This is a genomic window from Williamsia limnetica (assembly GCF_003217475.1).
GTDB classification, from domain to species: domain Bacteria; phylum Actinomycetota; class Actinomycetes; order Mycobacteriales; family Mycobacteriaceae; genus Williamsia; species Williamsia limnetica.
Genome location: NZ_QJSP01000006.1, coordinates 49,878 through 161,498 on the forward strand (window position 1 = coordinate 49,878; position 111,621 = coordinate 161,498).

Genomic DNA, 111,621 nt, shown 5'->3' on the forward strand with positions numbered 1-111,621 from the left:
CCAAGCCGGAGAAGCCTGATCCGGTGTATGCCCATAAACTTCAGGAGCTCATCGGGGGAGCGTTCGGTGAGATGACGGTGACCATGCAGTACTTGTTCCAGGGGTGGAACTGTCGTATGGAGGGCAAGTACAAAGATTTGATCATGGATATCGCGACGGAGGAGATCGGTCACGTCGAGATGTTGGCGACGATGGTGGCGCGGTTGCTCGAGGGTGCTCCGGCGACTGAGTCGAGCAAGGCTGCTGGTGGTGATCCGGTGGTGGCTGCGGTGATGGGTGGTATGGATCCGCAGCAGGCGATTGTTGCTGGTGGTGGGGCTTTGCCGGCGGATAGTAATGGTTATCCGTGGAATGGTCGGTACATCGTGGCCAGTGGCAATTTGTTGGCGGATTTTCGGGCGAATGTGACTGCGGAGTCGCAGGGGCGTTTGCAGACGGCGCGGTTGTACAACATGACTGATGATCCTGGTGTGAAGGCGATGCTCAAGTTCAATTTGGCTCGGGATACTCATCATCAGAATTTGTGGTTGGCGGCGATTGAGGAGTTGCAGGCCGACGGGTTGGAAAGTGTTGTGGCTCCGGATGCGTTGCTTGATGAGGAGCATGCTGAGCATGCGACTGATCTGTGGCATTTGTCTGATGGTGAGTTTTCTTCGACTGGTGGGTGGGCGAACCGGTTGGCGCCGGATGGTGTGCATCAGATGGGGTTCAATGCCGATCCGCAGCCGCTGGGCGACAAGGCGAGTCCGCCGCCGCCGGATCCGAAGTTGTATGCGACGTACGACGGTGCCAAAGGCACTCCGCAGAATGCGCAGTTGGGTACCGAGAAGGGTGTCATGGGCAAGTTGAAAGACGCCATCCCCGACTGAGACGACGCTGTTGAGTCGGCGGCGACAGTTGGGCGCCGCCGGCCCGACGTCCTTGATTCATATCTTTTTCCTTCGCCATGGAAAGGCACGGTCATGGTCACTTCTGATCACCTCACACGCTCACCGCTCCGAGTGGCTGCACTGCTTGTCGCGGCCACCTTCTTGGTGGTTGGCATCTTCGGGTTCATTCCGGGAATCACCACCAATTACGACACCCTCAGTTTCGCGGGACATGACTCTCACGCAGAACTCTTGGGCATTTTCCACGTGTCGATCCTGCATAACCTCGTGCATCTGTTGTTCGGTGCGGTAGGTGTGGTCCTCGCGAGATCGTTTGCCGGGGCTCGGACTTACCTGATCGGCGGCGGCGCGATCTATCTGGTGCTCTGGCTCTACGGACTGATCATCGACAAAGACTCCGGAGCCAATTTCATCCCCGTCAACACCGCCGACGATTGGCTGCACTTCGGGCTGGGCGTAGGAATGATCGCGCTGGGCTTGATCCTGGGACGCCGCCGCCCGGCAACCACCGGCCCAGGCACCACCCGCCCAGCACGGTGAACGTCACATGACCGAGCACCGCACCCCGGCGTCATGGGGTGTGTCGCGTCGCGACGGGTACAGCAGCGGCGTGACAATTTGGAAAGTGAACTGCGATCGGTGCGAACACCGGATCACCGTGGTGGCCGTCGAGAGCCGCCACGACGCCGAACGCATCGCCGCAGCCGACGGCTGGGACGTCTGCTCCAGACACACGCTGTGTCCGGCTTGCGCCAGCTCAGGCGGTTGCTACGTGCCCAGGACGGCCCGAGAGTCGCGCCCCGAGCCGCGCCCGCTGACCCGTCACGCGCCTGAACGAGGGCACCCACAATCTCAAGGAGATCCATAAACAAGAGCTACCTACGTCGATCAGTGCACCGACGTGGTCGGGTGCGCGGGTCTTCGCAATCCACGGCTTCACCGGCGCCGGGAGCCCGGAGCCGGAGAGGGTCGGATCACTTCACCCTGCGGTGGATTGAAGGTCGAACTGCTGTCCTGCGGTGATGGCCGTATCGGTGTGCTTTCGCAGAGAACGGCGAGGCCAGAACTCTGCGGCAGAAGCTACATAGCCACGGTGGCGGAACTCCAAACCAGGGCGGACGAAACTGAGCCAGTAGGGCGAGGATCCGCCTGTAAGAGAACGTGTTTGTGAGGCGGCGCCCAGCTCTGTTTTGAACCAGACGCCTGAACCCGTCCGGCAATGCAGTCGGGTCCTGAGGAGGACGTACCGCCAGCGCTGCGGACTCAAACACCGCCTGATGGGAGTTGGCGAGTGCACACTGTCATGCCCGACAAGGCCGAGTCATGTTGTCTCCGATTGCGTGCGCGTGCAGCGATGAGGCAATGGCATGCCGTAGATGCAGATGGTCATCAAAATCAACGGTGCGAGCGCCGTAACGCTGAATTGGGTCACTGCCTCTGCCGGCGACCACCAGTACATCGTCGGGGCGAGCCAATTCGACGGCGTAGTCGATGGCCGTTCGACGGTCGGGCACCTCCACCACCTGTGCATGGCGGGCCTGGTGTGCACCGAGTAGCACCTGTGATCGGATTGCGGCCGGATCTTCGTCCTCGGGACTTTCATCGGTCACGATGACGATGTCGGCATAGGTCGCTGCGTACTTGCCCAGGGGCCGGCGCTTGTTCGGGTCGCGGCCTCCCGTGGCTCCTGCTACCACGATGAGGCGGCCGGAGGTCAGCGATCTCAGATAGGGCAGCAAGGCCTGCTGGCCGGCTGTGTTGTGCATGTAGTCGACGATGGCGGTGAAGGGTTGTCCCGCGTGTATTGGTTGGCAACGTCCGGCGATGGCTGTCAGCGAGGACATGCCGTCGGCCGTGGTGGCGAGGTCGGCGCCGTCGGCGATCAAAGCCGTCAGGGCCAGTAGTGCGTTGTCCACCTGGAATGCGCCCATCGTGTGCAGACGCACCTCTGCACGGCCCACGGGGCTGTGGACGTCGAACCGTGATCCCGTCTCGTCGCAGATGATGCGGTCTGCATATATGTCTGCGGCGTTATCGTGGGAGCTACAGGTCCAGACCTCGGCGCCGGCGGTCGCAGCGAGGCGCCGCCCGTACTCGTCGGCGATGTTGACCACGGCCAGATCGGTTCGTTCAGCGTCGAACATCGAAGCTTTTGTCGCATAGTAGTTTTCCATCGAGCCGTGGTAGTCGAGATGGTCCGGCGCGAGGTTCGTAAAAGCCATGGCACGGTATCGGATGCCGTCGATGCGTTGTTGGTCAATGGCATGGGAAGAGACTTCCATCGCGCACGCAGTGACTCCCGAGCGGCGAAAGTGCGCGAGCGTCTGGTGCAGCGCCGCTGCCTCGGGAGTGGTGCGGACCGGTACCCACTGGAGTCCGGGTCCGCGGATGCGGGCACCGGAGATCAGACCCGGAGTTTCGCCGGTGGCGGCCAGGCCGGCGTCCACAAAATGCGCGGTGCTGGTCTTGCCATTGGTGCCGGTGACGCCGAATACGCGCGGGGTGCTCGGCGAAGTGCCGTAGAACCAGGCGCACAGGTGGCCCATGATCTGCCGCGGATCGTGCACGACCATGGTCGGCAACACGGACGAGGGGCGGTCGCTGATCACGGCCACGGCGCCTGCGCCCGCCGCCTGCACTTCGAATTCCAAACCATGCCAGTTGTTTCCGCGCATCGCTACATAGATGTCGCCAGGACGCACCGTGCGCGAATCGTCCCGGATGTCCCGGGCGAGGGCCCCGTGGTCTGCGCGGGTTCCGCCCAGCACGGCACTGTTCAAGTACGTTGACACTTCAGCGACGGTCACAGACGGCGCAGGTGTCCGTGAGATGACCGCACGTTCCACGCTCGAGCATTACCCAGTCATCGCTGGAGCAAACTCTTGTTCTCGTATCACGCGCGAGGCGATGACAGATTCGCCTACTTTGCCTACACTCGTTGATGGTTGAGCCCGTGGCCTCTGATGCCCGCTTGTAGCGAGGAGACCTCTGTGCGTTTGTCTTCTGCCGATCACCACACTTTGCCCCTCGCTATGTGCCAGATCCTGCGCACCGGTAACGAATTCGAATCGAGACGGACTGGAGTGATACATGGCTACAACAGTCGGTGACGTGGTACTCGAACGGCTGCGGCAGTGGGACGTCGGTCAAGTCTTCGGCTACCCGGGCGACGGAATCAACGGTTTGCTGGCGTCGTGGGCTGACGCCGATGACAAACCGCAATTCGTACAGTCGCGGCATGAGGAGATGTCAGCATTCGAGGCGGTGGGTTTCGCCAAGTTCTCGGGCTCGATCGGCGTATGCGCAGCCACGAGCGGACCTGGCGGCGTTCACCTGCTCAATGGTCTCTACGACGCCAAACTCGATCACGTGCCGGTGCTGGCACTGGTCGGGCAGACCGAGCGAAGCGCGATGGGTGGGTCGTATCAGCAAGAGATCGACATGCTCTCGCTCTACAAAGACGTCTGCAGCGACTACGTCCAGATGTGCATGGTCCCCGAGCAGATACCCAACCTGATCGACCGTGCCATCCGGATCGCGTTGACGGAGAGGGCCCCGACGGCATTGATCTTTCCGTCCGACGTCTTCGAACTGGAGTATTCGCCGCCCGGGCACACGTTCAAGCACGTGCCGTCGAGTCTCGGCCTCTCGCCATCGGTCGCGCACGCCGACGACGAGGCCGTGCGTCAGGCTGCTGAGCTGCTCAACGCAGGATCCAAAGTTGCGCTCCTGGTCGGGCAGGGAGCACGCGGCTGTGTCGACGAACTCACCGAGGTGGCCGATCTTCTCGGCGCCGGCTGCGCAAAGGCGCTGCTGGGCAGGGACGTGCTGTCCGACGAGTTGCCCTGGGTCACCGGATCCATCGGTCTGCTCGGTACCACCGCGAGCCATCACCTGATGCGGGACTGCGACACGCTGCTCACTGTCGGTTCGAACTTTCCCTACACCCAGTTCCTTCCGGAACTCGACCAGGCCAGGGCGGTGCAGATCGACCTGTCAGGGAAATGGGTGGGGATGCGCTATCCGTATGAGCTGAATATCGTGGGAGACGCGAAAACCACTCTACGCCAGCTTATCCCGTTGTTGGAGCGTAAGAGCGACCGTGGGTGGCGCGACAACATCGAGAAGCGGGTCGAGCGCTGGCGGACCACCGCGCAGCGTCAGGCGATGACGAGCGCCGATCCGATCAATCCGATGAGGATCTTTCACGAGTTCTCGTTGAGGGCGCCGGGTGACTCGATCATCGCCGCGGACTCCGGAAGCGCCGCCAACTGGTACGCACGGCACATCACATTCAAGGACCGAATGCGTGGATCACTGTCTGGGACGTTGGCCACGATGGGGCCGGCCGTCCCATACGTCATCGGCGCCAAGTGGGCGTACCCCGATCGTCCCGGTATCGCGTTCGAGGGCGACGGAGCCATGCAGATGAACGGCATGGCCGAGCTTCTCACGGTCGCTCGCTACTGGAAGCAGTGGACAGACCCACGATTGGTGGTGGCTGTCTTACACAACAACGACCTCAACCAGGTCACCTGGGAACAGCGAGCGATGGAGGGGTCCCCGAAGTTCGCTGCCTCCCAGACCCTTCCGGACGTCGACTTCGCTGCCTTTGCTCGCGGCATCGGCCTACACGGCATCAATGTCGATGACCCGAACCAGGTCGGATCGGCGTGGGACAGTGCCTTGGCCGCTGATCGACCGACCGTACTGGACATCCGCTGTGATCCGAGCGTGCCGCCCATTCCGCCGCACGCAACTCTGGAGCAGGCGAAGTCGTTGAGCGCTGCCCTGATCGACGGAGACGAAGACGCGTGGGACGTGGTGAAGCAAGGTGCGAAACAAAAGATCCAGCAGTACCTTCCGGGCACCAAATGACGAAGAATCTGTGCCTGCAGGACGCATAGGCAGGCGGTTGATCGGGTATTCGCCCGTCATGACGAACGACACTCAGGTCAGACCGCTGGCTCTGGTAACCGGTGCCTCGCAGGGCATCGGGTTCGAATTGGCCACATTGTTCGCTCGCGACGGCTATGACCTCCTCGTCGTCGCCGAAGGGGGCTCGACACTCGACGAAGCGGTGACAACCCTGCGCGCCTGCGGCTCCGCTGTGGCTCCAGTGGTTGCCGATCTACGTACCGAAGACGGGGTGCGTGAGGTGTACGACGCTGTCGCAGCCGATGGCCGCGGCTTGACTGCAGCAGCGATCAACGCCGGCGTCGGACAGGGCGGGTCGTTCGTCGACACCCCGTTGGCGGACACGATGTCGGTCATCGATCTGAATGTCCGCTCGACGGTCCACCTGACCAAGTTGGTTCTCGACGACATGGCGGCGCGTGACGAGGGGAGGATTCTGCTGACCTCGTCGATTGCCGCCACCATGCCTGGTCCGTATCAGGCCGTGTACAACGCGTCGAAATCGTTCGTGCAGTCGTTTGCCGAAGCCCTGCAGGGTGAACTCGCCGACAGCGCAGTGACTCTGACGGCATTGATGCCAGGGCCCACCGCCACCAACTTCTTTCACCGCGCAGGGCTTGACGACACGAAGATGGGGCAGAGCAGCAAGGACGACCCGGCTGCCGTCGCCCGGCAAGGCTACGACGCACTGTTGGCAGGTAAACGAAAGGTCGTCGCCAGTTCGATGACGTCGAAAGTGATGGCCGCGGCCGATGCCGTTCTTCCTGATGCAGCCAAAGCCGCCGCGCACCGGTTCATGGCCAAACCGGGCGGCGGTCGCTAGACCATCGCATAAAGCCGAATCGAAAGGAAGGAAGTCCACATGACAACACCAGAATCAGACGCGCCGATTCCGGATGCCGACACCGCGGATGCGCTCGAGCAGAACATTCCCGTCGCAGCAGACGACGACGACGAAGCGTACCCCCGCGCCACCGATGACGGCCCGGGCGACATCTTTGTCAGCCCGCCACCGAGGTGACCGATCGGTGGCGGGCCGTGCGTGGGTTCACTTTCATCTCTGCCGATGGACTCCGGCGCCCTGGGAGTACGACAGGTGCCCACCCAGCGCACCGCCCACTCCCGCAAACGTAAGACCGGCGAGGGTCCACGCCGACCCACTCGCTCGTGCGCCCCGACGGCGTAGGGACCACGACTTTGCGAGACAGGTGATTCCAAGTGAATTGGCGAGGACGTGGGTAACGGCTACACGCCTCTGGGCGCTGTCGAGTGTGGTGTACTCCACCAACCCTGTAGCTGACGCCGGTGCTGCTGCCAGGATCCCGAACGCCAGAACACGCCGTGCAGCGTCGCGCTGACCCGCGATGTCGAGCATCGGCACGGACATCCAGGCTCCGATAGGAACCGTCACGAGGATGGGGTGCAGCGGATGACCCAGCCAGCGACCGAGCAGCAGCGAGGACACATCGGGTGACAACCTGCGCTCGATCGCGGCGGACAGTTGGCCGGCTGGGCCATCCAGCACCGATAGTCGCTCGGCCATTTTCAGCAGTTTGCCGGGGAGCCGAAGCCGGTCGGCGCCCGAGGCATCGGTGCCCAGAGCATCGGGCGGCGTTGTGGCCTCCGGTGAATCGGGCAGTTGGTCAGGGGTTGTGAGACGGTCCGCGCCGTCAGCTGGGATAGTCATGCTTGAGGGTTCCCACGCGCCTGCGCGTCAATCATGATTGTTCGCTGCGGGCGCCACCGGCCGTTACCGGTGCCGCTCGAGTGCTTGATCGACGGCGGTTTCGATACCTTGATCCCATGGGTCGCCGTGTCCGGGCAGCACCACCTGTGCGTGGGTGTCGACAACCGCAGACAACGACTGCCTGGCCAATGCGACATTCGCAGTCGCCGCACCCGGAACCACTCTGGGCCCGACGCGGCCGGTATACGGGTCGAGAGTGACCAGGGCGTCACCCACGATGACCGCGTCGCGGTCCGGGAAGTGCACCGCGACATGACCGAAGGTGTGCCCCGGCGTGTGGATCAGTGTCGGACCGCCCGGGAGTTCGGACCCGATGCCGACCGGTTCGAGATCGTCGACGCCGCGGACCCATAGGGCACCGGCGGCCGCCATTCGTCCGAGGATCGGCAGCGATGCCGGATGACGTAGGGGGAACAAGATTCGCGACTGTTCGCGCTGGTATCGATAGGGATGGCGCGCGAGTGCACTGTCGGCTTGGTGCACCCAGATCGGTACGTTCCACTCCCGTTGTATTCGCGCGGCCATCCCGACGTGATCGAAGTGCCCGTGGGTCAGGAGAACACCGGCCACGTCTGCGGGTGTCTTGCCCAATTGCGTGAGGGCCTGGTGCAGTTGCGTCCACATTCGCGGCAGACCGGCATCGACAACGAGTAGCCGGTCGTCGACTTCCACGAGATATACGTTGGTGGCAGCTCGTTCGAGGCGGTGGACCCCCGGAGCGACGTCGGTGTTCAGTATCAAGGTTTGTTCCCCGGCGAAGATGCAGGCGACTCGCCGGCGGTGGCGTCATCGTCGCCTTCGGCTTGATCAGGTTGTTGTGTCGTCGAAGTCAGCATGTCCGGGTCTGCGTCGGGATCGTAGTCATCGTCAGATGTGTGGGGGTCGGTCATCTGGATCCTCCTGCGGTGTTGGCCGCCGGGGCTGCCCCGGTGGCGTTGTAGGAATACTGAGTCGACATCAAGTGCTCCATCGCGGTGGTGGACGACGGGAACAGCGCAGCGCCGGGCCTGGTGCGGCCACACCACCACACAATGTCCGGTGACTTGGTCACTTTGGGTCCTCGTTCCAGGACGATTCATGCGTGCCGACGGTGAACGGTTCCCGCCGGACCGATTCTGCTTCTTTGCTCTCATGTTGGGCACCGACGTGTGCTTCGGTGCGCATCCGTTCGACCATGTGCGGGTAGTGCAGTTCAAACGCCGGCCTCTCGGACCGGATTCTCGGTAGTTCGGAGAAGTTGTGTCGTGGGGGTGGGCAACTGGTGGCCCATTCGAGGGAGTTGCCGAAACCCCAGGGATCGTCGACGGTGACCACCTCGCCGAACCGATAGGAACGGAACACGTTCCACAGGAACGGCACCACGGAAAGCCCCAGGATGGCGGCGCCGATGGTGGAGACGATGTTGAGTGCGGTGAAGCCGTCGGAGCCGAGATAGTCGGCGTAGCGACGGGGCATCCCTTCCGCGCCGAGCCAGTGCTGCACCAGGAACGTGGTGTGAAACCCGATGAACGTCAACCAGAAGTGGATCTTCCCGAGGCGTTCGTCGAGCATGCGGCCGGTCATCTTGGGGAACCAGAAGTAGATGCCCGCATAGGTGGCGAAGACAATGGTCCCGAACAAGACGTAGTGGAAGTGGGCGACGACGAAGTAACTGTCGGTGACGTGAAAGTCCAGAGGCGGACTTGCGAGGATGATTCCGGACAGGCCGCCGAACAAGAACGTGACAAGGAATCCGACGGAGAACATCATCGGTGCCTCGAACGTGATGTGGCCCTTCCACATCGTGCCGATCCAGTTGAAGAACTTGACCCCTGTCGGTACGGCGATGAGGAATGTCATGAACGAGAAGAACGGCAACAGGACCGCTCCGGTGGCGTACATGTGGTGCGCCCAGACCGCGACGGACAGAGCGGCGATCGCCAACGTCGCGTACACGAGCCCGGTGTAGCCGAAGATGGGTTTGCGGCTGAAGACGGGGAAGATCTCGGTGACGATCCCGAAAAATGGCAGCGCGATGATGTAGACCTCGGGGTGGCCGAAGAACCAGAACAGGTGCTGCCACAAAATGGCTCCGCCGTTCGCGGGGTTGAAGATCTGGGCGCCGAATCGCCGGTCGACTTCCAATGCCATCAACGCCGCGGTGAGCAGCGGAAACGCGAGCAGGATCAGGACGCTGGTCACGAGCGTGTTCCAGGTGAAGATGGGCATCCGGAACATCGTCATCCCCGGTGCGCGCAGGCACACGACGGTGGTGATGATGTTGACTGCGCCCAGAATGGTGCCCAGTCCGGAAACTGCCAGTCCCAAGGCCCACATGTCGGCGCCGGGGCCGGGAGAGTGCGTGGCGTCGGTGAGGGGAGTGTAAGCGGTCCAGCCGAAGTCGGCTGCGCCCTCTGGGAGAGCGAAACCGCCGAGTGCCACAGTCGATCCGAAGACGAACAGCCAGAAACTCAGTGCGTTGAGCCGGGGGAAGGCAACATCGGGGGCGCCGATCTGCAGGGGTAGGACAACATTCGCAAAGCCGATGACCACGGGGGTGGCGTACATCAGCAGCATGACGGTGCCGTGCATGGTGAACAGTTGGTTGTACTGCTCTGTGGACAGGAACTGCAGCCCGGGTTTGGTCAGCTCTGTGCGCATCAGTAGCGCCATCAGGCCGCCCATGAGGAAGAAGGCGAAGCACGCGACGAGGTACATGTTCCCGATCAACCTGTGATCGGTGGTGGTCAGAATCCTATAGATCGCTGACCCTTTGGGACCGGTACGTGCAGGGTAGGGGCGCACCGCGCGTATCTGATCGACCGGCTTGTCTACGGTAGTCACAATTGAAATCCCCCTTGGACCCGGAGTCTCACGAACACGTCGTATTCGCCGCCGCTGGCGCGCGACGGATCACCCACCGTGGTGAAGGCATCGGCCTTTGGTGCTGCCGATATCTTCGGCGAGCACGCCGCGGCCGCGCTGCGTGTGGACCGACATTGGCTTCAGCGCCCACACCGAGGACGGAAAGTGCCTGCAGGTGATAATGATTCGCCGCTTCGTGACGATAGACGGGATCGCTGGAAACCCCGTGGGATGAATCGGAAGGCAGCTCGCTTTTTGAGCCATACACGCGCTCACGGCTGAGTGCGAGCTGGGCCTACAACCCAGGTGCTTCGAGCTTAAACCAGGTTCGGAGCGTGCACAACAGTGTCGAATCAGTGCAGGAGTAGGTAGCCGATCAGCGCCATGGCAACGACGAGGACCGCGATCGTCTGGACAACGGCAACGATGAACATCAGCAGCGGATGCGGCGGGCGGGTGGTGTCAATGGCGGGCGGCGACGCAGTCTGGCGTCGGACCGTGGCGATGCGCATCAGGTTCTCCGGGATTGGTGGTGAAAGAGCCACAGTGCTCGGGCGGCGGCGGGGTTCTCGTCCCCACCGCTGGCGGCGGGCCAGCGCGATAGGCTTCGCGCGCTGAACGTCTGGGTCTTTTCACCACAGAATGGCCGCGTCATGTCGCATGGCGGGCGGTGGTTGGCGGCCTCGCTTCGACCTGGAATGTGTACGTGGCCTGTGTGCTCAGGGCCAGAGTTCAAACCGGGCTCAGTATGTCATGCGTCCGGGGTCCGCGGGGTGCGCGTAGAGGGGTCCTCGCCTCTGGTCAGTGGCGGGACGTGTTCGATCCGGCCGGCCACACGTGCCAGAAGGCGGCTTGTCGACTGTGCTGCGTCGGCGTATCTGGAATGGGTTCGGCAGTAGCGGTCGAGACGGTCTCTGGATCGGTCGAGGACGGTCAAGGGCGCGGCTGCCAGGACGTTGCCGGGTGGTCGCCGGGCAACGACGGGGTGTGGATGAGTAGGAGCGGTGCGACGCACCGCTTCCCAGGCGAGCCCCAGTCGCACCAGGTCACCGTTGCTCGCCTGTTGTTGTAGCCGTGGCAGTAGCTGATCTTCTTCGTCGCGCACATCCTCGCGTAGCAGTTCGACGATCTTGCCGAAGAGGTCGTGATGCTGCTGCGAGTCGACGTCGAGTTGTTCGAGCTCGGTGAACAGTTCGTTGATTTCCTGGTGTTCGTGCTCGATCTGCAGGGTGAGCTGTTCGCCGTCGGGTACGGCGCGGCGGATGTAAGGCCACAACACGGATTCCTCGGCGAATGCGTGCGGAAAGACCAAGCGACACAACGTGGTCAGCAACTCCTGCCGTTCAGTGCCGTGCGCTGCTTCAACGGATCGGATCAGGCGGTCGAGCTCGATGTGGTCGTGTTTTTGGCGGGTCAGAACGCTGAGCCGGCCGCCGAGCTGAGTGTCGGACTGCTGCGAGAGCGAGACATGCATGAGTACCTCCTCGTACTGAACCGGCCACCAGTACGACTGAGTGCCGACGCATCGAACGCGAGATCGCCACGGCATTTTGTATGGCTTTGAATTCAGTGCCCCCTGACATCGCGCAGTAAACCTTCTTTGCTCGATTCGGTTTGAACTCTCGAGCACGGGGGGATACTGCCGATGTCTGAGCGGGTGCGGGTAACTCCCGGGCCGCGTTCTCGGATGCTGTCGGTGCGCTGCGGCGGCCATTGAGCTGGTCTGGAAGCGGCCGGCGTCCCTTTTGTCATTCTGTGCACTTGTTGTGTGCCTGGAGTCTGTGGGCATGCATTTGTGGCTATGTGTTGAATGGAGCCAACATGTTTCGTCATACCGATTATCTGCAGTTCGATGCGAAGCCGGAGAAGCCTGATCCGGTGTATGCCCATAAACTTCAGGAGCTCATCGGGGGAGCGTTCGGTGAGATGACGGTGACCATGCAGTACTTGTTCCAGGGGTGGAACTGTCGTATGGAGGGCAAGTACAAAGATTTGATCATGGATATCGCGACGGAGGAGATCGGTCACGTCGAGATGTTGGCGACGATGGTGGCGCGGTTGCTCGAGGGTGCTCCGGCGACTGAGTCGAGCAAGGCTGCTGGTGGTGATCCGGTGGTGGCTGCGGTGATGGGTGGTATGGATCCGCAGCAGGCGATTGTTGCTGGTGGTGGGGCTTTGCCGGCGGATAGTAATGGTTATCCGTGGAATGGTCGGTACATCGTGGCCAGTGGCAATTTGTTGGCGGATTTTCGGGCGAATGTGACTGCGGAGTCGCAGGGGCGTTTGCAGACGGCGCGGTTGTACAACATGACTGATGATCCTGGTGTGAAGGCGATGCTCAAGTTCAATTTGGCTCGGGATACTCATCATCAGAATTTGTGGTTGGCGGCGATTGAGGAGTTGCAGGCCGACGGGTTGGAAAGTGTTGTGGCTCCGGATGCGTTGCTTGATGAGGAGCATGCTGAGCATGCGACTGATCTGTGGCATTTGTCTGATGGTGAGTTTTCTTCGACTGGTGGGTGGGCGAACCGGTTGGCGCCGGATGGTGTGCATCAGATGGGGTTCAATGCCGATCCGCAGCCGCTGGGCGACAAGGCGAGTCCGCCGCCGCCGGATCCGAAGTTGTATGCGACGTACGACGGTGCCAAAGGCACTCCGCAGAATGCGCAGTTGGGTACCGAGAAGGGTGTCATGGGCAAGTTGAAAGACGCCATCCCCGACTGATAAGGGCTTTCTGACTGGGGCGGTGCAACGTTCAAGACGGCAAACCTCGCACCGCCCCTGTCCGGTCGGCGTGGGTCTCGGCCACGGCGACCGGACGGGGTCGTCCGACCACCTCCACATGCAACAACCCTCGACCGGCGGGAGCCGAACATGAAATCAATGGTCTACCGAGGTCCCTACAAGATCAGGGTCGAAGACAAACCGATTCCTCCGATCGAGCATCCCAACGACGCGATCATACGGGTGACCCGCGCCGCGATCTGCGGCTCCGATCTGCATCTGTATCACGGGATGATGCCTGATACCCGGGTCGGAATGACGTTCGGTCACGAGTTCATCGGGGTCGTGGAGTCAGTCGGATCGTCGGTACAGAACCTCGCCGTCGGCGACCGGGTGATGGTGCCGTTCAACATCTACTGCGGGTCGTGCTATTTCTGCGTCCGTGGTCTGTACTCGAACTGCCACAACGTCAACCCGAACGCCACCGCAGTGGGCGGCATCTACGGCTATTCGCATACCTGCGGTGGCTATGACGGAGGGCAGGCGGAGTTCGTGCGGGTGCCGTTCGCTGATGTGGGACCCACTGTCATCCCCGATTGGCTCGACGAGGACGACGCCCTCTTGCTCACCGACGCGTTGGCCACCGGCTACTTCGGAGCGCAACTCGGCAGCATCAGCGAAGGAGACACCGTCGCCGTGTTCGGCGCGGGCCCGGTTGGACTGTTCGCCGCCAAGTCCGCGTGGTTCATGGGCGCCGGCAGGGTCATCGTCATCGACCACCTCGAGTACCGCCTGGAGAAGGCCCGTACCTTCGCGCATGCCGAGACCCTCAATTTTGCCGAGTACGACGACATCGTGGTCCAGATGAAGAAGTCCACCGACCATCTCGGAGCCGATGTGGTGATCGAGGCGGTGGGCGCCGAAGCGGACGGAAACTTCCTGCAGCACGTCACGGCGGCCAAGTTCAAACTTCAGGGCGGATCTCCGATCGCTCTTAATTGGGCCATCGACTCGGTACGCAAGGGCGGTACGGTGTCGGTCATGGGTGCCTACGGGCCTATGTTCAGTGCGGTCAAGTTCGGCGACGCCATGAACAAGGGCTTGACGTTGCAGATGAACCAGTGCCCGGTCAAACGGCAGTGGCCGCGGTTGTTCGAGCACATCAAAAATGGTCACCTCAAGCCGAGCGACATTATCACCCATCGCATTCCGCTCGAGCACATCGCCGAGGGATACCACATCTTCTCGGCCAAGCTGGACGAGTGCATCAAACCGGTCATCGTCCCCACCACCGCATAGGAGCGCTCATCATGGCGTACACCGCTCATACACCTCGACGCTATTCCAGAGACGAGCTCAAAGCTCGGATACCTGGATGGGGCGCAGACCTCGACCCTGCGGATCGGCCGTCCGTTCCGCAGGAACGGTTCGACCCGGACGCGACGGGCGCGCACTGGGACTTCCCGGATCGGCAGGAGGAGAAGTGGCCGCGGGAACGCTCGATCGAGCACCAATTCCTGACTCCGGTGTTCGGCACCTCGACGCCGCCGAGAGGACTGAGTGGAATGCTGCGCCGGTTCGCCTACCGCTACAGCGAAGCGCGCGCTGCCCACTGGCTGCTGCTGCTCGCAGCGGATCGTGTCAACGCCGTCGAGAGCCACCTCGCCTCACTGATCACGAAGCGTCCGGATAATCCCATCACCGAGACCGGCATCTCAGCCGAGATCGGCCGCGGCGCCTCGGCGCGAAGGGGGACAACAAGAGTGGACAAGACACACAGCTGGATCGATCCGATTCTTGTCAGTGCACCGTGGGTGGCCGGCGCGGTGGCGGTCGCGTATGTTGCGCGGCAAAGCGCCAAACGACTGGTGGCGTAGAGCAGAGACGAGGGACGCCATGAAGCTGGTGGTCGCGGTGATCAGGCCGTACACGCTCGAAGCTGTCAAAGCTGAACTCGACAGTGTCGGCATCTCGGGTATGACGATCACCGAGACCGAAGGCTACGGCCGCCAACGCGGTCACACGGACGTCTTCCCTGGCGCAGAGTACGTAATCGACATGGTGCCGAAAGTACGAGTGGAAGTGCTCGTGAGGAACGGCCAGGTCGATACCGTTCTCTCGATACTTGTCGATACCGCGCGCACCAACCGGGCCGGGGACGGGAAGATCTGGGTGACGCCCGTGACCGACCTCCGTTCGGTACGGACGGGAGAGCAGGAACAAGACGGCGATCCGACCGAGATTCCAGCCAATAGTGCTGCGCACCTGGAGAACCCGACCTAAATCGATTTGTCGCGGGGCTTGGCACATGCGCGACGAAGTGCTAAAAATGTGATGCACAGTGATTGGTCGCCCGCCACCGGAGGCGGGCTGTCGGTGACGTAGGAGGTGGGTTGCTGTGCCTTCCGGTGGTCCTTCCGGCAATTTGCAGTGGCGGGAGCGGACCGATGAACGGTCCCGCAACCCCTATGATGCTCCTGCCGCCTGGTTCACCCACGAGCACGCCCGGTGGCGTCCCACCCATACGAGTGGGGTTGAGGATGTGACCCGGTGGGCGATCGACGACGAAGGCCGCATTTGGCTGACGACGGTGTCGACCCACTCGTGTGCGCAGCACGATGCCGATCCGTCGGTGCGCAGGGTGTACCCGGCGTTGTTGTTGGAGAGTGCTGTTCGGACGGTCCGTGATGTTCTGGGCTCTGATCCTTTTCCGTGGGATCTGAGCGATGTCCTGTCTGAATCCATTCCGCCACAGGACTATCTGCCGATCCTCGGCCGTGGTCGGATGGTCATCAACGGCCGGCTCCATCTGGGCACCACAATCCAGGTCGACAGCTGCCTCTTCGTGGCCACGGTTGTCGATGGCGTATGGGTAGGTGCGCTGCAGCCACGCGGTCGCCAGCACCCGAAATTGACCTTCGGACTGCCGTTACCCGACACACTCACCCGAACCGGTTGATCGCTAGTGATCGACGCTCGACGATCCGCGCTCGACCACCTGTTCTGCGATCTTGACCACCGGGACGTTGGAGTCCTGTGAGAGCTTGCGCATCAGTTCGAATGCCCGTACGGCGTCGACTGCGAATCGCTCCATGATCATGCCTTTGGCTTGTCCGATGACGTCCCGACTGGCCAACGCAGACTCGAAATGCTCGGACTTCCTTATCCCGTGCAGGGCCACCGCTGCGTGGGTGGCCAACATGAGACCCACTTCCACGTCAGCGGGGGAGAAAGCGTGCGCGGTGGAACTGAACAGATTGAGGGCTCCGAGGGCGCCGCTTCCGGTGTAGAGCTGGAACGACAAACTGCTGCGGACGCCCGCTTCGCGCGCCGAGGGACGGAACCGGGGCCACCGCTGGTCAGTGGTCAGATCGTCGCTGTGGATGATCCGCTCGCCGAAGGCTGCGTCTACACACGGTCCTTCACCCAGCTCTTCCTGCACGGAGTCGAGCCGAATGGGCAGATCGCTCGTCGGTGCGTGGGAGCGAAACTCTCTGCGTCTGGAGATGGTCAACACGTCCGCGGTCTCAGCGCCTCGGATGAGCTCGACGGCGGTCGTGGTCACGACTCGTAGCGTGTCTTCGAGTTCAGGCTTGTCTGACGCCGTTCGCGCCAGTTCGGCGAGGGCACCGGCCAGATCGGGGATGTCGTTGCTCACGCTTCCACCTTTCGTCGTCGTTCTGATGCGTACCGTTCTGATGCGTACCGTTCCGATGCGCACTGATCCGGGCCACGACGCAACGCCGGTGAGCTCTCGCCGAACAGCTACCGGCGGTTTTTCGGCCGCTGACCGCAGCGACGACGTATACGCCGTCGCCGTCGCCGTCCGCCGCGGCCGCGTTCAGCGTTGCTGGTCGGCGACTGTGCTGGTGGCGTTCTGGGCGTGATCTTGAACGTCCTGGGCCGCCGAGGTTCCCTCGTCTTTGACAGTCGCGGCGGCGCCGGTTGCAGTGTCTTTGACGGACGCGGCAGCCTGCTGGGCGGGTTCTTGCAGGTTCTGAGCGGTTTCCTTGGCGATGTCGGTGACTTCATCGGTCAGCGGCTGCGCCTTTTCTTGCAGCGCGGCTGCGGCCTGCTGTTCGCGCTCACTGGCGGGGATGAGCGCCGAGACGAGCAGGCCGGCGCCGAATGCGATCAACCCCGCAGCCAGCGGGTTGCCCTGAGTCTGGGCTTTGACCGCGCCCGGCGCCGACTGCACGGCGTCAGTCGCGGAATGCGCGGTGTCAGACACCGAGGCGAGCGCCGAACTGGTTGCGTCAGAGGTGCTCTGGGCGGTGTCGGAGGCGGAACCCATCACTTTCTCGCGGACACTGCCGAGGGTTCCGGTGACACGGCCGACCTTGCGTCTGGCCATCGTCGTCGGATTGGCTTCGTAAGCCAAGGTATTGACGTCCGAGCTGAGGGTCGCACGGGTGCGTTCGATGTCGGCGCGGATCTGGTCTGGGTCGGAACTACTGGTCATGACTTCTCCCGAGGATGTGGCGTGAGGGCGCCGGGGATTTTGGTGACGGTGTCGGTGGTCTGCGGCATTCCTTTGGCCTTGCGCAACGCGGAGCGGCCCAGAACGGCCAGCACGGCGCCGATGACGGCCCACACGACAACTACGATCAGCGCGGACCAGCCATGCCCGATCGCGCTACCGAGACTTGCCCAGAGCGCGACCGACAGGAACAGCAGCACGAAGAAGCCGGCGAGGGCGGCCCCCGCGAGCATCCCGGACCCGGTGCCTACTCGGCGGGCGGTCTGGGTCGCTTCGGCTTTGGCAAGTGCGAGCTCCTGGCGGACCAGGACCGACAGGTCTTCGCTGACGTTGGACAGCAACTCGCCCAACGATGGTGGGTCCGTCTCGGTGTGTGCGTGCGCGTGCGCGTTGGGAGGGGGAGGAGCGGTCATCGCGTTGCCCCCGGTGCCGGGTGATGAGGGTATTGCGGTTGCGGCGCGGAGGCCGGTGGCACCGTGTACGGCGAGTCGCCCGGTCCTCCGATGCCTCCGGGGTCGACAGCGTGTTGCCCCGCTGCATACCCCGTCGGTGCTGCGGCATATCCGGCAGCGGGGGTCTGCATGGGGGGCAGGGGCCCGGTTGGTGTGTCGTCGGCGGGCGGCGGAGGTGCGACTGCGCGAGAGGAAGATCCGCCGCTGTCGACGCTGGTGTTGGCGGCGGTGAGGCCTCGACCCAGTCGTCCGGCGAGCAACCCGGCGCCCGCGGCCAAGGCCAGGAATGTGCCCGGCTTGCGGCGGGCGAAGTGTGTGACCTCGTCGAGGATCTGGCCGGGTTCGCGCTCCTCCAGCCACGAGGCGACAGTGTGTGCGTGCTGGGAGGCCTGACGTGTCAGATCCGTTGCAATGCCTGGGTTGTCGGACTTGTCGGCCATTGAACTGAACTCGTCGGACAAGGCACGCAAACCACCGGCGACGCGCTGCTGCTGCGCCGCTGCCTGAGTGGTCAGTTCGTCTCGGGTCTGCCCAAGCAGGTCTTGGGCTTGATTTTTCACTTCACCCGCCACCTGCTGGGCTTGGTCACCGGCGACATTCGCGACATGTTTGCCGGCATCGGTGGCGGTGCCTGCGACTGCGCCTGCCTGCTCTTTGGCGACATCCGCGGTTGACGAGTCTGGGCTCGCGCCGGGTGATACGGGCGGCGGTGTGCGATCGGGACTAGGAATTCCACTGGAATTGGTCATGGCAAAGCTCGCATTCGTACTCGGGCGATGGCGGGGGCAGGCCAGTGGTTCGACCTTCCGGCCGAGTACCCGGATCCGCCGAACTCATGCATCGAGATCGTGGAGCGGGCACAGCCCGCCATGGAGGCGTTCATATGCCTAGTGCAGGCCCGTACTGGGTACCCGAGGCGTCATGGACCATTCACAAGCTCCGTTGCTGGACGCATTGGCCGACTATCATCGTTTGGGTCGGTACGGTTTCACCCCGCCGGGCCACCGCCAGGGCAAGGGTGTCGAACCACGGACCCGGGACATCATCGGGGCCGACGCTTTCTGCAGTGATGTGCTGGCCAGTTCTGGACTCGACGATCGCCAGTCGAGCAACGGATTCTTGCAGCGCGCTGAGGAATTGATGGCGGACGCGGTCGGAGCCCAGACCGCGTTCTTCTCGACGTGCGGTAGCTCGCTCTCGGTGAAAGCGGCGATGATGGCGGTGGCAGGCAACCACGACGGCGGGCTGTTGCTGAGCCGCGACGCCCACAAATCGGTGGTTGCGGGCCTCATCTTCGCGGGGATCGAACCACGGTGGATCACCCCGCAGTGGGACGCCGAGAGGCACTTCTCCCATCCACCGTCGCCTGAGCAGGTTCGCGCTGCCTGGGAGAAACACCCTGACGCGGCGGCGGCGCTCATCGTCTCTCCGAGCCCGTACGGCACTTGCGCCGACATCGCCTCCATCGCAGACATCTGCCATGAGCGGGGCAAGCCGTTGATCATCGATGAGGCCTGGGGTGCCCATCTGCCGTTCCATGATGGTCTGCCCACGTGGGCGATGGACGCCGGTGCGGACGTCTGCGTGGTGAGTGTTCACAAAATGGGGGCCGGTTTCGAGCAAGGCTCGGTCTATCACACGCAGGGTGACCTCGTCGATGCCGCTCACCTGTCGTCGTGTGCCGATCTGTTGATGACGACGAGCCCGAATGTGCTGGTGTACGCCGGTTTAGACGGGTGGCGCAGGCAGATGGTCGAGCACGGCAGTGTTTTGTACGATCACGCGTTGGCATTGGCTGCGCGGCTACGTCACGAGATCGACGGCATCGACGGATTCGTGGTCATGGAAGATGAGCTGCTCGGGCATCAGGCTTCACATGACCTGGACCGAATGCAGGTACTCATCGATGTCAGCGCCACCGGAGCGACCGGTTACCAGTGCGCCGACTGGCTGCGCGCTCACCATCGACTGGATGTAGGAATGTCCGATCACCGCCGGATACTGGCGACCCTGTCGTTCGCCGACAACGACAGCACCGGGGAGCGGCTCGTGCGCGCGCTGACCGCGCTCGCCGCGGCGGCACCGAGCTTCGACCGACATCACCGCATCGACCTGCCCAGCCCGGACGAGCTGCAACTCGAGACCGTGATGTCGCCTCGCGACGCCTTTTTCGGTCCCACCGACATGGTCCCGGCCGATCAGGCCGCGGGTCGGATCGTGGCTGAGCAGATGACGCCGTACCCACCAGGGATCCCCGCGGCAGTTCCGGGAGAGCGGCTTGACGAGCAGGTCATCGACTACCTTCGCTCGGGCGTTGCGTCGGGAATGGCCATTCCCGACGCCACCGATGCCTCAGTGGAGAAAATCCGGGTCGTTGTCGAGCGATGACCGGTAGCGTCGGCGTGGTCACCGATGCCGCTGGCCTCGACCCGCACCGATCAGGTGTTCTCGGGCTTACTCCCGGCAAGCTTGCGGGCGATCTGGGCTACGGAGACGTTGGAGTCCTGCGAAAATTTGACCAGCAGATTGAACGCGGCCGTGGCGTCGATGTTGAACCGTTCCATGATGATTCCCTTGGCCTGGCCGATGGTGTCGCGTGAGGCCAGAGCACTCTCGAACTGTTCGTGCCTGCGGGCGGCATCGAAGATCACCGCAGCGTGTGCGGCCAGCGCATACCCTTTCTCCGCACCGGTATCGGTGATCGCATCGGGCGTGGTGGCGTACACGTTCAACGCACCCATCCCTTCCATATGCGTGAACAACTCATACGACACCGACGACCGGATCGGTGACCGCTCACGCACCGCCTCGGCGAGTTGAGGCCAACGGTCGTCGGCGACAAGGTCGCGGACGCGGACGGTGCGGTGCTGCCATGCGGCATCCAGGCATGGTCCTTGCCCGCACTGTTGTTGCAGCAGGTCGAACTCGCGGGCGACTTCATCGGTGGGGGCAACGGAATCGACGACGGCGCGCCTTCTGGTGACAGTGATTCCCGCCGAGACTGCGCCATCGACGAGTTGCACTGCAGACGCGGTGATCTCGGCCAGAACAGTGTCAGATCCGAGCCGGGCCTTGGCGTGCATACTGCGCGCAAGGTCCGCAAGCACCACATGCATGCGAGGATCGCTCTGGTCGGTGGTCTTCACGGTGTCACCATCTCTCTGCCCGCCCCCCGCGGCGGCCTGAGCCGACCACGGATCCGTTCACCCGTGTGTGACGGGCGCACAAGAGTGACAACGAGCCCTGTCGCGACGTCCCCTGAACGACCAAGCTCTACGCCGATCGATGCGCAGCAGGCGCTGGCGATTTCCGGCCTCATGATTATACGCCGACGTGAGCGTTGCGGCGGTCAGCGACTCACCGGCGCGGTACCGGCGCCGGCTCCTGTTCGAGCGGTGCCATGGTCTGCGGGACCGGGTCGTGCATACGGTCGACGTCCTCAAGGGTCATCGAACTGGTGTCTACACGGAAAATCCAGGTGATTGCGGCGCCGAGTAGCGATGTCCCGGCGAGGAGCAAGACGATGAACGCGGTACCCCAGGCATCGAGAAGTATCGGGAATCCGAATGCGGTGAGGACGGCGCCGACCTTGGCCACGGAGGCGGCCAACCCCGCGCCTGTACCGCGTAAGGCTGTGGGAAAGACCTCGCCGGCCATCAGGTAGGTCATGGAGTTGGGTCCGAGGTTGGTCATCAGATTGAACGTCATGAAGCCGACGAACACGAGTACGACCTGCGTACTGCCGTCGACAGTGGTGGACAGAGCAGCGATCACCAATCCTGTTGCGCAACCGATGAAACCGAAGATCTGGAGCCTGATGCGGCCAAAGCGGTTGACCAGCAGAATCGCCAGCACGATCCCGACGAGCACCGAACGCGTCGATCAGTACAGCGCCTTCAGTGCCCTGGAGATCGCCCGCGACGACCCCGGTGACCGTGGACTCGTCGGTGGTGGCCGTGCCGACTGTGGCGGCGATGATCGTGGGAGTGAAGATGCCGATGCCGTACGTACCGAGGTCTTGCAGGAACCAAGGGATCGACGCCAGGATGGTCGAGCGCCGCCATGGGGTGCGAAACAACGCACGGAAGCCCGGCTTCGCCGTCGACTGGCCGGGTCCGATGCCGGCGGTCAGCACCACCGACGTGGGGTATTGGGGTTGGCGAGCGAGGAGACGTTTGAGTTCGAGTTCGGCCTGCGCGACCTTTCCGGTGCCGAGCAGCCAATGTGGGCTCTGCACGATGAACAGTCGCCCGACGACAACGGCCACGGACGGAATCACGGCGACTCCGAACATCCACCGCCAGTCGGACAGTTCGTCGCGATTACCGAGAATGATGACGCCGATCAAGGTGCCTGCAAGGGCACCGACGGCTTGAAACCCGAACGCGGCCAATACTCCCCGGCCGCGGATGCTGGTGGGCATCGTCTCGGAGATCATCGTGTGGGCAGTGGGGTAATCGCACCCCAATGCCAAACCCATGCCGATCAGGCATACCGTGAGCATCTCGAAGTTGACGCTGTAGGTGACCCCGACGAGGAATGCCGTGAACAGCACCATCTCGGCGAAGAACAGCTGTCGGCGGCCCCATCGGTCTGAGAGGCCCCCGAGTGCGGTTGCGCCGATCATGATGCCGAGAAGTGGTGCAGCGGTGATGACACCGGTGCTCGCGGACGACAGGTCGAACTCGTCGATGATGAGTGGCAAGGCCACCCCGACCATGAAGACGATCAACCCCTCGAAGAACTTCCCGGCCGATGCCAGCAGCCAGATTCGCCGTTGCATCGCGGTGGTGGCCCCGGCGCTCGCAGGCGTGCCGTCACTCCAGAGCGGTACCTCGTCGATGTACTGCTGGACGGTTGAGGGTTGGTCGCGATGATCGAGTGAGGTCATCAGGTCTTTCACACTTGCAGCGCGGAATGCTCGTTGGACCGCCGAACCATACAAGTAGCCGGCGAACCTCACGTGACGCCATGGTGAACACCGACACGTGACCGTGTCCTCGCTACGGCGCCGCCGGTGACGTCTCGCGGAGCGCGGGGCAGTGTTCGGGGGTGGGGTGGTGAGCGATGTGGATCATCCGGTCGAGGGCGTCGCGTGCGGCGGCCAGGTCGGCCATGGCGCTCGTGATGCGATCGCGTTCGGCCGCCAAGACCTCGAAGACCTCGGGGGAAGCCTGGCCGCTGTCGACGCAGGGCAGCAACTGCACGACCGTCCGGCTCGACAGACCGGCGGTGAAGAACTGCTGGATCAGCTTGACGCGCTCAACTGCTGATTCGGGGTAGGTGCGCTGGCCGCTCAGGGTGCGCTCGGAGTGGAGGAGGCCTTGCTCTTCGTAGTAGCGCAGGGCTCGCGTACTGACGCCTGCGCGGTCTGCGACATCGCCTATCCGCATTTCCTACCTCCTCGGACCTGGGCAAACCTGATCGGACTTGCCCTTGACGTCAACGTGAAGTCCTACGGTAGCCGATGCGGGCCGACGTTCGGCCCGAACGACCGGACCCAGCGTCTGGAGAAAGCCAGGTTCTCATGGAAATCACCGACCAGATAGCCCTCGTCACCGGCGCCAACCGCGGTATCGGGCGACAGTTCGTGCTCGAGTTGCTCGATCGTGGGGTGAGCAAGGTGTACGCGACGGCCCGCCGCCCTGAGTCGCTGGCTTTCGACGACGACCGGGTGGTCCCGGTGCGTCTCGACCTGCTCGACCACGAGTCCGTTGTCGCGGCCGCGGCCGCAGCGCGTGATGTGACCGTGCTCGTCAACAATGCAGGAATCGCGACCGGCGCACCCCTGGTCACCGGTGACATCGCGCAGATCCGGAGCGAGATGGACACACACTTCTGGGGCACGCTGGACGTGATCCGGGTATTCGCGCCCGTGCTGGCCGCGCACGGGGGCGGCGCGATCGTCAACGTCCTTTCGGCACTGTCCTGGTTCGCGGCCCCCGGCAGTGGGTCCTACTCCGCTGCCAAGGCTGCGGAATGGAACATGACGAACGGTGTCCGACTGAAACTCTCATCTCAAGGAACCCTGGTGCAGGGTGTTCTGCTCGGCGCTGCCGACACCGATATCGCGGCCGGTTATGACGGTCCGAAGATCGACCCGCGCGACGTACCGCGGCAGGCACTGGACGGGTTGGCCGCCGGTGAGATCGAGGTGATCGTCGATGACTGGACCGCGATGGTGAAGGCATCGCTCGCGGGAGATCCGGCCGCGTTCTACGCCCAGATGACAGCACTGCTCGGGGCCGGCTGACGCGAAGCGGACCCCTGCTGGCGCGGCAGGGGTGCGCGGACGGCCGGTGTCTCTATGGTGTGGACATGGAGCATGTCATATGGTGGCAGGTGTACCCGCTGGGTTTCGTAGGGGCCGAGACGGCGACGATCGAAGGCACCGTCCATCGACTCGACCACATCGTGGACTGGTTCGACTATCTACTCGAGCTCGGCTGCAACGGATTGTCTCTCGGGCCGGTGTTCGCGTCATCCACGCACGGGTACGACACGGTTGACCACTTCCGGATCGATTCGCGATTGGGCGAGACCGAAGATGTCGAGCGGCTGATCACCGCCGCGCACGCCCGCGGGATCAAGGTGATGCTCGACGGGGTCTTCAACCACGTCGGCCGCGAGCACCCGAAGTTCATCGAAGCTCTGCGCGGTGGACCGGAGTCCGAAGCCGGACAGTGGTTTCGCTGGGATGGCGACCAGCCCCGCGCCTTCGAAGGCCACGACATCTTGGTCACGCTCAATCACGACAACCCGGCCGTGCAGCAGTACATCGCCGAGGTGATGACGCACTGGCTCGACCTCGGCGTCGACGCCTGGCGCCTCGACGCCGCCTACGCGATCGCCCCGACGCTGTTTGCGCCGGTGCTGAGGTCAGTGCGTGCCCGCGCGCCCCACGCCTGGTTCGTCGGGGAGATGATCCATGGCGACTACAACGGCTACGTCCAGGCATCCGGGATCGACTCGGTGACCCAGTACGAACTGTGGAAGGCGATCTGGAGTTCGCTCAACGACGAGAACCTTTATGAACTCGGCCATGCCGTCGAGCGGAACAACGACATGCTGGACACGTTCGTGCCGGCGACCTTCGTCGGCAACCACGACGTGACACGCATAGCCAGCGTCCTGTCGGACGAGCGGAAAATACCGGTGACAGTGGCTTTGCTGTTCTTCCTTGCCGGTGTCCCGAGCGTCTACTACGGCGACGAGCAGGGTTTTCGTGGAGTCAAGGAGGAGCGGATCGGCGGTGACGACGCCATCCGTCCCGAATTCCCCACCGGACCGGGCGATCTCGCGCCGCACGGGCGTGGACTGTTCCAGCTACATCAAGAGCTGATCGGTGTGCGGCGCCGACACTCCTGGCTGCACAGCGCCCGGACAGAGGTGCGCGACTTGAGCAATCAAGCAGTGACCCTGGTGTCCCGAGGCAACGACGAAGAACTCACCTTGACCATCGATCTGACCGGTCTGGACTCGGACCCCGTGCCTCATGGGCCGATGGATGAACACCGCACGGTGGTATCAAGTGGGCCCGGGTGGTCGATCGCCGAGTCCACCACATGAGCACACCGTCTAGATCTGGCACCGCCACGGTGAGGGCGAACGACGTAGATCTCGGTGTCGAGAGCTTCGGCCGCGAAAACGACCCGCTCGTCCTGCTGGTCGGCGGCACCACCATGCTGTCCTGGCCTGACGCGCTGTGCGAGCAGCTCGCAGCGGCAGGCCGGCGCGTGGTGCGCTACGACCTGCGGGACTCCGGCACATCGACGACCCTCGACCCGGCGAACCCGGCATACGACTTGCGCGACCTCGCGGCGGACGCGGCTGCCCTGGTTGCCGAACTCGGGGTACGCACTGCACATCTCGGCGGGGTCGGCGTCGGAGGGATGGTCGCTCAGGTGGCCGCGCTGGACCACCCGGACGTCTTCTCCCAATTGACTCTCGTCGGCACCCGGCCGGTGGCGCCTGGGCCCGTCGACCCCGACCTCCCGGACCACGACAGTGCGGTGATGGCCGGACTGTTCACCCGCCCGATGCCGGACTGGACCGACCGAGACGCTGTTGCGGCGTTTGCCGCGGAAGGCGCCGGCTTGTTGGGCGACGACCCGGAGCAGGCGCGGACGACAGCAGCCCGGATCTGGGATCGGACTGCGTCGAGCGATCCTGCCGTGCACGAGGCGAACCAGCTCGGGATGGTCTTCTCTCGAATCGACTGCGCCCCACGATGGCGGGAGCGTCTCGGCGAGCTGATAGTGCCCACGCTCGTCGTGCACGGGCGCGCAGACCCGTTCTTCCCGGTCGGCAACGGTGAGGCACTCGCCGCCGAGATCCCCGGTGCGCGGCTGCTGGTACTCGACGACATGGGCACGGCCCTGCGGCACACTGCCGCCATCCAGGTCGCTGCCGCCATGCTTGCCGGATAAGTTCCGGCAAGCATGTCCGCTGAGCCAGGATGATTCGGCCCGATCCGGTGGTTATATGAAAGACAACCTCGGCGTACTCGATGGCCGAGGCCTGGTGGACGCGCAGGGGTCACCGACAGCACGAGGCACGAGAAAGGGTTCCGATGTCTGACAGACCAGTCGTTCTGTACGACGGCGTGTGCGGATTCTGCAACCATGCAGTGCAGTTTCTCCTGCGTGTGGACAGTCGGGGAGAGCTGCGATTCGCCGCACTACAGAGCGACTATGCCCGAGGGATCATCGATCGGCACCCTGAGCTCGAGACGATCGATTCTGTTGTCTACGTGACCGATCCAGGAACAAGCGACGAGAAGATCGCCGTGCGATCTGACGGCGCTCTCCGTGCCCTCGCTCACGCGGATCGGCCGTGGCGGTGGCTGCGCGTGGCAGCAGTGATCCCCCGCCCGATTCGGGACAAGCTCTACGACGGATTCGCCGCCATTCGATATCGAGTGTTCGGCAAGCTCGAATCCTGTCCTATCCCGTCGCCGGAGGTGCGCTCGAGGTTCCTCGACGAGAGCCCGCGACTCGGCTGAGCCGGTAGCGGACAGTGAGCCTGCCACCGGGGCTGCACGCTGTCGTCGCCGTGGCTCGCTGCGACGGTTAGCTTGGCGGGGTCGGGGCTACCCGGTAGCCATGCGCTCACCGATCCACGATTACCTCGACCAGGTTCTCCTCGAATGCCGAGATGATGACGGAGGGTCGGTGACGACCGGTAATCGACAGCTCGAAAACGTCGACCCAGAGCTGTTCGGCCTTGCTGTGGCGACGGTGGACGGCACGATCTATACGGCGGGCGAGGCGAATCACGAGTTTTCGATCCAGTCGATCTCAAAGCCCTTTGCCTACGCTCTTGCGCTTCGCGATGGTGGCCTCGAACGCCTGGAAGCTCGTGTCGACGCCGAGCCATCAGGGGAGAAGTTCAACGAGATCTCGCTCGAGTCCGACACCGGGCGCCCGCGAAACGCGCTGATCAACGCCGGAGCCCTCGCCGTGCGCGATCTCGTCGACGGGACAGACGCCCGGCACCGCGCGCAGCGCATCGCCGAGGAGATGAGTCGCCTTGCCGGTCGTGACCTGGTCGTCGACGACCAGGTGTACGAAGCGGAACTCGAAGCCGACGACCACAATCAAGCGCTCGCCCATCTTCTCCGTTCGGCAGGACAGCTCGATTGCGCACCCGACGAGGTGGTCGACGGCTACGCGAGACAGTGCGCGATCGGTGTCGATTGCCACGACTTGGCGATGATGGCGGCGGTGATGGCCAACGGAGGTATGTCGACGTCATCGGACGAACAGTTGATCGATGGACAGATCAATCGCCATGTGCTGTCGGTGATGGCGACCTGCGGGATGTACAACGGCAGCGGCAACTGGATGTCGACGGTCGGGATCCCTGCGAAAAGTGGGGTGGCAGGGGCGATCATCGGGGTGTTGCCGGGGCAGGTGGGTGTGGCGGTGTTCTCGCCGCGACTCAATCAGCAGGGGAACAGTGTGCGTGGGGTTGCCGTGTTCGAACGGCTCTCTCGCGATATGGAACTGCACATGATGCACGTGATTCCCACCGGGCGATCGGCCCTGCGGTCTGTGGGCGAGCGCGACGGTGCCACGGTGGTCGAACTGCAGGGAGACATCAGGTTCGCCGGGGCCGAGATCTTCGCAAGTCGTGCCTGCGAGGGATTTGCGACTGACGAGATCGTCATCGACCTCTCCGAGGTACGCGTCATCGACGATGCCGCGCGGCGTCTGATCACCGAAGTGCGCGAACGACTATCCGAAGATCACAGGACGACAGTGCAGGATCCGGCGCGGCTGCTCGCTGGGCGATGACGGATACCGCCTCGGCGCTACGTCGACTGACCGACGACGCCTGCGGGGATGAGCGTCCAATTCAGGTCGACAGTGGTGCCGGCGGCCGGGGAGGTGATCACGGCCCGATCGCACAAGCCCCTGATCAAGGACAGTCCGTGGCCACGCCCGGTCAACGGCTTCGCGTGGTGCCACCACCTGCCCCGGTCACGAACTAGGACTCGCAGGGTTCGGGTGCGGCGCAGGTAGCGGGCACGGACCAACACTTCACCGGGACGGTCCCGGGGATAGGCGTGTTCGGTGGCGTTGGCCATCGCTTCGTACACGGCGAGGGTGATGTCGGCTCGGCGGCCCTCAGTGGTATTCAGAACGCCGGCGATCCACGTCGAGAACTCGATGCGTAGTCCAGAGATCGCCGCGGGCGTCGCGGCCGTCGTGGACATCCGAAATCGCGAATGACGGCCCGAGCGCGGTGTCGTGCGATTGCAGTAGCTCACACAGGGCTACCTACCCTATCCAGCGGAAATGTATGCATGATGTCTCACGCACTCACTTCGAGAACCTCCGTACAGGCGGAGAGGGCGGCATCAAGAGAGGCGTACAGGCCCAGCGCTCTGTCGAGTCCGATGAGTTCCATGGGCCTGCTCGTGGACGGTCCGTCGGCGACGACGCCGAAGCGCCCGGCCGGCGCATTGGCGTGTGCGGCAACCAACGCGCCCATGCCTGCAGACGACAAGAAGGCCGTCTTGGTCAGATCGATGATCAGGCCGCGGGGCGAGTCGGCCAATGCCGCGGTGACCGCTTCTTCCAGCTGTGGCGTCGTCAGCAAATCGATCTCGCCCTCGACCGCGAGAACGACCAGGTCGTGGCGCCGCGTGGACTGCACGGTGATGCCCTGCGGCTGAACGCCCGGGGCGAAAGTATGAGTGATGGTCGTTCGCATGGTGCGTGCCCTTCAGCGTGCCCTAGCGATGGTGACTCGTCCTCTTGAGATAAGACTGTCAATAAACGGCAGGGGCTGCACCGACACTTATTATGTCACGAATGGTGTCCGTATGCACAGTGCCGAGGAAACCGTTAATAGCCATGGTGTTTTATCAATAACTTTGCTCATGTAATCGTCAGAGGAGGGTATTCCGACACGTCTTGTGCTGCAAGCGCTCTCGGGTGCCAGCATATTTGCTGCGAAAGCGCAACGAGAATTGAGGGATACGCGACGACGATCGCCTGTGCAGTAAGATTTTTCGACCGAGGCGATCACAAATCAACGACAGTGCCGCAGATGCCGCATTCCTCGAATCGGCGGCGCTTCCACCGGGCGATCGGAACAAAAAACACTGTGAACTGGGTGAACTGGCGCATGCGAGCCCACTGCGTGGTGTTGTGGCAGCGTGGGCACGTCCGGGTCTCACCCGCGCCGACGTACTTGCGCTTGACGCCGTATCCGAAGAGGAGGAACACGGGGTCCAGCATAGAGTCGCGCGGCCAACTCACGTACTGGCATGCCGTCGCTGCCCTTGGAGGCAGCCGGCGGAGCATGATTTCATCAGCGAATGACACATCTTCCGGTCGCCGAACTGCATCTCCATCTCGAGGGGACGCTCGAGCCGGAGACGATCTTCGAGCTCGCCGAGCGAAACAAGATCACGTTGCCCTACTCCGACGTCGATGAGCTGAAAGCGCTGTTCGAATTCGCAGACCTGCAGGCGTTTCTCGACCTGTACTACGCCAACATGTCGACGTTGCGGACCGCCGCCGATTTTGCCGAGATGACCGATGCGTATCTGACGCGAGCGGCGATCGCAGGTGTGCGTCATGCGGAGGTGTTCATCGACCCGCAGGCGCATCTCCTCCGGGGGATCGCACTGGAGGAGGTCCTCGAGGGTGTCACCTCTGCGCTCGACGCGTCCGTTGCCAACCATGGGATGAGCAGCGGCCTGATCGTGTCGATGCTGCGTGATCAGAGCGCCGAGTCCGCGATGAACGTCCTCGACGGTGTGATCGCTCTCGGAACGCCAATCCTCGGGATCGGCCTCGATTCGGCCGAAGTCGGGCACCCTCCGTCGAAGTTCGTGGAGGTGTACGCGAAGGCCCGCGCCGAAGGGCTGCACCTTGTCGCGCACGCAGGTGAAGAAGGTCCGCCGGAGTACATCTGGGAAGCGTTGGATCTGCTCGGTGTCGAACGCATCGACCATGGCATCAGGTGCATGGAGGACGAGCGACTCGTCGAGCGGTTGACGGCCGAACGTGTGCCACTGACCGTGTGCCCCCTGTCCAACGTCAGTCTGAAAGCGATCGGTCGACTATCCGATCATCCCCTGGAGTCGATGCTCCGTAGAGGTCTGAATGTGTCCGTGCATTCCGATGACCCGTCGTACTTCGGCGGATACATCGACGACAACTTCCGTGAGGTCAGCGATGCGCTCGATCTCGATGTGGATGACCTCGTGACGCTGGCGCGGAACTCGGTCACGTCCTCGTTTGCCGATGATGTGCGCAAGGCTGAGCTGCTGGCCGAGATCGCGGGCGCAGCCGAATCGCTCTGACCCACGGTGGCTGGGCGGCATGTCGATATCGAGTGTCCCCTGGGTGAGATCAGTCGCCGTGTGCCGATCGCGCCGAGACGTCGGGTTCGGCCGGCTGATGTACCTCATCAGGTTCCCAGCGCAACAGATCGCCCGGCTGGCAATCGAGGACCTCGCAGATTGCGGCGAGTGTTGTGAACCGAACGGCCTTGGCGCGCCCATTCTTGAGTACGGCCAGGTTGGCCGGGGTGATGCCGATCTGCTCGGCGAGGACGCCGACCGGCATTTTTCGCCGAGCGAGCATCACATCGATGTCGACGATGATCGGCATCAGATCACCTCGTCGAGCTCGGATCGCAAGTTCGTGGCCTCGCGGTGGAGAGCGACGGCTTGCGCAAGCAGCACGCGCAAGACGTAGACGACGAGGGCCACTCCACCTACGACGAGAGCGCCGCCGCAGATCAATCCCACCAATCCCGGTGCCACCTCGTCTCCGGGTGCGCTGTGATTGGCGAACCGTGCGACGACAGCGATGGCGAACACCAAGATCGCTCCTGTCGAAATAGCGTAGATCACGCCATCGACGTAGCGAAAAGACCTGGCCGCGAACACTGTTCCGCGGCGAATCAGGGTCAGTAGTTTCCAAATACAGATTCCGATCACCTGGAGGCAGGCCACCCCCAGGATGCCGATGACCGCAAGCGACACCCGCACGCCTACCGGGGCGTCGTTCATGTCGAACCACAGCACCGGCGCCATCGCCAGTTGCACCACCAGAGACCCGGCCAGTGCGATCGCAATAATCGCGCGCAACGCCAGCACAGCCCACTTGCCCATCTGAACCCCTTAAGCCATCTCGACACAGGATCAGTCGAGGAACAACGCAAATCTATCGCAAAACGATAGATTGGTCCAGGTTGGCGTGCTCACCGGGTTCCGGGTGGCTGCGCTGCCTTCCGAATGTCACCTCTGGCTTGCTGTCGCGACATGGCGCGAGATCTCTGCGACTGTGACATTCAGGGCGCCCAGCTCCTCGGCGTCGGTGAACAGCTCGAACGAGATCGACGATCGGATCGGTGGCCGCCCACGGACGATCCGCGTCAGTTCGGGCCATCGGTCGTCGGTGAGCAGATCGGGAACATAGACGGTGCGATGCTGCACGGCGGCATCGATGCAAGGGCCCTGTCCGCATTCGGTGCTGAAGGTGGTCGAAGTCTCGGGCGCGTTGTCGATAAGACTATCCAAATCCGCTATGAGGCAACGGTATCGACCAGAGGCGCTGTGACCAGGCTTGGCGGTCACAGCAAACTCGATCGTGAAAAAGTTCAGCAACAACATGTCTCGCGCTCGTCGCGCCGGTTCAGAACTTTGTGTTGATGACAATGCCGGCGGCGTCGACGAGATCGAAATTGTCCGACTTCGCGAGCTCTAGCAACAGGTGCAGCGCCTCATCCTGCGAAATCTGCTCACGTTCCATCAGCATCCCCACGGCTATGGCGATGATGTGCTGTTCATCGTGCTCAAGGTCAGTGTCGCGTCCCGGCCGGAAACCCACGGGGGCCTTTCGTTGCTGTTCAGCGAAGAAAGCGTTCCCCGGAGAACTTCAGCCTACGCGCGGTGAGTCTCTCCGGGCTCGTGCGCGGTAATCTGGATCTCATGGAGCCGAGGTGACGGGGGACATGGGGGACGAAGCCGCGAGGCGGGATCCAGACGTCAGTGGCCCTCGGGGCCGTGCTGTATTCACCGGGGTGGGGGCGCTGTGTGAGACGGCCGTGCGGATGACCGGGGTCGACGGCGCTGCGGCTGCGTTGCTGACCCCTCGCTCGAAGCTTCGCGATCTTGTGTACGCCACCGACCCGTTGGCCCAGCGCATCGACGAGTTGCAGTTCACCCTCGGCGAGGGGCCTTGTCTGGACGCATACTCGCAAGGCCGAGCTCACCTCGTCGACGACCTTCGGCACGACTGGCCATCCCAGCGATGGCCCGGGTTTGTCGAGGCCGCCGCGGGGGTTGGGGTCGAGGCCATATTCGCCTTGCCGATCTCCGATGCGGGACAGCCACTGGGGGTGCTGGAGCTCTACCGGGCTACGGCTGGTCCATTGTCCAAAACCGAACTCGACGCGGGCCTTGCCTGCGCAGCCCGCGCCGGAGAGACGGTCGCGGCCAGCTGGGCCGACTATGTTGCTCGTGCCGCCACCCCGACGATGGCTGCCGACACACTGGCCTTGGACCTCACCAACCCTGACACCGAGACGGGTTTCTCGCGTACGCACGTGTTCACTGCGTCGGGAATGCTTGCCGTCCAGATGGGGATCTCACCGGAAGTCGCTCTGGACCGCTTACGCGGATACGCCTTTCGAACCGGCCGGTCTATCGGTGACGTGGCATTCGACGTCATCGGGCGGCGGTTGACACACCACGATCTCGACGATGGGAGGCAGTAGTGAGCGAGCAGGGGCGAGATATCACAGCGGGAACTGATCTCGAGCAGGTGAGCACTGCGATAGCCGCCGTGACCAGCAGCATGGTTCACGGGGTCGACCTTCCCACGGTTCTGCAGACTGTGGCGGATCAAGCATGTGGCTGCTTCGAGGCCTACTCCGCTGTCGTCGTGTTACTGGACCCTCGGCAGATCGCCGGCACCGCAGCTCTGCACATTGTTGCCGAGTCCTCACCTCATACGGTCGATTCGAGCCCGCTGATCAATACGGTTGGCCCAGCCCTCGACAGCGCGCGCACGGGCGCAGTGGCTCTGGTCGCGGATTTGTCGTCGAACGACGACACCAGATGGCCTCAGTACCGGCGTCGGGCGCTCGACGCCGGGCTGCGGGGGGTGCGGGCGTTCCCGGTGATCGGTGTAGCGGCCGGAATCGGTTCGATCGTGATTCACACAAAGCAGCCGTGGAGGCCTGATCATCCGAACCAGGCCGGGCAGGTGTTCGCCGACTTGACGGCGCTGGCACTGTCGGCGGGATCGAAGAGCAACCGCGATGCCGCGCTGGACGACACGATCGATTCGGTGCTCGAGGGCACCACCATCATCGCGACCGCGACCGGAATGCTGGCCCAGGCCCGTGGACTCGACCTCGATACCGCGCGGCTCACACTGATCAGATTGGCCCGCGCGCACGGAGTCACCTCCACTGCCCACGCGCGAGAGATCCTGGCAGCGCAGCGGCGCTATCCCACAGACCCGGGTAAGGCCGGGGTCTTCGATCCCCCCGACTTACCCAGGCCACCACGTATCGACGAGTGATGCGGTCGGTATCGCTCAGCCCGGCACCCTCGATTTCTTATTCGGCTTCGGGTTTACTACCGGCCAGCTGTCGCGAGATTTCAGCGACGGTGACGTTGGAGTCCTGAGACAGCTTGGTCAGGAGCTCGAATGCGGCGTCGGCTCCGATGTTGAAACGCTCCATGATCATGCCTTTGGCTTGGCCGATGATGTCGCGGGAAGCCAGCGCGCTCTGGAATTGGTCGTATTTTCGGGCGGCATCGAACACCAGGGCGGCGTGTGCGGCCAGCGCATACCCTTTTTCAACCTCGGTGTCAGAGATTGCGTGGGGCGTGGTGGCGTACACATTCAGCGCACCCATGCCTTCGATGTGTGTGAACAGCTCATACGACACCGACGACCGGATCGGTGAGTGCTCACGGACGGTATCGGCGAGTTCCGGCCAGCGCCCGTCGCTGAGCAGGTCGGGAACCCTGACGGTGCGGTGCTGCCACGCGGCGTCGAGGCAGGGGCCTTGGCCGACCTGTTGTTGCAACAGGTCGAACTCGCGGGCGTCTGCGTTGGTAGGAGCCAGCGTTTCGACCACCTTGCGCTTCTTTGTGACGGTGATACCTGCCGATACGACTCCGTCTATCAATTGCACGGCCGACGCGGTGATCTCGGCCAGCACCGCATCAGAACCCAGACGGGTCTTGGCGTGCATGCTGCGCGCGTGATCGGCCAGCTCTTTGAGAATGTCAGTGTCACTCTGCTCGGACATCGGGGTCACCGTCTCTCCGCCGCGGCTGAACTGTCAGCGACCGGCCACGAAATGTTGGTCGCCACCGTGCGGCGTGTGCGCACGGTTCGACGCGGGGACCGCCGCGGCTTCCTCTGTACAGCCGACCCCACACCGAGAAACCACGTCGATCGCCGTAGTGTCTTCAGCCCCATAACCCTACCGCCCCTGGGGTGACGGTGTGGCATGTGTCAGGCGGACATGCTTCTTCGGGCCTGTTGCCGTCGACAACGGTTCGATGAGGGCGCGTCGGTGACATCTCGACCCGGACGCTCGTTGATCCGCCCATACGTTCGGCAGTTCCAATGCCAGGATTGCGAGGGGCAGCGGGCCATCGATTCCGTCGTCCTGCGATCGCATTCGGAATGAAACAGTATTCCTACGCCGATTCGACTTCGCTTTTCGACGTTTACTACCCAGCATCTGAATTTCTGACGTCGTTACAACACACCCGGTTTCAGTTGCAAACGGGTTGCACGCGGTGCGGGCAGGTGGCAATATCAATGTCAGGTTGAACACGAGCCACGCCCATGTCGTTGGTAGTGTTTCAAAGCCACCAACGACCCCCCGCAATATGTTTGAGGGGTTGCTTCATGCCTAAATCAATGCCGTCTGCAATTACCCGGTCAGTGCCCCCATGTGTTGTATCGACGATGTCGTGCGGGAAATCTGCGGTGGTGACCGTGTCGGGGGATCTGGATTACCTGGCGGTCAATGACCTAGAGGAGGCCGCCGCGCTGGTTCTCTTCGATCGAGTCGAAGTTCTGCTGATCGACCTGAGTACCACCACCTTCCTCAGTGCGGCCGGTATGGCCGCCCTCGTAACCGTTCACGAGTCCGTGCAGACCACCGGCGGAACCATGATCGTGGTGGCCCGTGGACCGGCCACTGCCAGGCAGCTGCGCAGGGCGGGTGTGGCCGACACGCTCCAGGTCGTCGACACCGTCGACACCGCAATCGGGCAGGGCGCGGAGCTGCTGTTCAGTGCGGCATGGGAAAACTCGCCCATCGAGGAGTCGCAGCGGGCGGGAGCTCGTCCATGACATCGGTACACGAGACGCCGCAGCGCCCGCAGGGCGACCGAAGACCCGAAAATCCTGTGCCGCAGTACCAACCGGCCAGAGTGCGGGCCGATGTCGAGTGGCCCGATCCCAGTCCGCTCGACCAGTGGTGGAAGAAGGTCATGACTCTCGACCATCGCGACGTCTAGTCGCCAGACGCCGCAACCAACACCGGTCCTCAAGAAACCTTTTCGGCTACGATCCCGTCATGAACAAGGAGGTCGCGACCCGTCTTGCCGAGGTGCGACTCGCACAGTGGAGCCGCGATGCCGACTACAACGATCTGGAGTGGGCCGACAGCAATGAGTCGACCACGACTGAGCACGTCTTAGACGGCGGTGTCGACTACAAGGTCGAGTTGACGGTCTGGCGTGAGCAGCATGCGCGCGAGTACACCATGGGGGTGAGGGTCAGCGAGACCGCCCGGCGTCGGTTCTTCGGTGGGGCAGTGTCGCGGTATGGACGGATGTTTCCGGACGGGCGTTTCGTCGAAGGGCCGTGAAAGGTTCGCCCCATCAGGTTGCGGATTTCGAGCGGTCGATGACCGCGGCGAGAGTGTCGGCCAGGGCAGGGTCGATCGCGGCGACGATCTGGCGTGCGGCGGAGCCGAGTTGGGAGAGTTCGTCGGCTCCCATCGCATTTACGACCAGTCGCCTCACCTCAGAAACGTGCGACGGCGCGATGCGTTGTAGCTCCTGCCATCCGGCCTCGGTCAACACCGCCTCGGTGCGTCGGCCCGCGCCACCGCACGAGCGTCGCTCGACCCATCCGGCAGCTTCGAGGCGCGTCACCGCGTGGGACAGCCGGGACAGGGATCCCCGTGCCAATTCGGCGAGGTCGCTCATCACCCGTACGTGATCAGGGGCGTCTGACAGCGACACCAGGATGTTGTACTCGAAGAAATTGATTCCCGCGTCTTGCTTGAGCTGTGCGTCGAGCTTGCCCGGCAGGGTCATGAGCAACGCGACCAGCGACGCCCAGTCACGCTGCTGTTCGTGGGAGAGCCACAAGTCGTTTCGATCGTCGGTCACGGGACCATCGTACCGAACTTGAACATTCAATTGCGCGGTGTATGGTCGAACTTGCACGTTCAAGTTCACGGCTACGTCAGCCGACCCCACTCGCTCGAGGAGTTCCCATGACCCTTTTCCGTCTCGACGCCAGCATCCGCGTCGAAGGTTCCCATAGTCGCGCGATCGCCGACATCGTCGAACACCAATGGCGCGTCGGGCATCCTGACGACACCATCATCCGACGTCACGTCGGAACCGAGCCGATACCTGCAACCACGTGGGGAACCGCCGCCTTCGCCGGCTACACACCGGAGGACCAGCGCACGTCCGCTCAGCGTGAAGCGATTGGACTGGCCGCTACCCTCGCGGATGAACTGATCGCCGCGGATGCGCTCCTGTTTGCGGTGCCGCTGTACAACTTCGGCGTGTCGCAGCACTTCAAGACGTGGGTCGACACTGTCATCACCGATCCTCGATTCAGTCCGACCGGCCCGGCGGTGATCGCGGGCCGACCCGCGGTACTGGTGACCGTCCAGGGCGGCAACTACGCGGCGGGCACGCCTCGCGAAGGTTGGGATCACGCCACCGGTTGGATGCGGCGCATCCTTGCTGATGTCTGGGGTCTGGATCTCGAGGTGGTCGAATCCGCGTTCACCCTCGTCGGTGAGAATCCGGCCCTCGACGAGTTCAAAGACCTCGCAGCGGGTCTACGCGCCGACGCGGAGGAGCTGGCGGAAAAACACGGCGAATCCCTGGCCGCACCTCGCGGCTGACCGCCCTCGCTGATTACGTTGAGGCGTTGCCCTCGGCAAGCGCGGCCAAACGGCCCAACGATGCGTCGAGATTGTGTGCCGTCGTTGCGCGAGCGCGCACCAAACGCTTTTCCTCGGTGAGGTCGGTCCAGTCATACGTGTGGGTTACCCGAGTGTGGCTGCCATCGATAGGCTCCAGTTCCCAGCGCCAGAGATGCCCGGGAGGCGGCTGGCCGGCCTCCGAGGGGAGCCACGCGATGAGCCGCCCCTCCTCGAACTCGACGACATGATTCTCCCGCTCGGCTCCCGTGGTGAGCGTCATCGTGAAGACATCACCGACCGCTCGGACGCGTTGGTCGGCCGGGGCGAGGGTCAGGTTGTCGTTGCCGTCCCACCGGGGCTGCTGCGACGGGTCCGCGATCAGCTCGAAAAGATGCTCGACGCCGGCGGTGATGTCGCGGGTTGCGCTCACGACCCGGACTTCGGTGTTGTCGGCCATCTTCCTATGTAAGCACAGCTCAATCCGCGAGCGGCGAGATGTACGAGCAGATCAGGTACCGCAGAAGGTTTGGAAAGATTCAGCGAACACCGGCGGGGCCGGTTTGGTGTAGTCGGACCAATCGTCGCGGCGGTCGAAGGGGTGAGTCACAACCTCCAGCAGCTGCTCGAATGGGGCTAGATCGCCGTCGGTCGCGGCTTTCAGCGCAGCATCGAGCTGGTAATTGCGTGGGATGTAGAGCGGGTTGACTGCGTCCATCGCATCCGCGGCGTCGTCTCGACCGTGCTCGGCCAGTTCAGATCGCCAGCGCGTCAGCCAGGGATCGAGCTGCTCGCGCGGAATCAACCCGTCGAGAGCCGTTGAGTTCCCGCGGAGTTCATCGGCCAGAGCGCGGAACGTGCCGGTCCAATCGGCGCCATGGGTTTTCATCAACGCGAGTAGATCGTCGATCAGCGCCGGGTCGATGTCCTCGCCTGCGAGACCGAGCTTCGCTGACATACCGGCCGCGTAATGGTTCTGGAATCGCTCGTCGAAGGAGTCGAGTACTGCCGTGACCGCACTGATCGCGTCGTCGGGAGTGGAATCGATCAGGCTCAGAAGCGTTTCGGCGAGCCGCGCCAGGTTCCACTTGAGCACCGCGGGTTGGTTGCCGAACGCGTAACGGGCCCCTTGATCGATGGAGCTGAACACCGCGGTCGGGTCGAAGGCGTCGATGAATGCGCACGGACCGTAGTCGATCGTCTGCCCGGAGATGGTGGTGTTGTCTGTGTTCATCACCCCGTGCACGAAACCGGCGAGCATCCACTGTGCCACCAACGCTGCCTGCGCCTCCACCACAGCCTCGAAGAACGCCAGATAGCGCTGGTCGTCGGGTAGTTCGGTCAGCCTCGGATAGTGGCGCGCGATCGCGTAATCGGCGAGCGGGCGCAGGACCTCGCCTTGGCGCACCGCGAACTCGAACGTGCCCACCCGCAAGTGACTGGCCGCGATCCTGGCGAGTACCGCTCCGGGTTCTGCACCGGTGCGACGAACATCCCGGCCGGTCGCGACGACAGACAGAGAGCGCGTCGTGGGGATGCCGAGGGCGTGCATGGCCTCGCTGACCAGGTACTCGCGCAACATCGGGCCGACAACTGCGAATCCGTCGCCGCCTCGTGAGAAGGGCGTGGGCCCCGAGCCCTTGAGATGCAGGTCCACTCGCCGGCCGTTGCCGGTGACGAGTTCACCGAGCAACAGTGCGCGACCATCCCCGAGCAACGGTGTGTATCCACCGAACTGGTGGCCGGCGTATGCCATCGCAACCGGTGTGGATCCCTCGGGCGCCGACGCCCCCGACAAAACGCGGACACCGTCGTCGCTGCGCAACCGCTCCACGTCGAGTCCCAGCGATGTCGCCAGCGGTTCGTTCACGACGAGCAACCTCGGGTCAGGCGCGTCTGCACCCTGCCACGGCACGGCCAGTGCACTCAACTGGTCGGCGTATGTGCTGTCGAGGCCGACTATTGCTGGCGTCGTGCCCACTGGGGAATCCGGAATTGCAGCCATCTTTCCAGGATAACCAGGGTGTGGCGTATTCAATCGTCAGCAGTCACCGCCCCTCACCCGCCCCTGCTGCACGTGCGTGGGTCTGACAGCGGTTCAGGTGGCACCAACGAGTACGTCTTCCGACGGATCCCAATCGTTCTCGAGATCCGCGATGGTGGTGTGGGCGGCGGGTGAATCGGCGTCGGCGAACAACTTGGGATAGATCTTGCCTGCGAACTCGAAGTCCGTCGCATTGATGTCGATCCCACCCCGAATCGGCATCCCGTCTGTGGTGATGACGCCGGGCAGTTGGTAGCACATGATGGAGTCTTGATCCGGGGGCGTGCCGATGATGTTCTTCTCGTTCAGTGAGGTCAGGACTTGTTGGTCGACCATCTCTTTCGACCACCGTTGAGTCCGTTGGAAGTACGCGTAGGCCTTCGCCGGATCGATACGTTCGACCAGCGCCCGGCGCATGTGTTCATGCGGGAATCCGAGCGTGTGTCCTGTTTCGTGCCGGACGACCCGACGGAACTCGGCTTCAGAGGTGTTCATGGTGAAGGCCTCGAGGTTCATGGTCTGCCGATTGAGTGGGATGAGACCGATGTCGGTACCGAGGTAGGAGTAGTAGCCTCCACGCTCGCGTGAGATGCGGACATCGCCGACGCCGGAGGTCAGTGCGAACGAGATACCCGCCGTCGCAGTCCAGGCGTTCATGTGGCTGACGATCCGCTTGCGCAGATCGTCGGGCGTCGGCTCCATGAATCCGACCGTCAGACGCCGTGGTCGGGGTCCCCAGTACTTGCCGGTCGTGACGGTGAGCATGAGGGGGGCGTCGACGTGGATATTGGTACCGGACAACGGTTCTTGGAGCGGTGCGTTGACCGGGTTGATCGTGACAGCCAGTTCCGCCGCCCGCTGGTGCAGACGGGATGGAAGACTCATGATCCGGCAATGATCGTCGTTGGTGGTCATCGGGCTTTCCTTCATCTTCGGTGGAGCGAGAGAATCAAACGTTGAGCACACGTCGCCAAGGGCGCCCCGTGGTACTCGGGGCACCGCTTGGCGAACTCGAGGTGTTGTGGCGCTGCTGAACTCGGGGATTATGGTCAGCAGGAATACGTCATGGTGGCGCTGCGGATCTGGGCGGCGCCTGACGGGCCGACGCTCGGGATCGCATCCCAGAACGACATCGGATACCGCGAACCCTCCCAGACCATCTGCATTCCCCAGTGCCGCGGGACGGCGTGACCGACCGGATGCCCGAATACGTCGTAGAACTGGATTCCTTTGACAATCCAGACGTCGACACCCGACGAGAAGATGCTGCCTTCTGTGTCGGAGGAAATCGTCTCCGCCTGGAAGAGGATCATGCCGTCCGGGTACAGGTGAATCTTGGCGTTTTCCATCCGGCAATCGCCGGCGTAGATGGTGCCCCATGACAACCAGTAGATCCACCCGTCCGGCGGCTGGGACGTGTATGCCGGGAGGGGCGTCGGCTGCAAGTGGAGATCACGTGGTGATGGTTCCGAGGGCAGATCACCGCCCTGGTCATCGGGCCCTCGGCCGCCGAAGGCAGTGGTTTCGGCGGACCGCGTACGATCGCGATCTGGTTGTGCAGCAATACCATTCGGGGCGCTGGCAACTGCGACGCCGCCAGACGTCGTGTCGGCGGAATACTGTTGATCCATGATGCTCACTCCTGTGATGTGATGTCGACTTCTCCGGTGACCCCGTCGGTCGGTCACGAGACGGGGCCTGCGCTGCAGACCTGAGAAGCGGATAATCATCCCGCCGACCCGAGCGCATGTCACAAGTGTCGTGACTTGATGCGCCGGTGGCGTGAGTAGAGGACTACGCCACTATCGGGCGTCCACTACCTGTCGAGGAGCATGTTGGCGTGCCCGGTACCTGAACTACCTGGGTCTGGCCGGGCCCAAGAGTCGGATTCCCGCAGGGGTTCACATGAAGCCGAAAATGCGGCTGAACAGGCCGACGGCGATGATCAGGACCAGGAACACCGCGAGGCAGATGATGACGATCGGGATCGTTTTGCCACGCACCGGCGGCTCATGGTTGGGGCCGCCGACGCCGGTCTCGGCAGGAGGGGTGTCACCCGGTGTGACGCTGCCGCCGCTTTCCAGTCCCGTGGTGTCGTTCGGTTCGGGGTTCTGTGGTTCGAACGCGAAGTCGTCAGAGTCTCTGTTGGGCATGGAGGGGGAGTACCCGATCCCCCCGATGCCAACCAGCGTCAGCGGCTACCGCTCAGGGAATGGGCGTCGGATGACGCCCGGCGCCCCACTGCGTGGGAACCGTGCCACCGGAATATCCGACGAAGTCGACGGCCGAGCGGCGAGCCCGGACCGGGAGCTGGGTCGGTAACGGACTGCCGCGAGACCACGACATCTCTTACAACACCAGATTCGGTCGGGACCGAGATCAGGGAGAGCTCCTCCGCATGCCCAGTTCGTTCAACCAGTTCGGTCACTCCGTCCCAGCCTGGAAAGTCGTCGGTGAGGCCCGCCACGCGCAGCCCGAGGCACCGAAGCGTCGACGCGGACCACGAGTCCTGGTGATCGGCTCCGTCGTCGCGGTGCTGAGCATCGCGCTGACCGCGATCAGCTCTCTCTTGTTCTCCTTCGGAACCGCCTCTGCTGTCGCAGGTCAGCCGGACCGGCTGCGCGAAGGCTGCTCCTGGGATTCGTCGGCGTACTACGTACAGAACTGCCAGGTCTGGTCGCCGTCCCAGAACAAGTTCGTGATGGTGCAGATCCGTGCGTCGGAGGGCAGCAACCAGGGCGTGTACCTGCTCGATGGCATGCGCGCTCGCGAAGATCGCTCGGCGTGGACGACCGACGTGAAGGCCGCGCAGGTTTACGACCGCACCACCGACACCACGCTGGTGATGCCGGTCGGAGGGGCGTCGTCGTTCTACACCGACTGGGACGCAGGCGCCGGCGACAAGAACGCCACCATCAAGCAGGAGACATTCCTGACCTCGGAGCTTCCCGCCTATCTCGCGCAGAACTTCGGAGTCAGTCCGTCCAACAATGCGATCATCGGGCTCTCGATGTCTGCCGGCCCGGCAGTCACTCTGGCCGAACGCCACCCTGAGCAGTTCAAGGTCGTGCAGGCGATGTCCGGTTACTACCAAACCGACAATCCTGTGGGCGCGCTAGGGGTCTTCGCATCCCAGACGCTCGTGTCGAACTACACCAACGGCATCCTCAACATGTGGGGTGCCCCGGGCAGCAACCGCTGGACCGAGAACGATCCGTCGAAGAACGTCAGCAAGCTCAAGGACAATGGTCAGGTGCTCATCATCTCGTCGGGCAACGGCTTTTTGACCCCCGGTGAGCTGGCCAAGCTGGCACCGCAGGACCAGATCAGCGCGATTGCGCTCGAGATGCTGTCCGCAGTCTCCACCATCCTGATGCAGATCCAGGCAGCGCAAAGCGGAGCGAACGTCGTCGTACTGCCGAACTACGGCGGTCACACCTGGGAGAACTGGGGTCGGGCACTACGTGACGGCCGTGATGAGGTGACCGAGGCGCTGCGCAACGCCCCGCCGGTCACCGCCAAGATGCAGGTCGTCGACGCCGGCGGTAGCGAGGTTCCCGGCGGGGCGGCAAAGGCCACCAATGCTGCGCTGGTCGTCGCCGAGGAGCCTGCGGTGCTACCGGCAGACGTAACCGCTTCGACGGAGTCCAGCGCGGCACCGTCGGACCCAGAATCAGCAACGACGACGCAGCCGCCGGTGTCGGTGACGTCGACGGAAAGCCCCGCGGGGGATGCCTCGACTGAACCCACGCCGACGGCAACGGACACCTCGGCCACCAGCACGCCGTCGACGTCAACTACCACCACGACGCCGACGACTTCCTCGGCGCGCTGACCCGATCGCCATTGCCGGGTCATGGCCCCGGCGCGACTGCTACTTCGGCACGCGCAGTATCAGCGCCGATCCTTGTCCACCACCACCGCACAGCGCCGCGGCTCCGACTCCGCCACCGCGACGGGTCAGTTCCAAGGCCAGGTGCAAGGCGATTCTGGCACCGGACATCCCGAGAGGGTGGCCGATGGCGATGGCCCCGCCGTTGACGTTGACGCGCGTGGGGTCGAGTCCGAGTTCCCGGATCGATGCGATGCCCACAGCAGCAAAGGCCTCGTTGATCTCGACCAGATCGAGCGTCGTGGGGTCGATGCCCTCGGTGGCGCAGGCGGCGGCGATGGCGCGTGCGGGTTGCAGTTGAAGCGTCGAGTCGGGGCCGGCGACCATCCCGTGGGCGCCGATCTCGGCGAGAGGGGTGAGGTCGAGTTCGCGTGCCTTGGCTTTGCTCATCACCACCACCGCAGCCGCGCCGTCGTTGATGCTCGACGCGTTGCCCGCGGTGATGGTGCCGTCCGGGGAGAACGCGGGCCGCAGCCGAGCAAGCGTCGCCGGCGTCGTGTCGCCGCGGATGCCCTCATCGTGGTCGAAGATGACCGGATCGCCTGTGCGCTGAGGGATAGACACCGGGACGACCTCATCGGCGAAGAGTCCGTTCTTCCACGCAGCGGCAGCCCGCTGATGCGATGCGGCAGCGAACTCGTCCTGTTCCGCGCGAGCGAGAGGATTGACGCTGTCCGTGAGTGCGCCCATGGCCTGATCGGTGAAGATGTCGTGGAGGCCGTCGTAGGCGAGGTGGTCACGCATCGTCACGTCGCCGTATTTGAAGCCGCTGCGAGACTTCGCGAGCATGTGCGGGGCCTGGGTCATGGACTCTTGACCGCCGGCGACCACCACATCGACAACGCCTGCCCGGATGAGCTGATCGGCGAGCGCGATCGCGTCGACTCCGGACAGACACACCTTGTTGATGGTCAAGGCGGGCACCGACATCGGGATGCCACCTGCAACTGCGGCCTGCCGGGCGGGGATCTGCCCTGCCCCTGCGGTGAGTACCTGGCCCATGATGACGTACCGCACCTGATCGCCGGTGATCCCGGCTTTGCCGAGTGCGGCTCTGATGGCGATCCCACCGAGGTCGGATCCAGAAAATCCTGCGAGCGAACCCATGAGACGTCCGACGGGGGTGCGTGCGCCGGCGACGATGACCGATGTGGTGTTGTCGCTCACGAGAGTTCGATCTCTAGGGCGGTGCCGGTGGCCGCGATGACGTCGGCGGCGCTCACGCCGGGTGCCAGCTCACGCAGCGCGAGGGTGCCGTCGCCGACCACATCGATGACCGCGAGGTTGGTGATGATGCGGTCGACCACACGTTCGCCGGTCAGTGGCAGAGTGCACTCGTCGAGGATCTTCGGGCTTCCGCTGCGGTCAGTGTGCTCCATGAGGACGATGACCCGGGCCGCGCCGTGGACGAGATCCATCGCGCCGCCCATACCTTTCACCATCTTGCCGGGGACCATCCAATTGGCGAGGTCACCGTGGCGGGACACCTGCATGCCTCCGAGCACGGCGGTGTCGATGTGACCGCCCCGAATCATGCCGAACGACAACGACGAATCGAAGAACGCGGCACCCGCATTGACGGTCACTGTTTCTTTGCCCGCATTGATCAGATCGGCGTCGACTGCGTCGTCGGTCGGGTATGGGCCGGTGCCGAGGATACCGTTCTCCGAGTGCAGGGTGACCTGGACGTCGGAGGTCAGAAAGCCGGGAATCAACGTGGGCAGGCCGATTCCGAGGTTGACGTATTCGCCGTCGATCATGTCAGCCGCCGCACGTGCGGCCATCTGGTTCCTGGTCCACCCCTGGGCTGTGGTCGGTGCGCTCATCGGTGTGCTCCTGCGGTCTCGGTGATGGTGCGCTTCTCGATGCGCTTGTCCTGCGGTCCGGTGTGCACGATGCGCTGTACGAAGACGCCGGGCAGATGGACTGCCGCAGGGTCGATCTCGCCGGGCTCCACCAACTTTTCGACCTGCGCGATGGTGATGCGGCCCGCCATGGCGGCGAGAGGATTGAAGTTCATCGCAGTCTTCTCGAAGACGAGATTGCCTTCGGTGTCGCCGACAGCGGCGTGGACCAACGCGAAGTCGGCGTTGATCGACTCTTCCAAGACATATCGTTTCTGGCCGAACGTGCGGGTTTCCTTGGGCGGCGAGGCGATGGCGATCGATCCGTCGGGGGCGTAGCGCCAGGGCATGCCGCCCTCGGAGATCGGGCTCCCGACACCGGCCGGGGTGAAAAACGCGGGTATCCCGGTGCCTCCGGCTCGAAGGCGCTCGGCCAGCGTGCCCTGCGGGGTGAGTTCGACTTCGAGTTCACCCGCGAGGTATTGGCGCGCGAACTCCTTGTTCTCGCCGACGTAGGACGCGGTGACGCGTCGGATGCGGCCCAGCGAGAGCAGGATGCCCAGCCCGTGGTCGTCGACACCACAGTTGTTGGAGAACACCTCGAGGTCGCCCGCTCCGGACTCCGCGATTGCTGCGATCAGCGCGTCGGGGATACCGCACAATCCGAAACCGCCGACCGCCAACGTTGCGGCGTCTTGGATGTCCGCGACCGCGTCCGCGGCCGAACGTACCACTTTCGATGCCATCATTGCTCCTAGTTGTTCAGTGAATAGACGACGTACGCACAGGCCTACAGTCAACGTTCGCGCAGGTGGTAGTTCAAGAGCGGGCTTGCGGATCGGCCTCGATTGATCGGAGTGCGGACGGCTAGGTCAGTTGCGTCCACTGAGTGAACGCGCGACACTGTGCGAGTGGCTGCTGTGGACAACCCGAGTGTGGTGGCGCGAGTGGGTGCGCTGTTGCGTGCCGTCGGCGCCGCGGAACAGGCGTCGACCACCGATCTGGCCAGGGCCGCCGGCATCGCCCGCCCGACCGCCCACCGGTTGCTGACGTCGTTGTCGGACGAAGGTCTGATCGATCGAGATGTGAAGACCGGCCGCTGGGCACTCGGACCGGAGTTGTATCTGCTCGGCGCGAGCGCCGCCAATCGTTACGACATCACCGGCCAGGCCCGCGACATCCTCGACCGCCTTGCTCGCGACACCGGCGAGAGCGCGTTTCTGTCGGCACGCCGCGGCGATGAGACCGTCTGCGTCCTCAGTCAGGAGGGCAGCTTTCCGCTGCGTTCGCATGTACTGCACGAAGGCATCCGGTTCCCGCTGGGGGTGGCGTCGGCGGGCCTGGTGGTGCTGAGTCATCTCCCTGCCCGGGATGTCGACGACTACTTCTCCCGGGCTGATCTCGAAAGTGATTGGGGTGAGGCGCATTCGGAATCATCCACCCGTCGGCGGATCGAGGTGACGTTGCAGACCGGATACGCCGTGAACCCTGGGTTGCTGGTCGAAGGCAGTTTCGGGATCGGCGCGGCCGTGTTCGATCGTTCGGGCCGTCCGGCGTGGGCGCTGAGCCTCACCGGGGTCGAGACGCGCTTCCGGCCAGAGAGGCTACCGACCTTGGGTGCGACGCTTCTGGACGCCGCCCACCTGTTGTCGAAGCGGCTGCAGCTCTGACTGGAGCGGTCTTGCCGCCGAATTTGCTCCACTTCTGTAAATCTGCTCCGCTTCCAGGGCTCTGGAAGTGGAGCACCTGCCCAGAAGTGGAGCAGATTGTGCTCAGTCCGCAACCAGCGTCTTCGCGCCAGGTCCGCTCAACGCCCCCGCGGGCACGGGGCGGCCTGAAACAGCGAGCAGCAGGTCGATGGCGGTGCCACTGACCTGCTGACCGTCGTCGGGACCGTGCTCGAACTCGGCGTCGATGGTGTTCAGCCGCATGCCATCGATGCGCTCGCGTCCGCCGCCGAAGTTGACCGTCGTCCTGCACTGATAAGTCAGTGCCTCGACGACGGGGCCGATGGGGTAGGTCGCACTGATCTGCAGCGGACGGCGAATGTCCTCACCGTGGACGAACGCTTCGACCAGTCGGGTGGCCGGATTGGCGGGTGGCGTACTGGTCGCGTCGATTGAGCGCCGCAGCAGGTCCAAGGTGTCACTCGGAGACGCGCACTTCTTCATCGCGATCCCGGTCTCATTGTCGCGGTCGAAGTCGAAGCGGGCGACGATCAACCGACGCCCGAACCCCAGTCTCGTGGTCGTGGCGGCGTCGATCAGGTGAGCCAGGACATCGTGAACGCTCCATCCTGGACACAACGAAGGTGTCGACCATGCGGCATCTGGCACACGGCTCAGATCGTCGACGAGTTGCGCTCTTTCTGCGTGGACGGTCGGCCATACCTTGGACAATGTCGTTCCCATGTGCAGGTAGACCTGCATGGACCCGAGAACTCATCGACGCCTCGGCTCCGATTTCTATATCCGTTCGATGGCCGCGCTGCGATGAGCGACCATCGCCCGATGGTCCGTTATCGATCTGTGACTTTTCGTTACCTTTTCGTGATGTCAGGTGCGACCTTGCCGACACCTGCTCTCTGCACACTCGAAGGGGTCGAGCAATGGCATTGATAGTCAACGGTTTCCAGGAAGGAACATGATGGCTGCCATCTTGTTTGGATCGATCAGCACCCTCGCAGACACCTCTGAAATCCAGCGCCGTGCGTTCAACGAGGCGTTCGAAGCCCATGGCCTGGATTGGAAATGGGGTCGAGACGACTACATCGCCATGCTGGGAAGTAACGGTGGCGCACAGCGAATTGCAGACTACGCGAAGTCGCGCAACGAGACCGTGGACGCAGCGGCGGTCCATGCGACCAAATCGTCGATATTCCAGGAACTGATCTCGATGCTCGGCATCGAGCCCCGCGCCGGCGTCCTGGACGCGGTTGCGGCTGCCAAGGCACACAACGTCAAACTGGGACTGGTGACGACGACGTCGCCTGAGAACGTCACCGCGCTGCTCGCCGGACTCCCGGAGGTCTCCCGCGAAACCTTCGACGTGGTGGTCGATTCCACGAACGTCGACACGGGCAAGCCTGACCCGGCGTCATACAGGTATGCACTGGACCAACTCGGCGAGGATGCTGATTCCTGCGTCGCGATCGAAGACAACGTCGGCGGAGTCCATGCGGCCAAGGCTGCCTCGGTGATCTGCGTGGCGTTCCCGAATCAGAACACCGTGAGCGGCGACTTCTCTGAAGCAGTCGAGGTTGTCGGTCAGCTCGACGCAGATCGTTTGCGCGCCCTGACCGAGAACGATCACTAGCGCTACCCGCAGTCAGAGAGGACTCACATGAGCGACATCCAAGCCCGCGTCACCGCCACCGAGCGCGCATTCCACGTTGAAGGCTACGAGAAGATCGAGTACGACCTGCTGTACGTCGACGGGGTCTTCTCGACCGACCAGTCAGAACTCGCCGACAGCTATCGCGGTTACGGCCGCGCTCTGATGGTGATCGACGAGTCCGTGTACGCACTTTACGGTACGCAGATCCATCGTTACTTCGAACACCACGACCTGCAGCTCGCGGTCGTTCCGGTCGGAATCGCCGAGACCGCAAAGTCATTGAGCACCTTCGAGGAGATCGTCGGCAAGTTCGACGAGTTCGGGCTCGTTCGCACCGAGCCCGTCCTGGTGGTCGGCGGGGGACTCACCACAGATGTTGCCGGGTTCGCATGTGCGAGCTATCGACGGAACACACCCTATATCCGCATTCCGACGACGTTGATCGGACTGATCGACGCCAGTGTGTCCATCAAGGTGGCGGTCAACCACGGCAAACACAAGAACCGGCTGGGCGCCTACCACGCATCCCAAAAGGTGTTGCTGGACTTCTCTTTCCTTCGGACTCTGCCTGCCGATCAGGTGCGAAACGGCATGGCTGAGTTGATCAAGATCGCCACGGTCGGTAATGCGAACATCTTCGACATGCTCGACGAGTACGGTCCCGAGTTGTTGCGGACCCGATTCGGGCATCTGGACGGAACGGTCGAACTCCGTGCAGTTGCGGACAACCTCACCTATCAGGCCATCGAGACGATGCTCGAACTCGAGGCGCCGAACCTTCATGAGCTGATGCTCGACCGGGTCATCGCGTTCGGACATACGTGGAGTCCGACACTCGAACTCACACCGCCGCAACCGTTCTTTCATGGACATGCGATCAACATCGACATGGCCCTGTCGACGACGCTCGCCGAAAAGCGTGGCCTCATCTCGGTGGAGGACCGCGACCGGATCCTCGGGGTGATGAACCGTCTGGGCCTGGCTCTCGACAGCGAGCACCTCACACCCGAACTGCTCTCTGAGGCGACAACATCCATCCTCAGGACGCGAGATGGTTTGCTTCGGGCCGCGGTACCCAACCCGATCGGTCAGTGCCAGTTCCTCAACGACGTCACCGTCCACGAACTCGCCGACACCCTCACTGTGCACAAGAAGATCTGCCTCGACTTCGAACGCGAAGGTGCAGGGGTCGAGATGTTCACATCCGCGCATCTCGCCTCCGTCGATGGCTGAGACGGTGACGACCCCGACTCATCCGGTCACACCGTCGACGATTCTTGCGGCGGAGTTGTCGGAGCTCGTCGAGTTGGTCGACGCAGTGCCGGTACTCGATTCAGCGATCAAAGAACGGTTGCGTAGGACACGTGACCTGGCACGGGGTCTCGACCCCTATCTCGAGCAGTGCTCGACCCCGGAGTCGCCGGCGCTTGCCGCGCTCGCGGCGCGCACCCGGGCGGAGCAGTGGACAGACCGGTCGCTGGTCTCCGGTTCTGGGCCGCTGGAGCAGGAGATGTTGTCGGGGCATGTGGAGGGTCAGACCCTGAAGTTTCTGGTGCACATGACTCGGGCTCGCCGCGTCCTCGACATCGGGATGTTCACCGGATACTCCGCGCTGGCGATGGCCGAAGCTCTCCCCGACGATGGCGAGGTGGTGGCGTGCGAGGTCGATCCCTATGTCGCCGACGTCGCCCGTCAGTGTTTCTCCGAATCTCCGGCAGGTGCGCGGATTCGCGTCGAAGTCGGTCCTGCCCTGACCACAGTGCTGCGGCTGGAAGGTCCGTTCGACCTCGTCTTCATCGATGCAGACAAGACCGGGTACCTCGACTACTTCCACTACCTCATCGGGAGTGGACTCCTTGCGCAACACGGAGTGATCGCCGTGGACAACACACTCCTGCAGGGCGAGCCGTACACAGATCACGGTGCTCGCTCCACCAATGGACAAGCGATTGCAGATTTCAACCGCGCAGTGGCCAATGACTCCAGGGTGGAACAGGTACTGCTGCCGTTGCGGGACGGGGTGACTCTCATCCGGCGAAAAGGTTCGGACTGATCATGACAGCAACATCGTCGATCAAAACAGTAGCTGCATTGGCAGGTCTCTTGGCAACGTTGCCGGTCGATCTGGCGGTGACGGCGATCGCCCTGATACGTCGGGTGCCCCCACCGGTGGTGGACGCGACGGACAGGCGACGCACCGTTCTCGTCACCGGCGGCAAGATGACCAAGTCACTGTCCATCGCCCGCGCCTTTCATCTGGCAGGGCACCGGGTCATCTTGGCCGAATCCGCGAAGTACCGTTTCACCGGTCACCGGTTCTCTCGAGCCGTCGACAAGTTCCACTGCATTCCGGAGCCGACCTCACCGCACTATGCCGACGCGCTGCTCGATCTGGTCAAGCGAGAGGAAGTCGATGTATTCGTTCCGGTCGCGAGTCCGGCTGCCAGCGTCCATGACGCGGATGCGGGTGAGTTCCTCGGCGACTTCTGCGACGTTGTGCACGGTAACTCCCGGACGGTGCGCATGGTGGATGACAAGGATCGTTTCTCGGAATTCGCACGGTCGGCGGGTGTTCGGGTGCCGGATTCGCGGCGTATCACCGACCCGGCGCAGATCGCGGAGTTCGACTTTCCACCCGGTCGCGAATACATTCTCAAGCGGATCGCTTACAACCCGGTCGGCCGGATGGATCTGACGAAGCTCTCGGATGCGACGCCGGAGCGGAATCTACAGTTCGCGGCCAGTTTGCAGATCTCGGAGGACGACCCGTGGATCTTGCAGGAGTACATCGCAGGCCAGGAGTACTGCACGCACGGTACCGCGCGCGCAGGGAGCCTGCAGGTGTATGCCTGCTGTGAATCGTCTGCATTTCAAGTCAATTACGAGATGGTCGACAAACCGGAGATTCTCTCGTGGGTCCAGACTTTCGTGAGTCGGCTCGGCGTCAGCGGTCAGTATTCGTTCGACTTCATCGAGGGTGACGACGGGCATGCCTACGCCATCGAATGTAATCCCCGGACCCACTCGGCCATCACGATGTTCGAAGGGCATCCGCGACTCGCCGCCGCCTATCTCGACGACAATCACCCGATGATCGTTCCGGAACCGGATTCGCTGCCCACGTATTGGATCTACCACGAGCTGTGGCGGCTGCTGACCGAACCGGGTCGTCGCCGGCGCGTGCGTGTCATCGCGCGGGGCCGTGACGCCATCTTCGCCGCATGGGATCCATTGCCTTACCTGCTCGTTCATCACCTGCAGATCCCGTCGTTGCTCGTAAAGAGCCTTGTCGCCGGGAAAGACTGGACACGAATCGATTTCAACATCGGTAAGCTTGTCGAGACGGGTGGAGACTGATGCAACCTCAGCGCATCGAGCCGGATCAGTCCCCGCTCCGCTCCATCTCCGTGTTGATGCTCGTCGGGTCGCCGGTCGACTTCTTTCGCGCCGACCTGTCGCGGGTCTATGCGAAGGGCTTTCTGGATGTGTTTCATGACCTGGCGGACTACCGGATCGAGATCGCCTATGTGTCCCCGGATGGCAGTTGGAGATTTCCGCGCAGCCTAGACGAGGTGGACACTGCAGCTGCTCAACCGGTCTCATTGTCGGATGCGGTGAGCTACATCGAGGCGCGACAGCACGACATCATGATCCCCGAGATGTTCTGTCGACCGGGGATGACGACGTATCGCTCGCTGTTCGACCTCCTCGGGATCCCACACCTCGGTAATCGCGCCGATGTCATGGCGATGACTGCGGACAAACACCTTGCTCGTGCGGTGGTTGCCGCAGCGGGGGTCGCGGTGCCGGCCGGCGAGGTCCTTCGGGCCGGCGAGAAGTACACCGGAAATATGCCCGTCGTCGTCAAACCCGCTGACTCCGACAACTCCATGGGCGTCAGTTTGGTACGAGAAGAAGCGGACATGGCACTCGCGATCGACGACGCGCTCCTGTACTCGGAGTCGGTCATCGTCGAAACATACGTACCGCTCGGTCGGGAAGTGCGATGCGGGATCATCGTCAGAGAAGGCGAATTGGTCTGTTTGCCGCTGGAAGAATACGCGGTCGACGAACGGGAGCACCCCATCCGCGCAAGGGCCGACAAACTCGAACGGACTGCGGACGGCGAGTTGTATCTGGTGGCAAAGGAATCCACCAAGGCATGGATCGTCGACGTGGACGACCCGGTCACAGAGGCGGTGTGGGCGGCCGCCCGGCGGTGTCACATCGCTCTCGGGTGCCGGCACTACAGTCTGTTCGACTTCCGGATCGATCCAGCCGGAGTGCCGTGGTTTCTCGAGGCAGGACTGTACTGCTCGTACTCACCGAGCAGCGTGATCTCTGTGATGGCCGCCGCGGCCGGCATCGGTGTCGATGAGCTGCTCGAGATGGGCTTGCAGGAGATCGCGCGAGAGAAGGCCCGGTGATGGAATATCAGGTCCTCGATCCCATCGGCGTTCGCGTCACAGATCTGTCTCTGGATGGCGTGGGCACTGCCGATGTGGCCACCCTCGAGAAGCTGTTGGCCGAGTGCGGTGTGCTGGTCATCCCGGACCAAAAGATCGACGACGGTGTGTTTCTCGCGTTTTTGAAGCAATTCGGTGAGCTGATGTTCACCGCGGGAGAGCTGCCGCTGGCCGGCTACCCTGACCTCAACGTCATCAGCAACGTCGGCCGGGCGACACCTCCGAAGTCGACGTTCCATGTCGACACGACGTACGTATCGCATCCGCCCCGGTTCACCGCGTTGCGTGCGGTGAATGTGCCCGATGAAGGTGGCCATACCCAGTTCAGCAATCAGTATGCGGCGCACGACACGCTCACGGAAGCGGTCCGCGACGACTTGGCCGGTCGACTCATGACCCATGTGGTCACCGGGGTCGACCCCGGCGAGGACGCCCAAACCTCTGCTGCGCACCCGCTCCTTCTCACCCACCCGTTGTCGGGGCGCACCGCGCTGTATCTGTCGGCGGCGGCGAGGTGTGAGGCGATCACCGGCAAGACGCCCGAAGAAGTTGCACAGATCGTCGCCGACCTCATCGCGCACTCGACGCGAAGCGACAACGTCTTTCGGCATGCCTGGTCTGCCGGAGACGTCGTGATGTGGGACAACCGGGTCGTAATGCATCGCGCAGACCACAGCGGCGTGGTCGGCGACCGGGTGATGCACCGGGGGATGGTTCGCTGAAGCAACCATCGACCGTGCCGATCTGACCGTCGACCGTGCCCTTTTTCGTACGTAGCGGGCGATGTCAGACTGCCTTGCTACACTGCCGCCGACAGTGCTTTGCATAGCGAAAGATGTTGCAGCACAGTGAAATAAGACCCTTCGAACACTTGTGCTATCCGGCGTTTGGCGGTAGATTTGAGTCATGAACTTTCGGGGGTTGTTCGAACACTTATCAACGATGGCGGCTGATCCATTGCTGGCGCCGCTCGACGATGTGGCGTTGTCGGAGGAGACGGTCTACGCATTGCGGGCCAAGAATGTGTTGGACGCATTGCTGTTTCGGTTCACCGCCGACCTTGACAAGCGTGGTGTGGCCAAGACACTCGGTGCGGATTCGACTGCTGAGCTGCTGCGATCGGTGCAGGTATCGCCGGCTGTTGCGCACCGCTACGTACGGGTCGGTCGCGCCCTCGGCTCCATCCCCTCGGTCGCTGCGTATGCCGTGGACGGGACTCTGTCCGGGGAGCACGTGGACGCCATCGTCAAAGGCTTGCATCACATCGACCGCCGCGACCCCGACCTGTCGGAGACTGATCGTGCCGACTGCGTGCGTGGGTTGTTGACCGAGGCGCGTATCTCGACGCCGGCCGCGGTTGTCGAGCGGGCCCACGAGATGGCGATCGCCTTGTCGCCGCCGGACAAAGAAACGGCGGATGCGGAGAATGATGAGCTCAACGAGGTGTCGTTCGGGACCGGCGATGATGGCCGCACCCACGGCACCCTGGACCTGGACAAAGCCCTGGGGGAGAAACTGGCGACCGCGTTGCGTCCGCTGGCCAAACCCGTCCCCGAACCGGACGGGTCACCGGATCCGCGCAGCACCTCGCAGCGTCTCGCCGAAGCCCTCGGAAAGATCCTGGATGTGTTCTTCGCTCACCAGGATCGGCCCACCGAAGGTGGGGTCAAGCCGCGGGTGACGATGACCGTCTCCGCGGAGCAACTGTTGGCGTTTCAGATGAACGGCATCCCGGACGCGAAAGTCCCGACCGCACCCGCAACGTTCGAATGGACCGGGCCGGTGTCGCTGCCGACCGCGCAGACTATTGCCTGCGATTCGGTGATCACCAAAATCCTGCTCGACAACAACGCCGTACCCCTGCAGGTGGGGCGTGAGTTCCGGACGGTCACACCCGCCATTCGTAAAGCATTGATTGCGCGGGACAAGGGCTGTGCGTTCCCGGGCTGCGGCTGCCCCGCCGGATGGACCGACGCTCATCACATCACGTTCTGGAGTCACGGTGGTGAGACGAGCCTGGCCAACACCGTCCTGCTGTGCAGACGGCACCACAACTACATCCACCACAAAGGCTGGACCGTGTTCCTCGGACACGACGGCCACCCCTGGTTCATAGCGCCCGGGAAGACCGAACCAATGCGGTCCCACGCCAGACGCACCCTGACCAACGAACCACTCGCCGCCTAATCCCGCCGACCGATCGAGGCCGCCACAAGTTCACGAGAAACTCCACACGACGACGCAGCCCGAAGTTACTACCGCAGTACAGGCTCCCTGTGCGGCTTGATGTTTGAAAACTTCATAGTGTGAGACCGTCTCGGCAGCGGTGACGTCTCATCAGCGCAACCGCAACGGCTGACTGGGTTTCAGTCCGGAACGGATGCGACGTCTGGTGCGACCACCCCGAAAAGGTCGGCGATCGCGGCGAGGCTCGCCACCTGCAGGGCACTCGCGTCGACTCCACCCGCGCCGGGGAGCTTTCTCGTCGCGGTGGCGCTGGCCACGACAGTCGGGCTGTATCCGAGGCTGAATGCGCCGCGCGCAGTCGAGTTGACGCACATGTGGGTCATGAACCCGGCCAGCAGCAAGTTGCTCGCGCCGAGACTCTTGAGCTTCCCCTCGAGATCGGTGCCGACAAATGAGTTGGGATAGTTCTTCACGATCACCGGCTCGTCGCCCTTCGGTGCGACCCGACTGACGATCTGACCGATGTCGGCGTTGACGTCGTACGGGCTTCCAGCTCCGGCGTCGTGCATGATGTGGATGATCGGGATTCCGGCAGTTCTGGCGCGGTCGAGTAACTCCGCAGCCGAGTCCAGCGCCTGCTGCACGCCCTCTAGTTCGAGGACACCCTGCGTGTACGTGTTCTGGCAATCGATCATCACCAGCGTGGATCCGCGCAGTGGCGAGGGACTTTCGGGCATCCCGGTGAGCTGTCGAAGTGTCATCGGCTCGGTCATTCAGATCCTCCTGTGATGTACGTCACCAGACCGTACGTGGAGGCGGGTTGCATGAAGGTTGCACCGACGGTCATTTGGAGGCTCTCGGACCGTAGGTGAAACCGCTCTCGGCGACCGACCTCACGACCGCAGACGGTTCCCAGATGTGCTCCACGTGAACGAATCTGCTCCACTTCCAGTGTGCTGGAAGTGGAGCAGATTGCCGAAAGTGGAGCAGCTGGGTGAGGTGGCTACTTCAGCGCGGAGCCCAGCGCTTCGTTGAAGGTCTTGCTCGGGCGCATCACCGCAGCGGTGATCTCGGGATCGGGGAAGTAGTAGCCGCCGATGTCCACCGGCTCGCCTTGCGCGTCACCCAATTCCCTGACGATGGTGTCTTCGTTCGCGCTCAGCTTCTCTGCCAGGGCGGCAAAGTGCGTCTGCAGATCCTTGTCGTCGGTCTGGGCCGCCAGTTCCTTCGCCCAGTAGAGCGCGAGGTAGAACTGGCTGCCGCGGTTGTCGATCTCGCCCACCTTGCGGGAGGGCCCCTTGTTGTTCTCCAGCAGTTTGCCGGTCGCCGCGTCGAGGGTCTTCGACAGGATCGTGGCCCGGGCGTCACCGGTCTTCTTGCCCAGATCCTCGAGACTGACCGCGAGAGCGAGGAACTCACCGAGTGAATCCCAGCGCAGGTGATTCTCCTCCAGCAGCTGTTTGACGTGCTTGGGGGCGCTGCCGCCCGCGCCCGTCTCGTAGAGTCCGCCGCCGGCCATCAGCGGGACGATCGAGAGCATCTTGGCGCTGGTGCCGAGTTCGAGGATCGGGAACAGGTCGGTGAGGTAGTCGCGGAGGATGTTGCCCGTCGCGGAGATGGTGTCGAGTCCGCGGACCACGCGCTCGAGGGTGTACCGCATCGCGCGGACCTGCGACATGATCTGGATGTCGAGGCCTTCGGTGTCGTGATCCTTGAGGTAGGTCTTGACCTTGGTGATCAGCTCGTTCTCGTGCGGGCGGTAGGGGTCGAGCCAGAAGATCACCGGGATGCCCGAGTCGCGGGTGCGCGTCACCGCGAGTTTGACCCAGTCCTGGATGGGCGCGTCCTTGACGATGCACAGCCGCCAGATGTCGCCGGCTTCCACGGTCTGCGTCAGGAGCACCTCACCGGTGGCGAGGTCGGTGATGTTGGCGGTACCGCCCTGCGGGACCTCGAAGGTCTTGTCGTGGGAGCCGTACTCCTCGGCCTTCTGCGCCATCAGGCCGACGTTGGGAACGGTGCCCATGGTGGTGGGGTCGAAGGCTCCGTTGGTCTTGCAGAAGTTGACCATCTCCTGATAGATCCGGGAGAACGTCGACTCGGGGTTGACGGCCTTGGTGTCCTTGGGCCGGCCGTCGGCACCCCACATCTTGCCGCCTGCGCGGATCATCGCGGGCATCGATGCGTCGACGATCACGTCGCTGGGGGAATGGAAGTTCGAGATGCCCCGGGCCGAGTCGACCATGGCCAGTTCGGGGCGATGCTCATGGCACTTGTGCAGATCGTCGATGATCTCTTCGCGCTGGGACGCGGGGAGCGACTCGATCTTGTCGTAGAGGTCCGACAGTCCGTTGTTGACGTTGACGCCCAGTTCCTCGAACAGGTCACCGTGCTTGGCGAACGCGTCTTTGTAGAAGACCCGGACGGCGTGGCCGAAAACGATGGGGTGGGAGACGCGCATCATCGTCGCCTTGACGTGGAGGGAGAACATGACGCCCGTCTTGTAGGCGTCCTCCATCTGCTCCTCGTAGAACTTGATCAACGCCTTCTTGCTCATGAACATGCTGTCGATCACGTCGCCGTCGGTCAGCGAGACCTTGGGCTTGAGGACGATGGTCTCGCCGCTGTCTGTGAGCAGTTCCATCTTCACTTCACGGTCGCCGTCGACGGTTGTCGACTTCTCGCCGTGGTAGAAATCGCCCTCACGCATGTGCGCCACATGGGTCCGCGATGCGGGCGACCATTCGGTCATGCTGTGCGGGTGCTTGCGCGCATATTCCTTGACGGCCTTCGGAGCCCGGCGATCTGAGTTGCCCTCGCGCAGGACCGGGTTGACCGCGCTGCCGAGACACTTGGTGTAGCGGTCTCGTATCGCTTTGTCTTCGTCCGTCTTCGGGTTGCCGGGGAAGTCGGGGAGCTTGTAGCCCTTCCCCTGGAGTTCCTTGATCGCGGCCAGCAGCTGCGGCACCGAGGCGCTGATGTTGGGCAGCTTGATGATGTTGGTCTCGGGCAGTTGCGTCAGACGTCCCAGTTCGCCGAGGTTGTCCGGGACTCGCTGGTCTTCAGGAAGGAGATCGCTGAACTCGGCGAGGATGCGGGCTGCCACGGAGATGTCCGTGGATTCGACGTTGATGTCGGCAGCATCGGCAAATGCACGTATGACAGGCAGGAATGCGTGGGTCGCAAGCATTGGCGCCTCGTCTGTCAGTGTGTAGATGATCGTCGGCTGCTTAGCGTTCATATTCGCGCTCGTCTCCATATTCGTCACGTGCGGCAGGGATCTTCCTGCCATGCCTCTACCAGTATCACGTCGCGCTCGAGATCGTGCGTACGAACGGTCCGGTAGGGGTCCGGCCACCCGACCCTGATCCGGCGCGACCCGAGCGTCGACGGGCGGGCCGAGGAGCCGTGATGACAAAAGTGATCTTCTCGTATAAGAGAATCAGATTCTTGTCGGCGGTGCCACTTCAGTCATCGGCGAATGCCCGGAACGCGCGCATCAGCGCCGGGGTCAGGGCCCGTAGCGTGTCCTGGCCGAGGTGCTCGGCAAGGGTGTCATCGAGCGCTGCGTACGAGGCCATGCCGACGTTGATCAGGCGTCGGCCCTCGTCGGTGACGAACAGTGTCGCGCTGCGGCCCCGACCGCTGCCACCGGTTCTCTCGACCGCGCCCAGGTCCTCGAGTTTGTTCAGGGTCGCCTGCATGCTCTGGGGCGTGACCGCTGCCCTGCGGCCGAGCTCGCTGTACGAGAGTCCCGGCCTCCGCGACAGGTGACCGAGCGCGGAGATGTGGCGCACGGCGATGCCCTCCTCTCGCAGTGCACTGTCGACCCGCTCGCGGATCTGGCGACCGAGGACCGTCAGGAGAAACGCGGCACTCGGCGCGGGAACTGCCGCGTCTGATCCTGGTTCGGACTGTTCATCGGCCACGTTGACAACCCTTCTTCACAAGTTACAGTCTAACTGAAACTCCTCGTCCGAGGGGTCGCCGCTCCATTCGGGAAGAGACGGTTATGGAAACCCTGCGCAACGTCGTCATCTGGATCCATCTGATCGGCTTCGCAGTGACCTTCGGTGCCTGGGCCACCGAGGCGGCCACCCGGAGACTGCGCACGACCCGGGTGATGGACTACGGCCTGGTGGTCTCGCTGGTCAGCGGCGCCATCCTCGCCGCGCCATGGCCCGCGGGTGTCGACATCAACTACGTCAAGGTGGGCATCAAACTCGCCATCCTCGTCGTACTCGGCGGCCTACTGGGAATGGGCAACGCCCGGCAGCGACGCACCGGGGAAGCGGTTCCGCGCGGCCTCTTCTATGCGGTCGGTGTGCTGTCTCTGCTTGCCGCCGGCATCGGGGTCATCTGGCGATGAGTGTCCGCCATCACCTCCATCGCGCGCCCGCGGTCTCAGCGGCCGAGGCCATGGCTCTCGTCCGCGACAACGCGCTGATCATCGACGTCCGTCGCCATTTCGAGTGGAGGCGCACCCATATCCCCGGTGCCGTACACATCCCTCTGGAGGAGCTGCAGCGACGGTGCGAGGAACTACCCGAAGATCGCGTGCTGCTCACCTTTTGCACCGGTGTGCTGCGGTCTTCGGGGGCTGCAAACCTGTTGATCGAATCGGGTTTCGACGCCAGGAACATCAGCAGGGGACTGATCGACTGGCGCGGCGCCGGTGGGCCGTTGGTCGACGGTCAGGCGTAGGTGTCACCGCTCGGCGACGACGGTCGCGAGGCCGGGAGGTCCGAACCCTCGGGTGTCGGCGAGGGCGTGGTCTTCTCCGCGCCGGTGTCGGGGAACACGTTGATCAAGACGAACGCCACCGCGACAGCGACGATCACCTGAGGCGTGACCGTCACACCGTCGGCGCCGAGCAGCAGGACCCCGAGCAGCGCGGAGGTCAGCGGGAGCCGCAGCATCACCGCGCACATCGCACCGATGCCCATTGCGATGGCGGGCGCCATGCTCATGCCGGGCAATCCGTTCATCGCGATCCCGAGAACGGCGCCGATGAAGATCGACGGGAAGACGGGCCCGCCGCGGAAGGCGCTCAGCGAGATCGAATACACGACGGTCTTGCACAGGCCCAGAAGCAGGAGAACCCCGACCGAGTAGTCGGCGGCGTGCGCGACGAGCTCGGGCAGCGCGTCCTGCCCTGAGAACAACACCTGCGTGAACGCGTTCCCGGACATCAGTTGGTACGCGGTGGCGGTGACGCCGATGAGCAGTCCGAGTCCCGCCGTGACCACGATGCGGCGCGCGTGCACGACAGGCCGCAGGGACAGTCCGACGAAGCGGATCACCCAGCCCAGGACCGCCGCGATGGCTCCTATGACGACGGCCCAACACAGGGTCGCGACAGTCGGATTCACCGCTGTCGGAACCGATGTGAGTGCCAGGGAGAAGGTGCCGAGTCCGGTCAGGTCGTCGAGGCCGATGAAGACGACGGCGCCGATCCCGGAGGACAGGAGCCCCGGTACCGCCACGAGACTGAGCGTTGCGCCGCCGATGCCGGCTGCTTCCATGATCAGAAAAGCTGCGAGGATCGGGGAACCGAACAGTGTGCTGATGGCGGTGAAGCTGCCCGCCGAAGCCATGATCACCAGGGCCATCGGCGGGGCATCGGATTTCAGCAGGTGCACCGTGACCACGGCAAGGCCGCCGCCGATCGCGATCAGCGGCGCCTCAGGGCCGAGGACGGCACCCAAACTCAGCGTCGCGAGGGCCGCCAGGATGATGCCGGGTAACTCCTTGTCCACCGGTGTGCCGCCGGCGTGAAAGCCGAAGGCGGGGGAGTGCCCTGCGTTGCCGGGAAGGTAGCGGATGGTCAGAGCGGTCAGCACGCCGCACAGCGCCAGCCAGGGGATCGGCCACCACGCCGGTGTACCGCCGGAGAAGATGTCTCCGGGCAGGTCGCTGAACACGTACCTCTGGATCTTCGTGACGGCGGCCAGAAATCCGTAGGCGATCAGTGAGATCGGTATGCCCAGGGCAGCTGCCAGCAGCAATGCCACTGCGTAGGGCTTCGAACGCATGACGGTCGCGAGATCGACGTCCGGGGCGGGAGTGGTCAACAGGCCTCCAGAAGCCGATTACATCCAGGCTGGGCGGCTGACATGGACCGGTGGCGCCCGACCATGGTGGCGCGTTCAGCTTGTCAGCCGTGTCCGGCTCGGGTCCTCATCCGAGACGGGTGAAAGTCGACGGTGCCCGGCGGCAGTAGCGGACACGAACTGTCCTCTACACCTGTGAAGGTTGCCCTGTCAGACACCCGACAACAACCTCATGGAGACCTCATGACCATCACCACCGTCGCCCACATCAACCTGCGTGGGAACGCCCGCGAAGCGCTCGAGTTCTATCAGTCCGTGTTCGGTGGTGACCTGATCGTGGCCACCAACACCGACGCTCAGAACGTCGAGATCCCGGAAGAAGCCGATCAAGTCAGCTGGGGGCAGGTGACATCGCCCTCGGGCTTCCACATCATGGCCTTCGATGTGCCCTCCTCGCGCCCATGGAGTCCGGGCGAGAGCCCGTTCTTCGTCTCTGTCCGGGGCACCGACGAGACCGAGATCTCAGCCTATTGGGAGCGTCTGAGCATTGGGGCAAACACCGCGGTCCCACTCGGCCCCGCAGGCTGGTCACCGCTCTACGGCATGCTCACCGACAAGTTCGGGGTGACCTGGGTTCTCGACATCGCCGTCGCCTACAGCGCCTGACGTCGGCGGCTCGCGGCGACGCTACGGCGCCGCGGGCCCGCCCGCGCGGGCATATCGGCGGGCCAGCCGGGCAAAGGCGTCGGCGAGTTCGGGCGGGCCGACGACCTCGATGTCGGTGTCGAACCGTCCGATCGATGCGGCCAGGGCGGCCCACGACCAAGAGCCCTGGATGAGCCGGCACCGCCCGGGTCCGGCCGCTTCGACGATGCCGTCCGGCACATGGGTCGATACGTCGGCCGCGGGCAGGTCCAGGATGACCTCCCCTCGGCACGGCCAATCGACGCCGCCGGTGGGGTCGGCACCACGGAAGGTGGCGGCAACAAAAGTCGAGACGTCACCGCCCGGTATCCCGCGCGGTTCGAAATGCCGCCCGTTGGGGATGCGCGGCGTGATGCGGTCGGCGCGATACGTCCGCCAGGCGTGACGGTCGAGATCCCAGCCCACGAGGTACCACCGACCGTCCCACGTGATGAGGTGATGCGGTTCGACGCTGCGCGGCTGTTCGTCGGTCGCCGAGCCTGCGCTCGCGTAGCCGAACCGCAGTGTCTCGCGAGCATGGATGGCGGCGCTGAGGGTGATCAGCACATCGTTGCCCACCCGGGCTTCGGGCCGGATCGACGGTCGCCGTATCGCCGTGACCTCGAGGGTGTCGATGCGGTGACGCAACCGGGACGGCAACACCTGCCTGATGGTGCCCAATGCGCGCACCGCGCCCTCTTCGATACCTGCGGCATTACTCGTCGCCGTCTGTAGTGCGACGGAGATCGCGATCACCTGCTCGTCGTCGAACAGCAATGGCGGCAGCTCGCTGCCCGCGCCCAGTCGGTAGCCGCCGTCGGGACCCTTGATCGCTGCGATCGGGTAACCGAGTTCGCGCAGGCGGTCGACATCGCGGCGGACCGTGCGTGGGCTGATGTCGAGGCGCTCCGCGAGTAGGGCTCCCGGCCAGTCTCGCCGGGCTTGCAGCAGCGACAGCAGCGACAGCAGCCGTTCGGAAGTCCTCAACATGCGCCCATCTTCTCAGGAGTAGAGGACGCTTTCCGGCCGCTACTGTGCGGGCGAGCACGTTCGCGGGACTTGGCACAAACTTTTTCGCCGACCATGTCGAGAATGGGGAGTCGGTTCCGTCCCAGTGGTACGAGCGGCCATGAGGGCCGCGAAGACGAAGGAGAATCACCATGAAGTACCTGATGCTGAAGCACTATCGCGGTGGCCCGGGCATGAACTTCACCCCGATGGATCAGTGGACTCCAGACGAGGTCGATGCCCACATGCAGTACATGAACGACTTCGCGGATCGTCTGCGGAACTCAGGGGAGTTCGTCGATGCGCAGGCGCTGTCGCAAGAAGGCACGTTCGTGCGGCATGACGGTGAAGGTCGCCCGCCGGTGACCGATGGCCCGTTCGCCGAGACCAAAGACCTCATCGCCGGCTGGATGGTCATCGATGTGGAGTCGCAGGAACGCGCTTACCAGCTGGCAGGGGAGCTGTCTGCCGCCCCCGGCGCCGGCGGCGAGCCGATCCGCGAGTGGCTAGAGGTTCGGCCCTTCCTCACGGCCCCGACGACTGTCACCGAGTGAACTCCGCTTTGCTGCGGGAACTGGTTCCCGCAGTGATCGGTGTCCTCGTCCGGCGCGGAGCAGACTTCGCATCGGCCGAGGACGCCGTGCAGGAGGCGCTGATCCAGGCGCTGGAGGCTTGGCCCGATGATCCGCCGCGCGATCCGAAGGCGTGGCTGGTCTCGGTGTCCTGGCGCAGGTTCATCGACGCCGCCCGTTCCGAGTCGTCACGCCGTGGACGGGAGATCGCCATGGATCTCGAGCCCCCGCCCGGGCCGTCCTCTGCTGTCGACGACACACTCGCGCTCTACTTCCTCTGCGCACATCCGGCGTTGTCGCCCGCGTCGGCCGTGGCGTTGACGTTGCGGGCGATCGGTGGGCTGACGACCCGACAGATCGCGTTGGCATATCTGATCCCGGAAGCGACGATGGCGCAGCGGATCAGTCGGGCCAAGCGGCGGATCGCAGATCGCCGGCTCAATGAGCCCGGTGACCTCCACACCGTGCTGCGCGTCCTCTATCTGGTGTTCAACGAGGGCTATGGCGGGGATGTGGATCTGTCGGCCGAGGCCATCCGGCTCACTCGCCAGCTCGTCGCACTGACAGACGAGCCCGAGGTTGCCGGCCTACTGGCGTTGATGCTCCTGCATCACGCCCGCCGCGAGACCCGTACGGGGGCCGGGGGTCGTCTCGTGCCGCTCGCCGAGCAAGACAGGTCGCGGTGGGACTCGCGACTGATCGCCGAGGGTGTGACGATCCTGCAGACGGCCCTGGCTCGCGACCGCCTCGGCGAGTACCAGGCGCAGGCAGCGATCGCGGCGCTGCACGCCGACGCCGCGACCACGACCGAGACCGACTGGGTCCAGATCGTCGAGTGGTACGACGAATTGCTCGATCTCACCGACAGTCCGGTGGTCCGGCTCAATCGTGCGGTCGCGGTCGGAGAAGCCGACGGTCCCCAGGCGGGGCTGGCCGCACTGTCCGACGTGAGCCCAGACCTGCCGAGACATACCGCAGCCCAGGCCTATCTGCACGAACGGGCGGGTGACCTCGGCCAGGCAGCCGTCCTGTACTCAGAGGCGTCCCGTCTCGCGACCAGTACACACGAACGCGATCACCTCACGCGAGAGGCCGCGCGGGTGCGGCAGTTGCTGCCACCGTGACCACCCGACTGCGTTGATCACAAAGTTTCCGGCGTGTTCGCTTGCGCGACATCCGGTGTTCCCCATATTGTTGGCGAGTTGGTTCGCCCAGGCGAACCCGAGGGGGATGCGTCGGTTGGGACGCCTTCGATACGTTCGATCCGTATGTCCTCCACCACGATCGGCCGGTCTCCCGGCTATCAGTTCAGAGCTGTTGCCAGCCGCCTCCACTGCTCACGCGGGTATGCCTGTGGGTCGGCGTCGAGCACCTGGATGCACACGTGATCGGCGCCTGCCGCGCGGTGTTCCTCCACCCGGCGTGCGATGGCGGCTTCGTCGCCCCACGCGATGATCGCGTCGAACAGGCGGTCCGAGACCGAATCGATGTCTTCCTGGGTGAACCCCGACCGCAGCAGATTGTTGGCGTAATTGGGTAGCTGCAGGTAGCTGCGCAACCATTCGGTGCCGATGGAGCGGGCGTGGTCGGCGTCGGTGGTCAAGATCGCGGTCTGCTCCGGCAGCAGCAGCGGACCCGCGCCGAGGGTCTCCCGGGCCGAAGCGGTGAAGTCGGGGGTGACCAGGTACGGATGCGATCCATTCGCGCGGGTCGCGGACAGCTGCAGCATCTTCGGGCCCAACGCGGCCAACACACGTGACTCGACGGGCACGGTCTTCTCCGCGGCATCGAGTCCCTCGAGAAATGCAGCGGTGGCCGCAAGAGGCTTCTTGTACCGGCCCGGATTGCCCGAGTCGACCAACGGCGCGTGCGAAACCCCGATGCCGAGCAGCAGTCGGTCACCGTGTTTGTCGGTCAGGTTGTTGTACTGCGCAGCGACATCGGCCGGTTCGTGCATCCAGAGATTGAGGATGCCCGTCGCGATGACCGTCTTGGTGGTTGCTTGCAGGCGGTTGGCGACGGCATCGAACACCGGTCCGCCGACGTCGGGAATCCACAACGCGGTGAATCCCAGCTCATCGAGCTCTGCCGCTGCCTCCGCGGACTGGGCGAGATCGCCGTAACGCAACTGCGAACTCCAAATTCCTACGCCTGCAAGCTTCAAGACTGTCCTCCTCGGATGACGCCGACATGTCGGCGCCCTGCTGGTACTTGTGTGCCCTACTGGTTTTCGTGTGCCCTGCTGGTCCTCGTCTGCCCTGCTGGTCCTCGTCTACGCTGCTGGTCTACTCCGGCGGGTGATCCTTGTGCACGAGGTCTTGGGCTAGTTTCGCGAGCGGAATGTTGCTGTCCTGCGACAGCTTTCGCAGCAGATTGAAGGCTTGGACGGCGTTGATGTCGAAGCGCTCCATGATCATGCCCTTCGCCTGCCCGATGATGTCGCGACTGGCCAGTGCGCTACGGAACTGAACACCACGCTCGGTCGCCGACCACGCGACAGCGGCGTGCGCCGCGTACAGCAGCCCGATCTCTTCGGATTCCTCCGGGAAGGAGTCAGGGGTCAGCGAGTACAGCGTCATCGACCCCAAGGTCTCGCTGTGGGTGTAGAGGCGGAACGACAAAATGGACCGGAACGGTGTCAGGGAGACGGCGTCTTCGGTGTATCTGGGCCACCGCGTTTCAGTCGTCAGATCGTTGACGCGCACCACCGGCTGTTCCCACGCGGCTTGCAAGCAGGGCCCCTGCTGGTGGGTCACCTGGATCTTGTTGTGGGTATCGACCAGCGGATCGGTCGATACCTGGGTGCTCAACGAGTCCCGATTGGTGGTGACGGTGATCCCGGCGTGTTCAGCACCCTCGACGTTTTCTACCGCAGCCGTGACGACGGCTCCGAGTACGTCGTCCAGCGCTTGCTGGTCGCTCCCGTGCAGGCCACGAGCCAGATCGGCGATTGCCATGTGGATATCGGTCATGGTCTGGTCGTCGTCGGGCATGGGACTCCAAATAACGGGTGCTAGGGATGACGCATCAACGTGTGGCTTGGTCTCCACCAACGGCCCATCATAGCCACCCCCTGCGTTCGGCGGGTCAGAGATGGCGGCGGCCGCGCTTGCCCCCGCCGGGTCCGAAACAGCAAAAGGGCACTGGTGACGGTGTCCTATGGGACGTGTTGTCTGGTTTGGGATAGGGACGGGGTTGGTACTCGGCGTCCATGACGTCGACGTTTTCCCGTGAGGATGCTTTTGCGGGGTGGTCGCGATTGCACGGCGGGATCGATCCGGCGACTTCGGTGTGGATCAGGGGGTGGGTTCGCATCGCGCATGCCTGCGCCGGCCCGCTGGTGCGGATTGGTGTCGGTCCGAGCGCCGCGACGGTTCTCGGGGTCATGGTGACAGCGGCGGTTCCGGTGGTCGCGTTGGCCGGGGGCGCCTGGCCGTTGCTCGCGCTGATGTTGGTGCTGCTGGGCGCGGTACTCGACGGTGTCGACGGGGCGATCGCCCTGCGAACGGGAACCGCATCTCGTTGGGGCCGGGTTCTCGATCCGTTCGCCGATCGCTGCTCTGATCTGCTGTTGATACTGACTCTCGTGATCCTCGGGGCCCCGATGTGGCTCGGAGTTGCACTCGCCTTGACGACGTTGATGCTCGAGTCGGTACGCGCCAGTGCTCAGGCGGCCGGGATGGAAGGTCCCGGCGCATTGACGTGGTGGGAGCGCCCGTCCCGGGTGATCGTCACCGCGTTCGCGACGGCCAGTAGCGGAATCGTCTGGTGCGCAAGAGAACTCGGTGTCACGGTGCTGCCTTGGATCGACGGCGCAAGCCTGGCGACGCTGTACGCGATCGTCGCCGGGATACTGGCGGTCGTCGGGCTGGTACATCTACTCGTCGCCGTGCACATGCAACTGCGCCGATAGCGGCGATCAGCCTGCCGCGCCGATCATGTCGGCGACGATCTTCGCGGACATCATCACCAGTGGCAATCCGCCGCCGGGATGTGAGGATCCGCCGACGAGGTAGAGGCCGGGCACCGGACTTCGGTTGGACGGCCGCAGGAACGCCGCCAGCGCACCGTTCGACGACGTGCCGTAGATCGATCCACCCGGGGTCAGGGTGCGCCGCTCCAGGTCGGCCGGACTGATGATCACGCGGTGCCGGATCCGGTCGGACACGTCCAGGCCGCGGGCGGCCATCAGGTCCAGGACCTGATCGGCATAGTGCTCGCGCAGACCTGGCGCGTCCCAGTCGACGCCTTCGGCGGGGTCGTGTGGTGGTGCATTGACCAGCACAAACCACGCTCCGGTCTGATCATCGGGGGTGATCGCAGGATCAGATGGTGCACTCACGTAGATGGTGGGTCGGGGGACAGGACGCGCCCTGCCCTTGCGTCCGAACACCGCGTCGAACTCGTCGTCGTAGTCCTCGGCGAACAGCACGTGGTGATGCGGTTGGTCGCCGGGTGGATTGTCGAGTGCCAGCAACAGGACGAACCCCGACAGCGAACGCGTGGTGCGGCGGAGCCGTCGCGCTGCGCTGCGTGCCCCCGGTTGATCGGGGGTGAGCAGGTCGTTGAAGACCTGCTGGGCGTCTGCATTCGCCACCACGAAGTCGGCGTCGACCACCGAACCATCCGACAGCTGGACCCCGCGCACACCCGTTGCGTCGGTGAGAATTTCAGACACACGAGTGTCCAGGCGGACCTCTACACCCAGGGCCTGCGCGCGGCTCAGCAATACGGATGCGATGCGGCCGAGGCCGCCGTCGATGTACCAGGACCCGAAGGCCTGCTCCGCGTACGGAACGCTCGCCAGGGCGGCGGGTGCCCGGCGAGGATCGGATCCCGTATAGGTCGCGTACCTGTCCAGCAGCATGCGCAGCCTGGGGTCGGACAGGTATGAGGTGCCGAGTCCGCGCAGCGATTTCCACGGCGCGATGGTGGTCAGGTCGCGTAGCCGGCGGGAGAGGCGGAGCATCGTCCGGAGATCGATCGGCGATTGCAGAAACGGTGTCAGGGTGGCGTCCCAGATTCTTTCGGCCCGCTCCATGAACGAGCTCCACTGCGCCCCTCGGCCGGGGCCGAGTGCGCTGTCGAGGGCGCCCGGGATCTCGCGCGGGTCGCCGGGTAGATCGAGGACCACCCCGTCAGGGAAGGTGTAGCGGCAGGCGATCTCCAGTTGCCGCACCGGCAGGTCGTCGGCCATGGGTGGACCGCCGATCGCTGTGAACAGGTCCTCGAGCACCTGCGGAAGCGTCAGCAGTGAGGGTCCCGTGTCGAAGACGAATCCGTCGACGTGCTCGACGCCGAGTTTCCCACCGACCACTGGTGCCTGCTCGATCAGCGTGACCGAATGGCCTTGTGCCGCCAACCGGGCTGCCACCGCCAACCCCCCGACACCGGCACCGATCACGACAATCTTGCTCAAGATCTCCCTTTCGTAGTCGGTGTACCGACCCAACTGTCCACCCTGGAGTCCATCGACAGTGTCAACGACCATCCCGTGATGAGCACCATATGCAGTATCCAGAGCCACAGGCCCACCGCGACGACCCCACCGACCACGGTCAAGCCTGCGAACGGCAGCCCGACGTCCATGGGGATGGAGAGGAACAGGGCGAATCCCTGGAGAAAACCTGCGAGCATCGACGCCGTGGTCAACGCCCCGACAAGCGCGACCCGCCACCGCGGACTTCCCGGCATGACGTAACGGAAGACCCAGATCAGCAGCAACGACAGGACGAGCCAGGTCGTCAGGAAACCGAGGTAGTAGCGCAGCGCGAGGTCGCCGATACCGCCGCCGCCGCCTTCTGGGGCGAGCCCGACCAACCGTTCACCGACTCTCGCGTAGACCCAGGCCAGCGGCGGTACCACGATGAACAGGGCGAGGATGGAGCCGCGCGCCCGCCACGCATCACCGAGCGAGCTCCTCGGCGCTGTGTCGTCGCTGCGGGCGTGGGGGGCGCCGTCGCCGGCGATCCGGTCCGACTCGGCCGACACCAGTCGGGCCGACCGTCGCAGACCCTCGCCATAGAACGATGCAGGGAACAGCAGCACCACCGCGCTCAGCAGGCCTGCACCGACCCCCGCGTTGATGAGAGCGTCGTAAGCCGGACGGGCACCCATGTCGGGTGGGATCAGGACGCGTAGCGCGAGCAGACGACGCCGGACCTCGCCGGTGTCGTCGAACCAGCTGATGCTCCAGACCGCGAACAGCAACCACGGCACGATGGCTATCGCGGAAAAGTAGGTCAGGGTGGCGGCGGTGCCTGCGATATCGCCTCGTGAGAGCCGCCGCCTGGCATCGCCAGCGATGGCGCGGACTTCGTCGGTGACCCGTCGGAGAGGGCTCGTGGGCACCGATTCTCCGGCCGGCTTGTCGGGCACCGGGTCAGGATGCCCCGGAGCCGCGATCTCAAACCCGCTGACCACTCCTAGCGCCGGTTCCAGGTTTGAGAGCGCAGCCGGCTGGGAACACTGGACCAGCAGTCGACCGCTTGTCGGTTCGACGCGGTGACGTGCTTGCCGTGGGCTGCCGTTCTACGCCCCCAGACAAGCGGGCCCGCACTTTTGTCGATGAGTCCTGCTGGAAGGCGTGAAGATGGTTGCTCTGACGAGTAGGTACAACGACACCGGGCGCGAGGCGTGGACGGTGCGGTGCGACCGGTGTGAACATCGGTTCAGGGTCGCCGCTGTATTGGTTCGCGCCGACGCGGAACTTGTTGCCGCAGCTAATGGTTGGGACATCGCCGACCACCGGACACTGTGCCCGGCGTGCGCGTCGGTTCGTTGACGGGCAGCGGTGTTTGCGGTCAGTGGTGACTGTCCTGCAGCAACCGTGGCCGATGTGGTTTGTGTTTCCCGATTCGACTGACGCTGTTGTTAGTGCGACGTAAGGTCACACGTAGCCCGTCACAAGCGGGCACACTGTTTGTTGCAGCCACACCTGTCGAGCCCCGACGCAGGTGACCGATATGCCGTGCATCATGCAGATGCGCGGACTTGGCCTGGGAGTTGTCCACGTGAACGTTCTCCTCAACATGACTCTGTCCCGCCCAGCGCGGTGCGACAACGCAGTCAGGTGCCCCAATGGCTGAACGCGGAGCCAAACCCAACGTCCCGACATTGCGACGCGGGGCTCTGAAGGCGATCAGCCATCTCTTCAGCCCGTTGGAGCCCGACGACTACCTCGAGATGATCAACCCGCTGTGGACCACCAAAGAACTGCGCGGGCGTATCGAAGAGGTCCGACCCGAGGGCGCCGACGCTGCCACCGTCTGGATCAGACCGGGATACCAGTGGCCGGGCCACAAGCCGGGGCAGTATGTCCGGCTGGGCCTGGTGATCGACGGTGTCTTCCACTGGCGGGCGTATTCGCTGACCTCTGACCCTGAGCCGCGTGACGGTCTCATCGCCGTCACGCCCAAACTGGTCGAGAACGGCGTGGTGTCGCCCTATCTCGTTCGCAAGATCCGACCGGGCGAGATCGTCCGGCTCGGCGAGATCGAAGGCGTCTTCACGTTGCCTGATCCGCATCCGGAGAAAATGCTGTTCATCAGCGCCGGCAGTGGCATCACGCCGATCATGAGCATGTTGCGGAGTCTGGATCACAACGACGCGATGAACGACGTGGTGGTGATCCACTCTGCTCATACCGAAGACCAGGTCATGTTCCATCGGGATCTCAAGGAGATGGACAGTCGGCAGCAGGGATTGCAGCTGACCGTTCGCCTGACCGGCGACGACGGGCGGATCAAACCCGAGGATCTCGACGAGCTGTGTCCGGACTGGCGTGAGCGGGAGGCCCTGTGCTCGGGGCCCGAGCAACTACTGGACTCACTGGTCGAACACTGGGAGAAGAACGACCTCTCCGACCACATCCACTTCGAACGGTTCCAGCCGGTCATCGGTGGCAACGCCGGCGATGGTGAGGGCGGCGGGGTCCGGTTCGTGAAGAGCAAGGCCGACGCCAAATGTGAACCCGGACAGACCATCCTCGCCGCCGGCGAAGATGCCGGACTCGAACTCAAGTACGGCTGCCGGATCGGTATCTGCCACACCTGTGTCGGAACCCTGAAATCGGGGCAACTCAGAGACCTGCGCACCGGTGAAGTCAGCGAGCCGGCCGGAGCCTCGGTGCGGATCTGTGTGAACAGCGCCGAAGGCGATGTCGAAATCGACCTGTAGATCGAAGGAGAATCAATGACGATCCACGAAGCGAAGCGAGAAACCCGAACAACCAGCAAGCCGGACCCGCGAAGTCCGCTCGCCCATCTGTCCGAAGAGACGATCGAGGCGCTGGGCAAGGAATTCGATGCCATCCACGACGAGGTCTACGGCGACCTCGGCGATGCCGATCGCCGTTACATCAAGACGGTGATCGCCACCCAGCGCAACCTCGCGGTCGCGGGCCGGGTCCTGCTCCTCGGGTCACGATCGAAGGTGGCGTGGATTGCCGGCACCTCCTGCCTGGGCATGGCCAAGATTCTCGAGAACATGGAGATCGGCCACAACGTCATGCACGGACAGTGGGACTGGATGAACGATCCGGACATCCACTCGTCGGTGTGGGACTGGGACACCGCGTCCACCGCCGAGGCGTGGAAGCACTCGCACAACTACATCCACCACACGTTCACCAACATCCGCGGCAAGGACAAGGACCTCGGCTACGAGATCATGCGGATCGACCCGCATCAGCCGTGGAACCCCGTCTACCTCGCGCAGCCGTTCTACAACTTCCTGCTCACCGCATTCTTCGAATGGGGTGTCGCGCTGCACGACCTCGACCTCGACGCCATCCGCAAGGGTGAGAAGCCGATGTCCGACCTGTGGCACGACCTCAAGGGAATCGGCGTCAAGGTGCGCCGGCAGGTGATCAAGGACTACATCGGCTGGCCGGTGATCAGCGCGGGCGCGTTCGCGCTGACCCAGCTGGCGTCGGGCGGCAACATCAAGCAGCCCAAGACGTCCCGGCTGGCGAGTCGGTTGCGTCGCGCGCCCCGGGCGGGCAAGCGATCGAAGTCGGTCGCTGCCGTCATGGATCGCACACTGCCGGGTGTGGAGCAGACGTTCTTGGCCACGTTCGCTGCAGACTTCACCGCCAACATCATCCGGAACGTGTGGGCACACGCGATCATCTTCTGCGGCCACTTCCCCGACCAGACGTACACGTTCAGCAAGGCGGAGACAGAAAACGAGACGCGCGGTGGCTGGTACCTGCGGCAGCTGCTCGGATCGGCGAACATCGAAGGCAGTCCGCTGTTCCACGTCATCGCCGGAAACCTGGGTTACCAGGTCGAGCACCATCTCTACCCGGATATGCCGAGCACCCGGTACTCGCAGGTCGCCCCGAAGGTGAAGGACATCTGCGAACGGTACGAGTTGCCTTACAACTCAGGTCCTTTCGGGCAGCAGTGGGGTCAGGTGCATCGCACCATCTTCCGCCTCGCCCTACCGGGTGGGCGTCCGCGTCCGAAGCCTGACCCGTACCACCGGGCGCCACACAGCGCGGCCGATCCGGAGCGGATCAGCGAGGCGGCCCGCTTCCGGTCGCGGGTGCCTGCGAGTCATCCTGATGCCGGGCCTGAACACGAGTCCGGCGGCGTCAACGTGGAGCCACCTCCCCGCGACTGATCAACCGACAGACCCACCCGTTGCAGGCAAACCCAGGTGTTGCGACACCTGGGTTTGCCTGCAACGCATGGTTTTACGGGGCAGAGGCAATCCGCCAGCGCTAGTGGAGTCGAGCCGCTGCCGCGGTCGCTGATTCGGGGGAGTGTAGATACGGTCCCTGCGCGTGCTGGCACCCAGCTGCGGCGACCGCCTCGAGCTGTGTTGCTGTCTCGACACCGGTGGCGACCACGGTCATGTCCGCAGCGCGGGCGATCGCCACGATGCTCTGGACCACCGTGTCCGCGAAGTGCGAAGTCGTGAGATCGCGGATGAACGCCGGGGCGATCTTGATGGCGTCGACCTGCTGTAGCTGGGCCAGCGAGCAATGGCCCGCCCCGAAATTGTCGATCGCGACCTCGACCCCGAGCTCACGGAGTCGTCGCAGTTGCTCGAGCGGCCGGATGCCCTCGGAGTATTCGTCTGCGGCGAACGTGTTTTCGGTGACATTGATCTGCAGATCGTCTGGGAGGATGCCGGATTCTGCGAGGGCCGTTGCCACCCGGTGTGCCAGCCGGTCGTCGCAGAACTGTCGGGGCGAGAGGGTGAGGGCGAGCGTGAGTTCGCTGGTGCGGTAATCGAAGGCATCGTTCAGATCGCTCAGTGCGGTGGTGAGGTTCAGGCTGCCGAGGGCATCGCCGAGACCGATGTGATCGGCCAGCGGATTGAACGTGCTCGGTTCGATCTCCTCGTGGACGGGGTGATGCCAGCAGAGCTTGGCCTCTGTGCCCACCACCCGGCCGGTCGTGGTGTCGTAGATCAGCTCGTATCGATTGCTGAGCTGCCCGTTGCCCGGGGCAGCGATTGCCGACCTCAGATCCTGCTCGAGTTGCTGCCGGAACTGGAACTCGCGCCGGAGACGCACGTCGAAGACCGCGGTACGCGCCCGACCGGACTGCTTTGCGTAGTACAGCGCGATGTCGGCGTCGCGCAGGAGGTCACCGCCTGTGCGGTTCTCGCCGTCGGTCGTGGACACCGATCCGACGCTCGCGGTCATCCGGACGCTGGAGATGCCGGTGTCGATCGGGGAGGCGGTGATCGCAGCGAGCAACTGTTCGGCCTGTGCGCGCGCCGAGACCGGACTGGCCGCACCCGGGCTGACGATGCTGAACTCGTCGCCCCCGATACGACCCACGGAGGATCCCGGCCCGGCGGCCGCTGCGAGCCGGCCGGCCACGACGCGGAGCACCTGGTCCCCATAACTGTGACCGAGGGAATCGTTGATGATCTTGAAGCGGTCGAGGTCGAGAAAGTGCACATTGATCGAGCTGCGCGGTTCGTCGATCGACGCCAGCTGGGTATCGAGCTGTTGCAGTAGACCGTCGTGGTTGAGCAACCCGGTGAGGCTGTCATGACTGGCGCGGTGACGCTGTTGTTCGGCATCGACGACCTGCTGGGTGATGTCGGTGTACGAGGCGATTGCCCGTGGTTCGTCGAGATCGACGTCGAATGCCTTGCAGGTCACCGATAACCATCGATGTTCGCCGTCGGTACGGGTGGCCAGCTTGCCGGTGAACCCGTCTCCGGTCTGTCGCATGTGCTCGACCAGTGTCCGGATGTCGTCGTTGGGGAACACGACGGGAAGGCTGCTGAGGTGGGCCCCGGGCACCGTGGACGGATCCAGCCCCAGGAGGGTGGCCGAGGCGGGATTGGCCATCTCGATGTACCCGCCGGGGTTCAGGACGAGAACCGCCTCTGTCAGCTCGGACACCACCGTTCCGAACAACTCGATCGCGCGGCGCGCGGCCGTCAGGTCGGCACACAGCAGCACGTACCCGGCGCCCATCGCGGTGACCGATACCCGGATGTTCCGGATGGCGCCGTCTCGATGTCGGTGCACGCTCTCGATCGCTCCACCCAGGGCAAGGGCCTCGCGTGGGCTGAAGGCGGCTCCGATCACGTCGGTGAGGTCGCGGCCGAGTGCGTGGGATGCCGACGTGCCGTACACCTTCTCGGCCGCTGGATTCCACGCCTGGATCACGCCGTCCGCGGAGATGGCGATCACGGCGTCGCTCACGTGGTCGACCAGGGCGGCTTGGTACTTCAGGGCGTCTTCCGCGGCCTTCTTGGTCGAGATGTCGCGCATGATCACCTGGAACGCCGGACGGCCCTGCCATTCGGTCCGGACAGAGACTATCTCCGCGAGTTTTGTGGTGCCATCGGTCAACAGCATGAGGGCTTCGGCGGGCTCGGTTGCGTTGTCTTCCTCACCCAGGCTCGCGAGCCTCTCGAGCATTCCCGGAATCGAATCGGGGTGCACGAACTCGGTGATCCAATGCCCGACCATCTGGTCGATGGATTGTGCCCGCGCCAGCCGAAGACCGGCGGGATTCACGTAGACGACCACGCCACCTTCGTGGACGCAGATCGCGTCGGGACTGAGTTCGACGAGCAGTCGGTACCGCTTGGCGAGTGCCTCTGCGGAGTCCGGTTCGACGGGGACGACAAGTGGTTCTGCACCGTCGGTGGGCGGCGGCGACGTGTCGTGATCGTCGGTCACCTGCACCTCCCTACCGGTTTTCGAACGCGGCGTCCCGCCCTCACTTCGTTCCGGCGGCGCCACAATTCAAACATATTTAACGAATGAAATTAACCATAGCCGTTCGCGCAAATCATGCAGGTCAGGGACCGTATAGGAGCACGCATTTGTGCGCACTTCATTTCACGGAAAGAGACCAGAATGAATTCTATTGCTAATGCCAGGATCGCGGGGCTGGGTGCTGTCACCGGGTACGGCTGGGGACGGCAGGCGCTGTGGGCAGGCCTGGCCTCAGGGAAACCCGCTGCCGAACTGACAGCGGGGTTCGGCGGCAGCCCGAGCGAGTCGGGTTGGGTGTCGCGGATCCCTTCTGGCGGCAACCTCGACGACGGATCGACGCGGTTTGCGCGGGCCATGCGGTGGGCCGCACGAGAGGCCATCGACGATGCATTGGAGCGCGGCTGGACTCCGGGCAAGCGGGTCGGCCTCGTCCATGCCACGGTCTTGGGTGACCTGGAGTTGAGCCGTGCATTCACGCCCGGCCACGGCGCGGGCCTGTCGGTCCGCCAGTACCTGGGCATGGCCCCGTCGACTCCGGCGTCACTGTTGATGCGGGACTACGGATTCCACGGTCCCGCGGTCACTGTGTCCGCGATGTGCACGTCCGGCACCGTCGCGTTGCTGACCGCGAAGATGTGGCTGGACACCGACACCGTCGATGACGTCATCGTGGTGGCGACGGATCTGTCTGCCACTCCCGAGGTCGTGTCGCAGTTCGTGCGACTCGGGGTGGCCATCACCGATGCCGAGCCACTCGACGCGTGCCGGCCGTTCCAGTCCGGTAGTCGTGGGTTCGTCTTCGGGGAGGGCGCAGTCGGTTTCGTCCTGACCGGGCAGGACACCGACGGCTATCTCGATCTGCTGGGTGGAGCCATGACGCACGACGGCTTCCATGTCACTTCGGTCGACCCGTCGCTCGAGCAGGTCACGAGGTGCTTCACCGATGCTCTGGCCGATGCCGGCGTCGAAGCCGCCGAGGTGGCGTACCTCAACGCACACGGTCCGGGTACCGCGCAATGCGATGCCGCAGAAGCCGCCGCGGCGACTGCGCTGCTGCCGAGTGATATCGGTATCTACTCGGTCAAACCGCTGGCCGGGCATTGCCAAGGGGCAGCGGCAGCCGTCGAGATCGCGGCTGCTGCCATGGGCTACGCCGGCGGCGTGGTGCCGGGCACACCGTCGGTAGCCGAAGCGGATCCTCGTCTCGTCGACGGGCTCGTTGCGATGGTGCCGGGTATCACCGTGAAGTCATCGCTGGGAATGGGAGGTCACAACTCTGTGGCAGTGCTCGGCGCAATTCGCTGAACCGCGAGTGGCGTTCTGTCGGTGACACGGGGCCGGCGAGGCCCCGTGTCACCGCGAAGCCGTGACCCGTCGGTACCGCCTCAGGTCGGGTCCGCCCGGTCAGCGGTCTGGTGATCGCCGCCGATATCGGTCCCGGACTCGACGGGATTCAACGAGCGCCTGACCGCATCGCGGGTCGACAGCCGTTGCTCGCTGCGGGGGTCCGGATCACAGACCATGTCGTGGCGCAGGCTGTCGACGAGTTCGACGACGGTGTTGGTGGGTATCCCGGTGATGGGACCGGCAACACGGCCGATGAGCCCGGTGGGAACACCGGGCACCGACAGCCGGGGCCGCCGCAGTCCGAGTTCGTCGGCGATCAAGGCGATGAGTTCGGGGTAGGCGAGGCGGTCGGGGCCGCCGAGGTCATGGTGACCATTGCTCGGGTCGGCAGCGCCGACCTCGACCAGCGCCGCCACGACGTCTTCGGTGGCAATCGGCTGCACCTGGGTGTTCATCCACTTCGGGATCGGCAGGACGGGAAGTCGCTCGACGAGCCGCCGGACGAGTTCGAACGACGTCGATCCGGCGCCGATGATCATCGCAGCGCGTTGCACGTTCGCAGGGGTGTCGGCGTCGAGGAAGATCTGCTCGACCTGCTGTCGTGAGGCAAGGTGGTCAGAGAGTTCGACGCCTGGCGGGATGAGCCCGGACAGGTAGACGATCTGGCCCACCTCGGCCTTGTCGCAGGCATCCGCGAACGCGTGCGCGCCGGCGGCATCTCTCTCCTCGAATCCTTTGTCGTCCATGGAGTGGACCAGAAAGTACGCCACGTCGGTGTCGGCTATCGCGGCGGAAATGGCGTCCGGGTCTTGCAGATCGAAACGCCGGACCTGCACCGCGTCTGCCCACCCGAACTCGGACGCGCGGTCCGGATCACGCATTCCGGCGATGACGTCGTGACCCGACTCCAGTAACGCCGGAATGAGACGAGAACCGATGTATCCGGTGGAGCCGGTGACAAAAGCACGCATGGTGGGATCTTCCTGCTGTGCGCCCGACGACTACGGGCTGCGCGATCAGTGCCCGGGTAGGAACTGAAGTGAATGCCTCGCAGGCAGATCGGCCACGGGCTCGCACCTCACAGGCCCAGCCCCGAGCACTCGGCATTCTTTTCGGCGATACCCACTGGGGCCGTCTCGAAAACGCACGTATGGGATTCGTTCAATCGGGGTATCACCTACGCGTTTTCGATAGGGAAGGGATTGTTGGTGCAAGATCAGTGGGGTCAGGACGGGGACCCAGCACAGCGTGCCGTCGCAGCGGACGCATGTCTACCCGTCACGAAGAGTTTGACGGCGCTGTGCGTCGATGATGTCGGTGTCGACGGTGCAGCCGTGGCGATCATGACCGACGCCGCGCGGTCGCGGGATCTGCTGTGCGCGACCGATTCTGTCGCGGCACGAATCGATGAACTGCAGTTCACCATCGGTGAAGGGCCCTGTATGGACGCTTTCGTCGGTGGCGAGTCGATCACCACGTCCGACGTCGGGGAGCAGACCGCCGCGGCGAGGTGGCCGGCGTTCAGTTCAGAGCTCCTCGACGAGGTCGGTGTCCGAGGGATTTTCGCCTACCCGATTTTCGCCGGGGGTGCCCAGCTGGGTGTGCTCGAGCTGTATCGACGGCAGAACACCGCACTCACGTCGTCGCAGAACACTGCCGCGCACGTGCTCACCATCCGCCTCGGTGCGGTGGTGCTGAGCGAACTCGAGACCTACCGGTGGTCGCTCGACCCGACGCAGTACCCGCGGTGGGAGGGGAGTTACCGATTCGCGCGCGCCGACGTGCACGCTGCCGTGGGCATGCTGTCCGTTCGATGGAAGACGTCGCCGGCCGATGCGGGTCTGCGGCTGCGTGCCCGGGCGTACGCGGAGTCGCGGTCGATCTCGTCGATGGCGCGGGACATAGTGCACCGCCACGGCCAACTCGCGGACGAGGACGCGTCGTGACCGAGATGCTCAGGTCATCGCGGCGATGGCCTGCTCGAGGGTCGGGTAGAGAGTGAGCGTCTGATCGAGTCCGACGAGTTGTATCGGTCGCGATGTCGACGGGCCGTCGGCGACGACGCCGAACAAGCCGCCCGGTGCGATGGCCTCGTACGCGGTGACCAACGCACTCATACCGGCGGAGGCCAGGAACTCGGTGGTGGTGAGGTCGATGATCAGTCCGCGGGGCTCGCCGCCGAGCGCATCGGTGACCGCCTCCGACAGTTGCGGTGCGGTCAGTACATCGATGCTGCCCTGCACGGTGAGGATTGCCAGCTCCGCATGTTGGACCGTCACGATCGTCAATGCCGGGTTTCCGCCGGCAGAACTCTGACCATCGGTGAAAATCGCATCGGCATCTTCGGAGTGCACGGCGGTGTGTCCCTTTCGACAGGTTGTCTCATCAACGCCCGGAGTGCAGTTGCCCAACGAGCGCTGCGGCGACGTCTTCACCGACGAGTGTCATTGTTTCATGGCCGCGACAGCCATGGTCTCAGCGGGACGCGGAGGTCCACGGGGTAGCGGTTCGTCGAGGTGAACGGCTGTGCGCATTCTTGTAGAATCCACGGTTGACCAGTCAGAAAGTGAGAGGAAGCGACGTGGGTACCCGCGGCGACGGCGACGTATACGTGAAGATGGCTGAACTGGTTCGGGACATGAGCGCGAAAGTGCCCGAAGATCCGACCGACGTGCTGCAGGAGCTCCTCGAGAGCGCGGTCCTGCACATACCGGGATGCGCTTACGCGAGTATCACGACGATGGTGGGACGTAACGAGGCCGCCACTGCCGTGACAACGCACGCCTACGCCGAAATGCTCGATTTGCTACAGGTCACACATGGTGAGGGCCCATTCCTGGAGGCTGCTTCCGAAACCGAGTTCGTTCACATCCCTGACCTGCGGTCCGAAGTCCGCTGGCCGCGGTTCGCGGCAGCGGCGTGTGATCGGACTCCGGTCCGGTCTGTGGCGATCTTCCAGTTGTATATCGCGCGCGGCGGCCTCGGCACCCTGAACCTCTACGCCGATGAGCCTCACGCATTCGACGACGAGGCCCGCGATCTCGGGTACGTGTATGCATCGCACGCCGCCGTTGTCTGGGGTACCGCACGACGCGGCGACCAGTTTCGCAGCGCGCTCGCCAGCCGGGACATCATCGGGCAGGCCAAGGGGATGCTGATGGAGCGGTTCGGCATCGACGCCGTGCAGGCGTTCGACCTGCTGCGGCGGCTATCTCAGGACACCAACGTGCGTCTTGCCGACATCGCCGCCGAGCTGGTGCACAAGGACCACCCGGCCGAGGATTGATCCACGCTGACGCTCAGGTCGTACGGATGGCGGACAGGTCGCGCTGGATGCTCCGAGCGGCTCGTTCGGGTGTTGGCGGAACGGCTGCTGTGGCCCGTCGCGCCCCGACATGGGCCGCGCCGGCGCCGACGGCGACCAGCGCCAGTCCCACGGCCAGCGCAGCTGACCACGCCGGTACCACCGTGGCCAGTGCGAGAACGCAGACAGCGACAGCTGTCGCGCCGCCGAACACCAGAATGCCCAGCCCCACTGTCGAGATGCCGAGACCCACCCCGAGTCTCGTTCCTTTGCCTTTGATCTCTGCCAGGGCGTCCGCGATCTCGGTGCGCACCAGAGTCCGCAGCTGCACCTGAAGTCGGTCGATCAGCTGGACTGTGCTGAGATCGGCTGCTGCCGAACGAGTTTCGAAATTTGATGACTGTTGACGATGTGACGGCCCATTCGTCGACGTGGCTGGAACAGCGGGTTTGGTGGGGTTGCTCTCCGAACCCTGCCCGGGGGGCGTGGTGTCGTCGTCGTCACCGTGGGTGCGTCGCAATTGTCGTGCGCGCTCGACGAACTCGGCGTCTTTTTCTGCGTTCTTGTCCGACACCTTGGTGTCGCGGGGAGGGAGCTGCAACGACTTCTCCGCGTGCATACCCGCCTGCAGTTGGCGTCCCCGCTCGAGTTCGGCATCGACCTCGGCGCCGAACAGCAGCGCCAGGTTGGTGATCCACAGCCACAGGAGGAACACGATCACGCCGGCGAGCGCGCCGTAGGTCTTGTTGTAGCTGCTGAAGTTCGACACATACAGGGCGAACAGGACCGAGGCGACTATCCAGGTCACGATGGCCACACCGGCTCCGACGCTGATCCACCGGAACTTCGGCTGCTGCACATTGGGCGTGGCCCAGTAGAGGATCGCGACGATCAGTACCACGAAGATCACTACGATCGGCCACCGTGCGATGTTCCAGACCAGCAGAGCGGAGTCCCCGAGCCCGATGGTGTCGCCGATGGCCCGTGCGACGGGTCCGCTGACAGCGAGCATCAACGCCACAGACGCTGCCATGACGAGCGCGATCACCGTGACCACGAGCATCACCGGCCGCAGTTTCCAGACCGGGCGACCTTCCTCCACCTCGTACATGCGGTTCATGGCCCGTCCAAAGGCGCCGACGTAGCCCGACGCCGACCAGATCGCACCGACCAGACCGATGATGAGGGTCAGGCCTGCCGAGGGGGCATCGACGAGTTGTTCGACCGGACCGCGCAACGTGTCGACAGCGGAGGACGGACCGAGATCGTCGACCATCTGCAACACCGAGTCGACCGTCTTCTGCCCTTGGCCGAAGATGCCGAGCAGCGACACCATCGCAAGCAATGCAGGGAACAGCGAAAGGACGGCGTAGTAGGTGAGCGCCGCGGCGAGATCAGTGCACTGGTCTTTGGAGAACTCACGAACGACCTTGCGCAGCACGAAGAGGAACGACGGTTTGGTCAGGTCCATCGGTGAGTCGGGCTTGCGCGGATCGTTCGGATCTGGGGTGTCCACTCCGGTTTTCCCCGCCTGAGATTCGGTCATGCCGGCGAGTACCCCCCGGGCTCCGGCCAGAAACCACCGAACCCTCACTCGTTTTCAGCGAGGTCGATGGTAGTGGGTGATCAGTCGATCTCGAAGTCGACCAATCGAGCCTCGGCTGCTGCGAAATCATCGATGGCAGCCAGGACGAAGGTGGTGAGAACATCTTCGACGGGAGCCGCTGGATCGCTGAGTTTGCTGTCGAGTACCTCGACCGGTGAGACGGGTCGTGGTTCCTCCCTGATACGTGGGTGCCGCCGCCACAGCGACACCTTGAACGCTGGAAATCGCGGCCCTCTGCGAGCCTCCCGCTTCATGGTGGGCAATCCTGTCATGCGTCGGAGACCGTTCTTATCCGATCCGCCGCATCGCGTATGGCGAACTCGAGCCCGAAGTTGTTCAGGGTGATCGGTAGCGGTTCTGCCGGCGACAGGGTGGGAGAGGAGACGAGGTCGCAGTCGGTGAGGGTGAGCAACACCGCCAAGGTGGTGCTGGTCAGGTGAAGGACCAGATTCTGCCCAGGGCATACAGCCGGCCCCGCGCTGAACGGGATCAGCGCGGGCTCCTCTTGCGCCCGCCCGTCGAGCCAGATCTCCGGGGCGAAGCGATCGGCGAAGTCGAATGTGTCTCCGTCTCGGTGAAACGCGGGTGCCAGGATCAGGAACGCAGCGCCGGCGGGAATCTCATAGGTGCCGTGTTCGCCGGACCAGGTGGTCGGTGCCGTGGAGTCGCGTAACACGGCCGGAGTGGTGGGCCACAACCTCACCGATTCGAGCACGCACGCCCGCAGGTATGAATACTGCTGTGGCTCGGCGACGTTCACGGCATCGATCTCTTCCTGCGCCTTGCCTTGCTGGTCCGGATGGGTGGCCAGCAGGGCCATGGCCCTGGAGGCGGCGATGCCGGCAGCATCGAAGGCGAAGAGCCAGTGAGGTATCTGGCCGACCGGATCCACGGCGCCCCCGGCCGGCGTCGCGGCCAGGGCGCTGATCAAAGTGTTTGCGGGTGCACTGTCGACGTAGGCGTAGAGCTTGTCGTAGAAACGGTCCCGTACTTTGCGTCTCTTGGGGTGAAAGTACGTCCAGTTGCCGTTCGACCGAAGAGTCCACAACGCGTCGGTGATGCTGTCGTCGTCTCGTGCGGCGTCGCCGAGGGTGACGCGCCGGGCGATACGCCACCACATCACCGTGAAGTCGGCAGCCGACAACGTGCCCTTGGGCCGGGCCTGTTGCAGCGCCTTGGTGACCTCGTCGGTGATGACATCGACGAACGGGGACGCGAGATGGTGCAGGGGTCGGTCGGTATCGAGTGCGTTCTCGTTGACCCGCCGTCGCGCGTTTCGGACCGGTCCTTTGGAGATCAGTACTCCGTGCGGCTGGAAAGGGGAAAGGGCACCGATCTTCTCGCGGTTCGCGGGAGTGAACGGGTCGGGCGATTGGTCGAGCACCCGAGCCACATCGTTCGCATCGAGGACCACGACCAAGGTGCGACCGGGCAGTACCAGACGCAGAGGTCCGTTGCCGTACTTCTGCCGCAGTTCACGGACGGTGTCGACGGGGGCCTGATCGGCGCCCAGCCGCTCGAGCAAGCCCATCATCGCTCGCCTGCGGGCTATGACACCGGCAGCCACAGAAGGGAAGCCGAGTACGGTGGCGACCCGGATGGCAGCCAGGCCGGTCAGCTGCGGGGCAGAGGCCGTGACGCTGGTGTGGTGGCTCGTCATGGAACAGAACTACCCTGACCGGCTGTCCCGGAAACAACTGCGCTCATGGCGATCAGGTGTCGGCGGTGCGCATCTCACCGGTTCGACGCCGCGGATCCGGTGGCAGTGCTGCTCGGTAGCGCTGGTACCCGGGTCGCAGGTGCACTCTCCCGTCGACGATCAGCTCGACGTCTGCCCACAGCACCAAGAAAGTTCCCCGGTGGTGCCACCTCATGAAGCGGTCGACGATCCATGGCGCCCTCGTCGTCTCGCGTTCGTAGCCGAGGAACGAGGTACTGCTGTGCGGGCCGACTATCAATCCGTAGATATGGGTGGGGAGACATCCACCCGTCTCACCGACCGTGGCACTCAAGCGGGCGTCGATGATGTGACCTACGAACGTCGTATCCGCGTCATACGCGGAACACCGCAGCAGATCACCGAGGATCATGAGAGCCTCCTGGGATCCGCCGAATGAGTTGATCGCGCACCCATCGTTCGGCCCAGGTGCGGTCCAGTTCATCGTGATGGCGGGTCAGCCGTACGGCGATCGCGAAATCACCGACGTCGCTCATGTCGATTCGGGTGAGCCGGCTCGTCGGCGGTTGCCCACCGAAGATGCGAGACGGCAACGTATTCCCGGTCAGCAGTGCGACGACGCGAGGCGACCGGGACGTCGGGACGTCATTCTCGTCCAGCGCGTCGTCGAGTTCCAGGTCGTCGACAACGCCCACCGGCCGACCGTCGACGTCCACGATCTGACGGTCGAGGGCGTGCAAACGCGCGTCGAGCAGGCAGTCCGCCTCCGGGTAGGGTGCGTCGGGAAGCGATGTCCGTGGTGGTCGGTGCAATCTCATTGGCCTGCTCCCGTGATGACCATCAGTGGAATGGCAGACAACGAGGCCGCCAAAATGATGACCAGATAGATCTGGGCCACGGCGTTCACCTTTCTCGTGTTCACCCGTTCTCCCATGTACTCGGGATCGTTCGACACGATCAGGATGGGGAGATAGGTCAGCGGCAGAGCGATGGCCGAGAACACCACCGAGTACTCGGTCACCAGTATGGGATCGACTCCTGTCGCCAAGATCATGGCGCCGACGAACAACGAGATGATCATGACGAGATGGAAACGGGCGGCGGCGGCGGGTCGGCGGAACTTGCCCCACGACCAGCCGAAGAACTGTGCGAGTGTGTATCCGCTCGACAGGGTGGTCTCCAGCGCCGCACCGAACGTCGCTGCCACCAATCCGACGATGAGGAATGCCACCGCCAGTTTTCCGCCCGCCTCGGCCACCGGCAAAGCCACTTGGGACAGACTTTCGACCTGGATCTGCTGCGGCAACAGGGTGATGGTGGCCAGGGCCGCAATCGCGATGGACAGGATCCCGCCGAGCGGAAAACCGACGAGCACATTCATCCGCGAGCGCGCCAGATCTTTGACCGTCCACCCTTCTTCGACTGCTCCCGACGAGAAGAAGAACACCTCGTAGGGAGTCATGGCGGCGCCGAAGATCGCAATGGCGTAATACCAGTAGACCGGCAGTGATTCGGTGTCCGGGATTGCCGGCAGGACCGCTGCGTGGGCCAGTGCACCCCAGTCCGGTTTCAGTAGGAAGACCGCCACCGCGAAAACGATCAGCGAAAGGCCGACGATTCCGGCCACGTTCTCCATGATGGAGAACCGGACCCGCCAGATGACCAGCCACACTGCGAAAGCCGCCACCGGTACCCACATCAGGGGGCCGATACCGCTGGCCAGTTGGAGTGCGAGCGCAATTCCGCCGATCTCTGCGGTGAGGGTCATCAGATTGATGAAGAACGACGCGCCCAGGTTGACCACCGCCCACCGGGCTCCGAGTCGTTCGCGGATGATCTCGAACGTCGCCCGGCCGCTGACCGCGGCAACGCGGCCCGCCATGTTGGCGAACAGACAAATTCCCAGGACGCCGACCGGTATCACCCAGACCAGCGCCATCCCGAACCGGGACCCCACAACAGCATTGGTGACGATGTCCCCGATGTCGAGGAATCCGCCGATCGCCGTGAGGACGCCCAGCGCAACCCCGACAAGGCGTTTCATGATGCGCCGCCGATCACGGCGGCACCGGTGTCTGGGAGAGGGTCGAGAATTCGTCACCGAGGGCCCTGAGGCCGACGATCAATCCATCGCTCTCTCGGATTGGCCCACCGCCGACCACCTGCCGGGATCGGGTGATCATATCGATCGCAGCGGTGAGCCTGTCCAACATGTTTCGCAGGCTGTCGTTGATCCGGCGATCATCGACATCGAGTTCGGCGACACTGGTATAGGCGTCGATCACTTGCTCGGCGGCGTCGCCGAGTAGCACGGTCGTCTGATTGGTGGTCGCATCACCGGCGCTCCAGAGTTGCAAACCGTAGGCGGCAGATATGACCGCCGATCCGCCGTCACCAGCGGCTTGCGACAGCTGTCCGGGAACGCCGCCCTCGCCACGTGCGCAGCCCGCGATCGCCAGCAGCGTGACGAGACACCCGACAAGGACTTGTCCCCTCCATGTTGATGCCGACATCGTCGCTGATCACCAGCTCGACGTGGGGTGAAGAACGCCCGTAGGGGCAATCCCGTTACTGTACAACCGAATTCCACATCGACTCAGCTGGCCTGGGTCGAGAAACGTGCGTGTATCGATCACGACCGGGTCGTCGGCCACGTCGGCGATTGCCGCCCAATCAAGCTCGGTGAACTCTGGCCATTCGGTTGCGACGATCACTGCAGCAGCATCTTTGGCTGCCAGCAGTGGGTCGTCGACCAGCTCCATTTCGTCCGGCAGGCCGGCTACGGGCTGGGGGATGGCCGGATCATAGGCGGCGACGGTGGCACCCTCGTCGATGAGAGAGCGACAGATATCCAGGGCGGGTGAGAAGCGTAGGTCGCCGGTACCCGCTTTGAATGCCAGACCCAACAACGCTATCCGCCGCCCATGCAGGTTCCCCTGAGCGGAACCGGTGACGCCGCGGCGCACTGTGTCGATCACCCGCCCGGTCGCACCGGTGTTCGCTGCGACGGCGGCATCGAGCACACCGAGCTCGATACCGGCCTCCCGGCCGCTGTGCAGCAGAGCGCGAGCGTCTTTCGGCAGGCATGAGCCACCCCAGCCCGGGCCCGGCGACAGAAATGCCTCACCGATTCGGTGATCGTGGGCCATCGCCGCAGTGACCTCTCGGATGTCGGCGCCCGTCCGTTCACACAAGGCCGCGAGTTCGTTGACAAAAGAGAGCTTGGTGGCGAGGAACGCGTTGCTGGCGTGCTTGGCCAACTCGGCGCTCTCGAGGCTGACCCGCTCGAGCGGGGCCTCGATTCCGCGGTACAGCGCCGCGATCCGGTCACCGGCGACGCGGTCGGAATCACCGATGACGATGCGATCGGGGTCGAGGAAGTCGGTGACGATGTGGCTCTCCCGCAGGAACTCCGGATTGCTGACAACTGCCATCGCCGACGGGCGTAGCAAACGTTCTGCCCGGCTCGCCGTCCCCACCGGGACGGTCGACTTGATGACGACGATGCAGATGTCCCCTCCGATCCGGATCAGTTTGCCGATCACGTCGAATACGGCGCTCAGATCGGAGTGTCCGGCTCCGTCGACAGGGGTGGGGACGCAGATGAACACCGCTTCGCATCGCGAGAGCTCCGCGAAGTCGGTGCTCAGGGTGAGGCGTCCCGAATCGAGGCCCGACTGCAGAACCGAATCGAGACCGGGCTCTGTGAGATCGCTGTGGCCACTGCGCAACCGGTCGATACGCGTGGTATCCCGATCGACCGCGACGACCCGATGGCCCAGGTGACAGAATCCGGTTGCGGTGGCGAGTCCGACATATCCGGCCCCCACGACGCCGACCGCGCCGGCTGCGAGTATGCCATCGACGGACATGGTCACCGCCCCCGTTCGGCTACGTCACACATGAGCGATCGCCAGGTGCGAGTCGGCTGCCTCGATCACTTCGGCGACAGAAATCTCCAGCAGTCCCGGATCGGCGTGATCGGCGTGTGGGTCTCCGGTACGGCCGTGCCAGAGCACGCGATGCCGGCGGTCGCCGGCGGGTGGGCCCCAACGCTGCGGCGCCGTCGGACCGAAGAGCAACACCGAGGGAGTGTTCACGGCGGTGGCCAGATGCGCTACCCCGGTATCGCCGCAGATGACGAGTCGTGCGTTGGCCACCCGCTGCGCCAGTTGACCCAGCGACAAGTCGCCTGCGGTGATCGATGACATCGGCAGCCCCGCGTTCTCGGCGATGTTCTGCGCGAGCTCACGCTCGGCAGCGTTTCCGGTGATGGCCACCGGATGCCGGTGACGACGAAGGTGGGCTGCCAGCGTCGCAAACCTGTCGGCGGGCCACCGCCGTGCTGCTGATGCAGCCCCCGGGTGGATGATGATCTCACCTCCACCCTGATCGATGTCCGGGACGGACAGTGCGAGGTCCGTCGGATCTGTTGGGAAGCCGCCGTATTCGATCAGGCGGCACCAGCGGCGCACCTCGTGGAGGCTGCCGTCCCAGACCGGTCCGGGCAGGTGCGGGAATTTGTCGTGGCGATGTGTCAGAACTCGCGCCGGACCTGTCGCGAGCACATCGACGATGCTTTCCGGGCCACTGCCGTGGAGGTTGACCGCAAGGTCGGGAGATCCCCCCTTCCAACGGATTCCGCCCAGCCCCGGCGTGTCGATGACGTCGTCGACGGTCCCCGTCCACACCGCGAGCTCGGCCATGGATCCCGGCGCCGCCAATACGATCCGGTCGTCGGGACGCCCTGCCCGGAGCGCGCGCAGCGCGGGCACGGCGGTGAGCAGGTCGCCGAGACCGAGTGCACGCAAGACAAGTGTTACGGCCACGACCCCTCCGTCGACGCACACACCACCATTTCGCGGACTTCGCATCCCGGTGGCTGAGACAGTGCGAACACCACGGTTCTGGCGACGTCGGCGGGCTGGTTCAGTTTCGCGTCCGGTGGCGGCTTGTACTGCTCGGCACGGTCGTCGAAGAACGCGGTGTGCATCCCACCTGGAATCAGTGTGGTCACTCCGACCTCACCCGCGAGCTCAGCCGCCAGGGCGCGGCTGAAGCCGATGACACCGAACTTCGACGCGCAGTAGGCGGTCGCATCACTGACGGCTTTGATGCCCAGGGTCGATGCGCAGGTGACGACCTTGCCATGAGATCGCTTCAGGTAGGGCAGTGCAGCGCGAACCACGGCGACGGTTCCGAGCAGGTTGACGTGGATGACCCGCTCCCAGTCCTTGGCGTCGATGTCTTCGAGGCGGCCGCAGGCATCGGTTCCGGCTGCGGTGAACACGCCGTCGAGGCCACCGGCCTGGGCGGCGAGCTCGCGGACGGCCGCGGCCGTGGCCTCGGTGTCGACGAGGTCTGCCTGCACGAACGCGACACCGTCGGCGGGACGATTGCGGTCGATGACCAGTGGGGTGCCACCGGCCCGGCGCACCGCATCAACCGTCGCCGCACCGAGTCCTGATGCGCCTCCGGTGATCAGGACATTGCCGACCGCGGTGGTCGGGGAGTTGTCGGCTGTCATCGTGTGAACCTCATTTCGCTTCTCGGATGTGCACGTGCTACGCGATGGATCGGGCGGCTGCCACGAGTCGTGTGGTGGAGTACCCCGGCAGGACCGGAGCGAAATGCACCTCGCCGCCATGCTGCCGAACGGTCGCGGCCTCGGGCAGGTCCTGCTCGGTGTAGTCGCTGCCCTTGACCCAGATCGCCGGGCGTAACCGATCGAGAATTGCTGTGGGAGTCGCCTCGTCGAAGATCGCCACCGCGTCGACGGACTCGAGTTCGAGGAGGATGTGAGCTCGGTCGGTGTGCGACACCACCGGCCGGCCCTCCCCTTTGGCGCGCCTGACCGAGTCGTCGGAGTTGAGGCAGACGACAAGGGCGTCACCGAGTTGGCGGGCATATCGCAGCAGGCTCACGTGTCCGGGATGCAGCAGGTCGAAGCAACCTCCGGTGGCCACGACACGTCCGCCCCGTCGACGGACCCGGGCCGCGAACTCGACAGCGTCACGATCGACCGAGGCAACGGTGCGCGGAGGGCGGGCTATGGACGCGACTCCGCCGGTGTGGACGTACTCGGTGGCCCGGCCGATGGCGAACCGGATGCAGTCGTCGATCGGCATGCCACGACGCAGGCCTTCGGCGGCCGCGGTTGCGAAACAGTCACCGGCGCCGCAGGTGTCGTGAGATCCGGGAGCGGCGATACGAGGTACGTCGACGGCCACCGTGGTGTCGGAATCGGTGCTGTGGAGCTGTGCAGACCGCGACCCGCGAGTGATGACGACGTGTGCTGCCCGCCAGGCGCGCGCAAGGTGGGCAGCCCTCATCCCATCGTCGGTACTGTCCGATTCGGTTGTGAAGCGGGCGGCTTCGGCGTCGTTGGGCGTCACCAGCGTCACACCAGCGGTGGGCACCGAGCCGCGGGGGTGGGGGTCCCACACGATCGGGACATCGGGGGCCACGCGTTCGAGGAGACGACGGATTTCGGGGTGCCCAGACACTCCGAGGCCATAGTCTGCCACCAAGATTGCTCCGGCCGAGTTGATGGCCTCGGCGACTCCGGAGGGCAGTTCTCGATGATCGGCGGTACCGTCGCCCGAGTCGAACCGGACGATGGACTGCCCGCCCGCTCGGACTCGCGTCTTCGCCACCGTGGTGCCGCGCAACGAAAGCGAGTGGATTGCCGCATAGGGCCACAGCATCTCTCGCAGTTCATGGCCCTGGGCATCATCGCCGAACGCACTGATGAGGACGATCTCCTCGGCCAGATCGGCAGCGAGCACGGCAGCCAGGCCGGCGCCACCGGGCCGCCGCAGCTGGTCCCGCACATCCACCACCGGAACCGGTGCATCCGGGCACAGCCGCTCGGCGGATCCGTTGATGTCCACGTCGAGTAGGACGTCGCCGATCACGACCAGGGGACCCCGCGACGCCGCGGCCGTCACGATCGCCCTGCCAACGTCGTATCGAGACTCATGCACAACGAGTGGATCAGTACGAGGTGCATCTCTTGGATTGTGGCTACCGTAGGCGCCTCGACGGTGATCGCGTCGGAACACATGGCGGCAAGGGGATTCGGTCCGGGCCCCGTCAACGCCCAGGTCTCGATGTCCAACTCCTGGGCCGCTTTCACTGCGGCCAGGACGTTTCTGCTCGTCCCACTGGTGGACAGTGCGACCAGGACATCGCGTGGGCGACCGTAGGCACGAACCGGTCGTGCAAAGACCTCGTCTTCGCCATAGTCGTTGCCGACCGCGGTGAATGCCGAGGTGTCGGCGTGCAGTGCGATCGCAGGCAATGGTCGCCGTTCGTCTTTGAACCGGCCGACCAGTTCACCGGTGAGGTGCTGGGCCTCGGCAGCGCTGCCTCCGTTACCGGCAGCAAGTAGTTGGCCGCCGGCGTCGAAGATGTCTGCCAGGCGTGCGCCCCACGAGGCGATGGTGGTCATCGCCTCACCGTTGCGCTGCAACGCCTCCTGCAACGCGGAGAAGTGTTCGACGATTCTGCCGGCGTCGTGCCCGGGAGCGGTGTCGCCTGATGACGAGCTGATGGCGGTCATGGTCGCCCTCCTCGTTGTGTCGGCCCGTGCGCGGCGCTGTGGCTCAGGTCTGCCACGGCCGACACGATGTCGGTGTCGGAGATGTTCTCGAGACAGGGGTGGCCAGGTATCGGGCACTCTCGAGCCCTCGTGTTCGCGCAACCCGCCTGTTGGTCGCCGAGAACGACCTTCGGTACTCGGTGCGGTGCCCAACGCACGGCGGGCACCACGGGTGCGAACAGAGAGACCACGGGGGTGCCGACCGCTGCCGCGAGGTGCGCCGGACCGGTGTTCGGGACCACCACCACCCGAGCGCGGTCCAGCACCGCAGCCAGCGTCGCGAAATCCAGGGCGGCGCTCAGCGGCTGGGCGCAGTCGTCTGCGACGAAGCGGCCCAATTCGCGCTCCGACTCGCCGGCGGTGACCAGCACCCGGTGGCCGGCGTCGGCCAGAGCCCGCACCGCTCGCCGGCTGCGTTCTGCGGTCATTCGCCGAGCGGGAACCGCGGCACCCGGATGGAAGACGATGTAGTCGCCGTTGCCGACGAGTTCGGTGACGTCGGGCAGCGGACGACGGACCGCCAACTCCCCGTCGTCACCGGCCGGCGCCGGGAAATCGCAGGCCGCAGTGAGCGACAGGGCGCGCTCTGCTTCGGGGAAGTCGTCGGGGACCTGGTGTCGCACATCGAGCAGCGAACCCGGGTAATCGACGCTGATGGCACCGATGTGGCCGACACCGGCCATGCGGAGTACCAACGCGAGCGGCAACGGCGACTGGTGGAACGAGGTGAAGATCACGGCATGCGTGAGGCGGAGGTCCTGGATCTGTTTGATCAGGTTGTCGATCCCGCCCGCGGTCAATTCCGGCGGCTCCAAATCCACCCACGGAGCGTTGTATTCGATGACCTCGTCGACGCCGGGGAGCAACTCTGCTGCCGCCCGACCCCGCGGCCCGGCGAGAACGGTCACGGACTCGGCGGCGGCCGCCAGGGACCGGATCGCCGGACCCATCAACAGGACGTCCCCGGCGCTGTCGAGACGCGCGGCGAGTACCCGGCGACTCATCGCGCACCCACCGTCGCGAGGGCCACGGCAGAGCGCAGATCCGGTGCGACCAGCGCACGCTCACGCGCCCTGTCGATTTCGTCAGACCTGGTCTTGCCTGTCGGCACCAGAATTGCTGATGCACCGGCGCTCAAGGCTGCCTCGACGTCGGCGCCGATGTCACCGATCATCACGCAGTCGCGGGTGTCGATGCCGAGTTCGGCGGCGGCTGCCTTGATCATTCCCGGAGCTGGTTTGCGGCAGTCGCACCCCGCACTGTCGTCGTGGACGCAGGTCTGCCAGGTGTCGAAATCGCCGAGTATCGCGTGCACGCGTTCGTTCACCGCGGTGAGTTGGTCAGGCGTGATCAGCCCGCGGGCCACGCCGGATTGGTTGCTGACCACACCGATCCGGTAGCCAGCTGCGCGCAGTTCGTCGAGCAGTGCAGCAGCTCCAGGCATCGGTTCCACGAGATCGGGGTCTGCGAGATACGGCACGTCACGGATCAGTGTGTCATCGCGGTCGAACAGCAGGGCCAGGGGTTTGTTCGAGACGGGTGCGGTGTGCCAACCTGTCCGCACCCTCAGTTCACCGTGCGCGCGATGCCGGCACGCCAGCGGTGGGATGACGACGCTGGTCACGAGCATCCGGAGGACCTCGGCGCGATCGCGTGGACCGGGAGCGATACGACGCCAGGCGAACTCTGTGGTGAGTGCCGTCCACAGGGACGCGGCCACCACCGACGTGGTTCGCCGGCCCGTGACCGCTGCACCGAAAGCGGTGGCCGCAGCCAGGCAGGTGAGTGCGTATCTGGGTATGCGCCCGCGTGATTCACCGATCTTCGTGCGCCACCGTGCGCCGTGCTTGTACCGCATCAAGGCGTTGTCGGCGTTACCGATCTGCTCTCGCGCACTCGTCCAGAAGTCGCCGGCGGCGGCAGGATGAACGGTGCGACGGGCACCGTCGACTATCCGTCCACCCGCCTCGGTCAATCGAAGTGCGAGGTCGGCATCTTCACGAAATGCCCGCCGGAAGCGTTCATCGAAGCCGCCCGTGTCGACGAGAGCCTCTCTGCGGACAGCCATGTCGGCAGTGATCCACTGAGCGCTTGCAAGGGACGCGGTACCTCGTTCGGCGTCGGTGGGTTTCCGCCCCGCCGGTGGCGGGACGATGATCCGGCCTGTGCTGGCGACCACGTCGGAGGGTTGGCCCATGAGGTCGCTGACGAGGACGTCGCGCCACTGGTCGGTGGTGATCACATCGTCATCGAGGAAAGCGATCCATTCGGCACCTGTGCTGTGCCAGCCGACGTTTCGCGCGGCAGCGGGGCCTCGCCCGCCGGATCGGACGACCCGGACTCGCAGGTCCATCTCGGGCAACACCAGTGGTGGCAGCCCGTCCGCACCGGGCCTGTCATCGACAACCACCACCTCGGAGGGTGCTTGTCCGGACCCGGCCGCGAACTCCTGCAGCAAGCGCCCCAGATTGTCCCGGCCGATCGTCGGGATGACCACCGCATAGTCGATTGTCATGGTCGGCGCACCACAAACGGCCCGATGGCGAGGAGGTCGATCGGAGCGGATCCAAAGCACTCGAGCGCATCCCGCGGACTGTCGACCATCGGCCGACCAGCCGTGTTCAAACTGGTGTTCACCACCACCGGCAGACCGGTGCGCTCTGCGAATCCACCGATCATCGCGGCGAGGAGGGGGTGATCGTCAGGGTCGACGGTCTGGATCCGGGCGGTGCCATCGACGTGGGTGACCACCGGAAGGCGTTCGCGCCATTCCTCGGCCACGTCGTGCACGAACAGCATGTACGGGCTCGGCAGCGGTCCGCGTCCGAAGATCTCCCCGGCTCGCTCGGCCAGCACCATCGGCGCCACGGGACGGAACTGTTCGCGTCCCTTGACCTCGTTGAGGCGTTCCAGGTTCTCCGGCTTGCCGGGATGGGCCATCAGCGAACGCTGTCCGAGTGCACGCGGCCCGAACTCCGAACGACCCTGGAACCACGCGACGATCTGGTCATCTGCCAGCGCGGAGGCGACCGTCGCGGCGAGGTCGTCGGGCCTTTCGTAATGGACATGTGCCTGACGCAGTTGGGCTTCGATCTCTTGGTCGCTGAAACCACGGCCCAGTGCCGCAGAGGTCATCGGAAGGACCCGGTCACCGTTCTCGGTTGCGATCGCCGCGGCCGCGCCCAGCGCTGTGCCGGCATCACCGGCCGCCGGTTGCACCCAGATGTCGGTGAAAGGTCCCTCGGCATGCAGGCGAGTGGATGCGACGCAGTTCAGCGCGATACCGCCTGCCATGGTCAGCCTCTGCGCGCCGGTGCGGTCGTGAAGCCAGCGGCTGATGTGCAGCAGCACTTCTTCGAGACATTGTTGTACCGACGATGCAAGGTTGGCGTGGGCAGCGGTCATCTCGCCGTCGGCGGCACGTCTCGGTGCCAGCGCGTCCCAGTCGATCGGCTCCGTCCGGAACCCACCATCATCGGTGGCGTACACACGTTCTCGGAGTTGATCGATGAATTCAGGCCGACCATATGAGGCAAGGGCCATGACCTTGTACTCGTCGCTCGACCGGGCGAAGCCTACGTGCTCTGTCATGGCTTCGTAGAACAGGCCCAGCGAATGGGGCAACTGTTGTTCGGCCAGGACGTCGAGCTTGCCGTCCCGGTATTCGCCGGCGAGCATCGATGTCTGCTCGCCCCGCCCGTCGAGGGTCAGCACCGCGCCATCCCCTGAAGGTGCCACAAGTCCACACGACGCAGCATGTGCGACATGGTGTTTGACGAATCTGACCTTTGCGGGGTCCAGACCCGGCAGGGCAGTGGCAAGAAAGTACGGCGCGCGGCGGGCAAAGGTGGTCCGCAATTCTTCCCACCGGGGGTCCAGTGCACCGAGCCCGTGGTCCACCTGATCGGGATCGTAGGAGTATGCAACGGCGTCCAGATCTTCTGGGCTCAGTCCCGCCTGCTGCAGACACCATGCGGCTGCCAACTCTGGTTGTTCCCACGCGGAGAAAGGAACCGGCTTCTTCGCGTGCTTTCGACGCGAGAAGCGCTCCTCTTCGGCTGCGGCAACAATCTTTCCGTCCACCAGTAATGCGGCAGAGGAATCATGGAATACCGCGTTGATGCCCAATACACGCACTCGGCCTCCCCGGCAGTGGTTGTGTCTGACCACTGCGAAGTACCCACGACCCGACGAGTTAAACCACCTATAGGTGATTTGACTCGAGAGCTGAAACAGCCAGTCCTGACCTGAACCATTCGATCGTGGAGGCGAGACCTTCGTCGGCGCCGATCAGCGGCTCCCAACCCAGCTCGGATCGCGCCAAAGTAATATCTGGACAACGTTTTTGAGGATCATCGATGACGGCGTCGTGGTACTCGATGGGGCTCGATGATCCCGTCGATTCCAGTATCTTTGTCGCTACGTTCCACACACTCAATTCGATCGGGTTTCCGATGTTGACCGGACCCTCGTGATGCGAGTGGGCGAGCGCCGACAATCCCCGTACGGTATCGGTCACGTGACAGATCGATCTCGTCTGTTGTCCGCTACCACTGACCGTCAATGGTCTGTTCGTCAAAGCCTGATGAATGAACGTGGGAATCATTCTGCCGTCGTCCGGTCGCATACGCGGACCATAGGTGTTGAAGATCCTGGCGATGGTGGTGTCGACTCCGTGATAGCGGCGATAAGCCACCGTGATCGCCTCGGAGAATCTTTTCGACTCGTCATAGACACTGCGTGGGCCGATGGAATTGACGTTTCCCCAGTAGGTCTCGCGCTGCGGATGTTCGGTGGGATCTCCGTACACCTCGCTGGTGGAGGCCAGCAGGAAGCGTGCGCCCTTGGCCAGCGCGACGTCGAGGGCGTGCCGGGTACCCTCGGATCCCACGCGGAGCGTCTCGATTCCCAATTCGGCGTAGTCGACCGGGGAAGCCGGGCACGCGAGGTGTGCGACGAGATCGAAGTCGCCGAGTTCGGGCCACGGCTCGACAGCGTCGTGATCGACCCATCGAAAATCGGGATGCTCCTCCAAGAGCTTTATGTTCGAACGCAATCCGGTGCACAGGTTGTCGAGGCAGACGACACTGACACCATCGCGGAGCAACTGCTCGCACAGATGTGATCCGACGAAGCCTGCTCCACCGCTGATCAGTGCGCGTTTGATCGTTCTCATCGGGCATCCCTTGCTACCGCCGAGTCGGGTATGGCTTTCCGGTAGAGGCGAAGGGTCTCGGCCGCCACCCGGTCCCACGAGTATCGCTTACATGCGCGAGCGCGCGCGGCGTTACCGAATTCACGCCGTTCGTCTTCGGCTGCCAGCAACGCGGAGGCCGACGCGGCAAGTGACTGCGGGTCTCGAGCGGGGACCAGTCGGCCGGTGCGGCCGTCGACCACGGTGTCGAGCATCCCCCCGACCGCAGCTGCGATCACCGGTCGACCGCAGGCCATCGCCTCGATCGGGACCATCCCGAAAGGCTCGTACCAGGGCACACACACGACCGCATCTGCTGAGCGGAACAAGGCAGGAATGTCTGCCCGAGAGACCGAGCCGGGCATGATGACCCGGTCACGGACACCGACTTCGGTGGCGACATCCAGAAGCCGGCGAGCCTCGGCATCATCTTCGAGTTCGCCATCCATCGGGCCGCCGGCGATGACCAGCTCGGTGTCCGGGATGTCGGCGAGGGCGCGGATCGCGATGTCGAATCCCTTGCGAGGCACCAACCGCCCCGCAGTGACCAACCGGTGCCGGCGGTTGCGCTCGGCCACCGGGCCTGTCGGGGTGAAGGCATTGACATCGACTCCACACGGAACCACCACCGCCTGGGAACGGGGCAAGCCCATCCGGACGAGTTCGAAGACCTCGTCGCTGCACGTTGCGGCGACGTATGCCGCATCTCGGGCCAGTTGCTCTTCTGTTGCCAACCGAGACTGCGGACTGGTGTCGGCGGCGCCTTGAAAACGCTTCTTCACCGATCCGAGAGCATGGAAGGTCTGGATGACGGGTAGGGACGTTCGCCGGGCCGCGATGTGTGCCGCGACGCCGGACATCCAGAAATGCGCGTGGACGATATCGGGACGCTCGTGTTCCCAATGATCTGCGATGAAGGCGCTGAACTCAGGCATGTGCTCGAGCAGTTGATCTTTCGGCAGATACGACGCCGGTCCCGCGGGCACATGCACGACCCGGTAGCCGGCGGGCGCGATGACCTCGGTCTCCAGCTGTGGATCATCCCGGCGGGTGTAGACGAGCACGTCGTGACCTGACCGGCACAGCGCTGCAGACAGTTCGGCGACATGCACGTTCTGGCCACCGGCGTCGACGCCGCGCAGGGTTGCCAAGGGGCTGGCGTGTTCGGAGATCATGGCGATCTTCATGTGAGACACCGCTTTCAGTAGTAGCCAGCACGACGTCACCTGGTGACATCGTGCAATAGATCCTCCCAACGGGATACGAATGCGCCGAGCCCGTATTCGCGCAGGGCCCACTCGCGTGCCGCCTTGCCCGCGAGTTGTGCATCCGTGAGGTCGTGGGCGAAACGTGCGATCGCCTGCCCCAGTACTTCGGGATCCGCCGACACGATGCCGGCTGCTGAGGGCACCGCCCTCGGTGCTTCGGTCGAGGCAACCGCGACCACGGGCATACCCAGGTGCATGGCCTCGATCAAAGAGAGGCCGAGCGACGTCCACCTCGCGGTGTGGACGAAGACACGTCGGCGAGCGACTTCCGCATGAAGGGTGTGGAGGTCGAGATCGCCGATGCCGACGACCTCCCCGCCGGTCTGTAGGCGGGGATCATCGAGGTCGGAGCAACCGATACCGAAGACGTCGATGGGTGCAGCGTTCGACAACACCGGGAGCAGATCCGTCCCGGTGATACGCCACCGCCGGATCGGTTCGTTGATCATCGTCGCCGCGCGTGACAGCTCGCCGGTGTATTGCGGCCCGGGGTCGACGACGCCATGGGGCACAACCGTTGTCGGGCAACGTCCGTTGTCCCACATCAATCGGTTGAAATGCGTCACGTGCACGAGTGGGATGTCGGACCGTCCGGCCAGTACGTGTTCGGTGCGTGCGGCGTGTTCGTGGGGCGTGTTGTGCTCGACGTAGATGGCGGGGAGGTCTCTACCCGGTCGGCGACCGGTCCATCGCTCGGTCAGTTCGATTTCGTGGGGGCGCTGCAAGACCACCACATCGATGTCCGCCGTTGCCAGCTGGTCAGCCTGTACCTCGATTGCGGAGGCCGGCCACGGTCGGCCCATCCGCCCCCGTCCCCACTCGTCGAGGTCCGGGGTGACAGGGATGAGATAGGTGTGTCTTCCCTGAACGAAGGACGTTGACCACGATCCGTGCACATGCCACACCAGCACTCGCAAGGCTGGTGGAAGCAGTTGTGCACCCGACACTTCGACCACGCCGAATCTGTTCCCGTTGACGACGCTTTTCAAACATGCGAACACGACGCTTAGCATGTTGCTTTTTCGGCTACCCGACAGCCCATGAAGGTTCTCCTGGTCAGCTGGGCCACGTTCACCCACGGTGAGGCGACTGCCGGGGATGTCCTCGCAGTCCGTCGTGTCGAGAACGAATTGACCGAGCAGGCAATAGATTTCGATACTGCGTGGAGTCCGGTGTTTCGGCCGGGTGAGTTGTGTCTGGACGACGTCGCACCAGAGGATTACACGCATCTGGTTTTCATCTGCGGACCCTGCCACGGGGAGCAGGTGGAGAGTTTGCATCACCGTTTTCCGGACGCGGTGCGCATCGCGGTCGGGGTGTCGGTCATCGACGCCGACGACCCTGCTGTCACCGGGTTCGATCGGGTGATCGCTCGCGACGGAGACGGGCGGGAGCGCCACGACCTCGCGACGTTTGCTCCTCTCGGAAGGGTGCCGGTCGTCGCGGTGATCCTGGCTCCGGGGCAGGGCGAATACGGTGACCGCAGGCGACACGAGCGGACGCATGCGCAGATCCTCGAGGCTTTGGCCGAACGCGACGTTGCTGTGCTGCCGGTCGACACCCGGCTCGACACCCGCGACGCCACGGCGCCGTCCACTCCGGAACAGTTGTGTTCAGTGCTCAGCCGCGCCGACGCCGTGGTGAGCACCCGTCTGCACGGGTTGGTGCTCGGACTGCGGATGGGTGTGCCGGTACTGGCCATCGACCCCGTGGACGGCGGAGCAAAGGTGAGCGCACAGGCGCGCATCGCCCACTGGCCCGCGGCGCTGACTGCCGGAGAGTTCGAGTCCGATAGAGCTCGTTTCGATGAGCTGCTCACGTGGTGCCTGGGTCCGCGTGGCCGATGGGCGGCGCGGGCCACGACTGGCTACGAGAATGCAGATCCCACAACTGAACTGGTCAAGGAGTTATCGATATGACGAGCTCGGATATCAGCGTGGTGGTACTGAGCCACGACCGCGCTGCGGAACTGACCACCACACTCCGGCATCTGTTGCACCTGCCAGAGAGGCCCCCGATCATCGTCGTCGACAACAACTCGTCTTTCGACGTCAGGCAGCTCGTATCGGAGCTCGACGGCGAGGAGAATCGCATCGAGGTCGTGTGTCTGGAGTCCAACCAAGGCGCCGCCGCTCGCACGGTAGGTGTACGGCACGCGGCGACCAGGTACGTCGCTTTCTCGGATGATGATTCGTGGTGGGAACCGGGGGCATTGGCGCGCGCAGTAGAGCACCTGGACCGGAGTCCGACTCTCGGAGCTCTGGTGGCGCGAACACGCATCGACGACAGCGGCCGGGAGGACCCGATCACCGCGGATCTGGAGGGGAGTCCGCTCGGCTGGCGCCCAGGCTTGCCAGGGCCGTCGGTGCTTGGCTTTTTGGCCTGCTCGGCCGTGGTCCGCGTCGGGGCCTATCTGGATGCCGGGGGCTTCAATCCTCTTCTTTGGTTCGGCGCCGAAGAGCGCTTACTGTCAATGGATCTCGCGGCCAAAGGGTGGGATGTCTGCTACGTGGCGGACGTAGTCGCCGAGCACCGGCCATCGTCGTTACGCCCGCCGGGTGCTTGGCGTCGCGCGCTGGAGGCCCGCAACAACCTGTTGATCACCTGGATGCGGCGACCGCTTCGCAGGTGCCTCACGGAGACAGTCGCGGTGGCGACGGCTGCCAGGTCCGATCAGGACGCGCGTCGGGCTGTGGCGGGAGCCCTGCGGCGTATCCCTCGCGTGTTGGCGGCTCGAGAGGTGCTACCGCATCATGTCGATCGCAAGGTGGGTTTACTCGAGCGGCACGATCAGGGTGTTGGTGGTGCGGTGGCGGCGCCTGCCGAGCGGTCGGGGCCGCCGGCGACGGTCGTGGTGATCACCCACAACAGGATCGATGAACTGCGAGCCACTCTCAAGCACATGACGGCTCTACCCGATGCGATGCCGATCATTCTCGTGGACAACGCCTCTGAAGACGGCAGCGCGGACATGGTCGAGTCCGAGTTCCCGGGCGTGCAGCTGCTGCGCAGCAAAGTGAACCTCGGCGCAGCCGCGCGAAATCTCGCGGTGGCCGAGGCCAAGACGCCCTACGTCGCCTTCTGCGACGACGACACCACCTGGCAGCCCGGCTCGTTGACCCGCGCAGCCGGGGTGCTCGATCGTTTTCCGGGGGTCGGGTCGGTGACCGGCAAGTGCCTGGTGGAGCCCACACTGGTCGAAGATCCACTGACACCGGAACTCCGGAACTCTCCGATCGAGGGCCCTGACTGGCTACCGGGGCCGCCGCTGCTGGGCATCATGGCGGGTCTGACGATGATCCGCGTGTCGGTGTTCGACGAGGTCGGTGGATTCTGTGAGCGGATGTGGTTGGGCGGTGAAGAAGAGCTGCTCGCTCTCGACGTGGCAGCGAATGGTTGGTGGATGGTGTGGATCGAGGACGTCGTGATCCACCACGCGCCCTCCCGGGCGCGCGATTCCAAGCGCAGACGTCAACTGGGTATCCGGAACACCCTGTGGACATTGTGGCTGCGCAGACCGATCCGTAGTGCGTTGCGTCGCAGTGCGATTGTGCTCGGATCGGCGCCACTCGATCGCGCCACCCTCTCCGCGGTTGGGGAGGCCGTCGCTGCTGCCCCGTGGGTCGTCGGCAACCGCCGCGTAGTCGATCGCACCATCGAGAAGGGGCTGCGTTCGTTGGAAGCCGACCAGCGCAACTCGAAGGCGCGGAGGTACGTCGACGGCTGAGGCTGCCGACTCTTGCGCCGACCCGCGTCACGTTCTATTCTGTCCTTGCGGTTCATACCCAGCCGCATCGGAACGTTCCTGGTCCTTCCCAGCGTATCCGGGCCTGCTGCGGTCATCCGTCCCATTGATTGGACGCCAGATTCCGCTCTCATGTCCCAGATTCCGCTCTCATGTCACGGAGTCGGGTTGCCAGAACCGTTCTCGGCCATGGATGGCACCTGCAAATACCCGGGTTCGTGCCTGGCCCTCATCACTTGCGCTGTCAACGTGTTCTGGGGTGGATCATGGCTGAAGGCTATCAATTGGGCGTACGGGACGATTCCGGCTATCCGGTGATCGCCACGCAAAGAATCGTGGGGTCCGCCAGCGGACCTGACCGGGCGGAATTGCCCACGGCTTTGGGTGATTACGGTGCAGACGCGAACTCTGATGCCGTGTTCGCGTGCACGCTCGCAGTGGGGATGGGCGCAGTTACGTTGGTGCTTGGCCTGATGCTCGGTGGCCTCGTGACAGCGATCCTGTGTTCGATCATCGCCATCTGTGCGGTGGGCCTGGCTGCCGCTATGTTGTAGAGCGAAATTGGCTGCAGCGCAACCGGACCGCGGCTCGATGATCGATCGGACAGCGGTGAGATATGGCAGTTGTGTCGATGGGCCATGGTCGTTTGTCACGTGAGCCTGGCATACTGCGGATCGATCTTCCGGGCGGCGCCGGTGAAGACACCCTCGAGCACATCGACTGGGACGCCTGGTTCAGCAAGTTCGACGAGTCGTCGCTCGCCTTCCTCTACCAGCAAGAAAAGTCGGACGGCGAGGACAGCACCCTCTTCAAACTGGTCAGTCGCTGACCGGGCCTACCGGGTGTGGGGGGGGGGGGCTTTCGGACGGATTCGGCGCCTGCACCCGTGACTGATCGGCACGACTGTTCAGCGGTTCGTCTGGATTTGTTCTTTTGACTGATTCAAGAAAACTGCTGACAACGGCCGTGCCTTCTGTTTATCGTTGGGTATGACCTCGAACCCCGAGAACGCAGAACGTCTTCGCTCTGCGTCGCTCCGGGTGACCCGTCCCCGGATTGCCGTGATGGACGCCGTCAACGATTACCCGCACGCCGACACCGACACCATCTTCGGCGCTGTGCGGGCGGTGCTCCCGCATGTGTCGCGGCAGGCGGTCTATGACGTCCTCGATGCCCTGACTGCAGCGCAGCTCGTCCGGCGGATCCAGCCCGCAGGTCACGTTGCATTGTACGAGTCCCGAGTGGGCGACAACCATCACCACGTTGTCTGTCGAGGCTGTGGCGTGATCGCAGACGCGGATTGCGCGGTCGGCGAGGCCCCTTGCCTGACTGCCTCCGATTCTCATGGCTTCGTACTGGACGAGGCCGAAGTCATCTACTGGGGCCTGTGTCCCGGCTGCGCGAGTACATCCCGAATTTGATCACAGCCCGTGATCACAGCCCAATTCACCAACCCGAAAGGAACGCTGTGACCTCTGATAGCCGCCCGCCCAACTCTGATGCCGGTACGCGCAGTGCCAGCGAGAGCGAAAATCCCGCGATCCCGTCTCCCAAGCCGAAAGCACATGCGCCGCTGACCAACAAGGACTGGTGGCCGGAGCAGATCGACCTGTCGATACTGCATGCGCACACGTCGAAGTCGAACCCCTTCGGGGACGATTTCGACTACCCGGCTGAGTTCGCCAAGCTCGACGTGGAAGCTCTCAAAGCAGATGTGGCAGCAGTCCTGACCGACTCGAAGGACTGGTGGCCGGCCGATTACGGCAACTACGGTGGCCTGTTCATCCGGCTCAGCTGGCATGCCGCTGGTACCTACCGGATCTTCGATGGCCGTGGTGGTGCCGGCCAGGGCGCCCAGCGATTCGCGCCGCTGAACAGCTGGCCGGACAACGCCAACCTGGACAAGGCCCGGCGGCTGCTGTGGCCGGTCAAGCAGAAGTACGGCAACAAGATCTCCTGGGCCGACCTTCTCGTCCTGGCCGGCAACACCGCGCTGGACTCGATGGGTTTCCAGACGTTCGGCTTCGGATTCGGTCGTGCGGATACGTGGGAGCCCGAAGAGGTCTTCTGGGGCCCCGAAGACGAGTGGTTGGGTACCGACAAGCGCTACTCGGGTGAGCGCGAGCTCGCAGAGCAGCTCGGCGCGACCACGATGGGTCTGATCTACGTCAATCCTGAAGGCCCGGAAGGAAAACCCGATCCCGTGGCCGCGGCCCGCGATATCCGCGAGACCTTCGGCCGGATGGCGATGGACGACGAGGAGACTGCCGCACTGATCATCGGGGGCCACAGCTTCGGCAAGACCCATGGGGCACACCCCGCCGACCAGATCGGGCCCGAGCCCGAAGGCGCGCCGATCGAACAACAGGGTCTCGGCTGGAAGAACGGGTACGGCAAGGGCAACGCCGAGGACACCGTCACCAGCGGACTCGAAGTTGTCTGGACCTCGACACCGACCCAGTGGGGCAACGGTTTTCTGGAAAACCTGTACGGGTACGAATGGGAACTGACCAAGAGCCCGGCCGGTGCGTGGCAATTCGTTGCTGCCAACGGCGCCGGGGCGGGGACGATCCCGGACCCATTCGGTGGCCCAGGACGCGCACCCACCATGCTCGTCACCGACGTCGCACTCCGCGAAGACCCGATCTACGGCGAGATCACGCGCCGCTGGCTCGACAACCCAGGCCAACTGGAGGAGGCGTTCGCCAAGGCGTGGTACAAGCTGCTGCACCGCGACATGGGACCGATCACCCGCTATCTCGGCCCGTGGGTTCCCGAGCCGCAGCTGTGGCAGGACCCGGTGCCGGCCGTCGAGGGTGAGTTGATCGACGACGCGGACATCACCTCTCTCAAGGCAAAGGTGCTGGATTCGGGACTCTCGGTGGCGCAGCTGGTCGGGACCGCATGGTCGTCGGCGGGCAGCTTCCGCAGCACCGATAAGCGTGGCGGCGCCAACGGTGCACGTATTCGTCTCGAGCCGCAGAAGGATTGGGACATCAACGAGCCTGCTGAGCTGGCCAAGGTCTTGCCTGTCCTCGAACAGATCCAGCAGGACTTCAACGGCGGCAGCAAGAAGGTATCGCTGGCCGACCTGATCGTGCTCGCCGGAGCTGCAGCGGTAGAGAAGGCGGCGAAGGACGCCGGACATGACGTCACCGTGCCGTTCGTTCCGGGCCGCACCGACGCGACCCAGGAGAGCACGGATGTCGACTCGTTCAAGGTGCTCGAACCGCGTGCCGATGGCTTCCGCAACTACGCACGTGACGGCGAGAAGACGCCTCTGGAGGTGTTGCTCCTCGAGCGCTCGTACCTGCTGGGTCTGACCGCCCCGGAACTCACCGTGCTCATCGGCGGGTTGCGTGCCCTGGGCGCCAACCACGGCGGCAACAAGCACGGCGTGTTCACAGATCGGCCGGGCACGCTGACGAATGACTTCTTCGTCAATGTGCTCGACGCCGACACCGTCTGGAAGTCGTCGGAGTCCGAGGAGAACGTCTACGTCGGTACCGATCGCAAGACCGGTGACGTCAAGTGGACCGCCACGGCCAACGATCTGGTCTTCGGATCGCATTCACAGCTGCGCGCGTTGACCGAGCTGTACGCGCAGGCCGACACGGACAAGAAGTTCGTCGACGACTTCGTCGCGGCATGGGTCAAGGTTGCGAACAACGATCGCTTCGACCTGAAGTGATCCCCCGAGGCCGACGCCTCTGACGTCGCTCGCAACGGCACCCCGCTCACCATCGGTGAGCGGGGTGCTGTCGTTTGCGGTGGTTTGCCACACCCGGTTGGTTAGGCGTCGTCGCCCCTGCGTGATGGGAGGATGGGTGCGGCGGATCACCGGCGAGCGGCAGGAACGGAACATGGCGGACGGAACACCGGGCAGGGCCGAGCGATTGGCCGCGGCGCAGGCGGCGGGCAGGGTTCCGACGTCCGGTGGGCGTTACGCGCTGTTGGTGCTCGCGTGTGTCCTCCAGGCGCTCGTCGCGGTGTTCGCGCTGCTCGTGCTCGTGGACACCACGATGAACTCCACCAGCGCAGCCGGCACCAAGGCCGTTGTTTTCGTCGTCTTGTTGGCGGTGATCGTGGCCTTCGCCGCAGGGACGGTGATCACGGCCCGCTCGCTGTCGCGGCGCGCCATCGTCTGAATCGATCTGGCCCGGGAGCGCAACAGTATCGCCCATCGCGCAAAAAATTGGTTCAAGCTGGTGGGGCCGCGGCCGTGCCGGGGACTACTGCGAACTGTCGCCGGTACGCCGTCGGGGTGGTGGAATACGCCGTCATGAAGTTCTGCCGGAGGGTCACGGCACTTCCGAAGCCGCAGGCGGTCGCGATCTCGTCGACGCTCCAGTCCGTCGTTTCCAAGATCACGCGCGCCGAGTTGAGTCGCTGCTCGAGAATCCACCGAGCCGGAGTTGTTGCGGTGGCGTTCCGGAACTGGCGCACGAAGCTTCGCCTGCTCATCTTTGCCTCGGAGGCGAGTCTGTCGACCGTGAGCGGTTCGTTCAAACGGCTCAAGGCCCACTCCTGAACTCTGGAGATGGCGGTGTCTGTGGCGGCGCGGGCGAGCGGGCGCTCGATGTACTGGGCTTGTCCGCCATCGCGGTGTGGCGCAATGACCAGGCTGCGTGCCACCCGTGTCGCGGCGGCCGAACCGAGATGCTTGCGGACGAGGTGAAGGCAGGCGTCGATCGCGGATACGGTGCCTGCGGAGGTCAGCACGTCCCCGTGGTCGATGTACAAGACGGATTCGTCCGACGTCATGCCCGGACGACGTTCGGCGAGCTGCGGCATCATCTCCCAGTGGGTCACTGCCGAGCGGTCGTCGAGGAGCCCGGTATCTGCGACGGCGAACGCACCGAGGCACAGTCCGGCGATGGTCGCGCCGCGGCCATGTGCGGCCGAGATGTGTTCGCGCAGTGACTCGCTGACCGGAGGTAGGGGAATCGGCCAGGACGGGATCACGACGATGTCAGCCCAGTCAACCGCTTCCGGACCGGCCACTTCGCCGACCGGATATCCCTCGACGGTTCGGACAGAACCTGGATGATCGGACCACAGCCGGGTCTCCCAGTCGGCGGCCAACTCGAGCCGTCCCACCTCTCCGAACACCATCATCGGTGCGGCGAGATGGAACATGGTGATGCCGTCGAAAGCGTAGATGGCTATGCGCATGACTTCTTCCGGTTGGCCCGATCTCATCGAAAGTATGCATTCATGCCACTGTCGGCGCAACCGGTCCTGCACAACAATCAAAGGGAACGCGCCGGTCCAAGGCGCGAGACCGAGTCCGATCCCAGTTTGAGGAGTGAACAATGACTGCACCCCGCCGTGCGTTGATCGTCGTAGACATCCAGCAGGAGTACTTCGAGGGGCCTCTGGAAATCCAGTACCCACCGCGTGAGGAGTCGCTCGCCAACACGGTGAAGGCGATCTCGGTGGCCCGCGAGAACGATGTGCCGGTGGTCGTCGTTCAGCACCAGATGCCAGAGGGAGCCCCCGTGTTCGTCGAAGGCTCGAAAGGCTGGTCCCTGCACCCCGACATCGAGGCGGGTGTCGATCCGGCCTCCAAGCGCGTCCACAAGGTCTATGGCAGTGTTTTCGCCGGTACAGACGTCGCAGAATGGCTGCGCGAGAACAACATCGACACCATCACGATTGCCGGTTTCATGACGAACAACTGTGACCTGGCAACAGCTGTCGAAGCCGAGGGTCTGGGCTTCGCGGCAGAAATCCTCTCTGACGCCAGCGGAGCGATACACCTCGCGAACGAAGCCGGCAACGTATCCGCCGAGACGCTCCACTCGACGTTGATGGTTCTGCTGCAATCGAACTTCGCAGCGGTCGCCACCACGTCGCAGTGGTCTGACGCAGTCCGGGGCGAAACGGAGTTGCCGAAGAGCAACTTGGTCGTATCCGCTATGGAAGGCCGCTCGGTGGCGGTTGGCTGAACGTCGGTTGCTGTAACCAAGGGGAGAGTCGCCATCACGGCGACTCGGGCCGGGCGACGTCGGTCTCCCAGCGAGCGCGCCGTTCTTCGTCGGTCTGCTCCCACCACGGGGTGCCGCGCTCACCGAGCGCAACCTTCGCCGCCTGCACGCCCGCGCGTGACTGCGGTGCACCTTCCGTTCGTCGGACCTCTCGGCGCCACGCCATGAGGATGGACCTGAGTTCAGCGCTGCGATCTTCGGGAATCGCGGGATCGGTCGCGCGCCAACGGCGCCCTTTCACCACGATGTAGCGTCCATCTGCTGTGTGCTCGGGGCCATCCGACATGACTCCAGGTTGCCAGAAGCGGAAGCGCCCGGTCGAGCGTGCCTATGCTGCCGCCGAGCGTGCCGTAAAAACCGTTGACCGGGCTCTTGTTTCGATCGATCGTGCCGTTGTCGACAGGGTGGGTGCAAGGGACGCCTGACTTTCGCATCCACCAGTCGACACAAGCACACCGTTCAGTCATAAGCACATGTTGCAACAGGTGCCTTTGACTGGACGGTGTGCTTTTGTTGTCGGCAGGGTTGGCCGTCGATCGGCGCCAAGCCCGTTGTCCGAGGGTGCTGATATCCTGGCGCCGAAGGTGCTGTGTTGTCGATCTATTCGCTCATAGAGTTGCGTAATTGGTTGCGCACCAGCGAAAGTCATTCATTCGTACGGTTGTGAACATGTGTTCGAAGCACTAGTATTGGCCGTAGTTGATCGAACGGACGCGAGGGGGTCGCGAGCGAACAATAAAGCGCAGGGGGACGTGATGGGATCCGATGGGCACCCGTGGTTGATTCCGCCGGTCGAGATGGACCCACAGCAGCGACCGCTACCGGCCTACAACCGAAGAACCATGACGCTCGCCGCCTGAATCGTCTTACTGAACGACTCTGATTGATCTCTACAGACTTTCGGCCCAGTCGCACCCGCTCACTCCGGGACCGCGCATGCAACCTTGACAACTCCATAGTGTGAAAAGCGCACGGTGTTGCCGCCCAGATGGGCTGGGCGGCAACACCACTGGTCCTTAGGTCACGGTCACGTGCGGGGCGAGTCACCATCGGTAAGTCGTCTGCTGAAGCCCGCGATGAAGACGTCGATCGACAACTCCAGCTGGGCCTTGTCGTAGGTATCGACCTTCAGTTCGGCAATTCGGGCGAGCAGGGGTATCTCGGGGGAGTGCCCAGACATCGCTCTGCGGAGCAACTCCGGACGCGGCGGTACATCGGTGGTTGCAATCGCGATCACATCCCTGGCGTGGGCCAGGCAGATGTTCGTCAGCAGCACGAGGCCCCGAAGGGCGGTCTCGTCATCAGCGCCTGCCTCGATCAGCTTGCGGACGATGACTTCGGAAGCCTCGAGCATGGTCGTCACGAATGGGTTGCCCAGTTGCAGATGATCGGCAAGTGGTCCGACGGCGATCACGGCCTCCGCGAATCCCATTGCGTAGGTGCGGCAAGCCTCCTGCCAGTGGCTCCGGGTGGCGAACCGGACTTCGGAAAAGCTTTCCGCGAAGGCGTCCATCGCGACGAGGCCGAGCAGTGTTTCTCGGTCACTGACATGATGATTGACGGCCTTTCGGTCGACACCCAGAACTCCGGCAACGGCCTGCATCGTGACAGCCGCAGGATCAAGCGTCTTGGCCGCTGCGATGATCTGGTCTCTGTCGAGGCCGGCTCGGACTCCTCGCGGACGGCGAACGGTGGGTTCTTTGTTGACCACGAGCGCTGCCTCCTAGGGGGTTGACGACCTCCGAATGGTCAGCTTACAGTCGCTCCAGCAGTAATTCCCGGCCGGGAACTGGAGTTCAAGGGGTGGGTATGCGTCACGTCGCGAATGATCGAAGCGTCACGTCCGTGCAGCACGTCCTCACAAAAGAGCGTCTTCTCGGTACGGAGCGACGATGGCGGCGATTCGGAGAGCCGACACCGGCGGGTGTGTCGCTCACAGCGGACGGGACACCCGACTACGGGATCTTCGGTCCGGGAAGCGAGGTGTGGGAGGTTCTGCTCCATCCGGCGACGATTGTCTTCCACAACTCCATCCAGAGTTTCATGCAGACGATCTACAAACCGATCGAGGCCGGTATCCGTGACCGCGATCCGATCTCGCTCAAGGGCCGCGAAGGCACCCTGACGTTCTTCGACTCGTTCGAACGGCTACAACGCAATGCGGGCATGCACGCGCCGATGTGGCTGGGTGACACCGAAACTGCCGAAAAGATGGCGAAACACCTGCGTACGATCCACAGGCGGGTGGCCGGCGACATCATCGACGTCGGCGAACCAGAACTGGGTGGCTACGCCGCGACCGACTCGCGCGAGGTGATGTGGGCGGCGCTGACCGAGATGCATCCGATGCTTCGGGTGTATGAGGCTTTTGCCTTTCGGGAAGGCAAGCTGCCGCATCGACTCCCATCCGAGGCCCGCGACCGATTCATGGGCGAGTCCGCACGCTATGTGCGTCTGCATGGTGTGCCCGAGGACGAAATACCTACCACGATGGCTCAGCTCGCGGTGCTCTACGAAAAGTACGACGACCTGTTTCGCCACAGTTCGACGATGAAGCTCATTCCCGAGACCGGTGAGGACTTCGAAAAAGTCATGGGCAAGGCCATGATCAAGAACTTCCACATCACACAGATCCGAGCAATTCTACCTCTGATGATCCAGGCCATCATCTTCAATCTGCCCATGGCCGGGGTGCTTTCGGGAAAGGCGCGCCGTGCCTTGGGATTGGGTCGCGCGCGGGCGGGACTTGCGGTGCTGTCGAGCAAGGCGGTCCTGCCGATCGTCTGGCTCATGCAGCAGCCGCCGATCGAACGTCAGTTCATGAGACTGATGTGGGGACCCGACGGTGTCATGCTCATCGAATCGGCACGCCGTCTACACCGGGATGCGATGGCAGCTCAGTCCAGTTGAGCGTTCAGCAGCGCGGTTGTGTCGTCACCGGATATAGGTCGGCCGAGCAGATACCCCTGCGCCAGGTGGCACCCGCACTTCCGGAGAGCTTCGAGCTGCTCGGACGTCTCGACCCCCTCGCCGACGACGGTTACGTCAAAGGCGGTCGCGAGCGAGACGATCGCGGTGATGATGGCCTCGCCGCGTGGGCTGGGTAGCTTGGCGATGAACGACTGGTCGATCTTGAAGCACTCGAACAGCGGGTAGCGATCGAGGTAAGAGATGGAACTGTGCCCGACACCGATGTCGTCGAGGAGGATTCCCACACCCATCCGGTGTAGTTCGGTGAGCGTGTCGGCGACCCGCTCGGTGTCCTCGACCCAGACGGTTTCGGTGATCTCCAGGCCGAGGGCCGTCGGGGGCAGCCCGGTCGCCGCGAGCACCAACGCGACCTGACTCGGTAGCTTTGCATCCCGTAGTTGCAGAGCGCTCACATTGACGCGGATGGTGACGTCGCGGGTTTGGCGCCAGACGGCGGCCTGAGTACACGCAGTTCGCAGAGCCCACGTGCCGAGTTCGGTGGAGAGGCCGGTGCGTTCGGCGACGGCGACGAACTCTGTCGGCCCGATCGACCCAAGCGTCGGGTGGTTCCACCGCGCCAGCGCCTCGACCGCGACGATCCGGTTGCTGTCGATGTCGACGATGGGCTGGTACACCATGTGCATCTGATCGCCGCGAATCAGCGCTTTCCGCAATGCCAGCGACAGAGTCCGGATGCGTTCGGCGTCGTACACATCGGCATTGTCGAACACGGCGTGACCGCCGGTGCCGGTGCTCTTCGCGCGGTACATCGCCAGGTCGGCCTGGTGGATGAGGTCTCGTCTGGTCGACGATCGGTCGGACACTGCGACCCCGATGCTGGCGCTCCGCGGCGTCGGAGAGTTGTCGTCGACCAGTGGCTGTCTGATTTCCTCG

At 64.1% G+C, this 111,621-nt stretch carries 120 protein-coding genes and 1 pseudogene (1 of these 121 cut by a window edge); 53 read left to right on the top strand and 68 right to left on the bottom strand.

Features of this window, described 5'->3' with window-relative positions; genetic code table 11:
* Positions 1-869: manganese catalase (locus DFR67_RS11170; RefSeq protein ID WP_110469622.1), on the top strand; the 869-nt coding region annotated here is incomplete at its 5' end.
* A gap of 93 nt (positions 870-962) precedes the next feature.
* Positions 963-1,430, top strand: coding sequence for a DUF4383 domain-containing protein (locus DFR67_RS11175; protein WP_110469623.1), 468 nt, complete (start codon positions 963-965; stop codon positions 1,428-1,430).
* Positions 1,431-2,191: 761 nt separating this feature from the next.
* On the opposite strand, the gene DFR67_RS11180 is transcribed toward DFR67_RS11175, so the two are convergent.
* Positions 2,192-3,682, bottom strand: a complete 1,491-nt coding sequence (locus DFR67_RS11180) for a UDP-N-acetylmuramoyl-L-alanyl-D-glutamate--2,6-diaminopimelate ligase (RefSeq protein WP_245937882.1) — start codon at positions 3,680-3,682, stop codon at positions 2,192-2,194.
* Between the two features lie 298 nt (positions 3,683-3,980).
* On the opposite strand from DFR67_RS11180, the gene DFR67_RS11185 reads away from it, so the two are divergent.
* From DFR67_RS11185 to DFR67_RS30485, 3 genes are read left to right on the top strand one after another with little or no spacing between them, the layout of a single operon-like run.
* Positions 3,981-5,768 (top strand): thiamine pyrophosphate-requiring protein, encoded by a 1,788-nt coding sequence (locus DFR67_RS11185; protein ID WP_110469624.1) that lies wholly within the window; start codon positions 3,981-3,983, stop codon positions 5,766-5,768.
* A gap of 58 nt (positions 5,769-5,826) precedes the next feature.
* A complete protein-coding gene (locus DFR67_RS11190) occupies positions 5,827-6,630 on the top strand; it encodes an SDR family NAD(P)-dependent oxidoreductase (RefSeq protein WP_110469625.1) in 804 nt (267 codons plus the stop codon).
* Positions 6,631-6,669: 39 nt separating this feature from the next.
* The gene (locus DFR67_RS30485) at positions 6,670-6,828 is read left to right on the top strand and encodes a hypothetical protein (RefSeq protein ID WP_158539948.1); all 159 of its coding nucleotides are present in this window, start codon (positions 6,670-6,672) and stop codon (positions 6,826-6,828) included.
* 33 nt (positions 6,829-6,861) lie between these two features.
* Here DFR67_RS30485 and DFR67_RS11195 read toward each other — a convergent pair whose 3' ends face one another.
* The 7 genes from DFR67_RS11195 to DFR67_RS11210 all read right to left on the bottom strand — a co-directional run bounded on the left by DFR67_RS11195 (position 6,862) and on the right by DFR67_RS11210 (position 11,872).
* On the bottom strand, positions 6,862-7,494 hold the full coding sequence (locus DFR67_RS11195) for a DUF2231 domain-containing protein (RefSeq protein WP_110469626.1): 633 nt from the start codon (positions 7,492-7,494) through the stop codon (positions 6,862-6,864).
* Positions 7,495-7,557: 63 nt separating this feature from the next.
* On the bottom strand, positions 7,558-8,292 hold the full coding sequence (locus DFR67_RS11200) for an MBL fold metallo-hydrolase (RefSeq protein WP_110469846.1): 735 nt from the start codon (positions 8,290-8,292) through the stop codon (positions 7,558-7,560).
* Complete coding sequence (locus tag DFR67_RS30780) at positions 8,292-8,444, bottom strand: hypothetical protein (RefSeq protein ID WP_170135212.1); 153 nt, start codon at positions 8,442-8,444, stop codon at positions 8,292-8,294. The genes DFR67_RS11200 and DFR67_RS30780 overlap by 1 nt, the downstream gene beginning before the upstream one ends.
* Complete coding sequence (locus DFR67_RS30490) at positions 8,441-8,605, bottom strand: hypothetical protein (RefSeq protein ID WP_158539949.1); 165 nt, start codon at positions 8,603-8,605, stop codon at positions 8,441-8,443. The genes DFR67_RS30780 and DFR67_RS30490 overlap by 4 nt, the downstream gene beginning before the upstream one ends.
* Positions 8,602-10,377, bottom strand: a complete 1,776-nt coding sequence (ctaD, locus tag DFR67_RS11205) for an aa3-type cytochrome oxidase subunit I (protein WP_110469627.1) — start codon at positions 10,375-10,377, stop codon at positions 8,602-8,604. The genes DFR67_RS30490 and ctaD overlap by 4 nt, the downstream gene beginning before the upstream one ends.
* Positions 10,378-10,751: 374 nt before the next feature.
* Positions 10,752-10,910: a hypothetical protein gene (locus DFR67_RS30495; protein ID WP_158539950.1), complete on the bottom strand. Its 159-nt coding sequence runs from the start codon at positions 10,908-10,910 to the stop codon at positions 10,752-10,754.
* A gap of 239 nt (positions 10,911-11,149) precedes the next feature.
* Positions 11,150-11,872, bottom strand: coding sequence for a hemerythrin domain-containing protein (locus DFR67_RS11210; RefSeq protein WP_110469847.1), 723 nt, complete (start codon positions 11,870-11,872; stop codon positions 11,150-11,152).
* 347 nt (positions 11,873-12,219) lie between these two features.
* On the opposite strand from DFR67_RS11210, the gene DFR67_RS11215 reads away from it, so the two are divergent.
* The 5 genes from DFR67_RS11215 (at position 12,220) to DFR67_RS11235 (ending at position 16,081) form a co-directional block, all read left to right on the top strand.
* Positions 12,220-13,122 carry a manganese catalase gene (locus tag DFR67_RS11215; protein ID WP_110469628.1) on the top strand — a complete coding sequence of 301 codons (903 nt, stop codon included), beginning with the start codon at positions 12,220-12,222 and terminating at the stop codon, positions 13,120-13,122.
* 150 nt (positions 13,123-13,272) lie between these two features.
* Positions 13,273-14,421, top strand: coding sequence for a zinc-dependent alcohol dehydrogenase (locus DFR67_RS11220; protein WP_110469629.1), 1,149 nt, complete (start codon positions 13,273-13,275; stop codon positions 14,419-14,421).
* Positions 14,422-14,432: 11 nt separating this feature from the next.
* Positions 14,433-14,999: a hypothetical protein gene (locus DFR67_RS11225; protein WP_110469630.1), complete on the top strand. Its 567-nt coding sequence runs from the start codon at positions 14,433-14,435 to the stop codon at positions 14,997-14,999.
* A gap of 19 nt (positions 15,000-15,018) precedes the next feature.
* Positions 15,019-15,405, top strand: a complete 387-nt coding sequence (locus tag DFR67_RS11230) for a P-II family nitrogen regulator (RefSeq protein WP_110469631.1) — start codon at positions 15,019-15,021, stop codon at positions 15,403-15,405.
* Positions 15,406-15,520: 115 nt separating this feature from the next.
* Entirely contained in the window at positions 15,521-16,081 is a 561-nt protein-coding gene (locus tag DFR67_RS11235) for a hypothetical protein (RefSeq protein ID WP_146240424.1), read from the top strand.
* 3 nt (positions 16,082-16,084) lie between these two features.
* Here DFR67_RS11235 and DFR67_RS11240 read toward each other — a convergent pair whose 3' ends face one another.
* The 4 genes from DFR67_RS11240 to DFR67_RS11255 all read right to left on the bottom strand — a co-directional run bounded on the left by DFR67_RS11240 (position 16,085) and on the right by DFR67_RS11255 (position 18,803).
* A complete protein-coding gene (locus DFR67_RS11240) occupies positions 16,085-16,780 on the bottom strand; it encodes a GAF and ANTAR domain-containing protein (RefSeq protein WP_245937883.1) in 696 nt (231 codons plus the stop codon).
* A 183-nt stretch (positions 16,781-16,963) separates the two neighbouring features.
* Positions 16,964-17,584 (bottom strand): DUF3618 domain-containing protein, encoded by a 621-nt coding sequence (locus DFR67_RS11245; RefSeq protein ID WP_110469633.1) that lies wholly within the window; start codon positions 17,582-17,584, stop codon positions 16,964-16,966.
* The gene (locus DFR67_RS11250) at positions 17,581-18,015 is read right to left on the bottom strand and encodes a phage holin family protein (RefSeq protein ID WP_110469634.1); all 435 of its coding nucleotides are present in this window, start codon (positions 18,013-18,015) and stop codon (positions 17,581-17,583) included. Before DFR67_RS11250 ends, DFR67_RS11245 begins: the two co-directional genes overlap by 4 nt.
* Positions 18,012-18,803 carry a hypothetical protein gene (locus DFR67_RS11255; protein WP_245937884.1) on the bottom strand — a complete coding sequence of 264 codons (792 nt, stop codon included), beginning with the start codon at positions 18,801-18,803 and terminating at the stop codon, positions 18,012-18,014. The genes DFR67_RS11250 and DFR67_RS11255 overlap by 4 nt, the downstream gene beginning before the upstream one ends.
* A 172-nt stretch (positions 18,804-18,975) precedes the next feature.
* On the opposite strand from DFR67_RS11255, the gene DFR67_RS11260 reads away from it, so the two are divergent.
* A complete protein-coding gene (locus DFR67_RS11260; protein WP_110469635.1) occupies positions 18,976-20,442 on the top strand; it encodes an aminotransferase class I/II-fold pyridoxal phosphate-dependent enzyme in 1,467 nt (488 codons plus the stop codon).
* 50 nt (positions 20,443-20,492) lie between these two features.
* On the opposite strand, the gene DFR67_RS11265 is transcribed toward DFR67_RS11260, so the two are convergent.
* The 3 genes and pseudogenes from DFR67_RS11265 to DFR67_RS31380 all read right to left on the bottom strand — a co-directional run.
* Positions 20,493-21,200 carry a GAF and ANTAR domain-containing protein gene (locus DFR67_RS11265; RefSeq protein ID WP_245937885.1) on the bottom strand — a complete coding sequence of 236 codons (708 nt, stop codon included), beginning with the start codon at positions 21,198-21,200 and terminating at the stop codon, positions 20,493-20,495.
* Positions 21,201-21,411: 211 nt separating this feature from the next.
* Positions 21,412-21,909: an MFS transporter gene (locus DFR67_RS31375; protein WP_281268336.1), complete on the bottom strand. Its 498-nt coding sequence runs from the start codon at positions 21,907-21,909 to the stop codon at positions 21,412-21,414.
* A 124-nt stretch (positions 21,910-22,033) separates the two neighbouring features.
* Positions 22,034-22,774: pseudogene (locus DFR67_RS31380) on the bottom strand (MFS transporter); the annotation flags it as partial.
* On the opposite strand from DFR67_RS31380, the gene DFR67_RS31105 reads away from it, so the two are divergent.
* Positions 22,707-22,931, top strand: coding sequence for a hypothetical protein (locus DFR67_RS31105; RefSeq protein ID WP_245937911.1), 225 nt, complete (start codon positions 22,707-22,709; stop codon positions 22,929-22,931). The pseudogene DFR67_RS31380 and the gene DFR67_RS31105 overlap by 68 nt on opposite strands.
* A 126-nt stretch (positions 22,932-23,057) precedes the next feature.
* Here the strand turns inward: DFR67_RS31105 and DFR67_RS11275 are convergent, their stop codons facing one another.
* Positions 23,058-23,447, bottom strand: coding sequence for a MerR family transcriptional regulator (locus DFR67_RS11275; protein ID WP_110469636.1), 390 nt, complete (start codon positions 23,445-23,447; stop codon positions 23,058-23,060).
* 134 nt (positions 23,448-23,581) lie between these two features.
* Between DFR67_RS11275 and DFR67_RS11280 the strand changes: the two genes are divergently transcribed.
* From DFR67_RS11280 to glsA, 5 genes are all read left to right on the top strand, one after another.
* The gene (locus tag DFR67_RS11280) at positions 23,582-24,307 is read left to right on the top strand and encodes an SDR family oxidoreductase (protein ID WP_110469637.1); all 726 of its coding nucleotides are present in this window, start codon (positions 23,582-23,584) and stop codon (positions 24,305-24,307) included.
* A gap of 65 nt (positions 24,308-24,372) precedes the next feature.
* Positions 24,373-25,623, top strand: a complete 1,251-nt coding sequence (locus DFR67_RS11285) for an alpha-amylase family protein (protein WP_110469638.1) — start codon at positions 24,373-24,375, stop codon at positions 25,621-25,623.
* On the top strand, positions 25,620-26,483 hold the full coding sequence (locus DFR67_RS11290) for an alpha/beta fold hydrolase (RefSeq protein WP_110469639.1): 864 nt from the start codon (positions 25,620-25,622) through the stop codon (positions 26,481-26,483). The genes DFR67_RS11285 and DFR67_RS11290 overlap by 4 nt, the downstream gene beginning before the upstream one ends.
* 143 nt (positions 26,484-26,626) lie before the next feature.
* Positions 26,627-27,058, top strand: coding sequence for a thiol-disulfide oxidoreductase DCC family protein (locus DFR67_RS11295; RefSeq protein ID WP_110469640.1), 432 nt, complete (start codon positions 26,627-26,629; stop codon positions 27,056-27,058).
* A 100-nt stretch (positions 27,059-27,158) separates the two neighbouring features.
* Positions 27,159-28,352 carry a glutaminase A gene (gene glsA, locus DFR67_RS11300; RefSeq protein ID WP_110469641.1) on the top strand — a complete coding sequence of 398 codons (1,194 nt, stop codon included), beginning with the start codon at positions 27,159-27,161 and terminating at the stop codon, positions 28,350-28,352.
* Between the two features lie 17 nt (positions 28,353-28,369).
* Here the strand turns inward: glsA and DFR67_RS11305 are convergent, their stop codons facing one another.
* The 3 genes from DFR67_RS11305 to DFR67_RS11315 all read right to left on the bottom strand — a co-directional run bounded on the left by DFR67_RS11305 (position 28,370) and on the right by DFR67_RS11315 (position 29,792).
* Positions 28,370-28,774, bottom strand: a complete 405-nt coding sequence (locus DFR67_RS11305) for an ATP-binding protein (RefSeq protein ID WP_110469642.1) — start codon at positions 28,772-28,774, stop codon at positions 28,370-28,372.
* Positions 28,775-28,872: 98 nt separating this feature from the next.
* Positions 28,873-29,274 carry an STAS domain-containing protein gene (locus DFR67_RS11310; protein ID WP_110469643.1) on the bottom strand — a complete coding sequence of 134 codons (402 nt, stop codon included), beginning with the start codon at positions 29,272-29,274 and terminating at the stop codon, positions 28,873-28,875.
* Positions 29,275-29,588: 314 nt separating this feature from the next.
* Positions 29,589-29,792 (bottom strand): zinc-ribbon domain-containing protein, encoded by a 204-nt coding sequence (locus DFR67_RS11315; RefSeq protein WP_110469851.1) that lies wholly within the window; start codon positions 29,790-29,792, stop codon positions 29,589-29,591.
* Positions 29,793-29,884: 92 nt separating this feature from the next.
* On the opposite strand from DFR67_RS11315, the gene DFR67_RS11320 reads away from it, so the two are divergent.
* Positions 29,885-30,877: an adenosine deaminase gene (locus DFR67_RS11320; protein WP_110469644.1), complete on the top strand. Its 993-nt coding sequence runs from the start codon at positions 29,885-29,887 to the stop codon at positions 30,875-30,877.
* A 49-nt stretch (positions 30,878-30,926) separates the two neighbouring features.
* Here DFR67_RS11320 and DFR67_RS11325 read toward each other — a convergent pair whose 3' ends face one another.
* From DFR67_RS11325 to DFR67_RS11340, 4 genes are all read right to left on the bottom strand, one after another.
* The gene (locus DFR67_RS11325; RefSeq protein ID WP_110469645.1) at positions 30,927-31,187 is read right to left on the bottom strand and encodes a helix-turn-helix domain-containing protein; all 261 of its coding nucleotides are present in this window, start codon (positions 31,185-31,187) and stop codon (positions 30,927-30,929) included.
* On the bottom strand, positions 31,187-31,693 hold the full coding sequence (locus tag DFR67_RS11330) for a DUF2975 domain-containing protein (protein ID WP_110469646.1): 507 nt from the start codon (positions 31,691-31,693) through the stop codon (positions 31,187-31,189). The genes DFR67_RS11325 and DFR67_RS11330 overlap by 1 nt, the downstream gene beginning before the upstream one ends.
* A 126-nt stretch (positions 31,694-31,819) precedes the next feature.
* Complete coding sequence (locus DFR67_RS30230) at positions 31,820-32,017, bottom strand: hypothetical protein (protein ID WP_146240425.1); 198 nt, start codon at positions 32,015-32,017, stop codon at positions 31,820-31,822.
* Between the two features lie 199 nt (positions 32,018-32,216).
* On the bottom strand, positions 32,217-32,411 hold the full coding sequence (locus DFR67_RS11340; protein WP_110469648.1) for an ANTAR domain-containing protein: 195 nt from the start codon (positions 32,409-32,411) through the stop codon (positions 32,217-32,219).
* Positions 32,412-32,523: 112 nt separating this feature from the next.
* On the opposite strand from DFR67_RS11340, the gene DFR67_RS11345 reads away from it, so the two are divergent.
* A complete protein-coding gene (locus tag DFR67_RS11345) occupies positions 32,524-33,300 on the top strand; it encodes a GAF and ANTAR domain-containing protein (protein WP_110469649.1) in 777 nt (258 codons plus the stop codon).
* Complete coding sequence (locus tag DFR67_RS11350) at positions 33,300-34,112, top strand: GAF domain-containing protein (RefSeq protein ID WP_110469650.1); 813 nt, start codon at positions 33,300-33,302, stop codon at positions 34,110-34,112. Before DFR67_RS11345 ends, DFR67_RS11350 begins: the two co-directional genes overlap by 1 nt.
* Positions 34,113-34,149: 37 nt before the next feature.
* On the opposite strand, the gene DFR67_RS11355 is transcribed toward DFR67_RS11350, so the two are convergent.
* On the bottom strand, positions 34,150-34,851 hold the full coding sequence (locus tag DFR67_RS11355) for a GAF and ANTAR domain-containing protein (RefSeq protein ID WP_110469651.1): 702 nt from the start codon (positions 34,849-34,851) through the stop codon (positions 34,150-34,152).
* 695 nt (positions 34,852-35,546) lie between these two features.
* On the opposite strand from DFR67_RS11355, the gene DFR67_RS11360 reads away from it, so the two are divergent.
* Genes DFR67_RS11360 through DFR67_RS11365 form a run of 3 tightly spaced genes read left to right on the top strand, consistent with a single transcriptional unit; the run spans position 35,547 to position 36,432 of the window.
* Positions 35,547-35,912 (top strand): STAS domain-containing protein, encoded by a 366-nt coding sequence (locus DFR67_RS11360; protein WP_158539951.1) that lies wholly within the window; start codon positions 35,547-35,549, stop codon positions 35,910-35,912.
* On the top strand, positions 35,909-36,079 hold the full coding sequence (locus tag DFR67_RS30500) for a hypothetical protein (RefSeq protein WP_158539952.1): 171 nt from the start codon (positions 35,909-35,911) through the stop codon (positions 36,077-36,079). The genes DFR67_RS11360 and DFR67_RS30500 overlap by 4 nt, the downstream gene beginning before the upstream one ends.
* A gap of 59 nt (positions 36,080-36,138) precedes the next feature.
* Positions 36,139-36,432: a hypothetical protein gene (locus tag DFR67_RS11365; protein ID WP_110469653.1), complete on the top strand. Its 294-nt coding sequence runs from the start codon at positions 36,139-36,141 to the stop codon at positions 36,430-36,432.
* Positions 36,433-36,445: 13 nt separating this feature from the next.
* On the opposite strand, the gene DFR67_RS11370 is transcribed toward DFR67_RS11365, so the two are convergent.
* Positions 36,446-36,961 carry a MarR family winged helix-turn-helix transcriptional regulator gene (locus DFR67_RS11370; protein ID WP_110469654.1) on the bottom strand — a complete coding sequence of 172 codons (516 nt, stop codon included), beginning with the start codon at positions 36,959-36,961 and terminating at the stop codon, positions 36,446-36,448.
* A 107-nt stretch (positions 36,962-37,068) separates the two neighbouring features.
* Here DFR67_RS11370 and DFR67_RS11375 point away from each other — a divergent pair, with 107 nt between their 5' ends.
* Positions 37,069-37,716 carry an FMN-dependent NADH-azoreductase gene (locus DFR67_RS11375; RefSeq protein ID WP_110469655.1) on the top strand — a complete coding sequence of 216 codons (648 nt, stop codon included), beginning with the start codon at positions 37,069-37,071 and terminating at the stop codon, positions 37,714-37,716.
* A gap of 13 nt (positions 37,717-37,729) precedes the next feature.
* On the opposite strand, the gene DFR67_RS11380 is transcribed toward DFR67_RS11375, so the two are convergent.
* The 5 genes from DFR67_RS11380 to DFR67_RS11400 form a co-directional block, all read right to left on the bottom strand.
* Positions 37,730-38,194 (bottom strand): SRPBCC family protein, encoded by a 465-nt coding sequence (locus tag DFR67_RS11380; protein ID WP_110469656.1) that lies wholly within the window; start codon positions 38,192-38,194, stop codon positions 37,730-37,732.
* A gap of 51 nt (positions 38,195-38,245) precedes the next feature.
* Positions 38,246-39,739 carry a protein adenylyltransferase SelO gene (locus tag DFR67_RS11385; RefSeq protein WP_110469657.1) on the bottom strand — a complete coding sequence of 498 codons (1,494 nt, stop codon included), beginning with the start codon at positions 39,737-39,739 and terminating at the stop codon, positions 38,246-38,248.
* A gap of 93 nt (positions 39,740-39,832) precedes the next feature.
* Positions 39,833-40,693: a M12 family metallopeptidase gene (locus DFR67_RS11390; RefSeq protein ID WP_245937886.1), complete on the bottom strand. Its 861-nt coding sequence runs from the start codon at positions 40,691-40,693 to the stop codon at positions 39,833-39,835.
* A gap of 134 nt (positions 40,694-40,827) precedes the next feature.
* The gene (locus DFR67_RS11395; RefSeq protein ID WP_110469659.1) at positions 40,828-41,409 is read right to left on the bottom strand and encodes a hypothetical protein; all 582 of its coding nucleotides are present in this window, start codon (positions 41,407-41,409) and stop codon (positions 40,828-40,830) included.
* Positions 41,410-41,679: 270 nt separating this feature from the next.
* Positions 41,680-41,931: a DUF6480 family protein gene (locus DFR67_RS11400; RefSeq protein ID WP_110469660.1), complete on the bottom strand. Its 252-nt coding sequence runs from the start codon at positions 41,929-41,931 to the stop codon at positions 41,680-41,682.
* Positions 41,932-42,176: 245 nt separating this feature from the next.
* Here DFR67_RS11400 and DFR67_RS11405 point away from each other — a divergent pair, with 245 nt between their 5' ends.
* Positions 42,177-43,613, top strand: a complete 1,437-nt coding sequence (locus DFR67_RS11405) for an alpha/beta hydrolase (protein ID WP_110469852.1) — start codon at positions 42,177-42,179, stop codon at positions 43,611-43,613.
* A gap of 39 nt (positions 43,614-43,652) precedes the next feature.
* On the opposite strand, the gene DFR67_RS11410 is transcribed toward DFR67_RS11405, so the two are convergent.
* Genes DFR67_RS11410 through DFR67_RS11420 form a run of 3 tightly spaced genes read right to left on the bottom strand, consistent with a single transcriptional unit; the run spans position 43,653 to position 46,260 of the window.
* Positions 43,653-44,837, bottom strand: a complete 1,185-nt coding sequence (locus DFR67_RS11410) for an acetyl-CoA C-acetyltransferase (protein WP_110469661.1) — start codon at positions 44,835-44,837, stop codon at positions 43,653-43,655.
* Positions 44,834-45,496 (bottom strand): 3-oxoacid CoA-transferase subunit B, encoded by a 663-nt coding sequence (locus tag DFR67_RS11415; RefSeq protein WP_110469662.1) that lies wholly within the window; start codon positions 45,494-45,496, stop codon positions 44,834-44,836. Before DFR67_RS11415 ends, DFR67_RS11410 begins: the two co-directional genes overlap by 4 nt.
* Positions 45,493-46,260 carry a CoA transferase subunit A gene (locus DFR67_RS11420; RefSeq protein WP_211325013.1) on the bottom strand — a complete coding sequence of 256 codons (768 nt, stop codon included), beginning with the start codon at positions 46,258-46,260 and terminating at the stop codon, positions 45,493-45,495. Before DFR67_RS11420 ends, DFR67_RS11415 begins: the two co-directional genes overlap by 4 nt.
* A gap of 165 nt (positions 46,261-46,425) precedes the next feature.
* Between DFR67_RS11420 and DFR67_RS11425 the strand changes: the two genes are divergently transcribed.
* Positions 46,426-47,184, top strand: a complete 759-nt coding sequence (locus tag DFR67_RS11425; RefSeq protein WP_425451268.1) for an IclR family transcriptional regulator — start codon at positions 46,426-46,428, stop codon at positions 47,182-47,184.
* A 102-nt stretch (positions 47,185-47,286) separates the two neighbouring features.
* On the opposite strand, the gene DFR67_RS11430 is transcribed toward DFR67_RS11425, so the two are convergent.
* Complete coding sequence (locus tag DFR67_RS11430) at positions 47,287-47,925, bottom strand: maleylpyruvate isomerase family mycothiol-dependent enzyme (protein WP_110469855.1); 639 nt, start codon at positions 47,923-47,925, stop codon at positions 47,287-47,289.
* A gap of 235 nt (positions 47,926-48,160) precedes the next feature.
* On the opposite strand from DFR67_RS11430, the gene DFR67_RS11435 reads away from it, so the two are divergent.
* The 7 genes from DFR67_RS11435 to DFR67_RS11465 all read left to right on the top strand — a co-directional run bounded on the left by DFR67_RS11435 (position 48,161) and on the right by DFR67_RS11465 (position 55,503).
* Positions 48,161-48,829, top strand: coding sequence for an HAD family hydrolase (locus tag DFR67_RS11435; protein WP_110469856.1), 669 nt, complete (start codon positions 48,161-48,163; stop codon positions 48,827-48,829).
* Positions 48,830-48,856: 27 nt separating this feature from the next.
* Entirely contained in the window at positions 48,857-50,083 is a 1,227-nt protein-coding gene (locus tag DFR67_RS11440; RefSeq protein ID WP_110469663.1) for a sedoheptulose 7-phosphate cyclase, read from the top strand.
* A complete protein-coding gene (locus DFR67_RS11445) occupies positions 50,076-50,903 on the top strand; it encodes an O-methyltransferase (RefSeq protein WP_110469664.1) in 828 nt (275 codons plus the stop codon). The genes DFR67_RS11440 and DFR67_RS11445 overlap by 8 nt, the downstream gene beginning before the upstream one ends.
* A gap of 2 nt (positions 50,904-50,905) precedes the next feature.
* Positions 50,906-52,207, top strand: a complete 1,302-nt coding sequence (locus tag DFR67_RS11450; RefSeq protein ID WP_110469665.1) for an ATP-grasp domain-containing protein — start codon at positions 50,906-50,908, stop codon at positions 52,205-52,207.
* Positions 52,207-53,277, top strand: a complete 1,071-nt coding sequence (locus tag DFR67_RS11455; protein WP_110469666.1) for a D-alanine--D-alanine ligase family protein — start codon at positions 52,207-52,209, stop codon at positions 53,275-53,277. Before DFR67_RS11450 ends, DFR67_RS11455 begins: the two co-directional genes overlap by 1 nt.
* The gene (locus DFR67_RS11460) at positions 53,277-54,038 is read left to right on the top strand and encodes a TauD/TfdA dioxygenase family protein (RefSeq protein ID WP_110469667.1); all 762 of its coding nucleotides are present in this window, start codon (positions 53,277-53,279) and stop codon (positions 54,036-54,038) included. Before DFR67_RS11455 ends, DFR67_RS11460 begins: the two co-directional genes overlap by 1 nt.
* A 220-nt stretch (positions 54,039-54,258) precedes the next feature.
* Positions 54,259-55,503 (top strand): HNH endonuclease signature motif containing protein, encoded by a 1,245-nt coding sequence (locus DFR67_RS11465; protein ID WP_245937887.1) that lies wholly within the window; start codon positions 54,259-54,261, stop codon positions 55,501-55,503.
* Between the two features lie 179 nt (positions 55,504-55,682).
* On the opposite strand, the gene DFR67_RS11470 is transcribed toward DFR67_RS11465, so the two are convergent.
* The 3 genes from DFR67_RS11470 to DFR67_RS11480 all read right to left on the bottom strand — a co-directional run bounded on the left by DFR67_RS11470 (position 55,683) and on the right by DFR67_RS11480 (position 59,432).
* The gene (locus DFR67_RS11470) at positions 55,683-56,276 is read right to left on the bottom strand and encodes a cysteine hydrolase family protein (RefSeq protein WP_110469668.1); all 594 of its coding nucleotides are present in this window, start codon (positions 56,274-56,276) and stop codon (positions 55,683-55,685) included.
* A gap of 230 nt (positions 56,277-56,506) precedes the next feature.
* On the bottom strand, positions 56,507-58,744 hold the full coding sequence (locus DFR67_RS11475; RefSeq protein ID WP_110469669.1) for an NADP-dependent isocitrate dehydrogenase: 2,238 nt from the start codon (positions 58,742-58,744) through the stop codon (positions 56,507-56,509).
* Between the two features lie 226 nt (positions 58,745-58,970).
* On the bottom strand, positions 58,971-59,432 hold the full coding sequence (locus tag DFR67_RS11480) for a MarR family winged helix-turn-helix transcriptional regulator (RefSeq protein ID WP_245937888.1): 462 nt from the start codon (positions 59,430-59,432) through the stop codon (positions 58,971-58,973).
* A gap of 83 nt (positions 59,433-59,515) precedes the next feature.
* On the opposite strand from DFR67_RS11480, the gene DFR67_RS11485 reads away from it, so the two are divergent.
* Both DFR67_RS11485 and DFR67_RS11490 read left to right on the top strand, forming a co-directional pair.
* On the top strand, positions 59,516-59,872 hold the full coding sequence (locus DFR67_RS11485; RefSeq protein WP_110469670.1) for a Fe-S protein: 357 nt from the start codon (positions 59,516-59,518) through the stop codon (positions 59,870-59,872).
* Positions 59,869-60,207, top strand: coding sequence for a rhodanese-like domain-containing protein (locus tag DFR67_RS11490; RefSeq protein ID WP_110469671.1), 339 nt, complete (start codon positions 59,869-59,871; stop codon positions 60,205-60,207). The genes DFR67_RS11485 and DFR67_RS11490 overlap by 4 nt, the downstream gene beginning before the upstream one ends.
* On the opposite strand, the gene DFR67_RS11495 is transcribed toward DFR67_RS11490, so the two are convergent.
* On the bottom strand, positions 60,198-61,577 hold the full coding sequence (locus tag DFR67_RS11495; protein ID WP_245937889.1) for a chloride channel protein: 1,380 nt from the start codon (positions 61,575-61,577) through the stop codon (positions 60,198-60,200). The two genes, DFR67_RS11490 and DFR67_RS11495, sit on opposite strands and share 10 nt — an antisense overlap.
* Positions 61,578-61,799: 222 nt before the next feature.
* Between DFR67_RS11495 and DFR67_RS11500 the strand changes: the two genes are divergently transcribed.
* Positions 61,800-62,222 (top strand): VOC family protein, encoded by a 423-nt coding sequence (locus DFR67_RS11500; RefSeq protein ID WP_110469672.1) that lies wholly within the window; start codon positions 61,800-61,802, stop codon positions 62,220-62,222.
* Between the two features lie 21 nt (positions 62,223-62,243).
* Here DFR67_RS11500 and DFR67_RS11505 read toward each other — a convergent pair whose 3' ends face one another.
* Complete coding sequence (locus DFR67_RS11505) at positions 62,244-63,230, bottom strand: helix-turn-helix transcriptional regulator (protein ID WP_110469673.1); 987 nt, start codon at positions 63,228-63,230, stop codon at positions 62,244-62,246.
* 170 nt (positions 63,231-63,400) lie between these two features.
* On the opposite strand from DFR67_RS11505, the gene DFR67_RS11510 reads away from it, so the two are divergent.
* Both DFR67_RS11510 and DFR67_RS11515 read left to right on the top strand, forming a co-directional pair.
* Complete coding sequence (locus DFR67_RS11510) at positions 63,401-63,802, top strand: YciI family protein (RefSeq protein ID WP_110469674.1); 402 nt, start codon at positions 63,401-63,403, stop codon at positions 63,800-63,802.
* The gene (locus tag DFR67_RS11515; RefSeq protein ID WP_110469675.1) at positions 63,799-64,944 is read left to right on the top strand and encodes an RNA polymerase sigma factor; all 1,146 of its coding nucleotides are present in this window, start codon (positions 63,799-63,801) and stop codon (positions 64,942-64,944) included. Before DFR67_RS11510 ends, DFR67_RS11515 begins: the two co-directional genes overlap by 4 nt.
* A 179-nt stretch (positions 64,945-65,123) precedes the next feature.
* On the opposite strand, the gene DFR67_RS11520 is transcribed toward DFR67_RS11515, so the two are convergent.
* Both DFR67_RS11520 and DFR67_RS11525 read right to left on the bottom strand, forming a co-directional pair.
* Positions 65,124-65,984 carry an LLM class F420-dependent oxidoreductase gene (locus tag DFR67_RS11520; RefSeq protein ID WP_110469676.1) on the bottom strand — a complete coding sequence of 287 codons (861 nt, stop codon included), beginning with the start codon at positions 65,982-65,984 and terminating at the stop codon, positions 65,124-65,126.
* A 121-nt stretch (positions 65,985-66,105) separates the two neighbouring features.
* Positions 66,106-66,813 carry a GAF and ANTAR domain-containing protein gene (locus DFR67_RS11525; protein ID WP_110469677.1) on the bottom strand — a complete coding sequence of 236 codons (708 nt, stop codon included), beginning with the start codon at positions 66,811-66,813 and terminating at the stop codon, positions 66,106-66,108.
* Between the two features lie 218 nt (positions 66,814-67,031).
* Here DFR67_RS11525 and DFR67_RS11530 point away from each other — a divergent pair, with 218 nt between their 5' ends.
* Positions 67,032-67,733, top strand: a complete 702-nt coding sequence (locus DFR67_RS11530; RefSeq protein WP_110469678.1) for a CDP-alcohol phosphatidyltransferase family protein — start codon at positions 67,032-67,034, stop codon at positions 67,731-67,733.
* Between the two features lie 6 nt (positions 67,734-67,739).
* Here the strand turns inward: DFR67_RS11530 and DFR67_RS11535 are convergent, their stop codons facing one another.
* Positions 67,740-69,239 (bottom strand): phytoene desaturase family protein, encoded by a 1,500-nt coding sequence (locus DFR67_RS11535; RefSeq protein WP_110469860.1) that lies wholly within the window; start codon positions 69,237-69,239, stop codon positions 67,740-67,742.
* Entirely contained in the window at positions 69,236-70,198 is a 963-nt protein-coding gene (locus tag DFR67_RS11540) for a YhjD/YihY/BrkB family envelope integrity protein (RefSeq protein ID WP_245937890.1), read from the bottom strand. Before DFR67_RS11540 ends, DFR67_RS11535 begins: the two co-directional genes overlap by 4 nt.
* A 702-nt stretch (positions 70,199-70,900) precedes the next feature.
* Between DFR67_RS11540 and DFR67_RS11550 the strand changes: the two genes are divergently transcribed.
* Together DFR67_RS11550 and DFR67_RS11555 are read left to right on the top strand one after the other, a co-directional pair.
* Entirely contained in the window at positions 70,901-71,998 is a 1,098-nt protein-coding gene (locus tag DFR67_RS11550; protein WP_110469679.1) for a ferredoxin reductase, read from the top strand.
* A gap of 15 nt (positions 71,999-72,013) precedes the next feature.
* Positions 72,014-73,447, top strand: a complete 1,434-nt coding sequence (locus DFR67_RS11555; protein ID WP_110469680.1) for a fatty acid desaturase family protein — start codon at positions 72,014-72,016, stop codon at positions 73,445-73,447.
* A gap of 100 nt (positions 73,448-73,547) precedes the next feature.
* Here DFR67_RS11555 and DFR67_RS11560 read toward each other — a convergent pair whose 3' ends face one another.
* Positions 73,548-75,983 carry a sensor domain-containing protein gene (locus DFR67_RS11560; protein WP_146240426.1) on the bottom strand — a complete coding sequence of 812 codons (2,436 nt, stop codon included), beginning with the start codon at positions 75,981-75,983 and terminating at the stop codon, positions 73,548-73,550.
* Positions 75,984-76,163: 180 nt separating this feature from the next.
* Here DFR67_RS11560 and DFR67_RS11565 point away from each other — a divergent pair, with 180 nt between their 5' ends.
* Positions 76,164-77,327: a beta-ketoacyl synthase N-terminal-like domain-containing protein gene (locus DFR67_RS11565; RefSeq protein ID WP_110469682.1), complete on the top strand. Its 1,164-nt coding sequence runs from the start codon at positions 76,164-76,166 to the stop codon at positions 77,325-77,327.
* 80 nt (positions 77,328-77,407) lie between these two features.
* On the opposite strand, the gene DFR67_RS11570 is transcribed toward DFR67_RS11565, so the two are convergent.
* On the bottom strand, positions 77,408-78,340 hold the full coding sequence (locus DFR67_RS11570; protein ID WP_110469683.1) for an NAD(P)H-binding protein: 933 nt from the start codon (positions 78,338-78,340) through the stop codon (positions 77,408-77,410).
* Positions 78,341-78,577: 237 nt separating this feature from the next.
* On the opposite strand from DFR67_RS11570, the gene DFR67_RS11575 reads away from it, so the two are divergent.
* Positions 78,578-79,315, top strand: coding sequence for a GAF and ANTAR domain-containing protein (locus DFR67_RS11575; protein ID WP_110469684.1), 738 nt, complete (start codon positions 78,578-78,580; stop codon positions 79,313-79,315).
* 9 nt (positions 79,316-79,324) lie between these two features.
* Here the strand turns inward: DFR67_RS11575 and DFR67_RS11580 are convergent, their stop codons facing one another.
* Complete coding sequence (locus DFR67_RS11580; protein ID WP_110469685.1) at positions 79,325-79,723, bottom strand: STAS domain-containing protein; 399 nt, start codon at positions 79,721-79,723, stop codon at positions 79,325-79,327.
* A 197-nt stretch (positions 79,724-79,920) separates the two neighbouring features.
* Between DFR67_RS11580 and DFR67_RS11585 the strand changes: the two genes are divergently transcribed.
* Complete coding sequence (locus DFR67_RS11585; protein WP_146240427.1) at positions 79,921-80,655, top strand: GAF and ANTAR domain-containing protein; 735 nt, start codon at positions 79,921-79,923, stop codon at positions 80,653-80,655.
* 13 nt (positions 80,656-80,668) lie between these two features.
* Here DFR67_RS11585 and DFR67_RS11590 read toward each other — a convergent pair whose 3' ends face one another.
* The 18 genes from DFR67_RS11590 to DFR67_RS11675 all read right to left on the bottom strand — a co-directional run bounded on the left by DFR67_RS11590 (position 80,669) and on the right by DFR67_RS11675 (position 98,927).
* Complete coding sequence (locus DFR67_RS11590; protein ID WP_110469863.1) at positions 80,669-82,219, bottom strand: YhjD/YihY/BrkB family envelope integrity protein; 1,551 nt, start codon at positions 82,217-82,219, stop codon at positions 80,669-80,671.
* Positions 82,220-82,299: 80 nt separating this feature from the next.
* Complete coding sequence (locus DFR67_RS11595; protein ID WP_146240428.1) at positions 82,300-82,533, bottom strand: hypothetical protein; 234 nt, start codon at positions 82,531-82,533, stop codon at positions 82,300-82,302.
* A gap of 14 nt (positions 82,534-82,547) precedes the next feature.
* Positions 82,548-83,939: a cytochrome P450 gene (locus DFR67_RS11600; protein ID WP_110469688.1), complete on the bottom strand. Its 1,392-nt coding sequence runs from the start codon at positions 83,937-83,939 to the stop codon at positions 82,548-82,550.
* A gap of 52 nt (positions 83,940-83,991) precedes the next feature.
* Positions 83,992-84,369, bottom strand: a complete 378-nt coding sequence (locus DFR67_RS11605) for a PRC-barrel domain containing protein (RefSeq protein WP_110469689.1) — start codon at positions 84,367-84,369, stop codon at positions 83,992-83,994.
* The gene (locus tag DFR67_RS11610; protein WP_245937891.1) at positions 84,356-84,775 is read right to left on the bottom strand and encodes a hypothetical protein; all 420 of its coding nucleotides are present in this window, start codon (positions 84,773-84,775) and stop codon (positions 84,356-84,358) included. The genes DFR67_RS11605 and DFR67_RS11610 overlap by 14 nt, the downstream gene beginning before the upstream one ends.
* Positions 84,772-86,001 carry an Nramp family divalent metal transporter gene (locus DFR67_RS11615; RefSeq protein ID WP_110469690.1) on the bottom strand — a complete coding sequence of 410 codons (1,230 nt, stop codon included), beginning with the start codon at positions 85,999-86,001 and terminating at the stop codon, positions 84,772-84,774. Before DFR67_RS11615 ends, DFR67_RS11610 begins: the two co-directional genes overlap by 4 nt.
* Positions 86,002-86,014: 13 nt before the next feature.
* Positions 86,015-86,470, bottom strand: coding sequence for a hypothetical protein (locus tag DFR67_RS11620; RefSeq protein ID WP_110469691.1), 456 nt, complete (start codon positions 86,468-86,470; stop codon positions 86,015-86,017).
* 9 nt (positions 86,471-86,479) lie between these two features.
* On the bottom strand, positions 86,480-87,829 hold the full coding sequence (locus DFR67_RS11625; RefSeq protein WP_110469692.1) for a UDP-glucose dehydrogenase family protein: 1,350 nt from the start codon (positions 87,827-87,829) through the stop codon (positions 86,480-86,482).
* A gap of 24 nt (positions 87,830-87,853) precedes the next feature.
* The gene (locus DFR67_RS11630; protein WP_245937892.1) at positions 87,854-88,786 is read right to left on the bottom strand and encodes a glycosyltransferase family 9 protein; all 933 of its coding nucleotides are present in this window, start codon (positions 88,784-88,786) and stop codon (positions 87,854-87,856) included.
* Positions 88,777-89,484: an SDR family oxidoreductase gene (locus DFR67_RS11635; protein WP_110469694.1), complete on the bottom strand. Its 708-nt coding sequence runs from the start codon at positions 89,482-89,484 to the stop codon at positions 88,777-88,779. Before DFR67_RS11635 ends, DFR67_RS11630 begins: the two co-directional genes overlap by 10 nt.
* 37 nt (positions 89,485-89,521) lie before the next feature.
* Entirely contained in the window at positions 89,522-90,907 is a 1,386-nt protein-coding gene (locus DFR67_RS11640) for a PfkB family carbohydrate kinase (RefSeq protein WP_110469695.1), read from the bottom strand.
* Positions 90,904-91,410, bottom strand: coding sequence for a D-sedoheptulose-7-phosphate isomerase (locus DFR67_RS11645; RefSeq protein ID WP_245937906.1), 507 nt, complete (start codon positions 91,408-91,410; stop codon positions 90,904-90,906). The genes DFR67_RS11640 and DFR67_RS11645 overlap by 4 nt, the downstream gene beginning before the upstream one ends.
* A 107-nt stretch (positions 91,411-91,517) precedes the next feature.
* Positions 91,518-92,564 (bottom strand): glycosyltransferase family 9 protein, encoded by a 1,047-nt coding sequence (locus DFR67_RS11650; protein WP_110469697.1) that lies wholly within the window; start codon positions 92,562-92,564, stop codon positions 91,518-91,520.
* Positions 92,561-94,075, bottom strand: a complete 1,515-nt coding sequence (locus DFR67_RS11655; RefSeq protein WP_110469698.1) for an HAD-IIIA family hydrolase — start codon at positions 94,073-94,075, stop codon at positions 92,561-92,563. Before DFR67_RS11655 ends, DFR67_RS11650 begins: the two co-directional genes overlap by 4 nt.
* Positions 94,072-95,697: a carbamoyltransferase family protein gene (locus DFR67_RS11660; protein WP_110469699.1), complete on the bottom strand. Its 1,626-nt coding sequence runs from the start codon at positions 95,695-95,697 to the stop codon at positions 94,072-94,074. The genes DFR67_RS11655 and DFR67_RS11660 overlap by 4 nt, the downstream gene beginning before the upstream one ends.
* A 67-nt stretch (positions 95,698-95,764) precedes the next feature.
* A complete protein-coding gene (locus DFR67_RS11665; protein WP_110469700.1) occupies positions 95,765-96,736 on the bottom strand; it encodes an NAD-dependent epimerase/dehydratase family protein in 972 nt (323 codons plus the stop codon).
* Positions 96,733-97,941: a glycosyltransferase gene (locus tag DFR67_RS11670; RefSeq protein ID WP_110469865.1), complete on the bottom strand. Its 1,209-nt coding sequence runs from the start codon at positions 97,939-97,941 to the stop codon at positions 96,733-96,735. Before DFR67_RS11670 ends, DFR67_RS11665 begins: the two co-directional genes overlap by 4 nt.
* 35 nt (positions 97,942-97,976) lie before the next feature.
* A complete protein-coding gene (locus tag DFR67_RS11675) occupies positions 97,977-98,927 on the bottom strand; it encodes a glycosyltransferase (protein ID WP_211325039.1) in 951 nt (316 codons plus the stop codon).
* A 135-nt stretch (positions 98,928-99,062) separates the two neighbouring features.
* Here DFR67_RS11675 and DFR67_RS11680 point away from each other — a divergent pair, with 135 nt between their 5' ends.
* The 7 genes from DFR67_RS11680 to DFR67_RS11715 all read left to right on the top strand — a co-directional run bounded on the left by DFR67_RS11680 (position 99,063) and on the right by DFR67_RS11715 (position 105,915).
* Positions 99,063-99,941 (top strand): polysaccharide pyruvyl transferase family protein, encoded by an 879-nt coding sequence (locus tag DFR67_RS11680; RefSeq protein ID WP_110469701.1) that lies wholly within the window; start codon positions 99,063-99,065, stop codon positions 99,939-99,941.
* Positions 99,938-101,749, top strand: a complete 1,812-nt coding sequence (locus DFR67_RS31110; protein ID WP_245937893.1) for a glycosyltransferase family 2 protein — start codon at positions 99,938-99,940, stop codon at positions 101,747-101,749. The genes DFR67_RS11680 and DFR67_RS31110 overlap by 4 nt, the downstream gene beginning before the upstream one ends.
* Before the next feature lie 284 nt (positions 101,750-102,033).
* Positions 102,034-102,321, top strand: coding sequence for a hypothetical protein (locus tag DFR67_RS11695; RefSeq protein ID WP_110469702.1), 288 nt, complete (start codon positions 102,034-102,036; stop codon positions 102,319-102,321).
* A gap of 62 nt (positions 102,322-102,383) precedes the next feature.
* Positions 102,384-102,596, top strand: coding sequence for a hypothetical protein (locus DFR67_RS11700; RefSeq protein ID WP_110469703.1), 213 nt, complete (start codon positions 102,384-102,386; stop codon positions 102,594-102,596).
* 160 nt (positions 102,597-102,756) lie between these two features.
* The gene (locus tag DFR67_RS11705; protein ID WP_110469704.1) at positions 102,757-103,188 is read left to right on the top strand and encodes a Fur family transcriptional regulator; all 432 of its coding nucleotides are present in this window, start codon (positions 102,757-102,759) and stop codon (positions 103,186-103,188) included.
* A 47-nt stretch (positions 103,189-103,235) separates the two neighbouring features.
* Complete coding sequence (gene katG / locus DFR67_RS11710; protein ID WP_110469705.1) at positions 103,236-105,458, top strand: catalase/peroxidase HPI; 2,223 nt, start codon at positions 103,236-103,238, stop codon at positions 105,456-105,458.
* Between the two features lie 172 nt (positions 105,459-105,630).
* Complete coding sequence (locus DFR67_RS11715; protein WP_146240429.1) at positions 105,631-105,915, top strand: hypothetical protein; 285 nt, start codon at positions 105,631-105,633, stop codon at positions 105,913-105,915.
* A 52-nt stretch (positions 105,916-105,967) separates the two neighbouring features.
* Here the strand turns inward: DFR67_RS11715 and DFR67_RS11720 are convergent, their stop codons facing one another.
* The gene (locus DFR67_RS11720) at positions 105,968-106,942 is read right to left on the bottom strand and encodes a GlxA family transcriptional regulator (protein WP_110469707.1); all 975 of its coding nucleotides are present in this window, start codon (positions 106,940-106,942) and stop codon (positions 105,968-105,970) included.
* 140 nt (positions 106,943-107,082) lie between these two features.
* Between DFR67_RS11720 and DFR67_RS11725 the strand changes: the two genes are divergently transcribed.
* Positions 107,083-107,718 (top strand): isochorismatase family protein, encoded by a 636-nt coding sequence (locus DFR67_RS11725; protein WP_110469708.1) that lies wholly within the window; start codon positions 107,083-107,085, stop codon positions 107,716-107,718.
* 34 nt (positions 107,719-107,752) lie between these two features.
* On the opposite strand, the gene DFR67_RS11730 is transcribed toward DFR67_RS11725, so the two are convergent.
* Positions 107,753-108,043 (bottom strand): hypothetical protein, encoded by a 291-nt coding sequence (locus DFR67_RS11730; protein ID WP_110469709.1) that lies wholly within the window; start codon positions 108,041-108,043, stop codon positions 107,753-107,755.
* A 741-nt stretch (positions 108,044-108,784) separates the two neighbouring features.
* A complete protein-coding gene (locus DFR67_RS11740) occupies positions 108,785-109,468 on the bottom strand; it encodes a TetR family transcriptional regulator (RefSeq protein WP_110469711.1) in 684 nt (227 codons plus the stop codon).
* Between the two features lie 215 nt (positions 109,469-109,683).
* Between DFR67_RS11740 and DFR67_RS11745 the strand changes: the two genes are divergently transcribed.
* Positions 109,684-110,667 (top strand): oxygenase MpaB family protein, encoded by a 984-nt coding sequence (locus DFR67_RS11745; protein WP_211325015.1) that lies wholly within the window; start codon positions 109,684-109,686, stop codon positions 110,665-110,667.
* Here the strand turns inward: DFR67_RS11745 and DFR67_RS11750 are convergent.
* A protein-coding gene (locus DFR67_RS11750) for a putative bifunctional diguanylate cyclase/phosphodiesterase (protein ID WP_110469713.1) crosses the window boundary here: on the bottom strand, positions 110,655-111,621 show its end. The gene runs 1,232 nt beyond the window's last position; only the last 967 of its 2,199 coding nucleotides appear in the window; its start codon lies off the right edge, out of view; it ends in the stop codon at positions 110,655-110,657. The two genes, DFR67_RS11745 and DFR67_RS11750, sit on opposite strands and share 13 nt — an antisense overlap.

Excerpts from the sequence above, each read along its gene's own strand:
- DFR67_RS11175 (WP_110469623.1), top strand. The coding sequence starts at position 963 with ATGGTCACTTCTGATCACCTCACACGCTCACCGCTCCGAGTGGCTGCA.
- DFR67_RS11185 (WP_110469624.1), top strand. The coding sequence starts at position 3,981 with ATGGCTACAACAGTCGGTGACGTGGTACTCGAACGGCTGCGGCAGTGG.
- DFR67_RS11190 (WP_110469625.1), top strand. The coding sequence starts at position 5,827 with ATGACGAACGACACTCAGGTCAGACCGCTGGCTCTGGTAACCGGTGCC.
- DFR67_RS30485 (WP_158539948.1), top strand. The coding sequence starts at position 6,670 with ATGACAACACCAGAATCAGACGCGCCGATTCCGGATGCCGACACCGCG.
- DFR67_RS11195 (WP_110469626.1), bottom strand. The coding sequence starts at position 7,494 with ATGACTATCCCAGCTGACGGCGCGGACCGTCTCACAACCCCTGACCAA.
- DFR67_RS30780 (WP_170135212.1), bottom strand. The coding sequence starts at position 8,444 with ATGACCGACCCCCACACATCTGACGATGACTACGATCCCGACGCAGAC.
- DFR67_RS30495 (WP_158539950.1), bottom strand. The coding sequence starts at position 10,910 with ATGCGCATCGCCACGGTCCGACGCCAGACTGCGTCGCCGCCCGCCATT.
- DFR67_RS11210 (WP_110469847.1), bottom strand. The coding sequence starts at position 11,872 with ATGCATGTCTCGCTCTCGCAGCAGTCCGACACTCAGCTCGGCGGCCGG.
- DFR67_RS11215 (WP_110469628.1), top strand. The coding sequence starts at position 12,220 with ATGTTTCGTCATACCGATTATCTGCAGTTCGATGCGAAGCCGGAGAAG.
- DFR67_RS11220 (WP_110469629.1), top strand. The coding sequence starts at position 13,273 with ATGAAATCAATGGTCTACCGAGGTCCCTACAAGATCAGGGTCGAAGAC.
- DFR67_RS11225 (WP_110469630.1), top strand. The coding sequence starts at position 14,433 with ATGGCGTACACCGCTCATACACCTCGACGCTATTCCAGAGACGAGCTC.
- DFR67_RS11230 (WP_110469631.1), top strand. The coding sequence starts at position 15,019 with ATGAAGCTGGTGGTCGCGGTGATCAGGCCGTACACGCTCGAAGCTGTC.
- DFR67_RS11245 (WP_110469633.1), bottom strand. The coding sequence starts at position 17,584 with ATGACCAGTAGTTCCGACCCAGACCAGATCCGCGCCGACATCGAACGC.
- DFR67_RS11250 (WP_110469634.1), bottom strand. The coding sequence starts at position 18,015 with ATGACCGCTCCTCCCCCTCCCAACGCGCACGCGCACGCACACACCGAG.
- DFR67_RS11255 (WP_245937884.1), bottom strand. The coding sequence starts at position 18,803 with ATGACCAATTCCAGTGGAATTCCTAGTCCCGATCGCACACCGCCGCCC.
- DFR67_RS11260 (WP_110469635.1), top strand. The coding sequence starts at position 18,976 with ATGGACCATTCACAAGCTCCGTTGCTGGACGCATTGGCCGACTATCAT.
- DFR67_RS31105 (WP_245937911.1), top strand. The coding sequence starts at position 22,707 with ATGACACCGGTGCTCGCGGACGACAGGTCGAACTCGTCGATGATGAGT.
- DFR67_RS11275 (WP_110469636.1), bottom strand. The coding sequence starts at position 23,447 with ATGCGGATAGGCGATGTCGCAGACCGCGCAGGCGTCAGTACGCGAGCC.
- DFR67_RS11280 (WP_110469637.1), top strand. The coding sequence starts at position 23,582 with ATGGAAATCACCGACCAGATAGCCCTCGTCACCGGCGCCAACCGCGGT.
- DFR67_RS11285 (WP_110469638.1), top strand. The coding sequence starts at position 24,373 with ATGGAGCATGTCATATGGTGGCAGGTGTACCCGCTGGGTTTCGTAGGG.
- DFR67_RS11290 (WP_110469639.1), top strand. The coding sequence starts at position 25,620 with ATGAGCACACCGTCTAGATCTGGCACCGCCACGGTGAGGGCGAACGAC.
- DFR67_RS11295 (WP_110469640.1), top strand. The coding sequence starts at position 26,627 with ATGTCTGACAGACCAGTCGTTCTGTACGACGGCGTGTGCGGATTCTGC.
- glsA (WP_110469641.1), top strand. The coding sequence starts at position 27,159 with ATGCGCTCACCGATCCACGATTACCTCGACCAGGTTCTCCTCGAATGC.
- DFR67_RS11305 (WP_110469642.1), bottom strand. The coding sequence starts at position 28,774 with ATGTCCACGACGGCCGCGACGCCCGCGGCGATCTCTGGACTACGCATC.
- DFR67_RS11310 (WP_110469643.1), bottom strand. The coding sequence starts at position 29,274 with ATGCGAACGACCATCACTCATACTTTCGCCCCGGGCGTTCAGCCGCAG.
- DFR67_RS11320 (WP_110469644.1), top strand. The coding sequence starts at position 29,885 with ATGACACATCTTCCGGTCGCCGAACTGCATCTCCATCTCGAGGGGACG.
- DFR67_RS11325 (WP_110469645.1), bottom strand. The coding sequence starts at position 31,187 with ATGCCGATCATCGTCGACATCGATGTGATGCTCGCTCGGCGAAAAATG.
- DFR67_RS11330 (WP_110469646.1), bottom strand. The coding sequence starts at position 31,693 with ATGGGCAAGTGGGCTGTGCTGGCGTTGCGCGCGATTATTGCGATCGCA.
- DFR67_RS11355 (WP_110469651.1), bottom strand. The coding sequence starts at position 34,851 with ATGTCCGAGCAGAGTGACACTGACATTCTCAAAGAGCTGGCCGATCAC.
- DFR67_RS30500 (WP_158539952.1), top strand. The coding sequence starts at position 35,909 with ATGACATCGGTACACGAGACGCCGCAGCGCCCGCAGGGCGACCGAAGA.
- DFR67_RS11365 (WP_110469653.1), top strand. The coding sequence starts at position 36,139 with ATGAACAAGGAGGTCGCGACCCGTCTTGCCGAGGTGCGACTCGCACAG.
- DFR67_RS11375 (WP_110469655.1), top strand. The coding sequence starts at position 37,069 with ATGACCCTTTTCCGTCTCGACGCCAGCATCCGCGTCGAAGGTTCCCAT.
- DFR67_RS11380 (WP_110469656.1), bottom strand. The coding sequence starts at position 38,194 with ATGGCCGACAACACCGAAGTCCGGGTCGTGAGCGCAACCCGCGACATC.
- DFR67_RS11385 (WP_110469657.1), bottom strand. The coding sequence starts at position 39,739 with ATGGCTGCAATTCCGGATTCCCCAGTGGGCACGACGCCAGCAATAGTC.
- DFR67_RS11390 (WP_245937886.1), bottom strand. The coding sequence starts at position 40,693 with ATGACCACCAACGACGATCATTGCCGGATCATGAGTCTTCCATCCCGT.
- DFR67_RS11395 (WP_110469659.1), bottom strand. The coding sequence starts at position 41,409 with ATGGATCAACAGTATTCCGCCGACACGACGTCTGGCGGCGTCGCAGTT.
- DFR67_RS11400 (WP_110469660.1), bottom strand. The coding sequence starts at position 41,931 with ATGCCCAACAGAGACTCTGACGACTTCGCGTTCGAACCACAGAACCCC.
- DFR67_RS11405 (WP_110469852.1), top strand. The coding sequence starts at position 42,177 with ATGCCCAGTTCGTTCAACCAGTTCGGTCACTCCGTCCCAGCCTGGAAA.
- DFR67_RS11415 (WP_110469662.1), bottom strand. The coding sequence starts at position 45,496 with ATGAGCGCACCGACCACAGCCCAGGGGTGGACCAGGAACCAGATGGCC.
- DFR67_RS11420 (WP_211325013.1), bottom strand. The coding sequence starts at position 46,260 with ATGGCATCGAAAGTGGTACGTTCGGCCGCGGACGCGGTCGCGGACATC.
- DFR67_RS11430 (WP_110469855.1), bottom strand. The coding sequence starts at position 47,925 with ATGGGAACGACATTGTCCAAGGTATGGCCGACCGTCCACGCAGAAAGA.
- DFR67_RS11435 (WP_110469856.1), top strand. The coding sequence starts at position 48,161 with ATGGCTGCCATCTTGTTTGGATCGATCAGCACCCTCGCAGACACCTCT.
- DFR67_RS11440 (WP_110469663.1), top strand. The coding sequence starts at position 48,857 with ATGAGCGACATCCAAGCCCGCGTCACCGCCACCGAGCGCGCATTCCAC.
- DFR67_RS11445 (WP_110469664.1), top strand. The coding sequence starts at position 50,076 with ATGGCTGAGACGGTGACGACCCCGACTCATCCGGTCACACCGTCGACG.
- DFR67_RS11450 (WP_110469665.1), top strand. The coding sequence starts at position 50,906 with ATGACAGCAACATCGTCGATCAAAACAGTAGCTGCATTGGCAGGTCTC.
- DFR67_RS11455 (WP_110469666.1), top strand. The coding sequence starts at position 52,207 with ATGCAACCTCAGCGCATCGAGCCGGATCAGTCCCCGCTCCGCTCCATC.
- DFR67_RS11460 (WP_110469667.1), top strand. The coding sequence starts at position 53,277 with ATGGAATATCAGGTCCTCGATCCCATCGGCGTTCGCGTCACAGATCTG.
- DFR67_RS11465 (WP_245937887.1), top strand. The coding sequence starts at position 54,259 with ATGGCGGCTGATCCATTGCTGGCGCCGCTCGACGATGTGGCGTTGTCG.
- DFR67_RS11470 (WP_110469668.1), bottom strand. The coding sequence starts at position 56,276 with ATGACCGAGCCGATGACACTTCGACAGCTCACCGGGATGCCCGAAAGT.
- DFR67_RS11475 (WP_110469669.1), bottom strand. The coding sequence starts at position 58,744 with ATGAACGCTAAGCAGCCGACGATCATCTACACACTGACAGACGAGGCG.
- DFR67_RS11485 (WP_110469670.1), top strand. The coding sequence starts at position 59,516 with ATGGAAACCCTGCGCAACGTCGTCATCTGGATCCATCTGATCGGCTTC.
- DFR67_RS11490 (WP_110469671.1), top strand. The coding sequence starts at position 59,869 with ATGAGTGTCCGCCATCACCTCCATCGCGCGCCCGCGGTCTCAGCGGCC.
- DFR67_RS11500 (WP_110469672.1), top strand. The coding sequence starts at position 61,800 with ATGACCATCACCACCGTCGCCCACATCAACCTGCGTGGGAACGCCCGC.
- DFR67_RS11505 (WP_110469673.1), bottom strand. The coding sequence starts at position 63,230 with ATGTTGAGGACTTCCGAACGGCTGCTGTCGCTGCTGTCGCTGCTGCAA.
- DFR67_RS11510 (WP_110469674.1), top strand. The coding sequence starts at position 63,401 with ATGAAGTACCTGATGCTGAAGCACTATCGCGGTGGCCCGGGCATGAAC.
- DFR67_RS11525 (WP_110469677.1), bottom strand. The coding sequence starts at position 66,813 with ATGCCCGACGACGACCAGACCATGACCGATATCCACATGGCAATCGCC.
- DFR67_RS11530 (WP_110469678.1), top strand. The coding sequence starts at position 67,032 with ATGACGTCGACGTTTTCCCGTGAGGATGCTTTTGCGGGGTGGTCGCGA.
- DFR67_RS11550 (WP_110469679.1), top strand. The coding sequence starts at position 70,901 with ATGGCTGAACGCGGAGCCAAACCCAACGTCCCGACATTGCGACGCGGG.
- DFR67_RS11555 (WP_110469680.1), top strand. The coding sequence starts at position 72,014 with ATGACGATCCACGAAGCGAAGCGAGAAACCCGAACAACCAGCAAGCCG.
- DFR67_RS11565 (WP_110469682.1), top strand. The coding sequence starts at position 76,164 with ATGAATTCTATTGCTAATGCCAGGATCGCGGGGCTGGGTGCTGTCACC.
- DFR67_RS11570 (WP_110469683.1), bottom strand. The coding sequence starts at position 78,340 with ATGCGTGCTTTTGTCACCGGCTCCACCGGATACATCGGTTCTCGTCTC.
- DFR67_RS11590 (WP_110469863.1), bottom strand. The coding sequence starts at position 82,219 with ATGACCGAATCTCAGGCGGGGAAAACCGGAGTGGACACCCCAGATCCG.
- DFR67_RS11595 (WP_146240428.1), bottom strand. The coding sequence starts at position 82,533 with ATGAAGCGGGAGGCTCGCAGAGGGCCGCGATTTCCAGCGTTCAAGGTG.
- DFR67_RS11600 (WP_110469688.1), bottom strand. The coding sequence starts at position 83,939 with ATGACGAGCCACCACACCAGCGTCACGGCCTCTGCCCCGCAGCTGACC.
- DFR67_RS11605 (WP_110469689.1), bottom strand. The coding sequence starts at position 84,369 with ATGATCCTCGGTGATCTGCTGCGGTGTTCCGCGTATGACGCGGATACG.
- DFR67_RS11610 (WP_245937891.1), bottom strand. The coding sequence starts at position 84,775 with ATGAGATTGCACCGACCACCACGGACATCGCTTCCCGACGCACCCTAC.
- DFR67_RS11615 (WP_110469690.1), bottom strand. The coding sequence starts at position 86,001 with ATGAAACGCCTTGTCGGGGTTGCGCTGGGCGTCCTCACGGCGATCGGC.
- DFR67_RS11620 (WP_110469691.1), bottom strand. The coding sequence starts at position 86,470 with ATGTCGGCATCAACATGGAGGGGACAAGTCCTTGTCGGGTGTCTCGTC.
- DFR67_RS11625 (WP_110469692.1), bottom strand. The coding sequence starts at position 87,829 with ATGTCCGTCGATGGCATACTCGCAGCCGGCGCGGTCGGCGTCGTGGGG.
- DFR67_RS11635 (WP_110469694.1), bottom strand. The coding sequence starts at position 89,484 with ATGACAGCCGACAACTCCCCGACCACCGCGGTCGGCAATGTCCTGATC.
- DFR67_RS11645 (WP_245937906.1), bottom strand. The coding sequence starts at position 91,410 with ATGACCACCATCGCCTCGTGGGGCGCACGCCTGGCAGACATCTTCGAC.
- DFR67_RS11650 (WP_110469697.1), bottom strand. The coding sequence starts at position 92,564 with ATGAGTCGCCGGGTACTCGCCGCGCGTCTCGACAGCGCCGGGGACGTC.
- DFR67_RS11655 (WP_110469698.1), bottom strand. The coding sequence starts at position 94,075 with ATGACAATCGACTATGCGGTGGTCATCCCGACGATCGGCCGGGACAAT.
- DFR67_RS11665 (WP_110469700.1), bottom strand. The coding sequence starts at position 96,736 with ATGAGAACGATCAAACGCGCACTGATCAGCGGTGGAGCAGGCTTCGTC.
- DFR67_RS11670 (WP_110469865.1), bottom strand. The coding sequence starts at position 97,941 with ATGAAGATCGCCATGATCTCCGAACACGCCAGCCCCTTGGCAACCCTG.
- DFR67_RS11680 (WP_110469701.1), top strand. The coding sequence starts at position 99,063 with ATGAAGGTTCTCCTGGTCAGCTGGGCCACGTTCACCCACGGTGAGGCG.
- DFR67_RS31110 (WP_245937893.1), top strand. The coding sequence starts at position 99,938 with ATGACGAGCTCGGATATCAGCGTGGTGGTACTGAGCCACGACCGCGCT.
- DFR67_RS11695 (WP_110469702.1), top strand. The coding sequence starts at position 102,034 with ATGGCTGAAGGCTATCAATTGGGCGTACGGGACGATTCCGGCTATCCG.
- DFR67_RS11700 (WP_110469703.1), top strand. The coding sequence starts at position 102,384 with ATGGCAGTTGTGTCGATGGGCCATGGTCGTTTGTCACGTGAGCCTGGC.
- DFR67_RS11705 (WP_110469704.1), top strand. The coding sequence starts at position 102,757 with ATGACCTCGAACCCCGAGAACGCAGAACGTCTTCGCTCTGCGTCGCTC.
- DFR67_RS11715 (WP_146240429.1), top strand. The coding sequence starts at position 105,631 with ATGGCGGACGGAACACCGGGCAGGGCCGAGCGATTGGCCGCGGCGCAG.
- DFR67_RS11720 (WP_110469707.1), bottom strand. The coding sequence starts at position 106,942 with ATGCGCATAGCCATCTACGCTTTCGACGGCATCACCATGTTCCATCTC.
- DFR67_RS11725 (WP_110469708.1), top strand. The coding sequence starts at position 107,083 with ATGACTGCACCCCGCCGTGCGTTGATCGTCGTAGACATCCAGCAGGAG.
- DFR67_RS11730 (WP_110469709.1), bottom strand. The coding sequence starts at position 108,043 with ATGTCGGATGGCCCCGAGCACACAGCAGATGGACGCTACATCGTGGTG.